The following is a 113717-nucleotide window of genomic DNA, read 5'->3' on the forward strand; positions in this document are numbered from 1 at the left end:
AGGCGGGCTACCAGCCAGGACGCGGCGACAACGCGAACTATCCGCGAGACATCCAGGCTGCCGAAGCCAAGGTGCAAGCGGAGGACGCCGCATCAGCCAAGAGAGCCACGGCAAACACGCAAGCGCAAACACAGAGCGCGCTGCAGGCAACCGCCAACATGTCAACGGATCGCGGCCAGCCCCGCATCGATGCCGTGCGCACCCCCTTCTACTACGGCGCGTGACGCAGCAGCGCCGCGAATCGCGCGCCTGGAACGCGGCGCTGGCAATGCGAATCACGAGCGGCGGCGGCGCGCTTGCCGCGCCTACCGATGCCGGAACACCGCCTCCCGCCGCTCCAGGAACGCATTCATCCCCTCTTTCAAATCCTCCGTGGCGAACAACGCATGCAACTGCCTGCGCTCGAACAGCATCCCCTCCGACAGCGATGACTCATAGGCACGGTTGACCGCCTCCTTCACCGCCATCATCGACGGCAACGAGAACCCCGCAACGGTGTGCGCCACCGTCATCGCCTCATCCATCAGCCGGCCCGCTGCCACCACCCGCGACACCAGCCCGCTGCGCTCAGCTTCCGCCGCATCCATATTGCGCGCCGTCATGCACATGTCCATGGCCTTCGCCTTGGAGATTGCACGCGGCAGGCGTTGGGTGCCGCCGGCACCGGGAATGACCGCGAGTTTCAGCTCCGGCAGGCCGAACACCGCGTTATCCGCCGCGATGAGGATGTCGCAGGCCATGGCCAGTTCGCAGCCACCGCCCAGCGCATAGCCGGCCACCGCGGCGATCACCGGTTTGCGCACGCCGCGTAGCGTCTCCCAGTTGCGTGTGATGTAGTTGGACTTGAACACGTCCATATAGTCCCAGCCGCGCATCGCAGCGATGTCGGCGCCGGCGGCGAACGCCTTGTCATTGCCGGTGATCACGATCGCGCCGATGCCTTCGTTCTCATCCAATGCCAGCAGCGCCAGGCCGAGCGCATCCATCAGCGCATCGTTGAGGGCGTTCATCTGCCTGGGGCGATTGAGCCGGAGCACGCCGACGCGGCCGGTTATCTCGGCGAGGATCAGGTTCTCTTCCGTCTTGCCGTCGCCTTTATCCGCGCGCATTGGACTCGCCCTCCAGGTTCCCCGCCTGGCGGAGTTGCTCCCGCAGCCTGAACTTCTGGATCTTGCCCGCCGGCGTGGCGGGCAGCGCCGGCTGCACGACCAGGCGCTCGGGGATATATTGCGCGGCCATCTTCTGCGCCTTCAGGAAGTCCACCATCGCCGCCATGCCGAACTCCTGGCCGGGCCTGGTCACGACGAAGGCGCAGGCGCGCTCGCCGAGGCGCTCGTCGGGATAGGACACGATGGCCACTTGCGCGACGGCAGGGTGCCGATACAGCAGGGTCTCGATTTCCACCACGGGAATGTTCTCCCCGCCACGGATGATGACGTCCTTGCTGCGCCCGTCGATGCGGATATAACCGCGGGCATCGATGCGTGCAAGGTCGCCGGTGTCGAACCAGCCGTCGGCGTCGGTGTCGTTCAGGTGCGGCCGCCGCAGGTAGCCGCCGAAGTTGGAGCAGGAGCGCACCAGCAGCCTGCCGGTGGCGCCGGGCGGCAACGCCGCGCCCGCCGCGTCGGCCACGCGGGCTTCGACGCCCGGCAACGGACAGCCATCGGTATGGATGGCCCGCTCATCGCCGTCTTCCAGCCGGGTCGTGGTCACGGCGCCCACTTCCGTCATGCCCCATGCCGAGACCACCTTGGCGCCCAGCGCGGCGCGCGCGTGCTCCACCAGCGCGCCGGGGATGGGCGCGCCGGCGCACAGGAAGGCGCGCAGGGTGGGCACCGCATCGCCCGTCTCCGTCACCGTCCTGGCCAGGTCGGTGAGGAACGGCGTCGAGGCCATGGTGAAGCTGACACCCTCCTGCCGGATCAGGTCCAGCGCCTTGCGCGGCTCCCAGATGTCCTGAAGCACCACGCGCGCGCCCAGCATGACGGGCATCATCAGGCCATACATAAAGCCGGTCTGGTGCGCCATCGGCGACGCCATCAGGATCACGTCATCCGCGCCCAGGCGCAGGCGTCCGGCGTAGGCGACGATGTTGGACATCAGGGTATTGGCCGAATGCAGCACGCCCTTGGGCTCGCCGGTGGTACCGGAGGTGTAGATCAGCTGGGTGATGTCGTCCGGGCCGGGACGATGGCGCGCCGGCAACTCGCCGGCATCGTCCCCGGCAGGCCCGCTCGACAGCGCCTCGAAGGCATTGGGCCCGCTGCCGCCGATCACCACCACGTGCTGCAGGTCCGGCAGCACCTGGCGCAGGCCATCGAACATCGCTTCATAGTCAAGCCCGCGGAACCGCTTTGGCACCACCGCTACCTTGCTGCACGCGTGCCTGAGCATGAACGACAGTTCGCGCTCGCGCAGGATTGGCATCAGCGGATTGAGCACGGCGCCGAGGCGCGAGCAGGCCAGGTAGAGCGCGGTGAACTCCCACCAGTTCGGCAACTGGCAGGACACCACGTCGGCGCGGCCAACGCCCAGCCTGGCCAGGCCGAGGGCAATGCGTTCGGCGCGGGCGGCCAGCTCCCGATACGTCAGGCGGGTGATCGCGCCGCTTTCCACCTGCACGGCAGTCAGCGCGATCTTGTCCGGGCAGCGAGCCACGCAATCGTCCAGCGCATCGTTGATGGTGCGCTCGGGCCACAAGCCCTGTGCGATGCTGGCGGCGCGGCGCGGTGGCAGCAGTACGGCGTCGAATTCCATGGCGTGTCTCCTCGTTGTTGTCGTGGTCCGGTCTCGGCGGGGGCCATCGTCAGGCGGGCACCGCATCCCGGCCCGCGTGCGTGCGTGCGATGATGGTCTTCATGATCTGGGCCGTGCCGTCGCCGATCTGGAAGCCCAGCACGTCGCGCAGGCGCTGCTCCATCGGGCCGCGGTCATAGCCGCCGTGGCCGAACGAGAGCAGGCACTGGTGCACCACGTCGTAGGCCAGCTTGGGCGCCCACCACTTGCACATCGCAGCTTCGGCGGTGTGCGGCAGGTTGTGGTCTTTCATCCAGAGTGTCTGCAGGCACAGCAGGCGCGCTGCCGTTACCTGTGTCTCGTAGTCCGCCAGCGGATGCGAGACACCCTGGAAAGCCGACAGCGGCTTGCCGAAGGCCTGGCGCTCCGCCACGTATTCCCAGGTTTCCTCCAGGCTCGCCTTCGCCACCGCCAGCACTTGCAAGCCGACCAGCGCTCGGGAAAAATCGAAGCCCTGCATCACCTGCACAAAGCCCTCGCCTTCCTTGCCGAGCAGATGGCTGACCGGCACGCGCACGTTCTCGAAGAAGATCGAGCCGCGCCCGATGGCGCGCTGGCCGTGGCAGTCGAAGCGGTTGGTGGTGATGCCCGGCAGGTCCATCGGCACCAGCAGCGCCGAGACGCCGCGCGCGCCCGCTTCGATGGAACCGCTGCGCGCGAACACCACCGCCGCATCCGCCTGGTCGGCGGCGGAGATGGAGGTCTTCTCGCCGTTGAGCACGTAATGGCCACCATCGCGCTCCATGCGCAGGCGCAAGCTGGCCGCATCGGAGCCGCCGCGCGGCTCGGTCAGCGCGATCGCGAACAGGGCTTCGCCTTGCGTCAGGCGCTGCAGCCACGGACGGGCAATTTCCGGCGCGGCGTGATGGGCCAGGATCTGCCCGTTCAGCGAGGCCAGCAGGTTGATATAGGAAAGGCTCAGGTCGGCGCGCGCCACCTCTTCGTGGATCACGCCGGCGGCCAGGCAGCCCAAACCCTGGCCGCCATATTGCTCGGGCAGTTCGGGCGCGATAAAGCCCATCTGGCCCATTTCACGCATCAGCGCGCGGTCCAGCTCGCGGGTGCGGTCGCGCGCGAGGAAGCCGGGCGCGATGCGTTCGGTGGCGAAGCGGCGGGCATGGTCGCCCAGTGCGACCAGGTCTTCATCGAGATAGGGGTTCATGGCGTCTCCAGGATGTCTTGCCACATGGCGCGCCTGTGCGATGCGCCATGTGGCCGCGTTGCTTGTGCCAGCAACGGCGGATTACTTCGCGTACTTGCGGAAATCGGGCTTGCGCTTTTCCTGGAAGGCGGTCACGCCCTCGCGCGATTCCTCGGTGTCGTAGTAGAGCTTCAGCGCGTACATGCCCATGCCGGCAATGCCGCTCTGGTGGGCGGTGTCCATATTGAAGGAGCGCTTGGCGATGGCCAGCGCGGTCGGGCTCTTGTCCATGATCTCGTCGCACCACTTCTGCACTTCGGCATCGAGTTGCTCATGCGGGACGACCGCGTTGACCAGCCCCATGGCAAGGGCTTCGGCGGCCGGATAGCGCCGGCACAGGTACCAGATCTCGCGCGCCTTTTTCTCGCCCACCACACGCGCCAGGAACGCCGTGCCGTAGCCGGGATCGACCGAGCCGACCTTGGGGCCGACCTGCCCGAACACGGCCTTGTCGGACGCGATGGTGAAGTCGCAGATCGTGCACAGCACGTTGCCCCCGCCGATGGCGTAGCCCTGCACGCGCGCGATCACGGGCTTGGGCACGTCGCGGATGGCGTTGTGCAGTTCTTCCATCGGCAGGCCGATGGTGCCGCGGCCGTCGTACTGGCCTTCATGGGCGGACTGGTCGCCGCCGGTGCAGAAGGCCTTCTCGCCGGCGCCGGCCAGCACGATGGCGCCGATGGCGCGGTCATAGCCGGCGCGATTGATCGCGTGGATCAGTTCGTCGCAGGTGCGCCCGCGAAAAGCGTTCATCTTCTCCGGGCGGTTGATGGTGATCCAGGCTGCGCCGTTGCGCACTTCATAGAGGATGTCTTCATATTGCATGGTGTGTCTCCGTTGTCGTGGTGAGTGCCGGATGCTGGCTACGCTCAGCCGTTCATGGTCAGGCCGCCCGACACGCTCAGTACCTGGCCGGTAATGAAGGCCGCGTCATCGCTGGCAAAGAACACGATCGCACCGGGCAGGTCGTCCGGCTGGCCGATGCGGCCCAGCGGGATGGAGCGGGTGAAGGCTTCCATCAGCTTCTCCGGGTTGCCGGCGCCTTGCTTGTAGTCGGCGAACAGCGCCGTGTCGGTCGGGCCGGGACACACCACGTTGACGGTGATGCCGTGGCGCGCGTGCTCGCGCGCGATGGTCTTGGAGAACGACACCAGCCCGCCCTTGCAGGCGGCATACACAGCCTCGCCGGAGGAGCCCACCCGCGCCGCGTCGGAAGCAATGTTGACGATGCGCCCGCGCTTGCGCTCCACCATGCCGGGCAGCACGGCGTGATGCATATGCAGCGCGCCGGTCAGGTTGATGGCGATCAGGCGTTCCCATTGCGCCGGTTCGGTCTTGGTGAACGGCTTGAACACGTCCCAGCCGGCGTTGTTGACCAGGACATCGACCGGGCCGAGCTGGCTCACGGTGGCGGCAACCGCGGCATCCACGCTGGCGCGGTCCGTGATGTCGCACTGGAACGCCTCGGCCCGGCCGCCTTCTTCGCGGATCCGGGCAGCGACCTGCCCTGCCGCGTCGAGGTTCAGGTCCAGCACGGCCACGGCAGCGCCTTCGCGCGCAAAGCGCCGGCAGGTCGCCCCACCGATGCCACCACCACCACCGGTCACGATGACCGTCTTGCCTTCGAGTCTTTGCACAGTGTTCTCCTTCCAGGTCCAGGGTGCTATCGTGCGGCTTAAGCGTCGCGCGCCAGCGGTTAAATACGTCAATATGTTGACGTATAATAGGTGGGCAGCTGGACCAACGCAAGTAAGACTACCCAGGAATTTATGATGGTTAACCCCGATTTTTATGATGATCTTGCTCCGGCGGCGCGCATGGAGATGGCAAACAGGTTGTTCTTTCGCCTATACCAATGCGCAAATATGTTGCATAAAACGGGATCAAGAGCCGTAGAAGCCGAAGGCCTGACCACGCAGCAGTGGGCAGTACTGGGCGCCCTCTCGCGGCCGCAGGCGGCCGAGGGCATGAGCGTGGGGGACCTGGCGCGCTACCTGATGGTCAGCCGACAGAATCTGTCCGGCTTGGTGAGCCGCATGGAGCGCGACGGCCACCTGAGCCTGGCGCCGGACGGGCGCGACCGGCGTTCGCGGCTGGTCACCATGACGGAGACCGGGCGCCATGTCTGGCTGAAGCTGGCGCAACCCAAGATCCGGGACTACTACGAGCGGGCGCTGACCGATTTTTCAACGGGCGACATCACGCACACGCTGCATTACCTGCTCAAGCTGCTGGAGAACATGAAGGCACTGGATGCCGAAGGGCCTGTGGCGGATGAAGCGCCGGAGTAATGGCGGAGGCCGTGGCGGACTACAGGAAAGACATGCCGGCGCGGACGATGCGCGTGCGCGCCGGCGTGCGTTATTCGGCCTTGATGCCGTGGGCGCGGATCAATTCGGCCCAGCCAACGCTTTCCTGGCGAATGCGCGTGGCGAGCGCATCCGGCGTACCGGCGACCGGCTCCATGCCTTGCCGCGCGAGTTCTTCGCGGACCGCCTTGCCGCCGAAGACCGCGCGCACGTCGGCATAGAGCGCATCGGCCACCGGCGCCGGGGTGGCGCGCGGCAGCAGCAGCGCATACCAGGAGCTGACCCCGATGCCACGCACGCCCTGCTCCGCCAGGGACGGGATGGCAGGCGCTGCGGGAGAGCGCGCGGCCTGGGTGACGGCCAGCGCGCGCAAGGCGCCGGAGCGGATAAACGGCGCCAGCGTCGGCAGCGTGCCGAACAGGATCGGCACCTGCCCGCCCACCACATCGTTAAGCGCCTGCGTGGTGCCCTTATAGGGGACATGCAGCAATGCGATGCCCGTCTGCTGGCGGAACAACTCGCCCGCCAGGTGCAGACCGCTGCCCACGCCGGGGCTGGCATAGCCTAGCGGTGGATTGGTGCGCTGCGCCAGCGCCACCAGCTCCTGCACCGAACCGGCCCGCACCGAGGGATGCACCGCCAGCACATTGGGCGAACTCGCCAGCAGCGAGACCGGGCGGAAGTCCCGCTCCACGTTGTAGGCAAGCGCCGGAAACAGCGTGGGATTGATGGTCAGGTTGCCGGCAGGCGCCACCAGCAGCGTGCAGCCGTCGCCCGCCGCGCGGCGCACGGCGTCAATGCCGATATTGCCATTGGCGCCCGGCTTGTTGTCGACCACCACGGTGACGCCGCGGCGCTGGTGGAGGCTTTGCGCGAGCGTGCGCGCCAGAAGGTCTGCCGGGCCGGTCGCGGGGAACGGCACGACAATGCGCAGTGTGCTGCAACTGCTGGCCGCATCCGTCCCTGCGGCGCGCGCAGCCGGAACAGCGCCTTGCCACAGGCCGGCAAACGCCAGGCACGCTAGCGCCATCCCGCGCATCGCGCGCGCGATCTTTTCTTCACTCTTCGGATATTGCACTTCAGAAGGCCTGCTCACGAGTCTGGGGGATTGGTAGTGCCGCAATGAAGATATTTTGTTTCACATATGAAACATTATTCCTCGGTTGAAACAAAAAAAATATAGCCCGTCCCCACAAAGGAAGAGACTAGGGTTATCCCCAGGTTCGCGTAATGCATCAGGGAACCGGCCGTGCTGGTGAAGTCTGGTGCGCCCGCAAAGCTGCGCGCGGCGGCTGGCCTAGACTGGAAACAGCACCCTGACACGACGGCCGTCCATGCCACGGTCGCGGCACGCGGACGCCGTTGCGGGGCGCGCACGGGAGGTTATCGTGCAAGGCTTCCAACTCACGCTGTTTACCATCGAGAACCGGCGTCACCACGGCAAGCAGTTGTCTCACTGGTTGCTGCAGGTTCTGAGGGACCTGCATATCCGCGGCGCCACGCACACGGTGGCGGCCGAGGGCATCGGCCATGACCGCCGCTTTCACACCTGGCATTTCCTGGAACTGGCGGACCGGCCGGAAGAAATCACCGTGATCGCCACGGAAGAGGAAGTGCAGCGTTTGTTCGACCGGCTGGCCGAGGAAGACATCCAGGTGTTCTACGCCAAGACGCCGGTTGAGTTCGGCTTCCTGGGGAAAAGCGCGCCAGGGGCGCAGGCCCGCCCCTGACCTCGCCGGCGGCGGCCCGGCATTAATCGATGCTCGCGGCCACGCTGGTGCTCTTGCTGCCGCGCAAGGTGGCTTCCGGCAGGCGCGCCACCAGGAAGGGCGCCACCAGCGACACGGCGGCGCTCAGCAGGAACAGGGTGCGGAACGCCGCTTCGGCGGCGGCGCGCACCGCGCCCGCATCGGCCGTATCGCCACCTGTCATGGCACGGTGGAACATGCTCATGAGGATGTCTTCGCCGCCGCCCAGGTCCGATACGCCCATGCCGCCACGGCGCAACAGCGCGATCAGCACCGTGGTCAGCACCGCCACGCCGACCGCGCCGCCCAGCATGCGCGAGAAGGCGGTCAGCGCCGTGGCCACTCCCACCTGGTGCGCGGGCACGGCGTTCTGTGTGGCCACCAGCCCGCTGGGCAATTGCAGCCCGATGGCCAGCCCGAGCGTCACCATCACCAGCCCGGTCAGCACGACCGCATGCGGGTCGACGAACGCCAGCGACACGATCGCCAGCGGCGCGATCAGCGAGCCCACCAGTTGCAGCGGCTTGTAGCGGCCACTCCATGACATCAGCCGGCCCGAGAAATACGCCCCGAACGGGATGGCGAGCGTCAACGGCACCAGCCGCAGCGCGGCCGTGTCGGCCTGCACGCCGCCCACCACCTGGAAACGCAGCGGCAGCAGCACGGACATGGAGATCAACTGGAAAAAGCACAGAAACAGGGTGATGCAGCAGATCGCGACGGTTGGCACGCGCAGCATGGCCAGCGGGATCATCGGGTCGCTGACCCGCCGCTCCTGCCACACGAACAGCACCATGGCGGCCAGGCCTGCCGCCAGCAGGCCAAGGGTCTGCGGCGTCGCAGCCGAATGGCCCTGCCCGAGCCGGGTCAGGAAGACCAGCACGCCGGTCAGGCCACCCCCGAACAGCAGCGCGCCAAGGTAATCGATGCGATGGCGGCGCCCGCCCGCCGGCAGGTGCTTGAGCGCGCGGCGGACCACCACCAGCGCGACCAGCGCCAGCGGCAGGTTGATCCAGAAAATCCAGCGCCACGACAGGTAGTGCGCCAGGTAGCCGCCGATTACCGGGCCGGCCATGCTGGCCACGGCCCACACGCCACTCACGTAACCCTGGTAGCGGCCACGGTCGCGCAGCGGCACCACATCGGCGATGGTGGCTTGCGACACCGAGATCAGGCCGCCGCCGCCCAGCCCTTGCAGGATGCGCGCGACGATCAGTTGCGGCATGGTCTGCGCCAGCGCGCAGAACACCGAGGCCAGCAGAAACAACACGATGGCAAACGACAGCACCGAGCGCCGCCCCAGCAGGTCCGACAGCTTGCCGTAGATCGGCGTCACCACCGTCGAAGCCACCAGGTACGCCGAGACCACCCACGCCATCTCCTCGAAGCCGTTGAGCTGCAACGCGATCTCAGGCAGCACCACGGCGACGATCGATTGCTCGAGCGCCCCCAGCAGGATGGCCAGCATCAGGCCGAAGATGACCTGCATCACCGGCACCGGCGGCACGGCAGGGGACCCGGACGCTGCGTGGCCGTGGCCGCCGGCCTCGCCCGCGCCGGGGGCCGGGGATGCTGCGGACAGAAAGGGGGAGGACGGCGGAACCGATGCCGTCGGAGAGGACGGCGGGGAGACGGCGGACATGGGCTGGCGGGAGAGAGAATGCACGGCGAGGGACACGGAGTGCGATGCCGCCGCGAACGGGCGGCATCGCTCCTGTCTGTTTTTTGTATACAAGGGCGACATTGTAGGCCTAAGCCTTTCGCCTTGCACCCGCCCCCGGCAGGCTTGCCGGGCTCCGCGCCAGGACGGCGCGGCAGAACTCAGAAGGATTCCCAGTCGCCATTGACCACGGCGAGGCCGCCAGCGGCCGGCGTGCGCGCGGCGCGGCGGGGCGCGGGTGCCGCTGCTACGGCAGGCCGGGCCGCGCGCGCGGCCGGCAACGGCTTGGACACCAGCACGGGTTCGCGCTTCTGGCGCACCACCGGTGCGCGGGCCTTGCTGGGCAGCACGGGCGCGCGGGTAGCGCCGGCCGCGCCGGTGTGCGGTGCCGCCGCCGCGGGCCGGGTGGCTGCCTTGGCGCCAGCGGCCGGGGCCGCGGGTGCTGCAGGTGCTGCCAGCACGGCTGGCTTCACCGGTGCGGCACCGCTGGTCCGGACCGGGCGCGCCGTGCCCTGGCGTGCCGCCGGATAGCTCTTGGCGCCAGCGGAAGGATGTGGCGCCGGACGCCGGGCGGCCGGCGCCACGCGTGCTACCGGTGCCGCTTGCGGCACCGGCATGCGCGCCGGTTCCCGTACCACCTGGCGCGGCTGCGCAACGTGCGCTTCCTCCGGAGCCACCTGGAAGCGGGACACTTCATCCACCAGCCCGGCGGCCTGCTGCTGCAGGCTCTCGGCGGCGGCGGCGGCCTGCTCCACCAGCGCGGCATTCTGCTGCGTCACGCTTTCCATCTGGCTGATCGCGCGGTTGACCTGCTCGATGCCGGATGACTGCTCTTCGCTTGCGGCGGCGATCTCGCCCATGATGTCGGTCACGCGCTTCACCGCCCCGACGATATCGTCCATGGTGCGGCCCGCGTCCTCTACCTGCTTGGCGCCATGGGCCACCTGACTCACCGAGCCACTGATCAGTTGCCCGATTTCCTTGGCTGCCGACGAAGAGCGCTGGGCCAGGCTGCGCACCTCGGCCGCCACCACGCTGAAGCCTCGTCCCTGCTCGCCGGCACGGGCGGCTTCCACCGCTGCATTCAGTGCCAGGATATTGGTCTGGAAGGCAATCCCCTCGATCACGCCCACGATCTCGGCCACCTTGGCCGACGATTGCGAAATATGCTGCATGGTCTCGACCACGCCGCGCACGGCGCGCCCGCCCTCGATCGCCACGCCCGAGGCGCTCACGGCCAGTTCGTTGGCATGGCGCGCGTTCGCGGCATTCTGCTTGACGGTGGAGGTGAGCTGCTCCATCGAGGCCGCGGTCTGCTCAAGCGAGGCAGCCTGCTCTTCGGTGCGCTGGGAAAGATCGGTATTGCCGCTGGCGATTTCCCGGGTGGCGCCACCGATGGAGCGGGTTGCGCCCTGGATGCCATGCACCAGTGCCGCCAACTGGCCAAAAGCGCGCTCCAGCGCGCCCAGCATGCGGCCCATTTCGTCATCGCTCTGCGCCTTGATAGCATACGTCAGGTTGCCCTGCGCCAGCGCCTGTGCCGCTTCCAGCGCATGACGCGCCGGCCGCGTGATCGAGCGCGTGATGCCGATGCCCAACGTCGCCGCCAGGGCCACCGCGACGGCAGCCAGGCCCAGCAGCAGGTTGCGGGCCGTCTCATAACTGGCGTTCGCCTCTTGCACGGCAGCCAGCGCAACCTTGCTTCCGGTCTCGGCCAGTTCGCTCAGTTTGTCGAAGTAAGGCGCCTGGGCCGCCGGCAGGGTCGCCACCAGCGCGCTGCGGGCACCGTCGAACTCGCCGCCCTGCAACTGGCGCAGCACCATGTCGAGCTGGCCGTTATAGGCAGCGCGCGTCTCGGTCAGCCCGCGATACAACTCCAGGGTTTCCGCCCTGCCGGATGTCGACAGCCACTTCCCAAGCTCATCCAGCGTGGTGCCCATTTTTTCGCGCAGCCCGGCGATCTGCTCGGCATTGCGCTTCACCGCGACCGGATCCTCGTTCATGGTGGCATCGCGCACCAGAATTCCGATCCGCAACGCATCCTGCTTGACGCGCTCGATATCCAGCACCTTGATCAAGCGCCCTTCCACGGTAAGACGCATCGATTCGTTCATGGTGCGCAGGGACATCATGCCCAGCACCGCCACGGCAACCAGCAGCAACACGACTAACGAAAACGCCACCGTCAGGCGCGCCCCAATGCCAAAGTTTCGCAACCAACGCATCTTCCCGGCTCCTTTACTCTCATCGCGCGCGCTTTTCCGCGCCCCGGACAGATTTCCGGGACGACGCCGCACCGCGGACTTAACGGCAGGGAGCGGGCCAAGCTTGAGGGCGACGTTAAGATATTTCCGAAGAAAACGGAAAATACGGGAACAAAAGGAAATATGAGGGGAAAAAGCCCGGCAATTCGAACGATTGGCGGGATGCGACCTGTCGTCTAATGTTACCCAGGCGCTCCGAAGTGCTGCTAGCGGCGCATACAGCCAAAGGCGCGCAACAAAACAAGTGGGCACACAAAAAAAGAAGCCCACGCGCGGGGTGCTCGTAGGCTTTCCAGGACTGCTATGAGCCGAAAGGCTCGTTAGCGAATATAAACCTGCTTACATGAGGTGTAAATCCAATTTCTATCAGGGATAACCCTGATATAAAAAGTGCCGACTACGCCACGCAAGTGGCGAGTGCCCAGCATGGAAAGCATCACAACTGCAGGCCAGGGTCACCTTGCCGCCCGCAAACCTATGCTGAACGGGGGTTGCGGGCGCTGGTGACGTTGCGACTTGCCGCACAAGCGTAAACAAAGCAAGCCGCAGCATTGTGACGCAAGAGTTTTATTAGAGGAAACTCTCCATCTCAGGTGCCCCCCCAACCGTTCCGATTTGTAAAATTTTGTTACTCTCGCGCCTGAAGTACCCCCTCCTCTTCCGGCGGCCCCTACCGCCAACGTTTGCGGGGCAGCATCGGAGCCTCCGCCCGGACACACGTCGGGGTCGGACGTGATCCATGCAGCCAGATCCGGCGCCAGCACAGCGAGCGGATGTTTCATCCCCCGCCCCACCCAGGCCACGCCGCAGCCCGCCCCAGGCCGTGCTGTAACACCCCTATTGCCCGGGCCCATATATTGGACCCTTGCCAGCCGCCAGAACCCGAGCGGGCTCTTCCGGAGACGTTGTGAACAAGAAGGAAACCAGGATCACCCGTCCGAGCAGGAAGCTGCAGCAGCTGCAGTTCTCCACGCTCAGCGCCAGCCACAGCCCTGTCGTCGTACACCTGTCGAGCGGCATTCGCCTGCACGGCGTGATCGTGGCCACGGACAACTATATGGTGCTGCTGGCGGAATCGCCGCGGGACCCGCAGCCGCAAGTCGTCTACAAGCACGCCATTGCCGTGATCACGCCCGCCCATGCGCCGGAGGCCATGACGGCGGTGCCCGGGGCGGAGACTTCGCCGGAGTTTGTGAGTTTGTATACGCCACGGACCCGCAAGCGCAGATAGACAGGGCGCGCCAGCCGGTTACGCACATAAGCGGCGCCGCTTTCAGTCGATGGGCCTGCCCACAACAGGCCACCCCCAGAGCCGGCCCGAAGCTATCCGCGAAAAAACTTCTGAACATTGACCCAAAGATCACACTAAATCTTTTCCCGCCCCGGTCGATAACCCTAACAACGGAGGCACTACACGCACTGCAACGCAGTCAGCCAACGTTACGGCAGCCGCCGGACTGTGTAAATCACTGCAACTAGGAGTCGTACCATGGCGTCAATCATCAATACCAATTCGTTGTCTCTGATGACTCAGAACAACCTCAACGCCTCGCAATCGTCGTTGAACACCGCCATTCAACGCCTGTCGTCGGGCCTGCGCATCAACAGCGCCAAGGACGACGCTGCTGGCCTGGCGATCGCCAACCGCTTCACCTCGAACATCAACGGCCTGACCCAGGCTCAGCGTAACGCCAACGACGGCATCTCGCTGGCGCAAACGACTGAAGGCGCGCTGACCGAAGTCACCAACAACCTGCAGCGTATCCGTACTCTGTCCGTTCAAGCATCCACCGGCTCGAACTCGGCTTCCGACCTGAAGTCGATCCAGGACGAAATCACGCAACGCATGTCTGAAATCGACCGCCTGTCGCAACAGACCGATTTCAACGGCGTGAAGGTGCTGTCTTCGACCGCCAAGCCGATCAACATCCAGGTCGGCGCAAGCGACGGCCAGACCATCGCCGTCAACCTGCAGGAAATCAGCACCAAGACCCTTGGCCTGCAAAGCTTCAACGTGAACGGCCCGCAGGCTAACGGCGCCGCAACGTTCAACGGCACGACCAACATGGTCGGCGTGGCCGATGCTGCTGCAGCTGATTTTACGAAGGCCTTCGGCTCGACGACCAACGTCAGCGCCAGCGCCGTCACGGAAAAGACCGCCGGCACGCTGGCCACGACCCTGGGTATCGGCTCCGGTAGCGTCGCCATCGGCGCGAACGCCGTTGTCGACAAGAATGGCAACTGGTTTGCCCAGGTCGCCATCACGCCGTCGACCGCAGCCGAAGCCCAAGCCCTGAAGAATCAAGGCATGAGCACTGCCGTCTCCGGCACCACGATGTACACCTACGTGGCACTGGACCCGGCCTCGGCCGACACCACGACCACGGTCGGCACCGCCGCATTCTCCTTCGACACCAGCAAGCTGACCGCCAGCAGCCTGAGCGCCGGCGCTTCGGCCAACCCGCTGGCAACGATGGACGCCGCGCTGAAAACGGTCGACAGCCTGCGCAGCTCGCTGGGTGCGATCCAGAACCGCCTGGATTCCACCATCTCCAACCTGGGCACGACCATCACCAACCTGTCGTCGTCGCGCTCGCGCATCCAGGACGCAGACTACGCAACGGAAGTGTCGAACATGACCCGCGCCAACATCCTGCAACAAGCTGGTACCTCGGTGCTGGCACAAGCTAACCAGACCACGCAAGGCGTGCTGTCGCTGCTGCGTTAATTGATCGACGCGTAGCACCAGGACCGGGCCCCGCGCCCGGTTCTGGCATGGAGTGTTTCCCCAGGGCTACGGCTCTGCGAAAGCATTTCGAAACCACCGAGCTGAGACGATCATGGCTACTGTCGCTCCGACGTCGTCCGTACCGCCTGCCCCACAGCCTGACCTCGCAGGCCGGCGGGCAGTCGCGCCCGCCACAGGGCAAACCTTGCCCGACACGCCAGATCAGGAGAGCAAGGAGTTGCCGGCGAACCTGGATGCGGCCATGCAACGCCTGACCAAGGCGCTGCGCTCGGCTTCCGTCAGCGTCGAGTTCGAAATCGATAGCATCACCCACCGCGTGGTCACCAAAGTGATAGACAAGAATAGCGGCGAGGTAATCCGCCAGATCCCGACCGAAGAGGTGGTACGAATTGCCGATGCAATGTCGCAACTGCAAGGCCTGTTCGTGCGCCAGACTGCCTGACCGGGTAAAAAATAGATTGAAATAAGACTCTCCTGGAGAATAAAGCATGGCAACAATCTCTAACCTGGGCGTCGGCTCCGGCCTCGATCTCTCCACCCTGCTGGACAACCTCACCACGTCCGAACAGGCTCCGCTGGCAGCGATCAAGCAGCAGCAAGCCAGCTACCAGACCAAGCTGTCGGCTTATGGCCAGATGCAGAGCATGCTCGCAGCGTTTCAGGCGGCTGCCAATCAGTTGTCGAAACCGAGCTTTTTCAATCGCACCACCGCTGTTTCCAGCAATACCGCCACCCTCAGCGCGACCGGGAGCAATACAGCAGCAGCCGGCGTCTATGCCGTCAATGTCACTGCCCTGGCCCAGGCCCAGTCGCTGGTGAGCAATGGCCAGGCCAGCCAAACCAGCGCGATCGGCACCGGCACGATCCATATCGACTTCGGCGCGATCACAGGCGGCACGCTCGGCACTGATCCCACCAAAGCCAACTTTGGCAAATACTCAGGCGCCACCTACACCGCCAACACAGGCTCGACCGGCTTCGACATCACCATCGACAACAGCAACAACACGCTGCAGGGTGTGCGCGACGCCATCAACAAAGCCAATGCCGGCGTCACCGCTAGCATCATCAACGACGGCACGGGCACACCGTATCGCCTGGTACTCAACTCGAACAACACCGGCGCAACCAACAGCATGCGCCTGTCGGTCACGCCGACTGACGGTGGCACCGGACTGTCCGACTTGCTCGCTTACGATCCGGCCGGTGCCGGCGTGCAGAACCTGCAGCAGACCGTCACGGCGCAGAATGCGCAACTGACGGTCAACAATATTGCCATTCAAAGCCCCAGCAACCAGGTCACGGAAGCCATGCAGGGCGTGACGCTGTCGCTCGCGCAGACCGGCACCTCGAACGTCACGGTGCAGCGCGACAACGCCTCCATCCAGAACGGCGTGCAGGGCTTCGTCACCGCTTACAACAACCTGCAGAAGTCCGCCGCCAGCCTGTCGGCCTACGATCCCGGCACCAAGACATCCTCGCCGCTGACAGGCGATAACGTACTGCGGATCATCCAGAACCAACTGCGCAGTGTCCTGAACACCCCGCAGCCCGGGAGCGGCACCAACGCCATCACCACGCTGTCGCAAGTCGGCATATCGTTCCAGACCGACGGAACCCTGGCGCTCGACTCCACCAAACTGAACAGCGCCGTGACCGCGAATCCGGGCGGCGTGGCCGCCCTGTTCGGCAATACCGACGATACCAGCGGCTACGGCAACCAGATCAGCACCGTGGTCACGTCACTCACCAACAGCAAAGGTGCCCTGACCTCCGCCACCGATGGCATCAGCCGGACGCTGAAAAACCTGAGCGATCAGTACTCGTCGACTTCCGACCGTGTCGACGCTACCATCGCAAACTACCGCCAGCAGTTCACGCAGCTCGACGTCATCATGGCGAAGATGAAGAACACCAGTACTTACCTGACGCAGCAGTTCACTGCGATGAACAACACGTCGAACAAGTCCTAACCCTGGAGCCGAGCTTCATGTACGCGCGCAACGCCATCAATGCCTACGCTCAGGTCGGTGTCCAGACCGGGGCCATGAGCGCCAGTCCTCACGGACTAATCGTCATGTTGTTCGATGGAGCGCGGGCAGCAATTGCCCGCTCCCGATTCCATATGGATGCTGGCGATATCCCGGGCAAGGGGAATGCAATCTCCAAGGCCATTGACATCATCGACAACGGCCTTCGCGCGGCCCTCGATCACAATGCGGGTGGCGAGATCGCAGCTGACCTGGAAGCCTTGTATGACTACATGTCGCGCCGGCTGATGCTGGCCAACCTGCGCAGCGACGCGGGGCTGCTGGCGGAGGTGGATGGTCTGCTCGAAAGCCTTGCGTCGGCCTGGGCACAGATCGCTGAAGCCCCCCCATCAGCCGCGGTGGCCGAGATGCCCGTCCTGGCAGTGGAGAACTAAGATGGAAGCCGTGAACATTGTCGCGCGCCACTATGAAGAACTGCTCCTGCTTTCCGAACAAATGCTGGAAGCTGCACAAGCGGGGAACTGGGATGCCATGAGCGACTTGCAGCAGGTCTACGTAGCCGAGGTCGAACAATTGCGCCGCCTCGGCCCCCAAACCGCGATGTCGGCGCACGATCGCGCGCGCCGCTACGGCATGCTCGAACGCATTCTTGCGCATGATGCATCGATCCGCCAGCTTGTGGTTCCTCAGATGGCGAGACTGGAAGCGCTGCTGGGCAGCTCCCGGCGCCGGCAGGAGCTCAGTCACGCTTACGGCGTGACTGTCTGAAAGCCTTCGCGCGCCAGTCCGCGCTTGCTCCCTTCTCCCTCCTCCGGCCTCCTTCGCTCTTTGCAGCGGCAGGTCGCCGCGAGTTGCGCTGCCCTCACGGCTCCCCGCTACTCCCGCTAGCACCATGACCGGCCTGATCCTGCCTCCCGATGCCTCCCTATCGCAGCGGTCCGAGACACAGTCAGTGCGCTCGAACCTCCCGATCAATAAACTGGCAGCCCTGTTGCCGGTCCCTGATGTCACGCAGACGTTAGCGCGCAGTACGAGCGATACCACCGGCACTGCTATCCAAGGCAGACCGACCGAGGGACTATCAAACGCCAATATCGGCGGCGCTTTGCTTCCCGCTGCCTCGACCCGGGAAACGCTGAGTTTCGCCGCCCGCACGATCCTCGACTTGCTCGACAGGGCGGGAGAGAACGTACCGCGCGCCGCCGGATTGCTATTGCCGACGCCGCCCACAGGCAAGACTGTTGCCATGCTGCCATCAGCACTCTCCAAGCTGGTCGGCCAGAGCGGGTTGTTCTATGAATCGCATTTAGCCGCCTGGCTAGGCGGTGCGCGTTCGCTTGCCTCAGTGCAGAGCGAACCTCAGGCATTGTTGGGCCGCCCCACGCAAACAGCAGACAACGCGTCCGGCGCCGCCCCTCCCCCGGCAGGCCCGCTCCTGTTGCCAGCACCTGTGGGCAAGCCCGCAGCAGCGGCATCCCCCGATACCACAACCCCGGCGAGCGCAGCGCCAAGCACGCTGGCTGACGTGGAGCTCGCGGTGGCGAAGCCGCCGACGGCCTTGTCGGCGCTATCCGCCGACAAGGCCGATGCCCAACCGCCGTCATCCGGTCTATCTGCCTTTGACGAACCCGCGCAGGCCAGACAGGACGCCATGGCCTCTTCGCCCGTTCAGACGCATAGGCCTCAGACTGTTCCGCTAGCACCCACCGCCCCGCTGCACGCCGCCCAGGCCTACGAGACCATAGCGCGAGCTGGCGAGCTAACGCACCTGACGGCGCGCTCGCCGTCGGATCTCGATCGCGAGCCGGGAAGCCAGCCAGCCAACACCGGACAGAACACTCCCGCGGTGCACCCCGCTACCGAAGATCTGGTCCGCCGGCAACTTGAGTTGCTGGCTACTCAGCAGTTCCGCTGGATCGGCGAGGCGTGGCCGGGCACACGCATGGCATGGGAGATCGCCCCCCGCCAGGTGGACGAGGGAGAGACACGAGCCGGCGTATCCGCGCAAGCCTGGTCGACACGCCTGCTGCTGCAGTTGCCGGAACTGGGTACGGTCGAGGCACGCCTGTCGATCACACCCGCCGGCCTCGAAGCGCGACTGGTGACCCCTAAACCGGCCGTGGCCGAACGATTGGATGAAGCACGCACACAACTGCATGGCAAGCTTGCGGCCAGCGGTATCCCCTTGGTACAGCTCACGGTAAGCACCGGAGCGCCGACTACATCGCGAGGTGCCACATGAGCGAAGCCGACGCGCCGCGCGGCGCAGCGATTGCACTGTCCTACCACGACAAAGATGCGGCCCCGCGGGTGGTGGCCAAGGGTTATGGCGTTGTGGCCGAGTCTATCATCGCGCGTGCTCGCGAAAGCGGAGTCTACGTACATGACTCTCCCGCCCTCGTCAGCCTGTTGATGCAGGTCGACATGGACTCGCATATCCCGCCGCAGCTTTACGTTGCGGTGGCCGAGCTGCTGGCCTGGCTATACCAGCTGGAAAACGAGCAGGCGGAAGCGGCTTCGCTCCGCCCGGCCGCACCCTAATGCATCGCGGCCACCACGCGAAGCGTCAGGCGGCGACCTGCATCGATCCCGCGGCCAGGCTCGCGCGCACAGCTGCCCCCACCCTCGCGACATCCGCCCGCTCGAGGTTGAGTCCCGATGGCAAGTTGACGCCGTGTGGCGCCAAGCCATAAGCAATCTTGTTGCGCTCGCGCGCGAATTCCGCCGCCGCGGTAGCGGCATAGGCATCGAGACTGCTGAGCGGGCTGAAAAACGGACGGCAGTCGATCCCCTGCTCACCAAGCCGGCGGATCACGGCGGCCTTGCCACCAAGACGGGCCGGGAGGATCGCCGTCACCATCCAGTAGGTGTTGCGCACGTCCTCCGCCTCGCTGTTCAGCACAATTTCCTCGCAACCGGCCAATTCATCGCGGTACCAACCGAAGATCTCGCGCTTGCGCGCCACCAGATCCTCGGCGCGCTCGATCTGGGCCAGGCCTAGTGCAGCCTGCATGCTGCTCATCTTGTACTTGTAGCCAACCTCGTGGTTCTCGAACATCGTGTCGCCAGGCCGGCGACCATGGTCACGCAGTACCATCACACGGCGATAGACCGCCTCATCCTCGGTGATCAGCATCCCGCCCTCGCCGGTGGTAAGCGTCTTCGAACCATGAAAACTAAAGGTGCCGGTCACGCCAAGTGTTCCGGCGGGCTGCCCGCGATAGCGCGATCCCGCGGCTTCCGCCGCATCCTCGATGATGGCGACGTTATGCCGCTGCGCCACTGCCTGCAAGGCCTCATAGTCAGGCATGTTGCCATACAGATCGACCGGGATTACCGCCTTGGTACGCGGGCCGATGCATGCTGCAAAGGATGCTGCCGACAGGCACCAGCTATCGGGATCGATATCGGCGAACACCGGGGTCGCGCCGACATAGCTGACAGGAGCCGCGCTGGCGATCCAGGTGCAGTCTGGCACGATCACCTCGTCTCCTGGCCCCACGCCCAGTGCCAGCAAAGAAAGATGCAGCGCCGACGTGCAAGAAGGCAGAGAAACAGCATAGCGCACGCCATGATACTCAGCGAAGGCACGCTCGAAGCGCTCGTTGTAGAGATTGGCGTCAGCGTACCAGGCGTTGGTCACCGCATCGGTAACGTAGGCGATTTCTCTTTCGGTGATCGACGGACCAGAGACAAAAAGACGCTTCATGATGATCGGGATCCTAAGAGTGGCGCGCCATGGCTGCGGCGTTGGCGCGCTTAAAGTAAGAAGAACTCCATATTCCTGCCCTGCCACTCAGGAATCGAAGAGATTGCGGCATGCGCCACGGGGGACCATTCCAACGCAGACGCGCTCCGTGTAGGCAGGCAGTGCCGCCGGCACACGCTCACGCCCCCCCTGCCAACTTCGTCCTCCAAGCGCGCATTCCTGTCGGAGAAGAATTTGATATGCGCCATCGCCGTCGGAACCCCGGGCAAGATAGTTACCAGAAAGAGCCCGCTCCGTAGAGTGCACTGGCATAGCCGACGTCCGTTACATCGAACAGAAAGGCCACGACCTGCGGATACTTGCAAACCCGGCCTGGCAGCCGCATCAAACTCGTTTCAAATAACCGTCCGGCGCGACCGTGATCAGGAGCTTGTCCTCGACTTGCCGGTCGATCTCGAAGCGCAGGGGATCACCGTCCGCAGCCAACGTCCGCTCACGTTCTATGCCTTCAAGATATGCCCATACCGCAGTCTTCGGGTTATTCCCCTTACCCCACGGTCGCGCGCTGGAGAGATGTTCCGGCTGGTCTTCCACCACGGTATCGAACACCACGCAATAGCTTCCGGGCGTGGTCAGGGGTGCATATGCCTGCAACTCTGCGAGGACGTGCGCATGCGTGTGATTGGAATCCAGGCATACGAGCACCCGCGCCTTGCCGCTGGCCTTCTCCTGGACCTGTTTAACGATCGCCGGATCGATGCTTGATCCTTGCAACATTGTGATCCGCCGCGCCATCGGGTGCGCTTCGATCGCTTCGCGGTTGTGTGCACGGATATCGACGTCGATGCCAAGCACCTCGGCATGCTGCGGGCCTCCACAAATCGCGTTGAGCTCCAGCATGGACGCCGAGAAGATCAGCGAGCCGCCGTGCGCTATCCCGGTCTCGATAATCAGGTCCGGCTGGATACGGAAGATCAACTCCTGCATCGCGATGATGTCCTGTGGCACCTGGATAATCGGCCTGCCCAGCCAGCTGAAGTTGTAGGAATACTTGCCCTCGGCGACCGAAAACATCCACTCGCGCGAACCGGCGCGCAAAGCGGGGTCGCTTCCGAGCACGCGGATGTTCTCTTTGACTTCGTTCTGGAATGCTTCAATCGGGCCCATCATGATCTCCGGTATTTCGTTCAATGATTACTTTGTCGATACGCCCACCAATCTGGGCGCCTATATACAAGCACTGTGAATAATGCGCGGGAAAGCCAGCTGCTTTCATGGCCGCCGCCGTCTCGTCGATGTCATATGGCACGCGGTGCAGAGTCACCTCATCATCCCCCAACACCGCGAAGGCGGCGCGCGGATCGCCATCACGCGGCTGACCCACCGAGCCCGGGTTGCAGTACTGCTTGGCGCCGAAATCCGCCAGTACCTGCACGTGTGTATGCCCGGAGAACAACCTGCGCGCATGCGCGGGTATAGAGTCCTCGTTGACCCGGTAGAGATACTGGTCCAGCGGGTCCTCCGGCCCCCCATGCACAAAGTGGGTGTCACCCTCGATTAGCATCGGCACCGAACGAGCCAGCCACGCCACCTGCGTCGGCGTCACCACGCAGCGCTGGAACGTCATGATCTCGGACACCATGCGCGATCGCGAACACGCCAGGCCCTCGACCATATAGTGGTCATGGTTACCCATGATGTTGAGCACTTCGTGCTCGCGCAGCAGGTCGATGCATTCACCAGGCTGCGCGTAATAGCCCACCACGTCGCCAAGAGAGATGAAACGCCGGCAGCCCAGCCCCCGGCCCGCCGCGAGGACGGCCTTCAGGGCCGGCAGGTTGCCGTGTATGTCAGATAGGATGCCGATCATGGGTAACAAGATCCTCGGAATAGCGCCATGCCCTCCCGCCAGTTGGCGTCGGCTCCGTGGGACGCTGGCCATGGAGGTAGAACTCCAGGCTCATGGCGGCTTCGTTGTAGCCGAAAGCGGTACGCAGAGAAGTGCTGCTGGAAAAGCGCGGATTGATCTCCAGCAAGAAGGGCTTTCCTCCTTCCTTGCGGAACTGGTAGTTGGTCGGGCCGAGCGGCCTGAAGTGCCCGCTCAGTGCCGCGCTCGCTCGCTCGATCGCGGCATCGCGCACCACTTCGGCATAACCCGTATTGCCGGCGGCTGACAGGCGACGGCGGAACACAATCGGCGCCAGCATATCGCCCTCGCCGAGACCGAACACCCCAACCGTATATTCTTCGTCGTCACTGCCAACGATGCGCTGGACCATGAACTCCCGGCTTGACTTGCGTCGCCAGTACAGGAAGTCCTCCTCGTCCTCCAGCCGGACGATGCCTCGGCCAGCGCTCCCATGACGCGGCTTCATCAAAAGGGGCGGCGGCCCCAGCCGCGCCGTGCAGGATGCCCAGTCCCCTTCAAGCAGCGCGGGGATAGCGAGGGCGCCCAGCCCTGCCGGAGCTTGACCCAGTGCCTGCGCCAGCGCCCATTTATCCTGGCCCATCGCGATCAGTTCATCCGTATTGAGGCAAAGCCTCACCCCCATCTCTTCGAACTGTGCGCGATGACGGGCCAGATACGCCACGTCGATCTCGAGGCCAGGGATGATGAGCCGAACGCCCTCGCCGGCGACGAGATCGCGCCAGTACGCCAGGTAGCGCTCGTCCTCTTCGTCGCAACGCGGCTTCGGATAGAAGGCGTCACAGAGAAAGGCCCCCATCGAGTCCGCGTTCCGATCGACACCGACTACCCGGGGTGCTCCGTCGCAACTCCGCAGGCTCTTTACGATGCCTTGCCCAATGATCGCACCAACCCCGGTAACGACCGTCGTCAGCGATTTGCGAGTGCCAAAAGCAGGATCCCGGCTCATGTCACGTCCAATGGACCGAAGGCGGCCCAGCTACCGGCGTCCCGGATCAACGCAATGCCTTGTGCCATCGATATGGACGGCGCGAGATCGAGCCGCTCGAAAGCGGCTCGTCCATCAGGCGCGGCGATGCCGCGGAACGGCGCCTTCTCTGGAGCGCACAACACATTGCCGCCCTTGCCGAATATCTCGTACGCCAGTGCGGCAATATGCTCGTGCGCCATCGATTCCGGGTGCGCGACATCCATCGTGCAGTCCTCGCCGCGCCTCGCCGCGGCGAGTATCATGGCGGCGGCATCTTGCACGTGGAGGAAGTTCCGCGTTCCTGCTGACGCCGGCATGCGAAGGTCTAGGCCACGCGCAGCATAGGCAATGATGCGCCCAAACCAGGGCTGATGACGCACGCATTCCCCGGCAACATCGTAGAGCTGAGGCAGCCGCAGCGTACAGCAGCGGCCTCCCTGGCGGCGCATACCCCAGGCAAGAATCTGCTCCCCCTGGGCCTTGGAAAGACCATAAGAGTTCACGCCCGCCGAATCCACGCCATCGATCGAGAAGATGCTACCTGCGTTCACCACCTGCGCGCATTGAAGCCGCTCGGCCAGATCCAGCACCCAATGGCAGCCAAGTGCGTTCACCAGAAAATTCTTGCGAACACCTTCGCGACTGTCACCGAGGAAGCTCGCGGCGCAATGAAAGAGGACGTCGGCACGCATCGAGGCATCCGGTCCGGCTCCCAGCCAGCCGGATTCGAGGTCGAGTCCGATAGCGGCCTGCTCGACGCGCCCCGCTGTCAGGACAGCTACTCCCTCCGCTTCAAGCCGGGTGATAAGCTGGCGCCCCAACATCGATGTCGCACCGACAACGACGGCTGTCTTCATACTGGCTGCACCTCCATCAACAGGCCGACACACAAGTCCGGGAAATCGATACCGACCTTCAGCATGGCTTTCAGGTTTGCCTCCAGGTCCGGCAGTGTCTTCAGCACGCCGAGCGGAAGCGGCTTGAGGTAAATGCCTTCCTCGTGCAATACCTGGTAGCCATGCTCGTGCAGCAGGCCACGCAGCGTGTCACGGCAAAACTGGCGCTGATGCCCCAGGGCGATGTCGTTGGCGTTGAGGCTGTAGATATCGTCAATCATGCCAAGCTCCAGGCCAAGCCTGCGATTCATCGATTTGGCATTCGGCACCGCCACATACATCCGGCCGCCCGGCTTGAGGAAGCGGCGATAGCGCGCCAGCAGCAAGCCGGGATCGTCGACATGCTCGAGAATGAAGCCCATTACGATGACATCAAATCGCTCGTCGGTATCGAATTCCTCGAAATAGCCCTCGACAAGCTGGGCCGGACTATCTGGATGATTGCTGCGGAACAGTTCGATCACGCGCGGAGAGCCCTCGATGATCACATGCCTCTCGGCGTGTGCACTGAAACTCTTGGCGGTAAACCCGTGGCCCAGGCCAAGCTCCAGCAGGCTATCGCAGCGGCCGAAGCGGTGCGTGATACGGCGCGGATACCAATGAAGGATCAGGTCGTTTTCCAGCGACGTCGCTGCGTTGGGAAAATACTCCGATGAAACGGCATCAAGTCGGTTCATTGCTTACTCCATTTCAGCGCATGCTCGCGCCTCATCGACGCACACACTGCGCCATGACTCGGTGCCCGAGCAGATGTAAAGGCCTCCGTCACTCCCGCAGTTGGCAACCAGGTCGAGTGCGGTGACATAGGGCGTGAAGGCTCCGTGGCGTTGCGGATAGGGACTTAGCCGATAGGCCATGTACTCGACCGCAACACCGCATTGTTCAAATAGCGCGTGATCCAGATAATGCCTGGCGCCGTGGCCCGTCAGATAGCGGCTCGCGCCCAGCCGCTGGCATAGCGCAAGCAGGCGCTGACTGCTTTCTCCCGGTACGCCCACCGCCGAGGAATCAAGGAAGGTCCTGCCGGCCTCGAGCCCGAAGTATTTCACCAGCGCCATGGTCGAGGCGCGTCCGAGGTCCGACAGGCGCTGAGCCGGCGCCGAGAACACTTGATCCACCAGTGCCAGCATGTCCTGCAAGTGAGGAGTGCCGCGGTACGCCTGGCGCAGGATGTCGCGATTCTTGCCTCGCCAGTCGGTGCTGTCGTCGAGCTCAAGCTCGCAAATCAGGCTGCCACGGTGCCGATCGCGCAGCGGTACGGTCATCCAGCGCACGCCATCCCGGGTCTTGACCTGCACCCGGTTGAAGAAGCCGCGTGCGAACTGAACGTCGTCATAGAAGACGTAGGTATCGCACAGCTTGATTTGCTCAAGCATGCCAACCCAGGGAAAGAACATGGGCTGCGACACCACCAGGCTGCGGGCCGGCGCGCCGGAGCTTATCGTCGACAACTCAAGCGCCGGCATGATCAAGCATCCTGATTTCGGGCACCGCCACGGCGAAGCGCCCGCCCCACTCGCGGACATAGGCATGCTGGTCGGACACTTCGCCGGCGATGTTCCATGGCAGGATCAGCACCACGTCGGGCCGGTGCTCGCGCAACCGCGCGGGTTCGACCACCGGAATATGACTGCCGGGCAAATATGTTCCCTGCTTGGACGCCGCAGCGTCGCAGACGAACAGAAGCAAGTCCTGTTTCACGCCTGCGTAGTTGAGCAGGGTGTTGCCTTTGGCAGCGGCGCCATATGCCGCCACTTTGCGTCCTGCTCGCTTCTGCTCGAGCAGGAACACGAGGAGTCTATCCTTGACGTTGTCTGCGCGCGATTGAAAGCTGAGGTAGGTCGGCAGCCGCCGCAGGCCAAAGCGCTCCTCGGCTTCGAGCAACTCCGCCACTGCCGGCGTCAGTGTGCGTGAGTCCTCAGCATGGCAGCCGTAAACGCGCAGGCTACCACCATGGGTTGGCAGTTCATCCACGTCGAACACACGCAATCCGGCATTGGCAAAGATCCGTTGCACAGTGTAAAGAGACAGATAGGAAAAGTGTTCGTGATACACAGTGTCGAACTGATTTTGCCCGATCAGGCGCATCAGGTGCGGAAACTCCAGCGTAATCGTCCCGCCTGGTTTCAGCGCGGCCTTTAGCCCACGTGTGAAGTCGTTGATGTCCGGCACATGTGCGAAGACATTATTGCCGGCAATCAAGTCCGCCTGCCCACCCTGCGCGGCCAAGCGCTCGCCCAGAGCTTGCCCAAAGAACTCCCGCATGGTCGGGACACCCTGGCGTTCTGCAGCCTGGGCAGTGCTGGCGGTCGGCTCGATGCCAAGGCATGGAACACCTGCGGCCACGAAGTTCTTCAGCAGGTAGCCGTCGTTGGAGGCAATTTCGATCACGAAGCTATCTGCCCCCAGATGAAGACGCTGGGAAACTTCGTGGACGTAGCGGGCCGCATGGTCGAGCCACGTCTGCGAAGTGGACGAGAAATAGGCGTAATCGTGACGAAAGAGTTCGTCGGCGCGCGCATAATCGTCGGTCTGGACGAGCCAGCAGTGCGTGCATACATGCAGTTTGAGCGGGAAATACATCTCGGGCGCACGCAACTCGGCAGCACTCAGGTAGGCATTGGACGGTGGGGCGAACCCCAGGTCGAGAAAGACGTGTTCAAGCGCTGTATTGCAGTGACGGCAATTCATAGGCAAATACCGGAGAATCCGGTGCTCAAGATGGGATGGGACACGTCGCGCGCAGACACCTCCGCGACCGGCAAGGGCCAACGAATGCCAAACGCAGGGTCGTCATAGCGCACGCCACCTTCCGCCTCCGGCGCATAGCTAGCGGTGTGCAGGTATAACAGTTCACTTTCCGGCTCCAGCGCCTGGAAGCCATGCGCGCATCCCTCGGGAATCACGAGCATGCGGGCGTTCGCGGCGCTCAGTTCCTCGCCATGCCATTGCAGGAAGGTAGGCGATCCGGCGCGCAGGTCGAGTACGACATCCCAGACCCGGCCGCGTATGCAGCGCACCAGCTTCATTTCGGCATGAGGCGGGGACTGAAAGTGCAAACCTCGCAGCGCCCCTACCTTGCTGGTGCGCGAATGATTGGCCTGGACCACCTGCCGCTCCCCGAGCACCTGCGCCAGTTCGTCGACGCAGAACAACCTGGCAAATGCGCCGCGGTGATCTGCCACGGGCATGGACTGGACCACCGCCGCACCGCCGATGGCGATCGGAATCACCTTCATGCGCTCACCCAGTTTGCGTCAACTGATGCGGCCGCTGCGATATATCCCGAGATCTGCTGGCGTGTGGCCAGCGCGGCAGAAGCCGGGCACTCCCGATACCAGGCCGCGGTTGCCTCCAGCGCTTGCTCAAGGCTCCAGACCGGCTGCCACCCAAGTCTCGCCCTGGCCTGTGAGCTGTCCAGGTAGAGCAGTGTCGCCTCATGAGCCTGCTGCAGATCGGACACCTTCCAGGCCAACTCGGGCCAATGCCGCTTCATCAACTCGAGCACGGACTCGACCGTACGATTGTCCTGTGCTGCGGGACCGAAATTCCAGGCTGTAGCGCAGGACTTGTCACCTTCCAGCAATCGCTGCCCAAGCACGAGATAGCCGGCGAGACAGTCGAGCACATGCTGCCACGGCCGCGTGGCATGTGGCGAGCGAATCTCCAGCGCCTGCCCGCTGGAGATCGCGCGCACAAGATCTGGGATGAGTCGATCCTGGGACCAATCGCCACCGCCGATCACATTGCCAGCGCGCGCAGTTGCCACCAGCGGCGCACCACCTTGCGCGAAGAATGCCTGGCGATAGCTCGCCGCGACCAGCTCGGCGGCAGCCTTGGAGGCGCTGTATGGATCGAAACCGCCAAGGCGGTCGTTCTCCCGGTAGCCCCACGGCCACTCCTGGTTGGCGTACACCTTATCGGTGGTGACCACCACCACTGCCCGAACGCAGGTATGGCGGCGGCAAGCCTCAAGCACATTGGCCGTGCCCATGACATTGGTCGACCAACTCTCGAGGGGGTCACGGTACGACTGGCGCACCAGCGGTTGGGCTGCCAGGTGGAAGACTATCTCCGCCTGGCTCTGCCGCAAGGCGGCGTCGAGCGCCGGCTGGTCGCGCACATCGCAGCGCAGATCCGTCACCGACAGGTTCAGCAATTGCCAGTGGCTGGTCGTGGACGCGGGCGACAGGGCATAGCCCGTGATTTCGGCGCCCAACGCGCTCAGCCATTGCGCCAGCCAACTGCCCTTGAAGCCGGTATGGCCGGTCAGCAGTACACGGCGGCCGGAGTACACATTGCCGAACTGTTTCACGCCCAGACCTTCCACGGCGGATTGCCACTCGCCCAAAGATTCTCGAGGTAGTTTTTGTCCCGCAAGGTGTCCATGGCTTGCCAGAACCCGTCGTGCGCATAGGCATGCAGGCCACCCAGCGCAGCCAGTCTGGTCATCGGCTCACCCTCCCAGATGGTGGCATCGCCCTCGACCATGTCGATTACCGAGGGATCAAGCACGAAGAATCCCCCGTTGATCCACGAACCGTCCCCGGCCGGCTTCTCCTGGAAGCCCTGCACCGAAGTACCGTTCACGCTCAATGCGCCATAGCGTCCGGGAAGTTGGATCGCAGTCACCGTGGCCGCCTTGCCATGCTGGAGGTGGAATTCGAGTAGCGCCCGAATATCGATATCCGACACGCCGTCGCCATAGGTGAAGCAGAACGGCTCGTTATCCAGGTATTCGCGCACCCGCTTCATGCGCCCGCCGGTCATGGTGTGCTCGCCGGTCTCCACCAGCGTGACCCGCCACGGCTCCACATGGCGTTGGTGAACCTCCATCCGGTTATGCTCCATGTCGAAGGTAACGTCCGACATGTGAAGAAAGTAGTTGGCGAAATACTCTTTAATGAGGTAACCCTTGTATCCCAGGCAGATCACGAAGTCATTGATCCCGTAATGGGAGTAGGTCTTCATGATGTGCCAGAGGATCGGCTTGCCACCAATCTCGATCATGGGCTTCGGGCGCAGGTGCGATTCTTCCGAGATGCGCGTGCCGAGCCCGCCCGCCAGGATCACCGCTTTCATGCCGTCGCCTCCTCTAGTTGATCCGGAATGCCGGCAATCTCGAACATCGAGGGCACCGGCTGCCCTTCGAGATAGGCGAGATTCAGGCCAAAGGCCTGTTGCAGGAACTCATCAAGCACGGTCTTGTCCTGACCGCACTCGTCGAGCCGCACCAGCAATAAGCGGTACAGGGGCAGCGAGTACTTGCGCAAGCTCGCGCTCTCTATCAGTAAATCCAGAGCGGCCTGCTTGTCTCCCTGTCTATATGCGAACTCGGATAGCGCATAGGCTACCAGCCAGTGCTTACTCCACTTTGCAGAGATATTTTCCAGGAGGTTTTCCAATCCCTGGTCGTTGCCAGAACGCAATGCGGCTACCACGGCGATGATGATCTCCTCCATGGGGTTCCAACGCCCGTTGAAGAAGACGCCATCGGCTGAATCTTGCTGAATCTGCCCCGGTTGACGATACGAGCCGACCCAACCCGCCACTTCCGTCTCGAACCATCGACAGAAGCCGGCGGCATCGAACAAAGGGCTGGCTTCGAACATCGGCCGGATCGACATGCGCAGCGCATTGAGATGCGCGACGTCGGCTGCAAGTCCTGCCGCCACATCAACGTATTCGGCCTCGTTCTGGCAAATCAGCCCATCTAGTCCCACTGCATGCAGATAGGACGTGGCAAGGCGTTCGTGACATGCCCGACCCGAAAGCGTCACGATCGGCACCCCCATCCACAGCGCGTCGCACGCATTTGCACCGCCAGTCATGGGAGTGGTATCAAGCACGACATCGATATTGTGATACATCAGGTACTGGTTCTCGCTACGCCGAGGTACGCAAATCACCCGCTCGCTGTCTATGCCGGCCTGCGTCATGCGTCCAAGCAGGGGAACGCGCACCGCGTCGTTGTCCAGCCCGGCGCACTCCACCAGCAGCTTGCTGCCAGGAGAGCGCGCCAGCACCATGCCCCACAACCGCATAGTCCGGGTACTGATCTTGGCGATGTTGATGCAGCAGCCATAGGTCACATAGCCATTCGCCAGCGCCGGGGTGGCGCGGGTCCGGTATGCCGCGCCATATGCAGCCAGGGGCCGCACCACCAAGGGGTAATAGACTGCGCCCACTACCGGCGCGCGCAGCAGTTGCTCGGTGTGATGGGTCTCATTGCCTGCAGGATCGGTGGACCAGTCAGTGAGCCGATAGTCAATCTGGCGCATGCCGGTGGAACCCGGGTATCCCATCCAGGTGAGTTGGATCGCAGCCAGCCGGTGTGCCATGTAGCGCAGGGGCGTATTGCGGGTGTAACCGCCCAGGTCGATCAGCACATCCAGCGCGGCATCGCGAATGGTTTCGACAATCGTGCCCTCAGGCTGGCCAGAGACGTCGACGAAACGATCCGAATAGTATTGAATCTTTTGCGTGACATTGTCCTGCCGTCCGTTCAACGAGAACACATGCACCTCGAACCGGGAATGATCAATATTCGCCAGGAAGGGAATGATGAAATAGGCGCAAACGTGTGCGTAGAGGTCGTTAGAGAGCAGCCCCAGGCGAATACGTCCGCTATCCTTCGGCCTGGGCGGGTGATAGTTTGCAGCTCTGGGCGGAGTCAGCAGCGCGGCGCAGCTCTGCGCCTCACGCAGTATGTCCGACCCTTTGGTGTTCTCGTCGAACAGCATGGTAAACAGCAGGCTGAACCGGACCAGCTCACTGCGCGGGGAAAGCGCGATGGCTTTGCGCAGCACGGCTACCGCTTCCGCGACGTCGCCGGTTTCTTTCAGCGTATTGGCGTAGTTCGACAGGACACCCGCATTGGCTGGAGCCAGCGCCAGCGCCCTTAGCGCAGCGTCCTTGGCGGCATAGTAGTCTTGCAGACTATACAAAACCGCCGAGTAGTTCGACCAGGCGGCCCAGAGTGACTGATCTATCCCTATCGCTGACTCGAGGAGGGCCTTGGCCTGCTCGTAGAGGCCGAGGTCCATCAGGATTTCGCCCGCCAGGATCCGCAGGACCGCGTTGCCAGCAAACTTCTCAAGCGCCTCGTCAGCAATCCGGCGAGCCTCCATGGTGGCTCCGAGGGCCATGTTGGAAAGCGCGCGCCAGTAGTAGGTATCCGGATGACTCTGGTCAATCTTCTCAGCCTGCTCGGCATGCCGGATGCAGTCGTGGAAGCGCTGAGCCGCATAGCTCGCCTTCGCCTGAGTCAGGTGGCGTGTTACTCGGGACGCGAGATGGATCTTCTGCATGATTTAGGAGTGTTGGACCTCAGTGACCGGCAATGACACTGCGCGGCGGCCCACGACAGATAGAAAACTGGAGGGCTGGGGGCCCCTGGAGGCTGGGCCGGCTTCAAACCGTCATATTCATCATTTCCTGATAAGCCGCCGTGAGCCGGTTCCGCACCTGCACCCCAGTCTGGAACGACACATTGGCCTTCTGCATATCGATCATCACGTCGTTGAGCGCAACGCCGGGCTTGCCCAGTTCAAACGCCTCGGCCTGGCCGTAGGCATGCTCCTGCACGCTGCTGATACGTGCCAGCGAGCGCTGCAGTTCACCGGCGAAGCTGCCCGGCGAAGCGGCGGACGCAGCGTGGCTTTCCTGCCCGGTGGCGCTCTGGGCCAGTCCGCGCAGTTGCTGCAACATGCCGTCGATGGAAGAGATGGTAGTCATGGCGATCCGCTTGGAACCCGCCCCGCCCAAGGGCAGCCCTGGCTGTCCGGGGGAAACCGGTTCGAGAAAAAGTCATTAAGGGTTACGCCGGGCATCCTGCCCGGGCCGCTGCCGGCAAACCTGCCGCGATGCGCCACCAACACCACAAATACCGCATCCGCGCGCGCCGCCTGTGCCAGCCCCCGAAGCCTACCCGCGGCCCCAGCCGGGCCATTGCGCGAATTCGGGTGGAAAACGACGCCTATTCACCGAATTGTCGATACCCACCTTCGCCGATCATCGATACCGTGCCGAATCTGGGATGCCGCTACCTTTGCGCGCCGGGTCCGGGACCCGAATCTCATCAACTATCGCGGGGAGTACGCGTGTTTTGTCAGCAGCGTGATCTTAGCCATGCCGAAGCCAGGGTTAGCCAGGCATGCCGGGGTGGACTGGGCAGCCAGAGCGGCGCCCGCCATCCGGCCCAGCCGGTCCTGGCCCATGCCGGCCCGGCCATGACGGGGGCGCGCGCATGAACGCCGTGACAGCCCTGTCGAACAAATCCGAGCTGTTCGCGCGTCTAAAGACCAATCCGCGCCTGCCCCTGATGCTGGGTGGCGCGGCCCTTGCCGCGGCCGTCGCGGTGGGAGTGCTTTGGTCGCGTGCGCCGGACTACAAGGTGCTCTACAGCAACCTGTCCGAGCGGGACGGCGGTGCCGTCATCGCCTCCCTGCAGCAGATGAACGTGCCGTACAAGTTCGCCGAAGGCGGCGGTGCGGTGATGGTGCCCTCCGAGAAGGTCCACGAGACCCGGTTGCGCCTGGCTTCGCAAGGCCTGCCCAAGAGCGGCACCACCGGCATGGAGCTGATGGATACGCAGAAGTTCGGCATCAGCCAGTTTGCCGAGCAGGTCAACTACCAGCGCGGCCTGGAGGGCGAGCTGGCCCGCTCGATCGAGTCGATCGCCGCGGTGCAGTCGGCGCGCGTGCACCTGGCCATTCCCAAGCCCACGCTGTTCGTGCGCGATCGCCAGAAGCCGACCGCTTCGGTGGTGCTGCAGCTCTATCCGGGCCGCGCCATCGACGACGGCCAGGTGGCCGCGATTGGCCACCTGGTCTCGTCCAGCGTGCCGGAACTCACGCCGAAGTCGATCTCCATCGTCGACCAGCACGGCAACCTGCTGTCGGGCAGCGGCACCAACGAGCGCATGCTCGATGCCGGCCAGATCAAGTACGTGCAGGCGCTGGAGCGCAACTACGCGCAGCGCGTGGAAGCCATCCTGGCGCCGATCCTCGGCCAGGACAATGTGAAGGCGCAAGTCACCGCTGACGTGGATTTCTCCATCGTCGAGCACACCGACGAGTCCTTCAAGCCTAACCAGGACCCCACCCGCGCCGCCATCCGCAGCCAGCAGTCCAGCGAATCGAGCCAGCAAGGCGCGGCGCCGGTCGGCGGCGTGCCGGGCGCGCTGTCCAACCAGCCGCCCGCGCCGGCCACGGCACCGATCGCCACGGCCCAGCCGCCACGGCCGGGGCAGCCTAACCAGCCGGGACAGCAAGGCCAGCAGGCCCAGGCCGGCGCCACCGCCACGGCCCAGACCGGCCCGAGCAGCAGCCGCCACGACGCCACCACCAACTACGAACTCGACCGCACCGTGCGCCATGTGCAGCAAGCACCGGGCGGCGTGAAGCGCCTGTCGGTGGCGGTGGTGGTGAACTACCGCCAGAAGGCCGGCGCCAACGGCAAGATCGTGTCCGAGGCCCTGCCCGCCGCGCAGCTTGCCCAGATCGAGAACCTGACCAAGGAAGCGATGGGCTTCTCGGCCGACCGGGGCGACTCGCTCAACGTGGTCAACAGCCCGTTCACCGCGGATACCGACCTCAAGCCGGAACTGCCGTTGTGGAAGCAGCCCGAGATGATCGCGCTGGCCAAGACCGGTGCGGGTTACCTGCTGCTGGCCCTGCTGGCGCTGTTCGTGTGGTTCAAGGTGGCACGCCCGGTGCTGCGCAAGTACACCGCGCCGCCGCTGCCGCCGCCGCAGGAAAGAACCGACAGCAACGAAGCCATCTTGCTGCCGCCTGAAGAGCCGGCCAATCCGGAAGTCCTGCGGCTCGCCGCTAAATATGAAAGCGATCTCGCCCTGGTGCGTGACGCCGCGCAACGCGACCCGCGCCTGGTTGCCAGTGTGATCAAGAACTGGATGTCAAGCGATGACCGATGAAGGATTGCAGAAGAGCGCCATCCTGATGATGTCGCTCGGTGAAGATGCCGCAGCAGAAGTATTCAAGCACCTCGGCCCGCGCGAGGTGCAGAGCCTGGGCGCGGCGATGGCCACGCTCAACTCGGTGACGCGCGAGCAGATGTCCTCGGTGCTGGCCGAGTTCCGCGCGGAAACCGAACAGTACCTCGCGCTCAACGTCGATTCGAGCGCCTTTATCCGCAGCGTGCTGAACAAGGCGCTGGGCGAGGAACGCGCGCTGTCGGTGATCGAGGACATCCTCGAATCGCGCGACCCGGGCGCCGGCATCGATTCGCTGAACTGGATGGATTCCACCTCGGTGGCCGAACTGATCCGCGACGAACACCCGCAGATCATCGCCACCATCCTGATCCACCTGGACCGGCAGAAGTCGTCCGAGATCGTCGGCATGTTCACCGAGCGCCTGCGCCAGGACGTGATCCTGCGGATCGCCACCTTCGGCGGCGTGCAGCCGGGGGCGCTGCAGGAACTGACCGACGTGCTGACCAAGCTGCTGGCGGGCCAGAGCCTCAAGCGCAGCCGCATGGGCGGCGTACGCACGGCGGCCGAGATCATCAACCTGATGAGCACGGCCCACGAAGAAGCGGTGATCGAAGGCGTGCGCCTGCACGACGCCGACCTCGCGCAGAAGATCATCGACGAGATGTTCCTGTTCGAGAACCTGCTCGAAGTGGACGATCGCGGCATCCAGCGGGTGCTCAAGGAAGTGGCCACGGAATCGCTCATCGTCGCGCTCAAGGGCGCGCCGGTGGAGCTGCGCGACAAGTTCATCCGCAATATGTCGACCCGCGCCGGCGAAATGCTGCGCGAAGACCTCGACGCGCTGGGCCCGGTACGGGTCTCGCAGGTCGAGGCCGAACAGAAGAACATCCTCCAGGTGGTAAGACGCCTGGCCGAAGCCGGCGAAGTTGTAATCGGTGGTGGCGACGATGCCTACGTCTGAACGTGCCCTGCGCCAGTTCCGCGACCTTGCCGCGGACAGCGACTACGTCGAAACACGCGGCGACCAGCGCGGCAACGCCGGCGGGCGCCGCGGCGCGGGCAACCGCGTCACGCCACGGGAGACCGGCTTCGAGAGCTTTGCCGCGCCGGCGGACCGCGGCGAGCAAAAGAACGGCTGGCAGCGCTGGCAGATGGTGTCGCTGGATCCGCGCAAGGCCGAGCCGGAGCCGACCGAGTTCCTGCCCTTCGAGCCGGCGCCGCCGCCGATCGACTTTGCCGCGCTCGACGCCATGCGCGAAGGCGCCCGCAAGGAAGGCTACGCCCAGGGCTATACCCAAGGCCAGACCCAGGGCTACGGCGACGGCCACCGCGAAGGTTATGCGCGCGGCCTGGAAGGGGCCCGCAGCGAAGCCTCCCACCTGCAACAACTCGCCGCGACCTTCAGCCACGCGCTTGGACGCGTGGATGAAGAAGTGGCCCAGACCCTGATCGCCCTGGCGCTGGATGTGGCGCGCCAGCTCGTGCAGCAGGCCGTGCTGGCGGATCCCGCCATCCTGTTGCCAGCAGTGCGCGAACTGCTGGCGGCCGAGCCGGCGCTGTCGGGCTCACCCTGCCTGCTGCTCAACCCGGACGACGTCGCGCTGGTGGAAGCCCACCTGGCCGGCGAGCTGCAAGCCGCCGGCTGGAGCGTGCGCGCCGACCCGGCGGTGGCGCGCGGCGGCTGCGTGGCGAGCGCCGCCAGCGGCGAGCTCGATGCCACGCTGTCCACGCGCTGGAGCCGCGTGGTCAAGGCGCTTGGGCGCGACGACCCGTGGGAGCCGCCCCATGCCTGATAGCGCGGCCCGTAAGGACTTCACTGCGGACTTCACCGCGAACTCCACCGCGAACTCCACCGCGGACTTCACCGCTGCCGGCGTGCCGGGCCTGCACGGCCAGCGCTGGCGCGACGCGCTCACCGCGGCCTCGGCCGGCATTGCCGAGATCGACAGCAAGCGCAGCTGCGGCCGCCTCACCCGCGCCGCCGGCCTGGTGCTGGAAGCCGTGGGCCTGCGCCTGCCGGTGGGCAGCGACTGCCTGATCGAACTGCCCGGCGGCCAGATGTCCGGCAAGCCCTCCGGCCCACGCCTGGCCGAGGCCGAAGTGGTCGGCTTCGGCGCCGACCGGCTTTACCTGATGCCGCAGTCCGACGTGGTGGGCCTGGTGCCCGGCGCGCGCGTCTATCCGCTCGAACCCACGCCATTGCCCAGCGGCGACACCACCCCGCGCGAACCGGGCTCGAAACGCCTGCCCGTGGGTGAAGGCCTGCTCGGGCGCGTGCTCGATGCGGCCGGGCGTCCGCTGGACGGGCTGGGCCCCATCACCGCGGCCACCGAGGTCACGCTTGGCGGCACGCAGATCAACCCGCTGTCGCGCGCGCCTATCGAAACCGTGCTGGACGTGGGCGTACGCGCCATCAACGGCATGCTCACCGTCGGCCGCGGGCAGCGCATGGGCTTGTTCGCCGGCTCCGGCGTGGGCAAGAGCGTGTTGCTGGGCATGATGGCGCGCTACACCAGCGCCGAAGTGATCGTGGTCGGCCTGATCGGCGAGCGCGGGCGCGAAGTGAAGGACTTCATCGAGAACATCCTGGGACCGGAGGGGCGCGCGCGCTCCGTGGTGGTGGCCGCGCCCGCCGACACCTCGCCGCTGCTGCGCATGCAGGGCGCCTCCTATGCGACGCGCCTGGCCGAGTATTTCCGCGACCAGGGCCGCCATGTGCTGCTGATCATGGACTCGCTCACGCGCTATGCCATGGCCCAGCGCGAGATCGCGCTGGCCATCGGCGAGCCGCCCGCCACCAAGGGCTATCCGCCCTCCGTGTTCGCCAAGCTGCCCACGCTGGTGGAGCGCACCGGCAACGGCCCCGAAGGCGGCGGCTCGATCACCGCCTTCTACACGGTGCTGACCGAGGGCGATGACCAGCAGGACCCGATCGCGGATTCCGCGCGCGCCATTCTCGACGGCCATGTCGTGCTGTCGCGCAGCCTGGCGGAATCCGGCCACTACCCCGCCATCGACGTGGAGGCCTCGATCAGCCGGGCCATGACGGCGCTGATCGAGCCGCCGCAGTTTGCCTCGGTGCGGCGCTTCAAGCAGCTGATGTCGCGCTACCAGCGCAACCGCGACCTGATCAGCGTGGGCGCCTATGTGCCGGGCAACGATCCGGAACTGGATCTCGCCATCCACCTGCATCCGCAGATGGAAGCTTTCCTACAGCAGGACATCCACGAGCGCGCCGGCTACGGCGACTCGATCGGCCAGTTGCATAGTCTCTTCCAACGGAGTGAACATGGCTAAGCCATCTGCATTGAATACCTTGGCCGACCTGGCCCAGAACGATACGGATGCCGCCGCGCGCGAACTGGGCCGGCTGCAAGGCCTGCGCAACCAGGCGGAGCAACAACTGGCCGCGCTCACCCAGTACCGGCAGGAATACCGCGAGCGCATGCAGGCCATCGCGCAAGACGGCATGACCTCCACGCGCTGGCAGGACTTTGCGCAGTTCCTGGCCTCGCTCGATACCGCCATCCGCCAGCAGACGGAATCGCTGGCCAGGGCCGAGGCACAGTTGCTGGCCGGCCGCGCCAACTGGCAGCAGCAGAAACGCCGCCAGAACTCTTTCGACACCCTGATTACCCGCGCGGCGACGCGCGAACACCTAGCCAGCACGCGTCGCGAACAACGCGACACCGACGAATACGCCGCCCGCGCCGCCCGCCTGCAAGTCGCGGGCCGCCACCGCTAAGCCGCCCAGCGAGACCGAATCCCGACATGATCGATATCAGCCAGATTGTCAGCAATGCCGCCAGCACGGCGACCTCCCCGCGCAACGCCAACAACGCCGGCAGCACCGATGCGAAGACGCAGGGGTTCGGCGATGCGCTGGCGCGCGCCCGCAGCGAGGACCGTACCAGCAGCAACCAGAGCGCCGGAAGCAATAAAAACGCCGACTGCGCCCCTGCCCGCGCCGACGCAAACGGCAAGGATGGCGGCGCCGCCGGCAACGATCCTGCCCAGGTCGCGCAAGGCAACGCGGTAGCTGCCAAGCCGTCGCGCCGCCAGGACAAGGAAGACGAACAGGGCCAGGAAGTGGCGGCGGACCCCGCCGCCCAGTCCGCCGCCGCTGCGCTTGCCGCCCTGCTGGCGCCACAAGCGGCCCAGCCTGCCACGCCGGCAGCCAACGGCGCGCAAACTGCCGCGGCCGGACTGCCCGGCACGGCTGCCCTGGGTACCCAGGCCGGCCTGAAGGACCCCGCCCTGGCCACCACGGCAGCCACCACGCCCGACGCCGCCGCACCGGCAAGCTCGGCGGCAGCCGATACGCTGGCCACCATCGCCTCCCAGCGCGCCGCGCTGCAGCCCGCGCCGCAAACCCCGGCCAGCACCCAGGCCGCGGCCACGGACAAGCCGGCTGCCGCCCCGGCCGGCGACGCTGCCAAGGCTAGCCCGGACCTGGCCGCCAGCCTCGCGGCTGCCGTGGCGGGCCAGCAAGCCGGCAAGGGACAGTCCGGCGCCGGGCAGCAGGACACCTCCGGCCAGCCGTACAAGGCCCAGCTCCAACTTGGCGAAGCCAGCAAGGACAGCAAGCCCCAGGTTGCCGCCACCGCCGCGCCAGCCAACCCGATGCAACTGGCGGCAGCCATGCGCGCCGCCGAGCCGGCCAACACGGAAGCCGCGCCCGCTGGCGTGGCCGCCACGCCGATGATGGCCGCCAGCACCATGGCCGCGAGCCTGGCGCCCACCGCCGGCGGCCTGTCGCCAGCCACCTCGCTGCCGATCGCCCCGCCGGTAGGCGACGGCCAGTGGCCGCAAGCGCTCGGCCAGCAGATGGTGCGCCTGTCGACCCAGGGCAACCACACCGCCGAGCTGCAGCTCAACCCGCCCGATCTCGGCCCGCTCAAGGTCGTGCTCAACGTCGTCAACGACCAGGCACAGGCCCAGTTCGTCTCGCCCCACGCGGCCGTGCGTGCCGCGGTCGAAGCAGCGCTGCCGCAGTTGCGCACCGCGCTGGCGGACAACGGCATCCAGCTTGGGCAGACCTCGGTCGGCGCCGACAGCTTTGCCGGCCAGGCCGGCAACGGTCAGCAGCAACAGCAACGCCAGCCGGGCAGCCCGCAAAACGGCTTCGGCACGCTGGCAGGCGCCACCACGGCTCCTCTCAATGCCGGCCCCGCTGCGCCGGTGACACGTACCCTCGCACGCGGCGAGGTCGACACCTTCGCCTGACCGGACGCGAGCGACGGGGGCTGCGGCGCATATGCCGCAGCCCCCGCAGCAGCCACGCGCGTTCGCGCTTACCATGTCGTTTTAGCGCAGGGCTGCAGCGCCCGCCCGCCAGAACGCCATGACCTTTGACCTGTTCGACTCCCTGCCGCAAGACGCACCCCATGCCGAGCCGATCGTGCCCGGCGCGGTGGTATTGCGCGGCTTCGCGCGGGAGCATGACCAGACCCTGCTGGATGCCGTGCGCGGCATTGCGGCGCAAGCGCCATGGCGCCACCTCATCACGCCGGGCGGCCTGCGCATGTCGGTGGCCATGACCAACTGCGGCCCGTTTGGCTGGGTTTCGGATCTCACAGGCTACCGCTACGAAGCGGCCGATCCACTTAGCGGCCAGCCATGGCCGGCCATGCCGGCGGGGTTCCTGTCGCTGGCGCGCGAAGCCGCCGCCACTGCCGGCTTTGCGGATTTCGTGCCGGACGCCTGCCTGCTCAACCGTTACGCGCCCGGCACCCGCCTGTCCCTGCACCAGGACCGCGACGAGCTCGACCTGCGCGCGCCCATCGTCTCGGTTTCGCTCGGCCTGCCCGCCATATTCCTGTTCGGCGGCCTGCGGCGCGCCGAGCGCCCGCTGCGCGTGCGGCTGGCGCATGGCGACGTGGTGGTTTGGGGCGGCCCCGCGCGCCTGGCGTTCCATGGCATCGCGCCGCTGGCGGACGGCGACCACGCGCTGCTGGGGCACGAGCGGATCAACCTGACCTTCCGCAAGACGCGTTAGCGGGTGGCGCGGCGCCAGTGCCCGTCAGCCCACTTCATCGAGCAGCGCCAGGCGGCTTTCGTCGGGGAAGGTCCGTACGCGGTACCTGACGGGATAGAGCGCTTCTTCCTCGACCAGATCGCCAAGCAGCGCCAGCGCCTGCTGCCATGCCACCACCCGCGTCTTCCCGGGGGCATCGTCGGCATCGGGCCGCACCAGCGCGATGCGGTCCGTGAGCGGCAGCGAGGTGTCCACGCCGCAGGTCCAGGTGGCGACCGAAAACGAGGCCACGGGATCGTCCTGCTGGCCGTAGAGCAGGTAACTCGCCAGGAACACACCCGCGCCGGCGCGCTCGTTCAGGCGATCGATGGCATCCTTCTGCGTGTCGTATTCTTCCTTTTGGTACAGCCGCTTGAGGTGGGCAAGATGCCGTGCCGCCTGCGCGCCGGCCGGCACGAAATGCGACACGTCCGGGCCAGACGGCACGGCGTGCGCTGCGTGCCAGGCGTCTCCGGGCCCGTAGCGGAACATGGCAGGCGAGATCGTGCGGCCCTGCCGCGAAGCCTGCAGGCTCAGCTCCACCATGTGCAGCTGCCCTGCTTCGTCCTGGTCGCCGGTCACCAGCAGTACCTCGCGGGTGGGCAACATGAACACCGGGCGGCCGCGCACCGGCACCCGCTGCAGCACATCCGGCAGCAGCGCGCGGCTGGCCTCGTATCCATCGCTCCAGGCGCCCTGGTACACGCCCTGGGCCACCTGCACGAAGGCCTCGGCGGTGTGGTCGCGCAGATTGTCGGCCGCGATCCGCAGCGCCTCATCCAGGGTCAGTTGCCAGGAGGCGGAAGGGCCGTTCAACAGGGTCGAGGTGGTTTCCGGGTAGTCCACCGCCAGCAGGATCACGCAATCGTCGCCGAAGGGCAGGCAGGCGGCCTGGAAGCTCGAGGCATCGCCCTCGGTGCGCATGTGATGCAGCCGGATTTCATCGATCAGCGAGCGGCTGCGGATCAGCGGGCGGAGCATGGGGCCTGCCTCTGACAGCAAGGCAGGCGTAGCCTGACCGCTGGAGCACAAGGTCGCCACGAAGCTGTGCAGCGCCTTGTCGCGCTGTGCGCCACGCGTCTCGCAATACGCCCGGTAGGCATTGTGGAGGTTGAAAAAAGCATTGCGCCCGTGCTCCAGCCGGAACTCGTCCGCATTGAATTCCAGGCGGCCCTCGAAACCCTGGCGTCTGGCCACTGCAATGAAATGCGCCGCGAAACGGTCCGGCGGCGGCTTGCGCAGGAAGAGCGAGTCGAAGAAACCCATGACGATGGCGTGGCGCGGATAGCATTGCTCACACCTTACCCCATGTCGCGCCTGTGCCGCGCAGCCGGCGCGCCCGGCTATGCTGCCTGCCGCGCTAACCGGGCCTCAGTCGACCCAGTTGACCTTGACAAATTTCCGCGAGAAGGCTTCCGGCATCGGCACCACCTTCTTGATCTGGTAGTTGAAAAAGACAAAACCGGACTTGGCCATTGCCACCAGCGTCTGGTCCTGCGGGCGCGTGATGCGGAAAGTGATGTCGCCGCCGTATCGGTTGAAATCCATCACCCCAACCTCGAACAGCAACTGGTCGCGGGCGTGCGCCTCGTTGCGGTAGGTGGTGGCGAGGTCGCTGACGATGATGCCGACGCCGTCGCCCTGGGTTTCCTGGATGCCGAACTCGAAGAGGAAACGGGCGCGTGCCTCGGAGATCATCGAGATCATCGAGTCGTTGCCGAGGTGGTTGGCCGAGTTGATGTCGGTGACGCGCACCGTGAGGTGGGTGGAGTAGCAGTATTGGTCTTCGGGGAATTCGAGTTTTAGGCGGGCCATGATGCTAAGGGGGGATTTACTCATAAGTCAGAAATATAGCGGACAGATGGATGCCTGAAGAACGAGCGTACGAGCTTCGGATTGCGTCCAATTTGTGCAAGCTGTTCGTGAATTCGCGGGCCCAGTTTTTCGCCTTTTTGCAAAGGGCGCCGCGCGACGCCGTTGCGCTTGACGTGACTCCATACCAACTCATCTGGATTGAGGTCAGGGGCGTAACCGGGCAGGAAATGCAAGGTCAATTTGCCCTGCGTGCTGACAACGTAGTCCTTGACGATGGTCTTCTTGTGCGCTGGCAATCCGTCGACGATCAGATGTACCGCCTTCTTTCGGTTGAACATCAGCTTCTTGAGCAGCGTGACGAACAACTCGCCGCTGAGCCCGCCTTCATACGTTGCAAACCAGAAGGCACCCTTCGAACTGACGGCGGACGCCGCGCTCATGCTTTGCCGCTGGCCCGGCCGCTCGACAACGGGCGTTTCTCCGCGCGGCGCCCACGTCTTGCCATGCACCGAGTCAGCTCGAAAGCCCGATTCGTCCCAGAAGAAGATATCCGCCTTCTGCTCACGAGCCTGCCTGGCAATGGCCGGAAACGTGTCGCGCCGCCAGCGATCGATCGCCTCCGGATCGCGCTGGTAAGCGCGCTGCAGCGGCTTTTGCGGCGTCAGGTTCAGGCGTGCCAGCATCGCGCCGATCGAGGCCAGACTCAGCGTCACGCCGAATTTTATCTGCACCAGTTCGCGAACCAGATTGCGCGTCCACAGCCCGAAATCGAACCCATACTGCATCGGATTCTTGCCATTGATCCATCGCAGCACCCGCTGCTCCTGCGCAAGCGTGAGCGTGCGCGGGCGACCCGTGCCCTTGGTCGAGCGCAGCGCTCGTACACCACGGCCATGCGCCTGGGCGCGAATCTTGTATGCCCACGACCGATTCATTCCGAACGACGCCGCGACATCATCCGGATGGTCCCCCTCGGCCATGCGTTGCACCGCCAGGATGCGCATTTCTTCAAGCGTGTTGTGAGCCAGACTGCGGCCGTCCCGTTTCATGAGCGTGCCTCTCAATGACTATCGCTCAAGCATAGACTATATGTCCGCTAAATTTCTGACTTATGAGTAGGTGAGGTTTTATCCGCACTATGTGCGATTGTTCGGGCTGATGCAGCGTTAATGGTTTGGCGCTGGCTGTTGGGAATTATGTGTTCGAGATTCTTGGAATAGGTGGTGAGTCGGTGGAGTTTTAATGCTATTTGGTTTTTTTTGGGGCGGTGTTGGTCGTTGAAACCAACACCGCCCCAAAAAAAACCAAATACCCTCAAACTGCGATCAACACCCCCAAGCCCCCTTCAGCCAAACACCCCGACAACCATAAAAGAAAGGCCCCGCAAGGGGGCCTTCCAAAACATACATACCTGTCGAAAACCAGTACCGCTTACAGCGTCACCGTATCCGCCACATCCTTAAAGTCTTCGATCTGATCAAAGTTCATGTACTTGTAGATCTTGTCGCCATTGGCGTTCAGCACACCCATATCCGACATGTACTCTTCCTTCGTCGGAATACGCCCCAGACGCGAGCAAATCGCCGCCAGCTCAGCCGAACCCAGATACACATTGGTGTTCTTGCCAAGACGATTCGGGAAGTTACGCGTGCTGGTCGACATCACCGTAGCGCCTTCGCGCACTTGTGCCTGGTTACCCATGCACAGCGAGCAACCCGGCATTTCCGTACGGGCGCCTGCGGTGCCGAACACGCCGTAGTGGCCTTCTTCGGTCAGCTGCTTGGCATCCATCTTGGTCGGCGGGGCAACCCACAGCTTGACCGGGATATCGCGCTTGCCTTCGAGCAGCTTGGAGGCCGCGCGGAAGTGGCCAATATTGGTCATGCACGAACCGATGAAAACTTCGTCGATCTTGGCGCCAGCCACTTCCGACAGGGTCTTGACGTCGTCCGGGTCGTTCGGGCAGGCCACGATGGGCTCATGCACGTCGGCCAGGTCGATCTCGATCACCGCGGCGTATTCGGCGTCGGCATCCGGCTCCAGCAGCTTCGGATCGGCCAGCCAGGCTTCCATGGCCTGGATGCGGCGCGACAGGCTGCGCGGGTCCTGATAGCCCTCGGCGATCATCCACTTCAGCAGCGTGATGTTGCTGTTGATGTATTCGATGATCGGTTCCTTGTTCAGGCGCACCGAGCAACCGGCGGCCGAACGTTCAGCCGACGCGTCGGAGAGTTCGAATGCCTGCTCGACCTTCAGGTCGGGCAGGCCTTCGATTTCCAGGATACGACCCGAGAAGATGTTCTTCTTGCCTTGCTTGGCCACGGTCAGCATGCCCGACTTTATCGCGTACAGCGGAATCGCGTTGACCAGGTCACGCAGCGTGACGCCGGGCTGCATCTTGCCCTTGAAGCGCACCAGCACGGATTCCGGCATGTCCAGCGGCATCACGCCGGTGGCAGCCGCGAAAGCCACCAGGCCCGAACCTGCGGGGAAGCTGATGCCGATCGGGAAACGGGTGTGCGAGTCGCCGCCGGTGCCGACGGTGTCGGGCAGCAGCATGCGGTTCAGCCACGAGTGGATCACGCCGTCGCCCGGGCGCAGCGAGATGCCGCCACGGGTGCTGATGAACTGCGGCAGCGTGTGGTGGGTCTTGACGTCGACCGGCTTCGGATAGGCGGCGGTGTGGCAGAACGACTGCATCACCAGGTCGGCCGAGAAGCCCAGGCAAGCCAGATCCTTCAGCTCATCACGCGTCATCGGGCCGGTGGTGTCCTGCGAGCCCACCGAAGTCATCTTCGGTTCGCAGTACGTGCCCGGGCGGATGCCCTTGCCTTCTTCCAGACCGCAGGCGCGGCCAACCATCTTCTGGGCCAGGGTGAAGCCCTTGCCGGTGTCGGCCGGGTTGTGCGGCAGGCGGAACAGCGTGGACGGAGCCAGGCCGAGCGCTTCGCGGGCCTTGGCGGTCAGGCCACGGCCGACGATCAGGGGAATACGGCCGCCGGCGCGCACTTCGTCGAACAGCACGTCGGACTTCACGGTGAATTCGGCGACGACTGCGCCGTTCTTCAGGGCCTTGCCGTCATAGGGACGCAGCTCGATCACGTCGCCCATTTCCATGCCGGACACGTCCAGCTCGATCGGCAGCGCGCCGGCGTCTTCCATGGTGTTGTAGAAGATCGGGGCAATCTTGCTGCCCAGGCACACGCCGCCGAAACGCTTGTTCGGCACGAAGGGGATGTCTTCGCCGGTGAACCACAGCACCGAGTTGGTGGCGGACTTGCGCGAGGAACCGGTGCCGACCACGTCGCCCACGTAGGCGACCAGGTTGCCCTTGTCCTTCAGCGATTCGATGAACTTGACCGGGCCGCGCTTGCCGTCTTCTTCCGGGGTGATGCCGGGGCGCGCGTTCTTCAGCATGGCCAGCGCGTGCAGCGGGATGTCCGGGCGCGTGGTGGCGTCCGGGGCCGGCGACAGATCGTCGGTGTTGGTTTCGCCGGTGACCTTGAACACGGTCACGGTCAGGCTTTGCGGCACTTCCGGACGGCTGGTGAACCACTCGGCGTCGGCCCAGCTGTGCAGCACGGCCTTGGCGTTGGCGTTGCCCTTGTCGGCCTTTTCCTTGACGTCGTGGAAGGCGTCGAACATCAGCAGCGTCTTCTTGAGCGCTTCGGCGGCAACGGTGCCGATCTCGGCATCGTCCAGCAGTTCGATCAGCGGGGAGATGTTGTAGCCGCCCAGCATGGTGCCCAGCAGCTCGGCTGCCTTGGCACGCGAAAGCAGCGGGCAGACTTCCTTGCCCAGTGCGACGGCAGCAAGGTACGAGGCCTTGACCTTGGCGGCGTCGTCCACGCCGGCCGGCACGCGGTGCGTGATCAGGTCGACCAGGACCTGCTCTTCACCCGCAGGGGGCGCTTTCAGCAATTCGATCAGTTCCGCAGTCTGCTTGGCGGTCAGCGGCAGAGGGGGAATGCCGAGCGCGGCGCGTTCGGCAACATGGGCGCGATAGTTTTCAAGCATGGGAACCTGCGGAGTAATAGGGTTGCAAAAACCGGTTGTGCCGCGATTTTAAAGGGAAGTGCGTTTTAGGTCAAACGTCTTATATCTTATATAAGAGTTGACAATAAAAAACCAAATAAAATCAAGCCCCTTCCCGTCCAGGCGGCAACCTCTGCGCATTAGATCGCTTCCTAGCCCGGCGGCAGGAAATCCAGCTTCTCCTCTTCGTACAGCCGGTAGATCATGTCGAGCATGGCGCTGATCTCCTCGGTCTCATCGAGGCTACGCGTGCTCATGATGATAGGCGACACCAGGTTGGGATCGTCCAGTTCCTTGTAGCTGATGTCGTCCCGCTTGAGGCCATGCACGCTGCTAGGGACGATTGAAATGCCCTCCCCCGCCGCCACCAGCCCCAATGCGATCTGCAGTTCGCGCGCCTCATGGATGCGCCCCGGCTGCAAGGCGCGGTCATGGAACGCCGCCAGCACCTGGTCGGCATAGCTGGGACGGGGCGCCTTGGGAAAGATGATCAGGGTCTCGCCCAGCAGGTCGTGCAGCGAGAGTACCGGCTTGACCAGCGAGAGCGGATGCCCGACCGGCAGCGCCACGATCATGCGCTCCTCGCGCAGCACAACCCGGCGCACATTCGGGTCCTCGTGCCGTATGCGGCCAAACCCCACGTCGATGGTGCCCTGCTTGAGCGCCGCGATCTGGTCCATGGTGGTCATCTCGTGCAGGCTGAGTTCGATCTCCGGGTGCTCAGTCCTGAAGCGCCGGATGATCTTGGGCAGCATGCCGTACAGCGTCGAGCCGACAAAGCCGACCGACATTTTCCGCTCGATCTGCCCCACCCGCCGGGTCATCGACTCCAGTTCCGCGGCCTGCGCCAGCAGCTGCAGGGCATGCGCGTAGAAAAAGCGCCCGGCCTCGGTCAGCTTTAGCGGCCGCGCGTTGCGCTCGAACAGCTGCACCCCCAACCCCTCTTCCAACTGCTGGATCTGCCGGCTCAGCGGCGGCTGCGCGATATGCAGCCGCTCGGCCGCGCGAGTGAAGTTGAGTTCCTCCGCGACGGCGACAAAGTAACGTAAGTGACGCAAGTCCAAAGTCATACCTTTTGAGTATTCAGCCAATACTAAAACAGTGTTGGACCGCCAAATTCAGTGCTCCTATTCTTCGCACCAGGCTGTGACAACGATTTTTTATACCTTTTTGGCATTTTAGTTCGAATCACGCCGCCATGCCGGAAGCCAATGCAAGGCCACATGAACGGCGTCTTGCAAGACGGACCCACCCAGAAAACCAGAGACAAGGAGCAGACAAATGACTCACCCGGAAATCGAAGCGCTGGTGAAAGCGTTCATCGTCGACACCGCCAAGGGCAATGTCGACGCCCGCGTGCAAAGCGTGGTGGCCCGCCTGACCGCCGACCTGTTCAAGGCCATCGAGGACCTTGACCTGAGCGCAAGCGAAGTCTGGAAGGGCATCGAGTATTTCGCAGAGGCCGGCCCGGAGCTTGGCCTGCTGGCCGCCGGCCTGGGCCTGGAGCGTTTCCTGGACATCCGCGCCGACGAAGCCGAGGCGAAGGCCGGCCTGAACGGCGGCACACCGCGCACCATCGAGGGTCCCCTGTACGTGGCCGGCGCACCGGCCAGCGAAGGCTTCGCCCGGCTGGACGACGGCAGCGAGGACGGCAAGGGCGAGGTCCTGTTCATGCAGGGCACGGTGTACGACGCCAACGGCAAGCCGCTGCCCGGCGCCTCGGTGGAGGTCTGGCATGCCAACCTGCTTGGCAACTACTCGTTCTTCGACAAGGCCCAGTCGGACTTCAACCTGCGCCGCACCATCGTGACCGACGGCGAGGGCCGCTATCAGTTCCGCAGCAACGTGCCAATGGGCTACGGCTGCCCGCCGCAAGGCACCACCCAGCACCTGCTGGACCTGCTGGGCCGCCACGGCCGCCGGCCTGCCCACATCCACTTCTTCGTCTCGGCCCCCGGCCATCGCAAGCTGACCACCCAGATCAATATCGACGGCGACGAATACCTGTGGGACGACTTCGCCTTCGCCAGCCGCGAGGGGCTGGTGCCGGCCGTCAGGCATATCGACGCCCCCGAGGAACTTGCCAAACGCGGCCTGGGCAAGCCGTTTGCCTCCATCGATTTCGACTTCCGCCTGTACGGCGAATGCGCCGCGGCGCCGGCGCCGGAAGTGGAACGCAAGCGCGCCGCCGCGTAAGCGCCCCCAAGACAGGAAAGACGTAGCCGGCGCACCTGCCGGCCGCTGCAGCCACATCAGGGCCGCCCTGAGGACACCTCACGGCCCGGCGCATCCGCACGGATGCAGGAGACACCTCATGATCCCCATTTACCCGGACAACAGCCCGACCCTGAAGCGGCTGGACGACTACCTGGTGGAAAACCGCGAAACCGGCGACTACCGCCTGCATCGCAGCGCCTTTACCGATGAAGCGCTGTTCGAACTCGAGATGAAGCACATCTTCGAGGGCAACTGGATCTACCTGGCGCACGAGAGCCAGATCCCCAACAGCAACGACTACTACACGACCTACATCGGCCGCCAGCCGGTCGTGATCGCGCGCAACCGCCAGGGCGAACTCAACGCCCTGATCAACGCCTGCACCCATCGCGGCGCCATGCTGTGCCGCCACAAGCGCGGCAACAAGGCGACCTACACCTGCCCCTTCCACGGCTGGACCTTCAACAACAGCGGCAAGCTGCTCAAGGTCAAGGATCCGGAGGGCGCCGGCTACCCCGACTGCTTCAACAAGGAAGCCTCGCACGACCTGAAAAAGGTGGCACGCTTTGAAAACTACCGCGGTTTCCTGTTCGGCAGCCTGAACCCGGATGTGGCGCCCCTCAAGGATTTCCTGGGCGAAGCCGCCAAGATCATCGACATGATCGTGGACCAGTCCGCCGACGGGCTCGAAGTGCTGCGCGGCGCCTCCACCTATACCTTTGAAGGCAACTGGAAGCTGCAGACCGAGAACGGCGCCGACGGCTACCACGTCTCCGCGGTGCACTGGAACTACGCCGCCACCACCAACCACCGCAAGCAGGAGAACGCCCGCGAGGACAAGATCCGCGCGATGGACGCGGGCAACTGGGGCCGGCAAGGCGGCGGCTTCTACGCCTTCGATCACGGCCATATGCTGCTGTGGTCGCGCTGGGCCAATCCCGAAGACCGGCCGAATTTCAGCCGGCGCGAGGAATTCGCCGAGCGCTGCGGCGCCGAGACGGCGGACTGGATGATCCAGAACTCGCGCAACCTGTGCCTGTACCCGAACGTCTACCTGATGGACCAGTTCGGCTCGCAGATCCGCGTGCTGCGCCCGCTATCCGTCAACAAGACCGAAGTCACCATCTACTGCATCGCGCCCAGGGGCGAGGCCGACGAGGCGCGCGCGCGCCGCATCCGCCAGTACGAGGATTTCTTCAACGTCAGCGGCATGGCCACGCCCGACGACCTGGAAGAATTCCGCGCCTGCCAGCAAGGCTATGCCGGCAGCGCAGTGGAATGGAACGACATGTGCCGCGGCGCCACGCACTGGGTGGAAGGCGCCGACGAGGCCGCGCAGAAGATTGGCCTCAAGCCGTTGATGAGCGGCGTCAAGACAGAGGACGAAGGCCTGTACACGGTGCAGCACCGCTACTGGCTGGACGTCATGAAGAAAGCCACCGGGGCCGAAGCAAGCAACGCAGGGAGCGAAGCATGACCACGACCGCCACGATCAGCCTCGCGGATATCCAGGCCTTCCTCTACCGGGAAAGCCGCTTGCTGGATGACGAACAATGGGATGAATGGCTGGCCTGCTATCACCCGGATGCCGCGTTCTGGATGCCATCCTGGGACGATGACGACACGCTGGTGACCGACCCCCAGCGCGAGATCTCGCTGATCTACTACCCGAACCGCCAGGGCCTGGAAGACCGCGTGTTCCGCATCAAGACCGAGCGCTCCAGCGCCACCATGCCGGACACACGCACCAGCCACAACCTCAGCAACGTCGAGCTGGAGCGCCAGGAAGGCGGCGTCTGCACGGTGCGTTTCAACTGGCACACGCTGAGCCACCGCTACAAGACCAACTACAGCTACTTCGGCATGTCGCGCTACGTCATCGACTTTGCCGGCGAGCGGCCGCAGATCCTGGACAAGTACGTCGTGCTGAAAAACGACTACATCAACCAGGTCATCGACATCTATCACATCTGAGCGGACGCGCCGGAGGAATCACGCCATGGAATACAACATCGCTTTGCAGTTCGAAGACGGCGTCACCCGCTTCATTACCTGCGCCGCCAATGAAACGCTGTCCGACGCCGCCTACCGCCAGCAGATCAATATCCCGCTGGACTGCCGCGACGGCGCCTGCGGCACCTGCCGCGGCTTATGCGAATCCGGCGAGTACGACCTGCCGGAGTCGAGCTATATCGAAGACGCGCTGACGCCCGAGGAAGCGGCCAAGGGCTACGTGCTGGCGTGCCAGACGCGCCCGCGCTCGGATTGCGTGATCAAGGTGCCGGCGTCGTCGGCCGCCTGCAAGACGGGGGTGACCAGCTACCAGGGCAAGCTGGCGGCGGTGGACAAGTTGTCCGATTCCACCATCGGGTTCTCGATCGACCTCGGTGAGACCGCCGCGCCGACATTCCTGGCGGGGCAGTATGTGAACGTGGAAATTCCGGGTACCGGCCTGACCCGTTCGTACTCGTTCAGTTCCGCCCCTAGCGCCAGGCACGCTTCATTTGTGGTGCGCAACGTGCCCAACGGCCGCATGAGCGAGTTCCTGAGCAAACAGGCGCAGCCCGGCCAGCCCATTGCCTTCGCCGGCCCCTATGGCAGCTTCTACCTGCGCGAAGTGACCCGCCCTGTGCTGTTCCTGGCAGGCGGCACCGGCATCGCGCCCTTCCTGTCCATGCTGGACGTGCTGGCCGCGAACGGCAGCCCACATCCGGTCCGCCTGGTGTACGGCGTGACGCATGAGATCGACCTGGTGGCCCTGGAACAGCTCGACGAAGCAAAGCGCAAGCTCGCCGGCTTCGAGTACCGCACCTGTGTGCTCGACCCGGTCAGCAGCGAAACCCGCAAGGGCTATGTGACCCAGCACGTGGAGCAGGCCTGGCTCAATGGCGGGAACGTCGACATCTACCTGTGCGGCCCGGTCGCCATGGTGGACGCGGTGCGCGGCTGGCTGCAGGACGCCGGCGTGACGCCGGCCAGCTTCCACTACGAGAAATTCTCGGCCAGCAACGCTGCCTGACCCACCTTTTCACGGAATACGGATCACGGATACGCCATGAACACAAACGCGCGCTTCAGCGAAAAAACCGCCATCGTCACCGGCGCGGCACAAGGGATCGGACGCGGCGTGGCGCTCGCCGCTGCGGCCGAGGGCGGCAGCCTGTTACTGGTCGACCGCTCGCCACTGGTGCATGAGGTCGCCGCGGAAATCGCCGCGAATGGCGGCCGGGCGCTGGCGGTGGAGGCCGACCTGGAAACCTACGCCGGCGCCTGCCAGATGGCCAGCGCCGCGCTGCAGGCCTACGGCCGCATCGATATCCTCGTCAACAACGTGGGCGGCACCATCTGGGCCAGGCCCTTCCAGGAATACGAGGAAGCGCAGATCGAAGCCGAGATCCGCCGCTCCCTGTTCCCCACCCTGTGGTGCTGCCGCGCCGTGCTGCCCGCCATGATCGGGCGCCGGCAGGGGACGATCGTCAATATCTCGTCCATCGCCACGCGCAGCATCCACCGCGTGCCCTATGCGGCCGCGAAGGGGGGCGTCAACGCACTGACCGCCAGCCTGGCCTTCGAGCATGCGCAGGACGGCATCCGCGTCAACGCGGTCGCCACCGGCGGCACCGCGGCGCCGCCGCGCAAAGTGCCGCGCAACACGGCGGAGCAGACCCCACAGGAAGCCATCTGGTATCAGGGGATCGTTGACCAGACCATCGGCTCCAGCCTGATGCGCCGCTACGGCACCATCGACGAACAAGTGCGCGCCATCCTGTTCCTTGCGTCCGACGAGGCCTCCTACATCACGGGCACGGTCCTGCCGGTAGGCGGCGGCGACCTGGGCTGAACTCGGCCAATACTGCACAGGAAACGGGCCCGGCACGGCGGATCGGCTACCGCTTTGTCAGCATCCGCTGACACGGGCCAGCCCGCCACGGACACCGTCGTTGCCGTCCATCGGACACCGTTTTCAGTCTTGGCCGATTTCGCCGCCAGGGCGCAAGAACAATACTGCAGGCATGAAGACCGTACCGGCCAACCCCGCCCATAAGGTCGCAGGAGGGTTGCAAGAACCGAAGGAGTGTGAAATGCAATCGGCCGTCACGTCGCTACGCGCCTTGGTCCACAAGTGGCTGGGATCCACGGACGACGCCAGGATCACCCGCGTGCACCCGCCCGGCATGTCGGGCGGCTGTGTGTGCGCGGAAGTCAACCGCCCCGCCGGCTCACTGGCCATCTTCTTCTTCCGGCACCGGGACGGCGGCTGGTGCGTATTCCCGCCAACTTGCCGCGGCTCCTGAGCGCCCGTCAGTCATACGCACCGCTGCGGATCAGGGCGCCATGGGCTGCCCCGGCACGGTCTGCCACCCGCTGCGGCCGCTCAGCACCGCAGCCAACGCCCTGATCGCCATCGCGGCCGAGGCAATCCACCGCGCGCCTGGTCCCACCGATACCTGGCCACAGGAAAATCCCTTTCCAATCAATAGCCTGGCAGCACCCCCCACCCCGGCGCACGGCGGCGCGGGCGGCGGCTGACCGGCCGCACCAGCTCGCCCAAAGGGAGGTGAACCGGCCGCCCCACCCCGGCGCCACCCGCTGTCCGGCCCCCAGTGCGGGATTTCCTTACACATCCCACTCAAGTTCCGTGCCCGCCATTCGTTAACCCCTGTAAGACCATCCGCATCGCTCGGATGACAAGACCTGCTCGGCTCAAAGGGCCAAGCTGAGCGGGTTTCACCCTTTTTTTCGGCCCTTTGCTTGCCCCTGATTCCCTCAAGAATGGCAGGGCATTCCGATACAGGCATCTCATGGCGAATACGCTCACTTCTTCCCAGGCTGACGGCAACACGAGCAAGCGCGGGCGACTGCTGCTGGTTCTCGGCGTCGTGCTCGTCGCTGCGCTGGGTGCCGGGGGCTTTTTTCTGGGCAACATCCTGAGCAACCGCCAACCGGCCGCGCCCGCCGCACCGGTTGTACCGCCGCCGATTTTTGTGCCGTTGGAAGCATTTACCGTCAATCTGAAGAGCGATGACGGTGACCGCTTCCTGCATACCGGTTTGTCGCTCAAGGTGGCGGACGCGCAGAACCAGGCGCGCATCACCGAATACCTGCCGGAAGTCCGCAGCCGCATCTTGCTGCTGCTGTCGGCCAAGCAGCCGCCAGACCTGGCGACGGTGGAAGGCAAGCGCAAGCTGGCCCAGGAAATCCAGAATGCCATCAGCCAGCCGTTCGCGCCCAACCTGCCCAAACAGCAGATCCTGGACGTCCTATTCACTTCCTTCGTGGTGCAGTAAGCGCTTTGCCCTGCCCCACCAGTACATCCGATATGAATCCGTCCTTGTCCGCCTTGCGCGTTTCACGGCGTGCGCGCCAACGCCAGCGCACGGGCTCATAGGCAATCCGGGCAAATGGTCGCTTTCATTCATCACGGCACTCACGGGGCAGGACACTAGATGGCCTACGACAAGTTCCTCTCGCAGGACGAGGTAGACGAATTACTGAAAGGCGTGTCGGGCGAGACCGACACGCCCGAGGTCGCCGCGCCGGTCTCCGAGGATGGCGTGCGCCCGTACAACCTGGCCACGCAAGAGCGTATCGTGCGCGGCCGGCTGCACACGCTCGAGATCATCAACGAGCGCTTTGCCCGCCAGCTTCGCACCCAGCTGTTCAACTTCATCCGCCGAGGCGCCGACATCTCCGTAGGCTCGATCCGCATCGAGAAGTACGGCGACTTTGTGCGCAACCTGCCGGTACCGACCAACCTGAACCTGGTGCACATGAAGCCGTTCCGCGGCACGTCACTGTTCGTGTTCGACCCCAACCTGGTGTTCCTGGTGGTCGACAACCTGTTCGGCGGCGACGGGCGCTTCCACACCCGCGTGGAAGGGCGCGACTTTACCCAGACCGAGCAGCGCATCATCCGGCGCCTGCTGGACCTGGCGCTCTCCAGCTACGGCAACGCCTGGCAGGCGGTGCACCCGATCGAGCTGGAATACATCCGCTCGGAAATGCACACCAAGTTTGCCAACATCGCCATGCTCAGCGAGGTGGTGGTAACAACGGCCTTCCATATCGAACTCGGCGCCGTCGGCGGCCAGCTTCACGTCTGCTTCCCGTACTCGATGATCGAGCCGGTGCGCGACCTGCTGATGAACCCGCTGCAGGACGAGGTCGAAGTCGACAAGCGCTGGATCTCCCAATTGTCGCAGCAGATCCGCGCGGCCGAGGTAGACCTGGTAGCCGAATTTGCCCACGTGGAAAGCACCGTAGCCGATGTGCTGGCGCTGCGCGTCGGCGATGTACTCCCCATCGAGTTGCCCGAGCAGGTCTTCGGCAAGGTCGATGGCGTGCCCGTGATGCAGGCCGGCTTTGGCACCATGAACGGCCAGTATGCGTTGCGGGTAGAACGGATGATCAATCACCAAGAAATCGATTCCAACAAGGAAACCGACCATGACTGACGGCAAAGAGGACATCCCGGCCGACCCGATGGACGACTGGGCCAGTGCCCTGGCGGAGCAGACCAGCGCCGAGGATCTCGCCGCTGCCGCCGCGCCTGCCCAGGCCGTCGCCACGCCAGCCACAGCAACACCGGCCGCCTCCAAGGTCTTCCAGCCGCTGGCGAAGGAACCGCCCAGCGCCTTCCATAACGACATCGAGATGATTCTCGATATCCCGGTCCAGCTCACGGTAGAGCTCGGTCGCACCAAGGTGCCGATCAAGACGCTGCTGCAGCTGGCCCAGGGCTCGGTGGTGGAGCTCGACGGCCTGGCCGGCGAGCCGATGGACGTGCTGGTCAACGGCTACCTGATCGCCCAGGGCGAAGTGGTGGTGGTGAACGATAAGTTCGGCATCCGCCTGACAGACATCATCACGCCGTCCGAACGCATCCGGAAGCTCAACAGATGAACGCCAGCCCGCGCCGGACCGCCACCGCCGCGCTAGCCGCCGGCGTGGCCCTTGCGCATGCCGCGCCCGCGGCCGCGCAGGCCAGCGTGGTTGCCGCCAGCCCTGCCGGTACCGGCACGGTCGGCAGCGGCGTCGGCGCCGGCAGCCATGTCGGCGTTGGCGCCGCGTCGGGACTGGCGCAGGCCGGCCTCGGCCTGTTCGCCGTCATCGCGCTGATCCTGCTGCTGGCCTGGCTGGCGCGCCGCGCCGGCCTGGTGCGCCATGGCCAGGGCGGCCAGATGAAAGTGATAGGCAGCACCATGCTCGGGGCGCGCCAGCGCCTGATCATGGTGGAAGTGGGCGACACCTGCCTGGTGCTTGGTGTCAGCGCCGGCGAGATTCGCACGCTCCACACTTTGCCCGCGCAAGCCGCGCACAAGCCGGACCAGAATCCCGGCGGCGCGGCAAGCCAGGGTCCGGCCGGCAGCTTTGGACAAAAGCTGCTGCGCGCCATGCAAGGCAACCTGAAGTCATGAATTTCCTGCCTGACGCCCCCCGGCGCTCCCTGCAATACCACCTCCAGTCCTTCCGCGAATACCTCAGCCAGCCCGCCCGGCTTGCGCTCGCGGTCCTGCTGGCCTGCGCGTGCCTCGCGCTGGTGCTGTTGCCGGCCATGGCGCATGCGCAAGCGCTGCCGGGGCTGACCAGCAAGGCCGGTCCGGGCGGCAGCCAGACCTGGTCGCTGTCGGTGCAGACGCTGGTGCTGCTGACCTCGCTGTCCTTCCTGCCGGCGGCCATGCTGATGATGACGGGCTTCACGCGCATCATCATCGTGCTGGGGCTGCTGCGCAATGCGCTGGGCACGGCCAGCTCGCCGCCCAACCAGGTGCTGGTGGGACTGTCGCTGTTCCTGACCTTCTTCGTCATGTCGCCGGTGTTCGACCGCATCTATACCGACGCCTACAAGCCGCTGTCCGAAAACAAGCTCAGCCTGGAAGACGCCGCCGCCAAGGCCGCCGCGCCGCTCAAGGCGTTCATGCTCAAGCAGACCCGCGAGAAGGACCTGGCGCTGTTCGCCCAGATGGCCAAGGCGCCCGAAATGCAAGGCCCGGAAGACGTGCAGATGCGTATCCTGGTGCCCGCCTTTGTCACCAGCGAACTCAAGACCGCATTCCAGATCGGCTTTACTGTCTTTATCCCCTTCCTGATCATCGACCTGGTGGTAGCCAGCGTGCTGATGGCGATGGGCATGATGATGGTGCCGCCGGCCACCATCGCGCTGCCATTCAAGCTGATGCTGTTCGTGCTGGTGGACGGGTGGCAACTGCTGCTTGGCTCGCTGGCGCAGAGCTTCCTGAACTGATCACGGGGCGCCTGCCCCACCCTAGGCCTTCGCCATGACTCCGGAAACCGTAATGACCATCGCCACCCAGGCGATGAAGATGACCCTGATGCTGTCGGCGCCGCTGCTGCTGGTGGCGCTCGTGGCCGGCCTGGTGGTGAGCCTGTTCCAGGCCGCCACGCAGATCAATGAAATGACGCTGTCCTTTATCCCGAAGCTGCTGGCGCTGTTCGCCACCATGGTGCTGGCCGGCCCGTGGATGATCAACACCTTCGTCGACTACATGCGCGAAGTGTTCCAGGGCATTCCCGCCCTGGTGCACTAAGCCCGGCGCCGCGACTGACCGCGCTTTAGCCAGGCCCGCCGCCGTGCTCTCCGTCACCTCCGCCCAGCTCTACGCCTGGATCGCCGCCTTCCTCTGGCCCATGTTCCGGATGCTGGCGCTGATCGGCACCGCGCCGCTGTTCGGGGAATCGACCATCCCGAGGCGGGCCAAGGTCGCGCTGGCGGCGCTGATGGCGGTGATCATCTCGCCCACCATCGACAAGCTGCCGCTGGTGCCGGTGTACTCGCTCGAGGGCCTGCTGATCATCCTCAACGAGGTCGGCATCGGGCTGGCGGTGGGGTTCAGCATGCGGCTGGTGTTCGCCGCCGTGCAGTTCGCCGGCGAAACCATCGGCCTGCAGATGGGCCTGTCGTTTGCCTCCTTCTATGACCGCTCCTCCGGCGGCCAGACCATGGTGCTGTCGCGTTTTCTCAACGTGGTGGCCACCCTGATGTTCCTGGCGATGGACGGCCACCTGATGCTGCTGGCCACCGTCGCCGACAGCTTCGCCGCGCTGCCGATCGCCGCCCAGCCGCTCACCGGCGCAGGCTGGGCCGCCGTGGCGGGCGCCGGCGCCACGGTGTTCTCGTCCGGGCTGCTGCTGGCGCTGCCGCTGATCGCCGCGCTGCTCACCCTCAACCTCGCCATGGGCATCCTGAACCGCGCCTCGCCGCAGTTGTCGATCTTCGCGGTCGGGTTCCCGGTCACGCTGGGCGGCGGCATCTGGATGATGATGCTGATCATGCCGCAGATGAGCACCTACATGGGAAGGCTAATCGAGGGTGGGTTGAGTACGGTGGGGATGGTGCTGGGGCAGTTTGGACGCTGAGGGCCGGGGCCTCACGCGTTCTCTGGCGCAGGCAACGAGCCTAGAAAACTGGCGGCCAGCCCGACGCACTCATCGTAGCTCCGTTGAAAACGATGTCTCACGATGCGTTCAAATTGTTCTCGCAAGACCGGCGTGCCTGCCTCCACTTATCAGCACCGTGCCCCCGCCAAACGTCCAGAACGGTTCAATCCCACCGTGCTTTCTGACTTCCTCCATCAGCGTGAACGCATGAGGAAACAGAAGCTCCCAGATGTCGCCCTTCAATGGGACTAACCGGAATAGCTCACGTTGGCGCCCTTTGCCGCCATCCATAGCGCCCGTACTGGCTTGCCCGTTGCCTGCCGAGTGGCGTCAGGGTCGCTCACCTCCAGCGCGAGGCCGAGCACGTCCAGCAATTTGCCCAAGCTGTCGAGCGTTACATTGACGGTGCCATGTTCAATACCATTGAGTGACTGCCGGGAGAGCCCAGCCATGTCTGCCAATTGCTGTTGGGTGAGCCCAAGGGAGTTACGCTTGCGTCGAATGGCCGCGCCAAGTACATGGGCGTTCATGATCCGACCTCCCTTTTGAATCTCGATAATGTCAATTATAGATGACATTATCGAAGGCGGTCCGCGTATCGGGGCCACGGTCTCAGGGCAGTGCGGACACTGAGGACCACACCCTCAGGACACCACGACCCGCGTACACCCAGCCAGGGTTTCAAACCCGATCTCCACCGGCAGGAACTTGCCAATCACTTCTGCATTGCTGCGCAGGTGATCGGTCACTTCGTCCACCGTAAAGCTCCCGCTACCCGCCAGCGCCATCGGCAACAGCAGCTGATCGGCCAAGTGCGGGCCCACCGCGCCCTTGCCGGCCAGGTAGGCGCGTGCCTGGCGGCAGGCGGCGCCAGCCACGCTCTCCGCCGTACGGCCCTTTTCGCCGAACTCGCAGAACAACTCGGTGACGTGCTCGTGCGGCAGCGTCAGCAACACCGCATTGCCTGGCCCTTCCTCGTGCCGCAGGCCGCCCACGTGCAACTGGCTCGCCTCCCATCCCATCAACTCGCCCACCAAGTCAAGCTCGCGCCGCGCTACGTGAAGCGGTACGCCGGCGATCAGCGCACGTGCTTCGGCAACGCCGGGCGTGCCGCGCTCTTCCAGCGCCAGCGCGCGCCATGCCGCGCCGGAGCGTCCGCTCACTGTCAGTTGGCCCCCGCCCGCGGGAAAGAAGCCGTGGCGGCGCAGCGTCAGGTCGGCCGCCGCGCCCATGCGCGCCATCAGCGGCAGCCACGCATCGCGCAGGAAGGTCGCCGAGGGTGCCATGGGGTTGTGGGTGCCGCCCGACAGAGTCAGGGTGAAACTCTCGTCGCCGGCCGCGCTCCACAGCGCGGGCAGCAGCGTCTGCAGCACCAGCGTGCAACTGCCGGCGGAGCCGATGGCGAAGTCGTAGTTGCCGGCGCGCACCGGCCCCGGCGCGAAAGTCAGCGAGGTCGAGCCGATCGCCGCGCCTTCGGTGCGCGCGCCGCTGATCGCCTGCGCCGCGACCACGGCGGTCAGGTGCTGGCGCATCAGCCCCGGCTTGCTGCGCCGGGCGCGCACATTGGCGATATGCACCGGCGTGCCGGTCACCATGGCCAGCGACAGCGCGGTGCGCAGGATCTGCCCGCCGCCCTCGCCGTAGGAGCCGTCGATTTCCATCATTGCGTTTACTCGTCTGTTCTTGTTGTCATGCCGGCGCGGCCGGGGACGTTTCCCGTCCCGGTCCGCGCCGGTGGCCTCGGCATCGCTCAGCCTTTCACGCACACCACCTGCTTGAGTGTGTGGACGATTTCGACCAGATCGGACTGCGCCGCCATCACGGCATCGATATCCTTGTACGCCATCGGGATCTCGTCGATCACCTCGGCGTCCTTGCGGCACTCCACGCCTTCCGTGGCGCGCCGCTGGTCGTCCACCGTAAAGTGTCGCTTGGCCTCGGTCCGGCTCATGGTGCGGCCCGCGCCGTGGCTGCAGGAGCAGAACGACTCTTCATTGCCCTTGCCGCGCACGATGTAGGAGCGCGCGCCCATCGAGCCCGGGATGATGCCGAGTTCGCCGGCCTTGGCGCTCACCGCGCCCTTGCGTGTCACCAGCACGTCCTCGCCGAAGTGGTGCTCCTTCTGCACGTAGTTGTGGTGGCAGTTCACCGCTTCCATCTCCGCCGCAAAGGGCTTGCCGATCACGGCGCGGGCGGCGTCCAGCACATTGGCCATCATCAGTTCACGGTTGTGCCGCGCATACTGCTGCGCCCACTCCACCGCAAACACGTAGTCCTCATAGTGCTGGCTGCCTTCCACCAGGTAGGCCAGGTCGCGGTCCGGCAGGTTGATGAAGTGGCGGCGCATATCCGCCTGCGCCAGCTCGATGAAGGTATTGCCGATGGCATTACCCACCCCGCGCGACCCCGAGTGCAGCATGAACCAGACCGACTGGCTCTCGTCCAGGCAGACTTCGATAAAGTGGTTGCCGGTACCCAGCGTACCCAGGTGGTTGCGGTTGTTAGTGCGCGTCAGCTTGGGGTACTTCTGCGTGATCCGCTCGAAGCCGCCGGCCAGCGCGGCCCAACTGGCATCCACCGTATCCGGCACGTCACCCCAGGCGCCCTTGTCGCGTCCGCTGCGGTTGTTCGAGCGCCCGTGCGGCACGGCTTTCTCGATGGCGCTGCGCAGCGGGCCCAGGTTATCGGGGAGGTCGCCGGCGCACAGCGTGGTCTTGACAGCAATCATGCCGCAGCCGATATCCACGCCCACCGCCGCCGGGATGATGGCGCCGCGCGTCGGGATCACCGAACCGATGGTCGAGCCCTTGCCCAGGTGCACGTCTGGCATCACGGCCAGGTGCTTGAAGATGAACGGCATCTGGGCGGTGTTGGCGAGTTGCGCGCGGGCGCCCTCGTCGACCGGCACGCCGTGGGTCCACATCTTGACCGGACGGCCCTTGCCGGTCCGGAATACGTCGTAATTCTCCTTGGAGGTCATCTCTGCTTCTCTCTTTGCCTTGCGGCGGGACTACGCTGGCAGTGGCCAGCAAGATACCAAAATAAGTGGGCGACTAGTGGTTGTGGAACCGGCGCTCTATCGTTGAGCTACGCTGCCCCGGCCAATCCGGTTTAGCGGCGGGACTCGCACCCGCAACCTCCTCATTACCAGTGATGTAGTTCCACAGGCATTCGCCCGTCAACCTGAAAGAATGCGGCTCCGCCACGACAAGGATCGGCCGGATTGACGCTGCCGTCCTGCGCAGCGCGCCGGAATCGAACCGGCAATCAGCAGATGTAATCCCGGCCAGCATTCGTGGCAAGTCCGCATACCGCAGGCGCCGCGCGGGGCGCTTGGGGTATGCAGGCTCGGGGGCGGCAACCGGCGACAAGGGTCAGGACAGACAAGCCTTGGATGTAGTCTGCCCGGCATTCGCCGGCCACCGCCGAGCTTCACAACCTCACAAGCTCTCAACTTCACAGGTTGAGCGCCGAGATCTCGCCCACCCAGTGCCCGGCATGCAACTGCCCGGCGGCAAAGGCGGCGACGATCTGGAACACCGAGTCGGAGAAGCCCCCGATGTTCAGGATGTCGTCGCGCTCCGGCGCCTGGCTGCCGGCGTAGGGCTGCACAGGCACACCAGCCGTGCCTTGGGATTGCGCTGCCTGAAACACTCCCACTCGCGCAGCGTGGCTGTCGGGCCATTGCGGACATCCATCCACGACTGGCTGTCCGACACCAGCATCACCAGATCGGCGCTGACGCGGCGGTGATTCAGCCAGGCCAGGGGCGCGCTGCAGTTGGTGCCACCGGCGCCGATCTCCGCCATCTTCTGCGCGTTGGTCATTACCGTGTCGCGCGGGTTCAGCGTCAGCTTCACCACCTCCTCCTTGAACGGCAGCACCACCGTATCCGGCTGCTTGCGCAGGAAGGTGGCGGCAACCAGCGCCGCGGCATCCACGCAGCGCACCGCGCTGCTGGCGCTGCCGCGATAACCGCTCACCGGCGAGTGCATGGACCCCGATACGTCCGGGCAAACCACCATGCGGCCCTCCACCTGCGGCACATTGGCCAGCGCAAGCTCCAGCGCATCCTGCAAGGCCTCGCGCACCACAGGCGGCAGTTCCTCGCCCGCCGCCTGGTATGCGGCCAGCAACTGGTACGGGAACACCCGGGCCCGCGCAATGGCGACGGGATCGCGCAGCTTTGCCGCAATCTCCTGCGCCATGCCCGGCAGGGCGAACACGCCGTGGCGGGCAAAGGTGTTCAGGTTCATCCGCACCATCTGCCAGCCGCCCTGCCGCGCCACCTCGGCCCAGGCCTGGGCATCCAGGTCCAGCGAGGCCAGCATCTGCAACGGCACCTCCGACACCGGCGCCTGGCTGCCTTCGGCTCGTGCCTGCCGGTAGGCCTCGAAAGCCTGCGTGGCCGGCGGCAGCGCAGCCGGGTCATACGGCTTGCCGATCAACCGGGCGAAGAAGGCAGCGTGCCAGGCTTCTGCGGGCTTCGGGTGCACCATCTTCACCACATCGGCCAGCGAGGGCCGCGTACCAATCGCCGCGGACAACAGCGCGCGCTCGCTGGCGGTATTGAGCCACTGCTGCACCAGCTTCTTCGGCCGCGTGCCCAGTGATTTGCGGCCCACCGCACCGCTGCGCAGGATCTGCACGACATTGCGCAGCATCTTGCCGTTGTCGATCACGCGGCCGAACACCGCCGGCAGGTACTGCGGGCCGCGCAGCGTCAATGCCGCGACCAGCAGGGCCGACATGTCCTTCATATAGCCACGCTCGCGGCAGTACACGGCGGTCTTGGCGATAAAGGCCGGGTCGACGTCTTCGCACAGCGCCAGCACGGCGTCGAGCTGGACTTCGGCGCTGGCGTAGAAGGTGCCGTTCAGGCAGCCGGTCGCCGCGTACTGCGCCAGGCGATGCTCGCGTCCCAACGCATAGCCGGTACCGCCCGCCTCGTTGGTCGCGTCCGCCGGCGGCAGAAAGCGGCCACGCAGGCCTTGGAACAGACTGGTATTTGCCATTCGCATTCTCCCTGGAGACTAGTGCGTTGCCGGTGCGGGCGGTGGCGTCTTGCGCCTGGTTTGGCTGCCGTTGGCTTTCGGCCTGCACCGTATTCGATAGTCTCTATTCAGCAATCGGTGTGCCAGGGCACGACCGGCTTGAGCACAAAGCCGGCAAGCCATTGATATAAAAAGATTTTTCTTCGACTGATGGAGAATGAATGCCGGATTTTGGCTTATTGAATTGCCTCTATTTATATATATTTATCTAGCTATATATAAATCAAGAGAACATGAAAAAAGTCGTCATCGGCTTCATCGGCACGCAACTCGACCGCGGCAAGGGCTCCGCGCGCTGGGAGAAATGGCGGCCCACGGTCGCGCTGTGCCAGCACGAAGACCTGCTGGTAGACCGCTTCGAGCTTCTCTATACAGCCCGCCACCGGATGCTGGCCGAACTGGTCGCGGCCGATATCGCCAAGGTTTCGCCGGAGACCGAGGTCCGGCTGAACCTGCTGGCGCTGGAGGATCCCTGGGATTTCAGCGAGGTCTATGCCTCGCTGCATGAGTTCGCGCGCGGCTACCGCTTCGATACGGAACGCGAGGATTACTGGGTGCATATCACCACCGGCACGCACGTGGCGCAGATCTGTCTGTTCCTGCTGACCGAGGCGCGCTACCTGCCGGCCTGCCTGCTGCAAACCTCGCCACCCTTGCGGCAGGCCAGCGGCCATCCGGGCAGCTATGCCGCCATCGACCTCGACCTGTCCCGCTACGATCAGCTCGCCGCGCGCTTCTCGCGCGAGCAGCAGGACGCGGTATCGCTGCTCAAGTCCGGCATCGCCACCCGTAATCCCGCCTTCAACCGCATGATCGGCGAGATCGAGCGCGTGGTGCTGCGCTCGCGTGCGCCGGTGCTGCTGACCGGGCCCACCGGCGCCGGCAAGTCCTTCCTGGCGCGGCGGGTGTTTGAACTGAAGAAGGGCCGGCATCAACTGAGCGGCGGCTTTGTGGAAGTGAACTGCGCCACCATCCGTGGCGACGGCGCCATGTCCGCCTTGTTCGGCCACGTCAAGGGCGCCTTTACCGGCGCGCAGGGCGAGCGCGCGGGCTGGCTGCGCTCGGCCCACCAGGGCCTGCTTTTCCTGGACGAGATCGGCGAGCTGGGGCTGGACGAGCAGGCCATGCTGCTCAAGGCAATCGAGGAGAGACGGTTCTTTCCCGTGGGCGGCGACAAGGAGGTGCAGAGCGATTTCCAGCTGATCGCCGGCACCAACCGGGACTTGCGCGTGGAAGTGCGCGCGGGGCGTTTCCGCGAGGACTTGTTCGCCCGCATCAACTTGTGGACTTACCGCTTGCCGGGGCTGGCCGAACGCCCCGAGGACGTGGAGCCCAACCTGGATTATGAGCTCGCGCGCCAGGCGCGCGAACTCGGCAGCCAGGTGCGCTTCAACAAGGAGGCGCGCCTGGCGTGGCTGGATTTCGCGGTGTCCCCGCAGGCCTGCTGGCGCGGCAACTTCCGCGACCTCGCGGCTTCAGTGACGCGCATGATGACGCTGGCCGACAGCGGCCGCATCGATGCGCGCGCCGTGGACGCGGAGATAACGCGCCTGAGCGAATCCTGGCAGGACGGCGACGACGAACAAAAGAACGGCAAGGTGTCGGGCCAGCGCCTGGCACAAGCGCTGCTAGACCCCGCCGTGCTGGCCGCCACGGACCCTTTCGACCTAGTCCAGCTCGACTACGTGCTGGGCGTGTGCCAGCGCAGCCGGAGCCAGGCCGAGGCCGGGCGCCAACTGTTCGCGGTTTCGCGGCTGGGCAAGAGCAGCAGCAACGACAGCGACCGGCTGGCCAAGTACCTCGGCAAGTTCGGCCTGACGTTCGCCGCCGCGAGCGGGGCCTGAGGGGCGGCCCCCGTGCTCTCAGTGAGGAAACGAAGCATGAAGCCCGCTCAGGCCATGCCGGCCTGACCAATCGCTTCGGCCACGATCCGCGCGGCCGTTGCCAGCACGTCGTTCCGATATGCCGCGTCCTTGTCGCCTTGCGTGAAATAGATTGCCATCACGACAGGCGGCTTTCCGGGCGGCCACGCCACGGCAACATCATTGGCCGCGCCGTAGTCGCCGGAACCGGTCTTGTCCGCCACCTGCCAATCCGCTGGCACGCCGGCGCGGATGCGCATCGCGCCGGTCGTGTTGCCGCGCATCCATTCCACCAGCCTGCCGCGCTCCGCCGCGCCCAGCGCATCGCCCAGCGCGAGCCGTTGCAGGCTCCGCGACATCGCCGCGGGTGTCGACGTGTCGCGCGGATCGCCCGGTATCGCCGTGTTGAGTTCGGTCTCCCAGCGGTCGAGCCGGAACGCGTCGTCGCCGATCGAGCGGGCGAACGCCGTCACGGCGGCGGGACCGCCAAGTATCTTCATCAGCAGGTTGGCAGCCGTGTTGTCGCTGTACTGGAGCGCGGCCGCGCAGAGTTCCGAAACCGTCATGCCTTCGCCTGCGTGCTTTCCGGTGACCGGTGAATACGCAACGAGTTCGTCTTTCGTGTAGGCGATGCGCCGTTGCAGCAGTCCGCTTTCAGCCGCGCTGCGCTGCAAGATGGCGGATGCCGCGAGCACCTTGAACGTGCTGCAGAGCGGAAAACGTTCGCTGGCGCGGTGGCTGATGCGCACGCCGTTGGCCGTATTCAGCGCCGCGACCCCGAGCCGCCCGCCCGCTGCGGACTCGAGAGCGGCAAGGCGGTCTTGCGCCGCGGCGCTCCCCCCGGCTCTGCCTGCCCACGGGGTACAGGCGCTGGTGAAAGGAACCGAAACAGCGGCAAGCAGCAGCGTGCGGCGAACGGGTGAGTGTCTCATCTGTCTTTTCCTGTGATGTTGGAACGGATGCCATTTGCCATTCCGGCTGACATGGCATCCGTCGGATGCCGCGGCTTTAGCGGGAGGCCAATAGTCCCGGCAGCTCCTGCATGAACGCTTCCCGCGTGCGCAAGCCGGCGCTGACCGGCTCCTTCTTTTCGTCCTGGATCAGGCGGGCAAACACCACGCTGCGGCCCGCTTTCGTCGCCCAGCCGACAAACCATCCATAGCCGTGGTTCCAGTCCTCGGACCCATTGGCCAGGATCGGAGCGCCGGTGCCTGTCTTGCCGTGCACGGCCCATCCATCCGGCAGCACGCCGATCGCCATGATCCGGCTCGTCATGTCGTAAGCATGCGCGGAGACGGGCAATTTGCGATTGACTACCTTCGCCAGGAAAGCGACCTGCTCCAGCGGCGAGATCTTCAGCGACGAACTGAGCCATGAGTGCGTCAGCCCATTGTGCTTCCCGGGGTCCCCCGAGACATCGCCATTTCCATATTGAAACTCGCCCACATAGCGCCGGAAGCGCGCTTCGCCAAGTTGTTGCGTCAACTGCTGCGAGTACCACACGACCGAAGTCTTCATCCAGCGTTCGGGATCCGTGGTAACGCGCTTGGCGGGATTGCTCTCGCGATACGCCGCACGAAACGGCATGGCCGGCGCATGCTCGTCCACCAGCAGCCCCGAGTCGAAGCCCATCAGGCTCAGAGGCACCTTGAACGTCGATGCGACGGTCACGCGCTGGCCGCAGGTACCCTCCTGTTTCAGGACCTTGCCGCTGGCGGCGTCCGCCATCACCGTGCAGAGCACTGCCGCACGGGCCGTTGAGACCGAGAGCGCCGCGCATAGCGCGGCCAGGATTGCGGTTTGCTTCAAGATCTTCTCCATTGTTCTTAGTAGCGATCGGAGCCACCCCGCGCAGCCGTCGCTGCGAAGAAGTGGCGGTCCCTGCTGCCCTGCCGGTGACGTGCCGGGGCACGAACAGCGGCAAGGGCGCACGGGATTGCTGGCCAGGCCTGGCGGACGAAGCGGAGCATAGGAGTCCGGCGGCACGCCGCCAAGAGCATTTGCTGTAACCTCTGTAACCTGCGCGTTCTGGCGGTGCCCGCCGAAGGCGCCCACGGCCCTCCAATCGATCCGCGAACGCATGCCCCAGTCCGCCCTCACCATCGAGTTGTCCGCGCCCTTTCGCGTCAATGGCGAGCCCGCGCGCTACCAGAGCCTGTGGCTGCTCGCCGCGGTCTGCCTGGCCGCGCGCAGCGGCGCCACCGGCGTGCCAGCGGTGCAGTTGCGAACGCGCTTTCCCGACGCCGCCAATATCCGCATGCTGGTCTCCCGCGCCTTTGCCGATTTCGCGCGCTGGGACATCCCGGTGGGCTGGGGGCCGGATCGCAGCCAGGGCGCCGCCGGACTCAACCCGGCGCACCGCAGCCGCGGGCCGTTCTGGATCGCTGCGGCAGCCTGCAAGCGCCTGCGCTTTACCGTGGACGGCCGCCGTGCCGGCGACGCGGCGCTGGCGTGCTTCGTGGGACCGGCCACGGGTACCGCGCAGCGCGCCGGCCAGGGGGGCGATGGAAATCCCGGCAGCCCCGGCAATCCTGCCGTCGACTACGTGATGCGCGACATCAGCTACTGGAGCCACCTCACGCAAGCCATGCGTGGCATGCAGGACGGCGTGGGCGTTGCGGGGGGTAGCGCCAGCAACGGCGTGGCCAACGCCCTGCGCGCGGCGCAGCGCTGCGCCACCGACGATTTCCAGCACGCCTTCGCCCTGCTCAAGGAGAGCCTGGCGTGGCGGCGTGGCGACGACCTCGCGCGCAGCCGTGCGGCGCTGCAGCGCTTTGACCGCATCGTCGGCACCGGCACCGTGGATACCGCCCTGCCCACCTTCGCCGCCATGGCGCGCGTGGTGCGCGCCTGGGAGCGCTATGCCGGCAACCAGATGGAAGCGGCGCAGGCCGAGCTGGAAAGCCTTGCCGCGGATCCCGAGTTGCAGCCGGTGGTGCGCTACAACCCGCGCGTGCGCTTTGAAACCCTGAACCTGGGCGCGCTGATCCACAAGACCGTGGCGATCCGCGACATGGCCACGCAGCCGGAGGCAGCCCGGCAGGCCGCCGAAGCCGCCGTGGCGGGCTTCTCCGGCGCGCTGCAGGCCGCGTACGAAGCGGACTCAGTAGATGCCGCGCAGCACGTGGCCGCCAATCTCGGCCTGTGCCTGTGGCTGTTCTGGAACCATGCCCTGATCGACCCGGCGCGCCAGTGGCCCGCCGGCCAGGTGCAGCGCCAGTCGGTGCGCTGGCTGGGCTTGTCGGAGTGGATCTGCGACCGCTTCGGCGTGGGCGGCGGCTCGGCGTGGAACATCATTTTCCTGCTGCGTATCGCGCGCGGCAACTGCGCGCAGGACGGCGGCGGCACGCTCAGGGCGTTCCGCGCGCAGCGGCCGCTGCTGCTCGACGAAGCGGTGGACGCGCTGCGCCCCTTCCATGCGCCGTTTGCCCGCGCCAAGGGCTTTATCAGTTGGTCGTCGCTGGCCGGCTTCGCGCTGGACGAGCACGATGCCGGGCACGTGCATTACGGCGCCCTGCAACTCGCCAACCTGCTGCTCGAAGCCAGCTGGTTCCACACCTTCGAGCACGGCGAGCCCCCCGCCGCGTTTGCGACCGTGGAGCGCCTGGCCGGCCTGCTCGGCAAGCTGCGCCCGGCGGAGCGCCGCTTCTTCCATGCCGCCATCACCGCGCTGCCGCGCGAACTGCAGCTGGCCGCGGCTGAAGCCATGCGCGCCGCCCGCCGCGGGGGCCAGGACCGCTGCGCTGACACATAACGTTCATCGCGCCGAAACATCCCTTCCGTATATTTCCGCCTCGCCAACAAGGCGAACAGGGAGATAGAACAATGGGCAACCCCAAAGCGAACCGGCGCGCCGGACCCGCCACGCGCGTCGGCATCGGCGCCATCCTGGCGGTGCTGGCCACGGCAGCGGTACTGCACGGCTGCGGCAGCGACAGCACGGACGCGGCAGCGGCCCCGGCCGCTCCCGCCGCGCCGGTCGTGCCGGCCGGCGATACAGCCAGCGCCAGCGCCAACATCCAGGCCGCGTGGGTAGAGATCGGCGACAGCAACCAGGCCATCGCCCGCGTCATCACCAGCTATACGGCGCCGGCCGCCGCCGCGGGCAGCGCACTGCCGTCGAATGCCCTGTGCCCGTTGCTGACGGTAGACGGCGTGCAGCAGCGCATGGCGCTGCGCGTGGGCGCCGGCACCATGCCGCTGCGCACCACCGCCAGCGCCCCTGCCGACTCCAAGCCATCGGACTTCCCGGTCTCGGTATGCGAAGCGACCCTGCCGGCCAATGCCGCCGCCGCCAGCGTGGCGGGCCAGACGCTGCCGCTGCCCAAGGCCCAGCCGCAGCGCGTGCTGGTGCTGGCCGACACCGGCTGCCGCCTGAAGAAGGCGGATAACGCCTACCAGCCTTGCAGCGACGGCACCGCGTGGCCGTTTGCCGCGCTCGCCGCCACCGCCGCCGGCATGAACCCCGACCTGGTCATGCATATCGGCGACTACCACTATCGCGAAAACCTCTGCCCGCCCGATATCGCCGGCTGCCAAGGCACGCCGTGGGGCTATGGCTGGGATACCTGGCAGGCCGACCTCTTCAAGCCCGCCGCCGCGCTGATGGCCAAGGCACCGTGGGTGGTGGTGCGCGGCAATCATGAGGAATGTGCCCGTGCCGGCCAGGGCTGGTTCCGCTTCCTCGATCCGCGCCCGTACTCGGACGCGCGCTCCTGCAATGACCCGGCCAACGACGGCAACGCCAACTACTCCGAGCCCTACGCCGTTGCGCTCGGCACCGGTTCGCAGGTCATCGTCTTCGACTCGGCCAAGGCCGGCAAGACCGCGCTGCCCACCAACGACCCGCAGTTCATCGCTTACCAGAAGCAGTTCCAGACGGTGGGCTGGCTCGCCGCCAGGCCGGGCATGAGCACCACCCTGTTCACCAACCACCATCCTATCCTGGCCTTTGCGCCGGTGGCGGGCAACAACCCCGCGCCGGGCAACCTGGCGCTGCAGTCGGTGATGAGCAACGCCAACGCCCAGGCTTATTACCCGGTCGGCGTGCATGTGGCGTTGCACGGTCACGTGCATGACTTCCAGGCCATCAATTTCGCCTCCGGCCACCCGGCCACCATCGTGTCCGGCAACGGCGGCGACAACCTGGACGTAGCGCTGCCCGATCCGCTGCCGACCGGCACGATTCCCGCGCCCGGCACCGTCATCGACAAGATCACCCATCACAGCAGCTTCGGCTTCGTGATGATGGAGCGCAACGCATCGCCCGCCACCGGCTGGACCTTCAAGGCCTATAGCGTGGCCGGCAAACTGATGGCTACCTGCGTGCAGACCTCCAATACGCTGGCTTGCGACAAGACCGGCTTCCTGGCGCCGTGAGCGCAGCCACGCGCGCCGCCATTGCCGTTCTGGCCTGCGTTGGCGGTGCCTGCCTGGCGGCGTCGCCGCCCGGCGTGGTGCTGACGCCGGGCGCCCCGCCCGCGGGCGTGGTGGCAACCATCGGCAATGGCACGCCAAAGGTCACCGCCAAGGTGGACCCCACCGCCGCCGTCTTCCGCCCCGATCTTGGCCTGGCCGCGCTGGGCAAGCGCATCTTCTTCGACGCCCGCCTGTCGGAGCCGCGCGGCACGTCCTGCGCCGCCTGCCACGACCCGGCGCGTGCCTTCGCGCCATCACTATCGCCCGCCGCTCTGGCCGGGCCGCACGTGCCCCAGGGCAGCCGGCCCGGCCGCTTCAGCCTGCGCAACGCGCCGTCGCTGCTTTACGTGCGCTACATTCCGCGCCGGCACTTCTACCAGGACGACGACGCGCCCTACGCGTCGCCCTTCGGCGGCCTGTTCGCCGACGGCCGCGCCGACACACTCGCGGAGCAGGCGCGCGGCCCCTTGTTCGATCCCAACGAGATGAACAACGGCACCCCCGCCAGCCTGCTGCGCAAGGTCAGGGGGACCGAGCTGGCACCCGCGCTGGCCCAGCACTTCGGCGCCGCGGTACAGACCGATCCCGAGCAAATGGTGAGGGCGCTGGGCAAGGCGCTGGAGGCCTACCTGCAGAGCGATGAGATGGCGCCCTTCAGTTCCCGCTTCGATGACTACCTGCGCCACCGCACGCCGCTGGCACCGCAGGAAGCGCGCGGCCTGGCCTTGTTCAAGAACCCGGACAAGGGCAACTGCATGAGCTGCCACACGCTGGCGGACACCGCCAGCCGTCCCGAGCGCTCGCTGTTTACGGATTTTGGCTACGACGCTATTGCCGTTCCGCGCAACCGCGCACTGGCCGCCAACCGCGACCCCGGCCATTTCGACAACGGCTTGTGCGACAGCGCCCGCCGCCTGCGCTGGCCCGAGCCGGAGCAATGGTGCGGCTATATCCGCACGCCCGGCCTGCGCAATGTGGCGGTGCGCCAGAGCTTCATGCACAACGGTGTGTTCACCACGCTGCGCGATGCGGTGGCGTTCTACAACACGCGCTCGACCGATCCGGGCAAGTGGTATCGCGGCGCCAGGACCTTCGACGACGTGCCGGCGGCCTACCGGGGAAACATCAACATCAACTCCACGCCGATGAACCGGCGCGCGGGAACAGCCCCGGCCATGACCGAAGCGGAGATCGACGATCTCGTGGCGTTCCTGCGAACGCTGACCGATGCGCCTTATGCCGGCCTCATGCCGGCCGCGGCGGCGGCACAGCGCTGACCGGCCCGGCTAAGCGCTGCGCCACGGCAGCGCCGGGCTGCCTCACGGCGCCGCGCAGACCGCGTCCGCTTCAAAGCCGCGAAAGACCCGTTGCGTAGGATCGGGCGTTGTTGCGATGGCGCCGCCCTCTGCCCGGACCAGCCGCAGCACCTGTCCGCCGCAACTCTTCGCGGCGGCATTGCGCTGAAAGCGGAACTCATACTCCCAGCCTGGCAGCGGCACAAAGGAAATGCCCACCGCGCACCGGTAAGGCTGGTCGTCGGCGGCCGATGCCGCCATCGCGGTCAGGTAGATCCGATGGCCTGCCAGCAACCACCGTTCGCGCGTGCGGCCGGGGGGCTCCGGCGAGATCCCCGTCATCGCCAGGCCGGGTTCCCTGCCCATCGCCGTGATCTGGTTTCCGGTCGCGCCCAGCAAGAGCGGCTTGGGCGGCTTGGGACATTTACCCGCATCCACCACGCTGAAGGTCGTGTTGTCTTCCGTATTGGTCAGCAACCGCACACGGGCGGCGGGTGCGCCGGTCTCGACCCGGTAGTGGGACACGCAGCCGGTCAGCGCGAGCGCCAGGAGCGATGCCGGGCCCAGAGGGATGCCCACTTTGCAGACTTTCGACATGGGAATGCGGGAAAGTTGGCTGTTGGCAAAGCATACGCGCATTGATTCGCCATGCGCGTCCACCGGATGCCCGATGGCGCCGGCCGCGATCCGCCAGGCACCGGCATGTTTGACATAGCTTTCCGCAGCGCGACGGCGTCCCGACGATCACGAACTGCGCGTCGCTGGGAACGCAGTCAATGGCGCCGCGATCGCGCGAACGCCGGCGCTGCGCGAAGGGGCGCTTAAGGAGATCCAAATTGACCGGAATGCGCGTCAAGCCCCATACTTCAGGGCGGGGAAGGATAGCGCGGACGCCGTAGGCGCCCTTTGCCGCAGCTAATGCGGCGTTTTCTGTTGCTCAATGTACTGGCGCACGATTTCGATGGGTGCGCCACCACAGCTCCCGGCGAAGTAGGACGGCGACCACAGCGCGCCGCCCCATAGCTTCTTGCCGATGCTGGGGTATTGCTTTTGTCGGATCATTCGGCTGGAAATGCCCTTGAGGCTGTTCACGAGCGACAACACCGCGACCTTTGGCGGGTAGTTCACCAGCACTGGTCGTCCTCGCCATCGAATTCCACCAGTTCGGATTCCAAGTCGCGGCAGACGCTGGCAAAGATGCCGCGCATATCGTCCAGAATTTCCTTGGTGAACACATCGTGCCGATATTTGGTCACAAGGGCCAAATGGACATGCATCAGGAAGACGCAGTGCCGACCGTGCCGAATGTCTTGGTTTGTACTCATAGGCCAACTGTACAATAGCCAGATGCGACGTCTCCAAGCCTTCAAATTCGAACTGATGCCGACCGGCGAGCAGCAGCGCGATTTGCGCCGCTTCGCTGGCTCGTGCCGGTTCGTCTACAACAAGGCGCTGGCGTTGCAGAAGACCCGTTACGAGCAGGGCGAGAAGAAGCTCGGCTATGCCGGGCTGTGCAAGGCACTCACCGAGTGGCGCAACGGCGCGGATACGCCCTGGTTGTCCGATGCGCCGGTTCATCCGCTGCAACAGACCTTGAAGGATCTGGAGCGGGCTTACCGGAACTTCTTCGCCAAGCGGTCAGCGTTCCCGAAGTTCAAGAAGAAAGGTCAATCAGACAGCTTCCGATATCCCGATTCGAAGCAGATCAAACTCGACCAGTGCAACAGCCGTATCTTCTTGCCCAAGCTCGGCTGGCTGCGTTATCGAAATAGCCGGGACGTGTTGGGCACGCTCAGGAACGCCACGATCAGTCTGTCGGGCTGCAAGTGGTATGTGAGCATCCAGACCGAGCGGGAGGTCGAACAGCCGGTGCCAAGCGCTGCCAGCGCGGTCGGCATCGACATGGGCATTGCCCGGTTCGCCACGTTTAGCGATGGGACGTTCCTCGCGCCGCTCAATAGCTTCAAAAGGCATGAGGCCCGGCTGCGCCGCTACCAGCGCGCAATGAGCCACAAGACAAAGTTCAGTAACAACTGGAAGAAGGCGAAAGCCCGTGTCCAGCGTATTCATACCCGCATCGGGAACGCCCGCCGCGACTACCTGCACAAAGCCACGACCACGATCAGCCAAAACCACGCGATGGTGTGTATCGAGGACTTGCAGGTTCGGAACATGTCCAGGTCGGCGGCAGGCGACACCGAAGCGCCGGGCAACAACGTTCGGGCCAAATCCGGTCTGAACAAATCCATCCTCGACCAAGGCTGGTTCGAGTTCCGCCGCCAGTTGGAATACAAGCTGGCATGGAACGGCGGCTGGCTGATTGCCGTGCCGCCTGCGAACACGAGCCGCACTTGCCCATGCTGCGGCCATGCGTCGGCGGATAACCGAACCACGCAAGCGAAGTTCGCGTGTGTGGCGTGCGGATTCGAGGAAAACGCCGATGTGGTCGGCGCGATCAATGTTTTGGCGCGGGGACACCGCGTTGCAGCCTGTGGAGAGTAGGTGCAGTCAGGCCGCTCTGCGAAGCAGGAACCCACCGAAGCGATTGCGCAGCTCATCGCGTAGCGCCGTAGGAATCCCCTGCCTTCAGGCAGGGGAGGATGTCAATTCGATTTCGTTCGGAATTACCCTCGCTTGAGCCATTGGCCCAGCCCTGCGTGGCTGTTCACGTGTGTTCGTATCTGTTCGCGGCTGCCCAGGGCGAGCCGGCATAAGAGAACAACAAGACAAAGACAACAACAGAGACAGCCCCACCGTGCCTCCCCGCCTGACCGACCTCCGACCCGTCCTGCCGATCCTGCTCGGCGCCTCCGTGATGCTCAGCCTGGCCATGGGCCTGCGGCAGAGCCTGGGCATCTTCATGCCGCCCCTGACCAGGGACATCGGCATCTCGGTGTCAGACTTCACGATTGCGATTGCGGTGCAGAACCTGGCCTGGGGCCTGCTCCAGCCGCTGGCCGGCGCGTGGGCCACGCGGGTAGGATTCCGGCCCCTGATGATGAGCGGCTCGCTGCTCTATGTGCTGGGACTGGTGCTGCTGGCCACCGCCCACGGCATCGTGGGCGTGACGTTCGGCGCCGGCGTGGCGATCGGGGCGTCGATGGCCTGCACTGGCAGCGCCATTTCCATGGCGGTCGCGGCACGCCCGGTGCCGGCCGCCTTGCGCAGCACGGTGCTGGGCATCGTGTCGGGTGCTGGCTCGCTCGGGGCCCTGGTAGCCGCGCCGATCGGGCAAATGGTGGCGCAATCCTACGGCTGGCGCGTGGGCCTGGCGGCCTTTGTCGTGCTAGCGCTGGTGATGCTGCCGGCCGCATGGTTTGCCGGCAACGTGGATCGCCTGCCGCTGCCCACGCCGCCGGGCGGCGTGCAGCAAAACGCGCGCGAGGCGCTTGGCACGGCCTTGCGGCACAAGGCCTTCCTGGTCATGGGCGCCGCTTATTTCGTCTGCGGCATGCAGCTGGTTTTCCTCACCACGCACCTGCCCTCGTATCTCGACGTCTGCGGCATGGACCCCATGCTCAGCGCCAAGGCCCTGGGCGTGATCGGCGGCTTCAACGTGCTGGGCAGCCTGTTCTTCGGCTGGGCCGGCGGCCGGGTCAACAAGCTCATGCTGCTCGGCACCATCTACACCGTGCGCTCGCTTGCGCTGACCTGGTACTTCTCGTCCGCGCCCACGCCCGGCAGCACCCTGGTGTTCGCCGCGGTGATGGGTTTCCTGTGGCTGGGCGTGGCGCCGCTGGTGGCAGGCTGGATCGCCGAGACCTTCGGCCTGCGCTGGCAGGCGATGCTTGGCGGCGTGGCGTTCTTCAGCCACCAGATCGGCAGCTTCGTCGGTGCGTTTGGCGGCGGGCTGGTCTACGATGCGCTGGGCTCTTATACTCTGGCGTGGCAAATCGGCGTGGCGCTGGGACTGTCCGCGGGACTGACGCAGATCGCCTTCGCGTTTGCCACCCGGCCGCGCCCGCCGCAGGTGGTCGCCACGTAAACGGCCCCGCCCGGCAGCCCGCAACGGGCGCCGGCATCCCGGCTGCGGCCGGAACGACAAGGAGGCAACCATCATGGCCCTGACGCTCCATGCTCATCCGCTGTCCTCGTTTTGCCACAAGGTGCTGATCGCGCTTTACGAGAACGGCACGCCGTTTTCCACCCATCTGGTCAACCTTGGCGAGCCGGACTCCCGCGCCGCCTTCCTGGCGCTCTGGCCCATCGGCAAGATGCCAGTCCTGCGCGACGACAGCCGCGGCCTGACGATCCCGGAAAGCACGATCATCATCGAGTATCTCGACCAGCACTACCCCGGCGCGCGCCCGCTGCTGCCTGCCACGGACGACGAGCGCCGCGAGGCTCGGCTATGGGACCGCACCTTCGACCACTACGTGCACCTCCCGATGCAGAAGATCGTGGGCGACCGGCTGCGGGCCGATGGCGAGCGCGATCCGCGCGGCATCGCAGACGCGCAGGCCACGCTGCGCACTTCCTATGACATGATCGAGCAGCACATGGCGGACAGGACCTGGATGGCGGGCGAGCATTTCACCCTGGCGGACTGCTCGGCGGAGCCGGCGCTGTTCTATGCGGGCATGGTGATGCCGTTCGCGCAAACGCATCCGCGCCTGGCCGCCTATGCGGAGCGCTTGTGGGGCCGCCCGTCCGTGCAACGTGTCATCGCCGAAGCCCGCCCCTACTTCCACCTGTTCCCGGTCAAGGACGCCATCCCGGCGCGCTTTCTGCGGGACGAGCCGCCGGTTGCCTGATCTTCCTTAGGGACGCCATTCGATGTCGTTGCCGCAATAGGGCGCGAGTCCGGGAACCGCGGGCTGGGGGGCAATGCGTCTGCGCGGCCAGCCGGCCGGAGCCACCTCCCGAGACGGCGAGTGACGTGTGCGACAGCCAGGCCTGCCCCATCGCCCGGCCATGGGCACCGCCCTGGTGCCTAAAGCCGGGATAGGGCCGCAATGGCCCTGCTACTCCGCGCTTTGATCCCCTGCCGCGCTGCTTAATATGCGGGCACGTGTTCTGCAGCGTGTGATCCGTCCCGCTCGCTGACTCTCCGATTTTTCGATTTGCTGGCGGGCGGCACCCCGTGGTACCGCTAATTCGTCCTCATCGCCCCGAGTGCGCTCCCGCCGCCCGGGGCGTCTTTTTTTTTTCGGCGCGGCCTGGTCAGCGCGGCGACCCGATATTACGGACCGGGTGGTCTACAATCATGGTTTCCATTCCTGCTGCACGATTCCATGGCACGACCGCGCGAATTCGACGAAGACGAGGTTCTCGACCTGGCACTCCGGGCATTTTGGGAAAACGGCTACGAGGGGACTTCGCTGGCAGACCTGCTCGAAGCCACCGGCCTGACAAAGTCGAGCCTCTATGGCGCGTTCGTCAACAAGGAGACGCTCTTCAGGAAAGTTCTCGAGCGCTACCATCAGCGCTATCTGGCCTTCCGGCAGGCTGCGCTGGCCGAGCCAACGCCTCGACGGATCGCCGAGCGATTGCTGCATGGCATGGTCGAACTGCACACTGGCGCGGGCACGCCGCACGGCTGCCTCGAGACGAATGCCGCCCTGGCTTGCTCGCCCGGCAACGAAGCCATACGGGAGGAGCTTGCGTCGAACCGCAACGCCATTTGCGACCTGCTGCGCGATCGGTTCGAAGACGTCCTGGCCAGCGGGAATGGCCAGTTGCCGAAGGGGATGACGGCAGACGGCGCCGCGCACTACATCGCCACCATCATCCAGGGCATGGCGGTGCGGGCCAAGAGCGGCGCGACGCGAGAGGATCTGCAATCCGTCGTCGAGGCCACATTGCTGTCCTGGCCCAAGCGCTGAACGCACGCCAGCCTCGCCTGCCGTGGGCCGCGACAGGCTTCTCGCCGGCCGCGCTCGTGATTGCCCGGATGGTGATGCAGCGCGGCCCGGCATACGTGCTTGCCGAGGAGAGCGCCTGATTACACCGGGTCCCGCCAGTGCGCGGTCTCGGCAACGAGCGCATCGATCAGTGCCGCCATGGATGGCCGCTTGAGCGCCGACTGCCGGACCAGCACGCCAATCTCGCGAAAGACCGGTTCGCCCGGCAGCGGTATTTCCACGACGTTGCGCGCTGACTTGAGCGGGACCAGTTCCGCGGGAATGATCGCGCAGCCCAGCCCCTCGTCCACCATCTGCAGGATCACCGCTGGCTCGTCCAGCTCCATGCTCTCGTCCACCCACAGCCGGTGGCGCCGGAGATAGCGGTCCACCAGCTGGCCGCCCATGGAATGCCGGTTGTAGCGGATGAATGGCAACGCCGCCAGCGCCGCCTTCAGCTCGCGCGGGGAGCCGGAGGGCGCGATGCCGACAAAGCGCTCCCGCATCAGCGGCACCCATTTGAGTTCCTGGGGAATGCCAAGCCTGGGCCTGATCAGGACGGCTACGTCAAGCTCGCGGGCATCCACCTGGGTAAGCAACTGGGTGGACATGCCGGGAACGATATTGACGTGCGCCTTGGGAAAGCCGGCGCGCAGGCGCTTCATGGCCTTGGGCAGCAGCGTGGCCTGCACGGTCGAGACGGCGCCAAGATCCAGCGGCGTGGTATCCGAGGCCGAATGCGCGCGGCCCTTCATCGACTCATAGAGCTCGACAAAGCGCATGGCATCCGGAAGCAGCTTGCGGCCCTCCTCGCTCAGTGCGACCGACTTGCCGGCCCGGTCGAACAGGGAGCATCCCAGGTCTTCCTCCAGCCGGCGGATCTGCGTGCTCACAGCGGACTGCGTGAGGGCCAGGCGCGCGCCGGTGGCGGAAAAGGACGAGGTTTCGGCGGCGCACAGGAAGGTACGGAAATAGCGGATCATCCGGTGCGGCTCATGGTCCGATCATGGTTTATATCTAAAATTTCTATGCTGAGCACAGAAATCATTCGTTTCATATTACGACTTCTGCTGATTACAATCAATGCAGACGCACTTCCGATAGCCCCAACCCACAAGAGCCCCTCCCATGAGCGCAACGCCGTTATTCCACCTGGCTTTTCCCGTCAACGACCTGGCAGAAGCCCGCCGCTTCTATGGCGGACTCCTCGGCTGCCCGGAAGGCCGCAGTTCCGATGCCTGGATCGATTTCAATTTCTACGGCCACCAGGTCGTCGCGCACCTCGCGCCGGAAGAATGCGGCCATCGCGCAACCAGTGCCGTCGATGGCGACGAGGTGCCGGTGCGGCACTTCGGCGCGATCCTGTCCATGGAAGACTGGGAAGCACTGGCCGACAAGCTGCGCGCCGCCGACACCCGGTTCGTGATCGAGCCGCATGTGCGCTTCAAGGGACAGGTCGGCGAGCAGGCCACGATGTTCTTCCTTGACCCGTCGGGCAACGCTCTTGAGTTCAAGGCCTTCGGCGACATCAGCCAGGTCTTTGCAAAGTAATCGCCTCCTCACATACGCCCCCAGGAACCCAGACATGACTGAATTCGTCATCCAGCCCGCCGGCCAGGCGAGCGTCGCCGTGGCCGGCAGCAGCGCCCGCTTCCCCATCCGCCGCGTGTTCTGCGTTGGCCGCAACTATGCGGCGCATGCGCGCGAGATGGGCAATGACCCGGACCGCGAACCGCCGTTCTTCTTCACCAAGCCGGCCGATGCGGTGGTGGCCGCGGAAGGAACCGTGCCCTATCCGCCACTGACGGATAACCTCCATCATGAAATCGAACTGGTGGTGGCCATCGGCAAAGGCGGCGCCAACGTCAAGCCGGAGCAGGCGCTCGAACTAGTGTGGGGCTACGGCGTGGGCGTGGACCTGACTCGCCGCGACCTGCAGGACACCGCCAAGAAGATGAGCCGCCCGTGGGACTTGTCGAAGGGCTTCGACGCCTCCGCCCCGTGCGGTGCGCTGCAGCCCGCTGCCAGCGTCGGGCACCCCGCCCAGGGCCACGTATGGCTCAAGGTCAATGGCGAGCCCCGCCAGGAAGGCGACCTGAACGAGCTGATCTGGCCAGTGGCGGACGTCATTGCCTACGTATCGCAGAGCCTGACCCTGGCGCCGGGCGACCTGATCTTCACCGGCACGCCGGCTGGCGTCGGTGCGCTGCAGCCGGGCGATGCGGTGACCGCGGGCGTCGAAGGCGTCGGCGAGATCGCTTTCCGGATCGGCAAGCGCTGAGGCGAACGCGGCAAGGCCACTCATTGTATTTCCAGGTGCATCCGGGCCCGGTTCCTGTTCGTGCCCGGCCCATTCCCCGCCGGGCCGTTTCAGCAGCAACAAAACGCTGCGACGGCTCGCGGGGATAACCATCCAGGTGCGCCAATAGCGATTTCGTTTAGTAAGACATCCTACGACGAAAACGTCTAAAGCGGCAGGCGGACGCTATCCGCCCCCAGGCCGGAGCGCCAGTCCCGGGCCGTCGCTAAATTTATAGAAACAGACGATCATTGCCGACACTTCCCGCCGTCGCTTGACGAAGCGCGTGTAAAGCTTATACTTGGCCCAAGTTGTACGATAACCTATAAGTCGGTGGCACAGGACAACCAGCGCCGGACAAACCCATGCGAGGAGAGACAATGCGCGAGAACCGGATTCGGAAAATGTGGGCGGAGGGGCATGCTGTCGTCAACGGCTGGCTGTCCATCCCCAGCGGCTTCGCCGCGGAGACCATGGCCCACCAGGGCTGGGATTCACTGACGGTGGACCTGCAGCATGGCGCCGTCGACTACCGCGACGCCATCACCCTGTTCACCGCGATCTCCACCACGGACACCGTGCCCGTGGTACGGGTGCCGTGGAACGAGCCGGGCATCCTGATGAAGGTGCTCGACGCCGGCGCGTACGGTGTCATCTGCCCGATGATCAATACCCGCGAAGACGCGGAACGGTTCGTCGCCGCCACCCACTACCCGCCGCTGGGCACGCGCAGCTTCGGACCGATCCGCGGCTTGCTTTATGGCGGCGCCGACTATCCGGAACACGCCAACGAGACCATCGTCACCTTCGCGATGATCGAGACCATGCAGGGGCTCAACAACCTGGACGACATCCTCTCGGTCCAGGGGCTCGATGCCGTCTATATCGGCCCGTCCGATTTGTCGCTGGCGCTCGGTTGCAGGCCCACCTTCGACGATGTCGACCCGCCCGTCGCCGACGCCATTGCGCATGTGCTGTCGCGCGCCAAGGCCCACGGGGTAGTCGCCGGCATCCACAACGGCGCGCCCGAGGCGGCATTGCGCCGGATCGAACAGGGCTTCCAGTTTGTCACGGTGGGCTCCGATGCCCGGCTGATGGCGGCCGGTGCCAGGCAGGTGGTCACGCAGATGCGTGCCGGGCAAGCCACCCCGGGGCAGGCATCGGGCTATTGATGTCTTTGATTTGCGGTTTGCGATTTGAAAACACCGGCATCGCGGCGTCCGCGATGCCGGTGCCAGCACTAATGGAGAACAAAAGTGAAGCTTGGATTTATCGGCCTTGGCATCATGGGCACCCCGATGGCGGCGAACCTCATCGCCGGCGGCCACGAAGTCAGCTTGTCCAGCCGCAGCGGCGTGCCGCGCAGCTTGCTGGACAGCGGCGGCGTGGCCTGCGGCAGCGGCAAGGAAGTGGCCGAACGGGCCGACGTGATCTTCCTGATGGTGCCGGACACGCCCCACGTGGAAGCGGCGCTGTTCAACGAGGGCGGCATTGCCGACAGACTGAGCGCCGGCAAGATCGTGGTAGACATGAGTTCGATCTCGCCTATCGCCACCAAGGCATTTGCCAAGCGTATTGATGCGCTCGGCTGCCAGTACCTGGATGCGCCGGTATCGGGCGGCGAGGTCGGCGCGCGCAATGCCACGCTGTCCATCATGGTGGGCGGACCGGAGGCTACCTTCGAAACGGTGAGGCCGCTGTTCGAACTGATGGGCAAGAACATCACGCTGGTGGGCGACAACGGCGCGGGGCAAACCGCCAAGGTCGCCAACCAGATCATCGTGGCGCTGAACATCGAGGCGGTCGCCGAAGCGCTGCTGTTCGCGTCCAAGGCCGGCGCGGACCCGGCGCGCGTGCGCCAGGCGCTGATGGGCGGCTTTGCCTCCTCCAAGGTGCTGGAAGTACATGGCGAACGCATGATCAAGCGCACGTTCGAACCGGGTTTCCGCATCGGGCTGCACCAGAAGGACCTGAACCTTGCGCTGTCGAACGCCCGGGAGATGGGGCTGTCGCTGCCGAATACCGCTACCTGCCAGGAATTGTTCAATGCGTGCACAAGCCATGGTGGCGCGGGCTGGGATCATTCGGGGCTGGTCCGGGCGCTTGAGCTGATGGCCAACCATGAAGTCGCTCCCAAGCAAGACTGAAGCGCTCCGCCCCGCAGCAACCATGCGATCCGGACCGGATTCCACGCCGACCGGATCGCAGGCAGCATCGGTGGTGAACGGTTGGTGCAAAGCAAAGTGCGGTGCCGTGCAAATACGGAAATTTCCGAAGGGCGAGCGACCGCATACGCAGTATGCTTTTGCGAGCCCGCCACTCTCGCGTTGGAGCAGGCGGACCTCCACACTATGAGGAGCTTGCATTGCGTCCCACCGACCGAGCCGGTCCCAAGCCGATCGCCAGCGCCGGCAGTCCGACTGATCCGCCCTTCGTCTTCAGCACGCTAAGCGATCTCATCGCCGAAGTGCTCAGCCTGAGCCGTCCCGCCGAACCCGGGGATCAGCCCCGCGTAGCCGAACTGACCGACCGGATCGATGCGCTGAACCGCAGCCTCGGCGAGCGCATGGCGAACGGCTGCGCCGAATTGCAGAGTGTCAGCGCCGGCCTGGACAGCGTGCTGCAGCTAGCGGAGCTGCAGAGCGAGAAAGCAGAAGAAGCCTATGGCTTGTACTGCCTGCTGAAGCTGCTGAAGCTGCAGCTGGATAACGCGGTGGAAGACATGCACCGGCTGCTTTGAGCGACACATCGTACGCGTTCGCTCCCCCCGCGGACCGGAGAACTTTAGGGAAATCCTGTCGATACCCGAGCCGCGCCCCTCCCGTCAGCGATCGACAATCGTGCCGAGATTGACCCGCACACGCTGGAGCAGGCGGATCAACTGCTCCCGTTCCTGCGCGTTGAGCCCTGCCAGCGCTTCCGCGGCAACCTCATCCCCGACCCGGCGCGCCTTGTCCAGCGCCTTCTCCGCCTTGGGCGTCATGCGCACCACCCGTTCCCGGCGGTCCGCGGGGTTCGGCAGCCGTTCGATCCAGCCGCCCTCTTCCATCCGGTCCAGCAGGCGGCCAGCCGAAATCGGCGCGACTTCAAGCAAGTCGGCCAGCCGCACCTGGTTGACTTCACCGTAGTGCGACAGGTAGGCAAGCGCGCGGCATTGCGCCCTGGTGAGATCAAGGGACGACTTCGCCAGGTCGTCGAAGCGCTTGCCGCTGAGCCGGCCGACGTCCGAGACCAGGAAGCCAAAGCGTTTTTCCAGTTTCGTTTCCATGGCGCGATTGTACAAACCGTGCTTATCCGGTTAGCTCCCAAACCTACTAGATGTAGTGGGTAGCGATTTTTTTGCATAGAGCTCGGCATAGGTCGGCGCGGTGACGTCACCAGCGATGCCGAGCAGGGAGCGAAACGCGTTGAAGGGATAGAAACGGCGGTTGAAGCGGAAGGTGAATTCGTTGAGATAGGCTTGTAGGTGCTGCGGGCTGACACCGTGATGAATACCGCGCAGCCAGGTCTTGAGATTGGAGAACACAAGGTGAATGATCGGCAGGAAGGTTTCGGCCACTTGCATGTCACCGCGCTGCGCGATGGCGATATGGCCATAGCCGCGCTCGCCCAGCTTGGCATAACCGCCCCAGTCGTCGGTGATGATGGTTGCCCCGGGTGCAACGGTACGCTCGATGAATCCGCCCAGCGACCGGGCACTTCGGTCAGGAACCAGAGCGAGCCGAACTCGTCCGGCATACCGTCCGCTCTTGCGTTTGTTGCGGCTGCCGGAAAGCTTGCGTTGCCGAACCTCGACAGCGCCGGCCACAAGAACCATGTCGTGCACGCCCCTGCCTTTGCCGCGAGTACGCCCACCGACGTAGGCCTCATCGGCCTCGACGTGTTCCTCAGGCTTGCCACCAATCCGATCCTGGTCGGGGCGCACCATGCCGGCGCGCAACTTGTGGAGTATCTGGAAGGCGGTCTCGTAACGCGACAGGCCGAGTTGGCGCTGGAACTGAACTGCCGACATGCCAGGCGTCTGACTGGCGACCAGATACGCCGCCCAGAACCAAACCGACAGCGGTGTGTGCGTGCGCTCCATGACGGTGCCAGCAGTGAGGCTCGTGTCGCGTGTGCAATGGCGACAACGGAAAACGCCGGGGCGATTGGCAAAGCGGTACGGCTCACCAAGCAAGCCACAGTGGTCACAAATGAACCCATCGCTCCATCGAGCGCGCTCAAGGTAGGCCATGCATGCCGCTTCGTCTGGAAACATCCGCTGAAACTCCGGCAGCGAGCCCGGAAACGGCAGATCGCCTCGGTCAAGCACATCAATAACCATGGCTGCCCCGGGTTGGCACAGATGCCCAACATACTATCGGTAGAGGGCTTGCGAGACAACCGGATAAGCACGGTACAAACATCTGCCTCCGTGGACGCGGTACCGCCAGCGAAAACCGGCTTGCCACGCCTTGTCGCGTCCGTATAATAAGCATGCTTATCATATCCCTGTCCACCAGGCTGCCTTATCCATGTCCTCCGAAGCGGTAGCAGGGCGCGTAGCGATGCCGCTCAACCGGCCCATGATCACCATCTCGATCATGGCCGCCACCCTGATCCAGACACTCGACAGCACCATCGCCAATGTGGCGCTGCCGCATATGCAAGGCAGCCTGTCGGCATCGCAGGATGAAATCACATGGGTGCTGACCTCGTACATCGTCGCTGCCGCGATCGCCACGCCGCTGACCGGCTGGCTGTCGGACCGGCTCAGCGTGAAGCGTCTGCTGGCCATCTCGATCACGGGCTTCACCATCGCTTCCGCGTTCTGCGGGCTCTCGGACACACTTGCGCAGATCGTGGCCTCCCGGCTGCTGCAAGGCATCTTCGGGGCGTCGCTGGTACCGCTGTCGCAATCGATCCTGCTAGACATCAATCCCCGCGAAAAGCAGGGTCAGGCGATGGCGGTCTGGGGAATGGGGGTGATGGTGGGGCCGATTCTCGGCCCGACGCTGGGTGGCTGGCTGACCGACAGCTATAACTGGCGATGGGTGTTCTTCATCAACGTGCCGATTGGCGCCTTCGCGCTGTTTGGTGTGCTGTCGTTCCTGCCCGCCAGGGCGGCGGAGCGGGCAGTGAAGTTCGATGCCTTCGGCTTTATCACGCTGGGCCTGGCGATCGGCGCGCTGCAGGCCATGCTGGACCGCGGCGAGCAGCTCGACTGGTTTGGCTCGCTGGAGATCCGCATCGAAGCCATCCTGGCCGGAGTGAGTTTCCTCTACTTCCTCGCGCACACGGCCACCGCCGGGCCGAAGTCGTTTTTCCGCTACCAGTTGCTGAAGGACCGCAACTTCGCCACCGGCGCCTGCTTTATCTTCGTGATCGGCGCGGTCATGTACGCCACCCGTGCACTGCTGCCGCCGATGTTGCAGAACCTGATGGGCTATCCCGTCGCCACCACCGGACTGGTCACCGCGCCAAGCGGCGCGGGCACCATGCTCTCAATGCTGCTGGCCGGGCGCCTGCTCAAGCGCATCGACGCGCGCGTGCTGCTGCTGTCAGGCTTCCTGATCTCCGCCTTCGCGCTGTGGCAGATGATGCAGTACACCGTTGTGCTGTCGGTCTCCGACATCGTCTGGCCCGGCATCATCCAGGGCTTCGGGCTGGGGCTGGTGTTCGTGCCGCTCAGCGCGCTGACGTTCTCCACGCTCGCCCCGGAACTGCGCGCGGACGGCACCGCCACCTACAGCCTGATGCGCAATATCGGCAGCAGTATCGGCATCTCCGTCATCCAGACCTTGATGACGCGCAACACACAGGTTGCCCACGCCGACCTGGCTGCCAATGTGAGCGTGTACAACCCGGCCATGCAGGCGCTGCTGGCAAGCGGCTCGCGCTACGACCTGGCCATGCTCAACCAGTCGATCAACCAGCAGGCCTCGATGATCGCCTACCTCAACGATTTCAAGGTCATGTTCCTCGCGACCCTGCTGGTGGTGCCGCTGATCCTGCTGATCAAGCCCACGCACCATGCCGGCGGCGACGCGGTCGCGCATGCGGCCATGGACTGATGCACAGCTAGCCTGCCGCCCTGCCGAGCCTCTGCCGGTGGTCCAGGTATTCCGCCACGGCGCGCTGGAACACGGGCAGCTTGCCGGTGAAGAAGTGGTTGGCGCCGGGCACCACCACAACGGGCAACTCCTGCGGGCGCGCCCAGTCGAACACCGCTTGCAACGGTACGCTGGTGTCCAGTTCACCGTGGATGACGAAGGTATCGGCAGGCACCGCGGGCGTGTCGTAGTGGCGGCCACCGGCGGCCGGGCCTGCCGGCATGCCGGCCAGGAACAGGTGTGCGATCTGTTCTCCGTCCTCCAGCAACTGCTTTGCCACGCGCGTCTGCACATAGGCGCCGAATGAGAAGCCGGCCAGCGCCAGCGGCAGGTCCGGGTGCGCCTGCCTGAGATGCCGGACGGCCAGAAGCATGTCATCCGTTTCGCCCTGCCCTGCGTCGTGACTGCCCTGCGTACCGCCCACGCCCCGGAAGTTGGGCCGCACGGCCAGATAGCCGCGCGCCTGGAAGATCCTGGCCAGCGCCACCGGAATCTTGTGCTCGGCGCTGCCGCCAAGCAGAGGATGCGGGTGCGCGATCACCGCGATGCCGGCAGGAGGCCCTGGCGGCGAATCCGCCAGGGCCTCGATGCGGCCGGCGGCGCCATCGAACCAGATGCGATTGTCTGAGGGAGGAAGCGAAGACATAGGGTGTGGGAGGTAAGACACAGGCAGTGGAAAAGCGGGCCGGTCAGCGCTGATGCCAGGGCCGCGGCCGCGAAGCCGCATTGTAATGCCGGAGCGCGCGCGTGGCAGTCGGCAGCATGGCGGAGGATTCGGTCGCCCTTCTGATCGGATTGTTCGGCGCCATGCTTGACGCAGCCATCACGGGATGACGGCGCGCCGGCGCCATGCAGCCGGGCCCGACGCCAAGTAGAATGCTCCTCGCCATTCAAAAGACAGGAGATAACGCCCATGACAATCCCCGCTACGTTGGAGTGCCTTTGCGGCCAGGTCCAGCTTCGTATTGACGGAGCGCCCGTGGCCAAAGCCAATTGCCATTGCCAGGCTTGCCGGGATTTCTATGCGACGCCGGTATTTGCCGCCACGGCCTGGGAGCCGGCGCACGTACGGGTGGAACGCGGCGCCGAACACCTGGCCACGTACCACCACAGAACGCGGCAACTCGAACGCCAGTTCTGCCGGCAGTGCGGCGAGACGCTGTTCGGCACCAACCGGCTTGGCATGTCGGTCATTCCCAACAGCCTCTTCGCGCGGGCAAGTGGCGGCGCGCTACCGGAGGCCCTGCAACCGGCCATGCACCTGTTCTACCGGCATCGCGTGGTGGACGTGGACGATCAGTTGCCGAAGTTTCTGGATGGATGGGATGGCCCGCTGCACAAGGCAGGGTTCTGAGCCGCCCGGCAAGCTCGCGCTCATTGAGGTTGCAGATGTACGGCGGGTTGGTCACGCGCGGCCCGTCGGCATCGCAGGCTTCGCGCCAGCGGGGCGCTCCCGCAGATGGCGCCGAACCAGAATCTATCTCTCCAACCCCGGCTATTGGCGCACCGGCGTGCCCCGCGCGGGCATTGTCATGGCAGCGACGCCGGCAACCACGCACGCCAGGCCGGCCCATGCCCCGGCCGTAAGCGACTCGCCGAGAAACACGATGCCGATGGCGACGCCGATCGGCACGCGCAGATAGGCTTGCGCCGTGGTCCCCACCGGACCCAGTGTGCGCACCAGGCGAAAGTAGATGACAAAAGCCAGCGTGGTGGAAAAAACCGATAGCGCCAGCAAGGCAGCCAGCGACGACATTGACGGATGCAGCGTCCAGGGCCGGTCGATGACCAGGCTTGCCGGCACCAGCAATGCCGCCCCCACGATCATCGAGCCGGCCGCCGGCGCCGCCGGGGCCAGGTCCCTGAACGAGCGGCCGTAGATGGCCGCGCCGGCATAGCAGGCCGTGGCGGCAACAATGGCGAGTTGCGGCAACAATTGTTGCCCGATGCCGCCCAGCACGCTGGTGCCGACGATCATGCAAATGCCTGCGAGCCCGGCGATCACGCCGAACAGCTTGCGCGCCGTGATGCGTTCGTGGCGGGTGACCAGCCAGGTTCCCAGCACGGCCATCACCGGCGAGGCGGCGTTCAGGATCGTTGCCAGGCCGGCCGGAACCGACTGCTCGGCCCAGGCGATGAGCGTGAAGGGCACCACGCTGTTCAGCATGGCCTGCACGGCAAAGCGGCGCCAGGTTGCCGCGCCGCGCGGCATCGGCATGCCCCTGGCGGCCATCCAGGCCACCAGCAGCGCGGCGGCGATCAGCGTTCTTGCCGCGATCAGCGTCACCGGGGGAATCGTGGCAACGCCGAGCCGGATAAAGGTGTAGGACGCGCCCCATAGCGTGGACAAGGCCAGCAGCAGCGCCAGGTCCGGCGCGGGGCCGCTGGCGTGGGCGCGGGCCGCGCCCGCATCCGCGCTGGGGTTGGCTGGCATGCGGTTCTCCCGGGGAAGGCATCGCAACCATTGTGGACGCGCGATGCGGAAGAACGTTTCAGCGTGCGCTGAACGATGGATTGCACGCCATGCACCGGCGCGCTCATCTGGCAGCCCTTGACGAAGTTACGCTTTCACCACAAATCCATCCAGAGCCAGAATCAGCGCGCGGATCGCACGATGTAGAGATTTCTACGTCATTGAAATTGACGTTACCGGATCCTATGCAATACGGCCTCGCCAGTCCTGCCTTGCAGCAGCTTGCCGGCATCGTGCGCGGGGCGGATACCTCGCGGCTGGACTTCACTGCGCAATCGGCGGGGCTATATGCCATCTCGCTGGGCCTGTCGCACGTGTTCGCCGACGATCACGAGATGCTCGCGCACGGCATGGTGATGTACGATGCCCTTTTCGCCTGGTGCCTGTACTGCCGCCGGTCATGCCTGCCCAGGACACGCCCTGACGCGGCCTGGCCGGGCGACAATACGTTACCAACCAGCCAGTTCCATACGCCCATGTCCCTGCGCACCGCCGCCCCCGCCCTGGCCTCCGCGCTGTTGTTCGGGGCAAGCACGCCACTTGCCAAAGCCCTGGCCGGATCAGTCTCGCCCTTGCTGCTGGCGGGCTTGCTTTACCTGGGCAGCGGCCTGGGCCTTGGCATGCTGCTGGTGCTGCGGCGCATCGGGATGGGCCCCGGCAATGCCGGTACGCCGATGCCCGGTATTCCGCGCCGGGAAATGCCGTGGCTGCTCGGCGCCATCCTAGCCGGCGGCATGGCCGGGCCGGCCTTGCTGATGACCGGCCTGGCCGGGACGAGCGCGGCGTCGGCTTCCCTGCTGCTGAACGTGGAAGGCGTGTTCACCGCGCTGATCGCCTGGGTGGTCTTCAGGGAGAATGCCAGCCGCCCGATCGTGATCGGCATGGCCGCCATCGTTGCCGGCGGCTTGCTGCTGTCCTGGCAGCCGGGCCGCCTGCAATTGTCAGCCAGCGCCTTGCTCATCATCGGTGCGTGCCTGTGCTGGGCCATCGACAATAACCTCACGCGCAAGGTGTCGAGCAACGACGCCGTGTTGATCGCCTGTATCAAGGGCCTGGCGGCCGGTCTCTGCAACACGGGGCTGGCCCTGGCCACCGGCGCCCAGTTGCCGGCGCTCCCCGCGCTGGTTGCGGCCATGGCCATCGGGTTCCTCGGGTACGGCGTCAGCCTGGCGCTCTTTGTCATCGCGTTGCGGCTGCTGGGTACCGCGCGCACAGGTGCCTATTTTTCCGTGGCGCCGCTGTTCGGCGTGGTGATTTCACTGGCCATGTGGCCCGAGCCGCCGCATGCGGTGTTCTACGCGGCGGCCTTGCTGATGGCGCTGGGTGTCTGGCTGCACCTGCGCGAGCATCACGAGCACGAGCACACCCACGAGCCGCTCGAACACAGCCACACGCATCGCCACGATGCGCATCACCAGCATGAACACGACTTCCCCTGGGACGGGCGGGAGCCGCACCGGCACCTGCACCGGCATGCCCCCCTGGTCCACAGGCATCCGCACTATCCGGATATCCATCACAGGCATTCGCACTGACCCCGCCTGCGCGAACGCGCAGCACCGCGAGATCTGGCTGCGCCCCCCCGATGGCCATGTCGTGGCGATCGCGAGCCAGTATGGCAATCCCGGCCCGGCGGCCTAGCCGCCGAGGGTTTCCAGTGCCCCCTGATAGTCGTAGCAATCCAGTTGCGCCTGCAGGCGCTTGCAGACGTCGGCGGACAAGCTGCGGGCAATGACGTCGCGGTAGCGGGCGAACGTGTTGTTGGCCTCGCTATCGCCCCCCTCCAGTTGTCCGCGTAGCGCTTCCAGGACGGCAGCCAGCGCGGCATCCTGGCGATCGGCGCCGGCCGCCGGCACGGCGCCGGGCTGGGGCGAAGCGTCCTGATCCGGCAAGTGCGCGCGCAGGGCATCGAGCAACGGCAGCAGGGCCGCGCGCAGGACCGCCAGCAGTTTGACGGAATCCGGGCGCCCGGGCGCGGTCGGCAGCAACAAGCTCGCCTCCAGCGTAGCCGCGGCGGAGGAAAGCGCCATGGAGCCAAGATTGGCGGCCAGTCCCTTGAGCGAATGGGCCAGCGACAAGGCGCCGTCACGGTCGCCCCGGGCCATGCGCCCGCCGATGCGGTCCGGCATGTCGGCATAGCCCGCGGCGAAGCGTTCGAGCAACTGGCCATAGACCTCCACGCGGCCACTCACACGCCCCAGCCCGCCGTTCACGTCCAGGTGCGGGGAGGCCGCCAGCGCGTCGACCCAGGCCGGCCGGGCAACGGCTTGCGCCGCCGGATCGCCACCACCGGGAACCGACAGCCATTGGCGCAGGGTGGCATAGAAGGCCGCGGGATTGATCGGCTTGGCGACATGGTCGTTCATGCCCGCCGCCAGGCAACGCGCCCGGTCTTCCGGCAGCGCATTGGCCGTCATGGCGATCACCGGCAAGCTCGCGAAACCCGGCAGCTCACGGATGCGCCTGGTGGCTTCAAACCCGTCCATCACGGGCATCTGCACATCCATCAGGACAAGATCGTAGGCACCGGCCTGGACCTGGTTCAGCGCGACAGCACCGTTCTGCGCCACGTCCGGGTAGATCCCCGCGGCCTGCAGCAAGTGAACCGCAACCTCCCGGTTGATGTCGTTGTCCTCCACCAGCAACACCCGTGCGCTCGGCAAGGAGAGCATCGCGTCCGGCGCGCTCTCCTGCGCCTCGGCGGCGTCCTCCGCGGCGTCCTCGTCGGCGGCCAGCGTGCGCACGGTCGCCTCCAGCAGGATCGAGGCGCTCACCGGCTTGATCAGGGTCTCATCGAAGCCGGAGCGCTCGCCTTCGCGCAAGACTTCCTCGCGGCCGTGCGCGGTGATCATGACCCGGCGGGGACGCGGGTGGCGCAGGCGCATGGCATCGATATGGCGGGCGGTCTCGATGCCGTCGAGACCGGGCATCTTCCAGTCGATGAACACGGCCTGGTATGGGTCGGCGGCCTCGTCGGCCAGCGCGATCTTGGCCAGCGCGGCCCGGCCGGAGGCGGCCTCGTCCACGCGGAAGCCAAAGTTGCGCAGCATGGAGATGACGACCTGGCGCGCGTAGTCGTGATCGTCCGCCACCAGCAGACGGCAGCCGGCAAGCTGCGGTGCGACCATGGCACGGGCAGGCCGCTTCTTTCCCGCCTGCAGGTCGAGTTCGAACCAGAAGGTGCTGCCCTGGCCAGGGGTGCTGTCCACCCCCAGCGTGCCGCCCATCAGTTCCACCAGGCGGCGGCAGATGGCCAGGCCGAGGCCGCTGCCGCCGTAGCGGCGCGTGGTCGAGGCATCGGCCTGCTCGAAGCTCTGGAACAGGCGGGAGCGCGTGCCCGCATCGATGCCGATGCCGGTGTCGCGCACTTCGAAGCGCAGGCGGATGCGGGGCTGGGATTCGCCGGCGCCGCGGCGTTCGACGCGGATGACAATTTCGCCCTGGTGGGTGAACTTGACCGAGTTGTTGGCGAAATTGATCAGGATCTGCCTGAGCCGAAGCGGATCGCCGCGCAACGAGTCCGGCACGTCCGGGGCGACTTCGACGATCAGCTCGAGCTGCTTGGCGACGGCGCGCTCGGCCACCAGGTCGCTCACCGTGCGCAACATCCGTTCCAGCGAAAAATCGATCCGCTCGATTTCCAGCTTGCCGGCTTCGATCTTCGACAGGTCGAGAATGTCATCGATGATCTCCAGCAGATGCTGCCCGGAATGCTGGATCTTTTCCAGGTAGCCGCGTTGCTTGTCATCGAGCCGCGTGCGCAGCGCCAGGTGCGCCATGCCGATCACCGCGTTCATCGGGGTACGGATCTCATGGCTCATATTGGCCAGGAAGCTGGCCTTGGCATGGGCGGCGCTCTCGGCGGCCTGCTTGGCGACGACCAGTTCGGCATTGGCCTGGGCCAGTTCCCAGGTCCGCTCTTCGACCCGGCCTTCCAGCGTCTGGGACAGCGATTTCAGGCGGTGGTTGGCCTCCACCTGCTCCGTGATATCGATGCCCACGGCACCAACCCCCCACCACTTCGCCGGTGTGCGGGTCACGCACGGGAAAGCGCATCATCTGCAGCTGGCGCTCGCCAAGCGGTGTCTGCATGGCATAGATGTGCTCCTGTGCCTTACCCGAGGACATCACGCGCTCTTCCATCTCCCAGCGCGCCCGGGCTTCGTCCGCTGCCGTGTTGAGCTCCCAGGTCGCCTTGCCCAGCACATCGGCCTCGCTCGCTCCCAACAGGGCTTGCGTGGTCGGATTGGCGGCAAGCATGACGTGCTGGCGGTCCTTGAGCGACATGATCGCGGGCGAATGCTCGAGCATGGCGCGCATCCTCTCCTCGCTTTGCGCCAGGAGCCGGCCCTCCCGCCGCAGGATCCAGGCGGCGATGGCGATCAGCAGCAGGATGATGGCGGTCAGCGCCACCACGACATTACGCGTGAACAGATAGGAGGAGAACGCCTCGTCCATTTCCTGCTCCACGATCAGCCCCACCTCCAGGCCGGGGATCCACCTGGCCGCGCCCGCGACCCGTTCGCCGCGGAAGTCCGGATAGTCGAAGGCAAGCACCGGCGCGCGGTCGCGCAGCACGCTCCCGGCGACCAGGGTCAGCGGGCCGTCCTGCTGGCCGCTTCCCCCGGCCTTGCCTGGCTGCAGAGGCACCCGGGCAGCGATATTGAGCATGGACGACGTATTCGTTGCCAGCCTGCCCGTTGCCGCCAGTTCGCGCGTGAAGCGGCTGGGAGAGGCCAGCCTGGCCTGGCTGTCGATGGCGTACAACTCGCCGGTACGGGCAAAGCGACCCGCTTCGATGATCGGCAGCATCACCGCGCGGGGATCCACCCGCAGGCACAGCACGCCGATGTTGTGTCCCGCGTCGGACAGGCGGGCGCACACCACCTGGAACGGCAAGTCGACCAGCGCGCCCGATGCGTCGCGGGTTGGCTCCGGGGCCGGATAAGGGGGCGAGACCGCGCTGCCCTCCTCCAGCGCCCGCCTGGCGGTCCTGGCTGACTCCGGCAACAACGGGAGGCCGATGCGGCTGGGCAGTTCCGATGCGACGATCTGGAGTGCCGGCGTGGCCAGGGCAAAGCCCAAAAATCTTATAAGGATCCAAGGTAACTATTCAGCAGATGTTGTAACCCGATGCGAAGTGCTTCATAGTGCTACGCATGACGAAGATCCCCAGCCTCAACGACCTGACGCCAGAGCAGAAGGACGCGCTCATCATTGAGCTGGTGACGCGGCTGAATGCGCTTGAGGCGAAGCTGGAGAAGGATAGCCACAACTCCAGCAAGCCGCCTTCGACCGACGGCCTGAAGCGCAAGCCGAAGTCGCTGCGCGAGCCGGGCACGAACCCGCCGGGTGGTCAGCCCGGCCATCCGGGCAAGACGCTCAAGCGGGTGCAGGACCCTGATCACACGGTGACGCACCCGGTGCCCGAGCGCTGCGACGTCTGCGGCAGTGCCATTGCGGCAGATCAGGTCACCGTGCTGCCGCAAGGCCGCCAAGTGTTTGATCTGCCCGCGATCCGCTTTGAAGTGATCGAGCATCGTGTGCAAGTTGCCCAGTGCCGTTGTGGCAAGACCCATACCAGCCAGTTCCCGAGCGGGGTCAGCCAGGCGGCGCAGTATGGCCCTCGGGTCAAAGCCGCGGGGGTCTATCTGACGCAGTACCAGCAAGTGCCGATCGACCGTACAGCACAAGCCCTGCGAGATCTGTTCGATCTGCCGGTGAGCACGGGCACCATTCAAAACTTCATCAACGAGGCTGCCGGCGCGCTAGCACCGGCAATTGATCAGATCCGTCAAGCGATCCTGGCCGAGCCGGTGGTGCACTTTGATGAGACAGGCATGCGGGTTGGGCGCAAGCAGCAGTGGCTGCATAGCGCTTCGACAATATGGCTGACCTGGTATGGCCCGCACGCCAAGCGTGGCAAAGAGGCATTGGATAGCTTCAACATCTTGCCTGCCTTCGACGGTGTGGCCGTGCATGACGGCTGGCGCCCTTATGCCGACTACGCGTGCCAGCACGCGCTGTGCAACGCGCATCATCTGCGCGAACTCATCTACATTTGGGAGACCACCCAACAGACCTGGGCTCAGGACATGATCACCCTGCTACGCCAGGCCAAGCGCGAAGCCGACGACAATCTGACGCGGGGCAACACCAGCCTGGCGCCAGCACGCCTGGCCGACTACCGGCGCCGCGCTGAGGCGCTGATCGCGCAGGGACAGCAGGACAATCCTGCGCAGGCACGGAATCCAGCCCTGGACCCGCGCGGCAAGACCAAACAGTCCTTCGCCTACAACCTGCTGGCTCGCCTCCAGCGATATGCGACCGAGGTGTGGCGCTTCATCGCCGATCATCGTGTGCCGTTCGATAACAACCAAGCCGAACGGGATATCCGCATGCCCAAGCTCAAACAGAAGATCTCCGGAGGCTTCCGCGTCATACATGGGCTGCAGGCGTTTTGCACCATCCGCTCTTACCTCGCCACGCTGCGCAAGCAGCAGCGTGAGCTCTTCACGGCTTTGACCTGCACCTTCTCTGGCTGCCCACCTTCGCCTATCCCCGGCTGCTGAATAGTTACGATCCAAGATTAAAACCATATTTCTTTTAAGTCGCAATCGATGCCCTGGATGATGATGGAGGCAACGACGCACGACCTGGGCCGGCATCCTCCGCGGGCACGAGCCTGGGATCAGGCCACGGCGATGGAACCATGGCTGCGCGCTCGCCTGCCGCTCACCGGTGCATGAAGCCGCCCGGCGCTGCCGGCGCCAGCCTGGCGGAAGAACGGACAGGCTACTGCCCGGGGCTTATGAAAATGCCGCATCCAGCACTGTGGTGCCACTGAGAGAGGATGGTGGGGTGCGGACCAGTGCTGCGACCGTATACAGACAGGCCATGGCCTGTCTGATAACGCCCATTTCCTGATCGGGACCGCGCGCGGCCTGAACCACCAGCCTGGCGCTCATGCACAGTCGCAAGGCACTGACGGGGATACCCGCCCTGTGACCACAGTCGACCGGTTGACCGATCTGATAGGCCAAAGCGTCGGCACCGCACCCCGGCTTTTGCAGCTGGTGATAGATGCCAGCCGTTTCGTCGCGGCTGAGCACAGCCCTGCCGACATCCAAAGCCGGCCGGTACAGCAGGAAGGGGTGAATGGTCTGAATATCGTCCCAGTTCGACTGGCTGTTCAGCGCGGTGCGGTCCAGCGCCGGTACATCCAGGATGGAGAAAGCCGGATCGCGGCTCAGCCTTTGCCGGACGGCACTGGCGAAGCGCCGCAGAATGCCCTCGACTTGCGTGGCTGGCACCGCACGGAACTCGCGCAACTCATGGACTGCTGCCTGCCAGCGCAGCAGCAGGCCAAAATTCGCGCGCGATCCAAGGGATTGCGCACATGACCAGTCGCGCGGCCACTCCTCGCGAGCAGAGTAGAGGCGGAGTTCCGCCGGAATGCCTCGCTGGCGCAGCGTCTCGCCTGCCGCCGCCGGCAGCAGCAGGGCACCGGAAAACGATGGCCCCGCTACGAACTTGGAACCGGTCAGCGCAATCATGAATCCGTTGCGCAGGTACGCCTGGATGGTGCCCGGCTCGATGCGAAACTGGCAGGCGTCGACGAGGACCTGCACCGCCGATGGCCAGCGGCGGTGCAGGCGCATCACGCACGAGATGCTCGGCGCAATGCATCCGGTCTTGGTGACATCGATCAGCACCAGCAGCACATGACGTCCGTCATGCACGGCCTGGCTGACGAGTGCTTCGATTTCCACGTCGACCACGTCGGCATCCCGGAGACTGCCATCAGCGTGACGGATCGGTACATTGAGGATGTCGCTGGCGCAGGCCTGGCCAAGGGATTCGCCCGGGATGGTGATACGGCCCAGCGCGTTATACGTGCTGAAGTGCCGCCCGGTCAGCGCCGCGGGCACGCCGCTGCCGCTCTCGGCCTCGCCGGCCAGGATCACCAGGGGCCGGACCGGGACGCCACTGGCGCCGCCATCCCCCGACAATCGCGCCGCCACCTGCGCCGCAAGCAAATGCACATCGGTGCCCGACGCCGAGAAGACGAGCCCGGGGTCAAGGGCATGATCGATGCCGCACAATGCCAGCAACTCGCCGCGCAACCGGTCCATCTCGCGGCGATACAACTCGGCCGCGGGATGGTGCGCCAGCCCGCCGGCCAGCCGGCCGCGAAGTCCGTCCGCCACGGCGAACGCCGCCGGCGAGATCCCCGAGGAAGTGGACGAGCCAAAGGCAACCAGCCCCGGTGAAGCGCATGGCTGGCAACCATACTTGTTCCGGCCAGTGACGGGGTCCAGCGCGATACGATGATCCCCGCCGCTCACCAGCAGGTCAGCCGTCGATGGCAGCGGCATCGGGAGCGTGCGGTCGGTCGGCATGGTCGGCATGGCTGGCGTTGATCAGCATGGTCCTGAACGCAGCGAAGATCTTGTGCATCTGCGGCTGCTTGTAGGGAAAAAGATCGACCGGATCGATATCGTGCACGACCATGGCCGTGTCCGCCTCGAACACCAGCAACTCGCCATCCGGCGTCTCGGCGCAATCCAGGCCAACATAGTCAAGGCCCAGCCGCTCCTGGATCAGCGCGAGCGCATCCTTGTGACGCAGCGCGAAGGTGTGGTCGAAGTCGCACATGATCGCCGCTTCTTCATCCCGCTTGGCCGCGCTCTCCGCCATGCCGGCATTGAGATAGTGAATCATCCAGTGCTCGGAGATGCCGACGTGGCAGACGTACGGGCGCCCTTCGATCAGCACAAGCCGGTATTTCCGGTACTGGCCGTCCGCGTTCCGGTAGTCGATGAAGTAAGAGACGTAGAACGCAGGCTCCTGGCTCTGCGCCAGGTAGCCGGCGAGTTCGGCCGCGTCGGCAATTTTCTCCAGTCCCTTGCCGGCATGCGAACCAAGGGGCCTGACGATGACCGGGAAACTGCCCTCGCCCAGCACCGACGAGATCGCTGCCTGCCCGCTGGCGACACTCGCCAGTACCTGGCGATCCACACGCCGGGTCGGCGGCATGCAGATGCCCGGAGCCGGCGCCAGTATCGACGCAGCCGTGTCCCGCGACAGCAGTTGCAGGCGATCCGGCATGTTCAGCACAGGGCGCGGCCAGATGGCGGCGAGTGCGCGCAACTGCTCCAGCACGGGCTGGGTACGGTCGGATTCGCCGACGGCGATAAAGAGCACATCGTGCTCCGGCACGGCCTGCGGCAGCGGGTTTTCCGGGGTGACATACAGTGCGTCGAGCGCCACGTCGGAGTTGCCCAGCAGGCATTCGATCGGGGTGTTGGCCATCAGGTCGCCAGACACCATGACGGCCAGCACGCGCAGGCGAACGCCATCACCGCGCAAAGTCGGCAGATGATAAAGCTGCCGCGTCTGCAGCGCCTCGGCCTGGACGGTCATGGCGAGCGCATGATCGCCAATCAGTTGCAGGACCAGCGAGAGATCCATCAGTGCGTTCGCATCATCCGGATGCGACTCCAGATGCTTGATCAGTTCCGCGCCAAGCGGGCGCAGATCCTCATTCTGGTGGGCCGCCCGCAGCAGGTAGCGCAGACCGATCAGGGTATCCCGGGCCGGCGCCTGGGTCACGGGGTCATGGATTGCGTTCATTGTGGTAAGTCGCTGGCTTCGGGAATGGATAACGGCGCACTCAGCGACCGGCCGAGAGCGAGGGTGGCGCCCAGCAGGACGTCAATGTCCTGCTCGGTGCTGCGATGATTGAAAAGGGCAACCCGGATCGCGAAGCGGCCATCGAGCACGGTCGATGACGGTGCGGCTACGCCGGATTCCTGCAGGGCGACGACGAGATCGCGGTTGACCTGTTCGATGGCGCCGTGCGCATCAACCCCGGTGCCGATGAAGCGGAAGCAAACGATATTGAGGGATGGCGGCGCCAGCATTTCCAGTTCCGGCTCGGCATCGATGCGCCGCGCGAGTTCCCGTGCGAGCGCGCAGGTATGGGCGATCATGCCGCCCAGCCGCTCGGTACCGTAGACCTTGATCGTGAACCAGGTCTTCAACGCGCGAAAGCCGCGCGAGAGGTCCGGCCCGAAATCGCAAGGCCAGGGCGAGCCGGCCGCCATGCCGCGCTCGCCGCGGCTGAGATAGGTGCCTTCATGCGTCGCAAAGGTGCACAAGTGCAATTGCCGGTCCCGGACCACAAGGAAGCCGGCGTCATAGGGGACTTGCAGCCATTTGTGGAAATCGAAGGCGATCGAGTCTGCCTGCTCGATTCCGCGCAGGCGCGGGGCCAGTTGCGGGCACAGCATGGCCAGGGCGCCGAAAGCACCGTCGACATGAAAATGCAGTTGCTCCCGGCAGGCAATGCGCGCGATCGCTGCAAGGTCGTCGATGGCACCCGTATCCACGGTGCCGGCAGTGCCGACGACGAGAAATGGCGTAAAGCCGGCAGCGCGATCGACGGCAATGGCCGCCTCGAGACATGCCATATCCATGCGCCCCAGGTCGTCAACGGGAATCGATCGCAGGTTGTCCTTTCCCAGGCCGGCGAGGTCCATGCCCTGCGCGATGCAGCCATGCGCCCTGGCGGAGGTGTAAGCACTCAGGCGGCGCGAAGCTTGCGCCACGCCGCCCGACCGGACGCCACTGCCGAGCGCCCGGGTCCTGGCGACCAGTACGCCGGACAGATTGGCCATGGAGGAGCCGGTCAGGAACAGGCCGCTCGCATCCTGCGGGAAGCCGAACAGCTCGATCACCCAGCGCAGCACCTGCCACTCCACCTCGACCGGGATATGGTCGCGGCCACCCAGGTTGGCATTGAGCCCCGCCGCGAGCATTTCCGCCAGCATCCCGACGGGCGTCCCCCCGCCATGCACCCAGCCCATGAAGCCGGGATGCGCATTGCCGACGGCAAACGGCAGGATACTGTCCATGAAGGTCTGGTGAACCTGGTCCAGCCCGCTTCCTTGCCGGGGCAAGGGCTCGCGAAAGCGCCCGCGCACCGCGTCGGGAATCGGCTGCCAGACCGGCCGCTCGCGGATGCCCTGGAGATAATCCAGCATATCGTCGAGCATGCTGTGACCCTGCGCCCTGAGCTCGCTCCAGTCGACGGGGTCGAGACTGGCGGGGACTGGCTGCCGGCGGCCCTCGTTGGTTGGTGTTGACATGGCTATTGGCTGTCCGGAAAACACATGTACCCCCTGCCGAGGGGCGTCGCGCGCCCTCGGTTCCGGGACATCGTGCAGGGGATCATAGCGTCGGGCCGCTGGCGTGTTTTGAAGAGGATGGCGGGTTTTTTGCCTTATTTCTCAGGGAAACGCTGAACATCGCCCATGCCCCGCTTCCGCTCAAAGCGGCGGGCCAGGCTCCCGGCCGTTGCGGGCACCAAAAAACAACACCACCGCGCCCGCCTTAACACAATCCGATAATTTGCGAGCGCCGCCGCACGCGACGATAATTGTGTCGTCAAGCATCTTAAGCAACGCTCCCGCCTCTCCTCTGCCTCCGCCCTCCTCCCATGCAGCCACATCAAGGCCTACCCCATCCCCAACGATCCTGGGCCATCCTCACCGTGTTCTGCGGCCTCATCATGGCTGTGCTCGACGGCTCGATCGCCAATATAGCGCTGCCGTCGATCTCGCGCGAGCTCGCGTCGGACCCATCCAGCACCATCTGGGTGGTCAACGCCTACCAGCTCACCGTCACGGTGTGCCTGCTGCCGCTGTCCTCGCTAGGCGACATCCTTGGCTACAAGCGCGTGTACCGCACCGGCCTGGCGGTCTTCCTGGTGGGTTCGCTGTTGTGTGCGCTCTCGCCGAACCTGCCGGTGCTGGTGGCCGCGCGGGTGGTACAGGGCATCGGCGGGGCCGGCATCATGAGCGTGAATACGGCGCTGGTGCGCTTTATCTACCCGCCCACCAAGCTCGGGCGCGGCATCGGCCTGAATGCGCTGGTGGTGGGCATCACCATTGCCGTGGGACCGTCGGTGGGCGCGCTGATACTGTCCATCGCCAGCTGGCCGTGGCTGTTCGCCGTCAATGTGCCAGTGGCGATCTTCGCACTGGCTCTGGCGCGCACGGCGCTGCCCGCGACGCCGCCCCAGCCGCATGGCTTCGACTATCGCAGCGCGCTGCTATCAGCCGTGGTGTTCGCCTTGTTCATCCTGGGTGTGGACGGCGCAGGCCATGCCGCCTGGCGGCCTGCCGCGGCGGCCGCGCTGGTGGTGGCTGCCACGCTGGGCTGGTGGCTGGTGCGCATGCAACGCGGCAAGCCGGCGCCGCTGGTGCCGGTGGACCTGTTCGCCAGCCGCTCGTTCACGCTGGCGGTGGGTACGTCCTTCTGCTCCTTCATGGCGCAGATGCTGTCCTTTGTCGCACTGCCCTTCTACCTGGAATATCAGCTTGGCCGCTCGCTGCATGAAACCGGGCTGCTGATCACGCCGTGGCCGTTGATGGTGGCCATCATGGCGCCGCTGTCGGGGCGCTTGTCCGACCGGTATCCCGCCAGCGTTCTGGCTGGCATCGGGCTGACGTTGCTGGGCTCGGGGCTGGTGGGGCTGGCACTGCTCGGGCCGGAAGCTTCAAGCTTTGCCGTGTGCTGGCGCATGGCGATGTGCGGGCTGGGTTTCGGTTTGTTCCAGTCGCCTAACAACCGGGCCATGATCGGGGCGACGCCGCCCGCACGCAGCGGTGGCGCCAGCGGTGCGCAGGCGACTACGCGGTTGCTTGGGCAGACTACGGGGACTGCCGTGCTGGCGCTGTTGTTCAGCATCGATCAGGGTGGCGCTGCGCGGGTGGCGCTTTTTGTGGCGGCGGTTGTTGCGGGGGTTGGGGCGGTGGTTAGTTTTAGTCGGTTGCGGGGGGGTGGGGGGGTTGTGGCGCCGGTGCGGGGGGCGGTTGATGCGGATCTTTGAGTTTTGAATTGGGCGATTGCTTGGGGGGGTGGTTTTTTTGTATTCGGTGTTGGTTGTTGGGTCCAACAACCAACACCGATTCTAAGCCCCACCCCACCAAAAAATCACTCCGCCTTAGCCCCCGACTCCTTCACCACCTTCGCCCACTTAGCAATCTCCACCTTTTGATAAGCCGCCAACTTCTCCGGCGCCCCAAGAATAGGATCCAACCCAAGCGTCTTCAACTTAGCCTGCACATCCGGCAACTGATAAATCCGATTCAACTCGGCATTCAGCTTGGCAATCACATCCTTAGGCGTATTCGCCGGCGCGAAAATCGCAAACCACGAATCCGCGTCAAACCCCTGCAACCCCTGCTCCGCCAGCGTAGGAATATCCGGCGCCGACGGCGAGCGCTTGGCACTGGTCACACCTAACGCCCGCACCTTGCCTTCCTTGATCACCGGCAGCGCCGAAGGCAGGTTGTCGAACATCATGGAGATATGGCCGCCGAGCAGATCAGGAATCGCCATGGCACGGCCTTTATAGGGAACATGGGTGAGCTTCACCCCGGCCAGCGAGTTGAACATTTCGCCCGCCACGTGCGGCGAGGTGCCGACACCCGGCGTGCCGAAGGTAAGGCTGCCCGGCTTGGCCTTCGCCAGCGCGATCAGCTCGGCCACATTCTTGGCCGGCACGGAGGGGTTGACCACCAGCACGTTCGGCGTGGACGCGACCAGGATCACCGGCGCGAAATCCTTGACCATGTCATATGGCATCTTGCTGTAGAGCGCACCGTTGATGGAGTGCGTGCCCACGGTGCCGAGCGCCAGCGTGTAGCCATCGGGCGCGGCATGCGCCACGGCTTCGGCGCCGATGTTGCCGCCGGCGCCGGGCTTGTTGTCCACCACCACCGGTTGCCCCCAGGATGGGGAAATCTTTTCCGAGAAGATACGCGCCAGGATGTCGGGCGCGCCGCCGCTAGGGAAGCCCACCACCATCCGGATCGGCCTGGAGGGATAGGTGTCGGCCTGGGCCGATGGCACGGCGAATGCGGCGCAGGTGGCCAGCACAGCCGCTGCGAAAGAGGTGATGCGCATGGTATGTCTCCCGATGACTGGATTTGTTTTTTTGGTACCAGAGCTTGTCCCGCAAGCCGCCGCCGGACGGACGTGACAATTTGTCCCTGTCCGGCGGCGGCGATGGCTCAGCATGATGCTACGGCGCGGACTTCACGCCACGCTCACACCACCGTGCCGCCGAACTCCGCCATCACTTTATCGTGCAGGCGGCGCATTCCCTTTAGCCACCGATCGTAATCCTGTCCCTTGCGCTGGTAATACTCGAGCACTTCCGGATGCGGCAAGATGAGGAAGCGTTCGTCCTTCACCCCTTCCAGCGTGACCTGTGCCACATGCTCGGGCGTGACCGAGCCCGCCTGCAGGAAGCCCTTGCGCTCGCCGTCCTCGCCGAACAGCATGCGCGTCTGCACGCCCTGCGGGCAGATGCAGCTGACCTTGATGCCGCGATCGCCATAAGTGATCGACAGCCATTCGGCAAAGCCAATGGCGGCGTGCTTGGTCACGGCATACGGCGCCGAGCCGATCTGCGACAGCAGCCCGGCGGCCGATACGGTGTTGACGAAATAGCCATCGCCACGCGCCAGCATCTGCGGCAGCACCGCGCGCGCGGCGTGGATGTGGGCCATGACGTTGATCTCCCAGATGCGCTGCCACTCCTCGGCGCTGGCATCGAGTCCCTTGCGCAGGATGATGCCGGCATTGGAGCAGAACACGTCGATCTGGCCGAAGCGCTGCGTGGCTTCGTCGGCCAGCGCCTGCACCGCGGCGGCATCGGCCACGTCGACCTGTTGCGCGAACACCTGGCAATCAGGGCTGGCCTTGGCCAGTTCGGCGGCCACCTCGTGCGCGCCCCTGGCGTCCAGGTCGGCCACGGCCACGCCACGCGCGCCGCCGGCGGCAAAGGCCAGTGCCAGCGCGCGTCCGATACCGGTCGCCGCGCCGGTCACCACCACGGTCTTGTTGCGAATCTCCATCTTTGTCTCCTTTGTTTGCTATGTCTGCATTGCCAGCTAGATGTGCGGCCCTTGGGCCGCGAGAATGCGATACGTGACGGTGGTGGCGATGCTATCCGCGCCCCTGCCACAAGCGAGCCTGCAGCGCATCCGCCAGTTCGCGGATGCGCGGGCCCAGGTTGCCGTCGAGGATTTCCGGCGTGAGCCGGGTGGCCGCGCCGCCGATATTGATGGCCAGCACTTCCGCGCCGCCTTCGAGCACCACCGGCGCCGCCGCGCCGCTCACGGTGCGGTCCCACTCGGCGTGCGCCAGGCAGAAACCACGCCTGGCGTAATCTCGCAGCGCACGCTCGAGCTTGATGCGGATGGCTGGCCAGCGCGCCCCGTAGTGGCGCTCCAGGTCAGCCATCACGGCGGCGCGCCGCGCCGGCTCAAGCCCGGCGAGCCAGGCCCGCCCGATGGCGGAAGTTGCGGTGGGCAGGCGCGAGCCCGGCGCCAGCCGCATGACCAGCGCGCCGCGCGGCTGGCATACCTCGAGGTAGACCATCTCGTGGCGGTCCGATGTCGCCAGCGCGACCGTGCAATCGGTGGCAAACGCAAGCGACTGCATCAGCGGCTGCGCGATCTCGCGGATGCCCGAGCCGGCCAGGTAGCGCTGTCCGAGCACCATCGCGCCCTGGCCGAGCCGGTACTTCTCCAGCGAGGCGGAATAGATCAGGTAGCCCAGGCTGGTGAGCGTGTAGGTCAGGCGCGAGACGGTGGGACGCGGAATGCCGGCGCGGCGTGCCAGTTCGGCATTGCCCAGGTAATCGTCGTGCGGGCCGAAGGCGCGCAGCAGGTCAAGCCCGCGCGCCAGCGCGGTGACAAAATTGCGGTCGTCTCGGTCGGTGTCCTGCGCCGCCGCAACGGGCTGCGCATCGACGGCGGCGACAGCAGCAAGCGGCGCGGCGGCGGGCGAATGCGGAATCGACGAGGTGCGTTTCATACGTGGCGAGGACGCTGGGCAACGGCTGGTGAAGAACGTGCCTGTGGCCGCCATGAAAGGCTGCGGACAGAGGCGCGCCGGCTATTTCGCTGTGCGGAAGACAATTCCGTATTTCTTGACTGTGCCTCAGGCCGTATGCAACAGTCAATGAAAACGAACGATCGTGCTGGAACGTGACTACGGCGACATGCGTAGCACGCTTCACGGTACACGACGACACCGGCACCCGGGGCCTGCCTGAGCAGGCCATTCCGCATCGCACAGGAGACAACGCATGCAGCACGCCTTTCAACAAGCCGCACCGCCTCACGGCTGATTCCCGCCCCAGCTTGATCAAGCGGCCCCGACTTTAGCGCGCGGCGCCGCCACTTCCACGCAGCCCGCGCCGCGGCTTGCGTGCCTTCGTTCGTGTTTGCAAAAGTCGCATGAGGTAAGCCCGTGACATTGTTTCTCCAACAAGTCCTGAACGGCCTGACGCTGGGCGGCGTGTACAGCCTGGTGGCGCTGGGCCTGACGCTGGTCTACGGCATCCTGCACGTGCCCAATTTCGCGCATGGCGCCTTCTACATGGCAGGCGCCTACGTCTCGTACTACATGATGACGTCGCTTGGCGTGAACTACTGGCTGGCGATGGGCGCTGCCGCCATTGCGGTGGCGGCGCTGTCGATGCTGGCCGACCGGCTGGTGTTCCATCCGCTGCGCAACGCGCCCGAACTGCACGACATGATCGCCGCCATCGGCATCATGCTGTTCCTGGAGGCCGGGGCGCAGGCACTGTGGGGCGCGGACTTCCATCGCATGCCCACGCCGTACGGCCAGATGGTCGAGGTGCTGGGCCTGACCGCGCCGGCGCAACGACTGCTGATCATCGCCGCGGCATTCGGGCTGATGGTGCTGCTGCACCTGTTCCTGACGCGTACCGTGACCGGCTCCACCATCGTGGCGATGGCGCAGAACCGCGAAGGCGCGGCGCTGGTCGGCATCGACGCCACCCGCGTCACGCTGCTGGTGTTCGCCATCTCCGGCGCGCTCGCCGCGATTGCCGCCACGCTGTACGCGCCAATCAACCTGGTCTATCCGAGCATGGGCAACCTGGTCATCACCAAGGCCTTCGTCATCATCATCCTCGGCGGCATGGGCAGCATTCCCGGCGCCATCGTCGGCGGGCTGATCATCGGCATGGCCGAGAGCTTCGGCGGCTTCTATGTCTCGACCGACTACAAGGACATCATCGCCTTCGTGCTGCTGGTGGCCATCCTGTCGATCCGGCCCCAAGGCCTGTTTGCAAGCAAGGCCGCATAAGGAGCGCACCATGAGCAAAGCATTGCAAGGCAAGACCGGCTGGGCGCTATTGCTGGCGCTGGCCATCGTGTTCCCGCTGGTTACGCCCAACAGTTACTACCTGACGGTGATGACGCTGGCCTTCATCTACGCCATCGCCACGCTGGGGCTGAACCTGATCACGGGCTATACCGGCCAGCTCAACCTGGCGCACGGCGGCTTCATGGCGATCGGCGCCTATACGCTGGGCATTCTCACCGTGGACCACCAGGTGCCGTTCTGGGGCGCGTTCGTGCTGTCCGGCGTGGTGTGCATGGCGGTGGGCTACCTTGTCGGCGTGGTGTCGCTGCGCCTGAAGGGGCATTACTTCTCGATCTTCACGCTGTGCATCGGCTACATCATCTACCTGCTGATCGAAAAATGGGAAAGCCTCACGCATGGCACCGTTGGCCTGATCGGCATCCCGGTGCCGGCATCGGTGGGGCCGCTGGTATTCGACAACGTGCAGGCGCAGTACTACCTGGTGCTGTTCTTCCTGGTGGTGGGCACTTTCCTGATGCACCGCATCGTGACCTCGCTGCTGGGCCGCAGCTTCATGGCGGTGCGCAACAGCGACGCGCTGGCCGAGGCGCTCGGCATCAACCTGATGCGCACCAAGGTGCTTTCCTTCGTGCTGTCGGTGGGCTATGCCGGCTTTGCCGGCGCGCTGTACGCGGGCCAGGTGCGCTTTCTCGGACCCGATATCGCGCGCACCGACCTCACCTTCGACATGGTAATGGCGATGCTGGTGGGCGGCACCGGCACGCTGCTGGGGCCGCTGCTGGGCGCGGTGCTGGTACCGTGGGTCACGCAGACGCTGCAGTTCCTGCAGGACTACCGCATGCTGGTGTTCGGGCCGGTGCTGATCCTGCTGATCATCTTCGTGCCGGACGGCATCGTGGGCTCGTGGGCGAAACGCCAGGCGCGCCGCGCCGCCGCCGCGCGGCGCGGCGGCAAGAGCCGCGCGCAACCAGCCGGCGCGCCCGTCGTCGCCAACCCGAATGCCAACGCCGCAAATGCCGCCAACGCAGGGGCCGACCATGCTTGAGATTCGCAACCTGACCAAGAAATTCGGCGGGCTGACCGCCGTGCACGATGTTTCGATCACCTTCGAGACCGGCCATGTCAACGCCATCATCGGCCCTAACGGCGCCGGCAAGACCACCTTCTTCAACCTGATCGCCGGCACCCACGCGCCCAGCTCCGGGCAAATTCTGCTCAAGGGGCAGGACGTGGCCGGCCTGCGCGCCGACCAGATCGCCCGGCTCGGTGTGGCACGCACCTTCCAGGCCACGCACCTGTTCGACCGGGCCACCGTGCTGGACAACCTGATCGTGGGCCACCGGCTGCGCACGCACTCGGGACTTGCCGACGTGATCTTCAACACGCGCCGGCTGCGCGAGGAAGAACGCCTGTGCCGCGCCAAGGCGGAGGAGGCGCTGGACTTCGTCGGCCTCACGCACCTGGCGCATGAAGTGGCCGCGGACATCACGCAGGAGGAACGCAAGCGCGTGGCCTTTGCGCTGGCGCTGGCCACCGATGCCGAACTGCTGCTGCTCGACGAGCCCGCCGGCGGCGTCAATCCGGAGGAGACCGTGGGCCTGGCCGAACTGATCCGCAAGATGGTCCGCCACGGCAAGACGGTCTGCCTGATCGAACACAAGATGGACATGATCATGCGGCTGGCCGACAAGATCATGGTGCTCAACTACGGCGAGAAAATCGCCGAAGGCACGCCGGCGCAGATCCAGCGCGATCCGCAGGTCATCGAAGCCTACCTGGGAGCCGACCATGTTGCAGCTTGAACGCGTTTCGCTTTCCTATGGCAGTTTCCGCGCCCTGGACAACATCACGCTGAACGCCAGCGCCGGCGAACTGGTGGTGCTGCTGGGCGCCAACGGCGCCGGCAAGAGCTCGATCTTCCTGGCGCTCAGCGGCATTCAGCGCACCAATGGCGGCAGCATGCGCTTCGACGGCCGCGAACTTGCCGGCATGAAGCCCTCGCAAATCGTGCAGGCCGGGCTGGTGCATTGCCCGGAAGGCCGCAAGCTGTTCCCCGCCATGAGCGTACAGAAGAACCTGACGCTGGGCGCCTACGTGCACCGGCGCGACCCGGCGGGCATCAAACGCTCGCTGGAAGAAGTATTCGAGATGTTCCCCATCCTGCGGCAGAAAAAGGACGACCCGGCCGGCTCGCTCTCGGGCGGCCAGCAGCAGATGGTGGCGCTCGGCCGCGCGCTGATGGGCCGGCCGCGCACGCTGCTGCTCGATGAACCCTCGCTTGGCCTTGCGCCGCTGGTGGTCAAGCAGATGTTCGAGGTGATCCAGCGCATCAACCGCGCCGGCACCACGGTGCTGCTGGCCGAACAGAACGCCTACGCCGCGCTGGGCATCGCCCACCGCGCCTACGTGATCGAAAGCGGCCGCATCGTGATGGAAGGCGACCGCGACACGTTGCTAAAGGATGAAGGAATCCGGAAGGCGTACATCGGCGGATAGCGCCCGGCACCTTCCGAACAGTTTCTCATGTGGCCCAAACGGGCCACCCCTCAAGCGATGCGAAGCGAGCCGTGAAGGTGTACCAGGCCGTATGGGGCGCCTCGGGATCCGGCGAAAAGAGCGGAAAAGAGGGGCCCATGTTTGAGTATCGCCTTAAGGCGATGCGAGTTTGGGTCCCGGCCGCTCTTTTCGTCGGATCCCGAGGGGGGTGTCGCCCCATCCGGCGCGCCTTCTTTGCCTACTTTCTTGGCAAGACAAGAAAGTAGGTCGCCCCCCGCAGGGGGGGTGAAACCGCCTTTGACTTTAAGCTTTTGAAGTTGACTTTGACTTCGAAGTTAAGCCGTTCCACGTTCCAGTCAGACCCAATACAAACACATCAGGAGACAGCCAAATGCAGACCAAAACGATCCGCCGCTTCTTCCCCCTCGCCGCCACCGCCGTGGCCGCCCTGATGGCATCCGGCACCGCCCTCGCCCAGGAAGTCGTAAAACTCGGCTACACCGGCCCCCTGTCCGGCGGCGCCGCCCTGTACGGCAAGAACGTCCTGTCCGGCATCCAGATGGCAGTGGACGAAATCAACGCCTCGGGCCTGGAGGTCAAGGGCAAGAAGGTCAAGCTGGAAGTCGTCTCGCTGGACGACAAATACGCCCCCGCCGAAGCCGCCATCAACGCGCGCCGCCTGGTGCAGCAATACAAGACGCCTGCCGTGTTCGTGCCGCACTCCGGCGGCATCTTCGCCCTGCAAGCCTTCAACGAGCAGGAGAAATTCCTGGTGATGGCGTACTCCAGCGTGCCGCGCATCACCGACGCCGGCAACAAGCTGACCATCCGCATCCCGCCGGCATACACCGGCTATATCGACCCCTTCATCAAGGCGCAGATGAAGCGCTACGGCAAGAACGTGGCGCTGGCGCCGGCCGACCACGACTACGCCAAAGCCTGGGTGCAAGCCTTCGTGCCGGCATGGGAAGGCGCCGGCGGCAAGGTGGTGGCCAACAACCCGATGTCCTATACCAAGGCCACCGACTTCTACAGCGGCGTGTCGCGCGTGCTGGCCGACAAACCCGATGTGATGTTTGTCGGCGGCCCGTCCGAGCCGACCGCGCTGGTGGTCAAGCAGGCGCGCGAACTGGGCTTCAAGGGTGGCTTTATCGTGATGGACCAGGCCAAGCTCGACGAGATGGCCAAAGTCACCAACGGCCTGGCCATGCTGGAAGGATCGATCGGCGTGATGCCGCTGGCGAACGACGCCCGCCCGGCGGCGCAGACCTACAACAGCAAATACAAGAAATTGCACGACGGCCGCGACGCCACCACCGAGATGTCGCTCAACTACACCATGGTGTACGCGCTGGCGGGCGCCATGAAGCTGGCGGGCACCACCTCCGACGCAGCCGCGATCCGGGCCAGGATGCCGGAGGCGGTGAAGACGCTGGCCAAGGATGCCAACCCCAACGAGATCGAAAGCCTCGACGCCAAGGGCGGCACCGTTGCCGACACCGTGGTCGGCTGGGTGCAGGGCGGCAAGATCGCCCCGGTGCGCCTGTCGGAACTGGCAAAGTAAGCGCGCGAAGCAAAGGAGAGAACCGGCGCGCGGGCCAGGCGCCGGCAGCGAGCCCGCCGCGGCGTACCGTGGCGGGCTTGTTTTTTTGCGCTACCGGATGCGTGCCTCAGGTCCGGTACTGCCGCGGGCTGCCGGCTCCCCCTTGCGCATCAGGCTGCTGCATCGCCACTTGCCGCACTGGCTACGACTGCGCCGCCGCATGCTGCTGCTGACGCTGTAGCTCCTGCTGGCGCCGCTGCTGTTCCTGCTGCTGGCGCTGATGCTCCTGCTGCTGGCGCTGCATCTCCTGCTGCTGGCGCTGCTGGTCTTGCTGCTGCCGCTGCATGACTTGCTGTTGTTGCTGTTGCTGTTGCTGTTGTTGCTGTTGTATTGCCTGCTGCTGGCGTTGCTGTTCCTGTTGCTGCCGCTGCATCTCTTGTTGCTGGCGCTGCACGGCTTGCTGCTGCCGCTGCTGCTCCTGCATTTGCCGCTCCTGCTGCTGGCGCTGCATGGCCTGCTGCTGTATTGCCTGCTGCTGGCGCTGCTGTTCCTGCATCTGCCGTTGCTGCTGCTGTTGCATCGCCTGCTGGGCACGCTGCTGGTCGCCCAACTGCCGTTCCTGCTGCTGGCGCTGCATTTCCTGCTGCTGCTGCATCGCTTGCTGGGCGCGCTGCTGCTCACCTATCTGCCGTTGCTGCTGCTGGCGCTGCATCTCCTGCTGCTGTTGCGTTGCCTGCTGGGCGCGCTGCTGCTCACCGATTTGCCGTTGCTGCTGCTGGCGCTGCATCTCCTGCTGCTGTTGCATCGCCTGCTGGGCACGCTGCTGCTCACCCATCTGCCGCTCTTGCTGCTGGCGCTGCATCTCCTGCTGCTGTTGCATCGCCTGCTGCGCCCGCTGCTGGTCTCCCATCTGCCGTTCCTGCTGCTGGCGCTGCATCTCCTGTTGCTGTTGCACCGCTTGCTGCCCGCGCTGCTGGTCCCCGATCTGCCGTTGCTGCTGCTGGCGCTGCATCTCCTGCTGCTGTTGCATCGCCTGCTGCGCCCGCTGCTGGTCTCCCATCTGCCGCTCTTGCTGCTGGCGGCCCGGCCCCTGCGGATCGGTCTGCAGGGTACGGCCATTCTGCTGCGCGGCGGCCCGTTGCTCGGCCTGGCGTTGCTGGAACTGCTGGGCCTGTTGCGCCTGCTGGGCCTGCTGGGCCTGTGCCTGCTGTGCCTGCTGTGCCTGCTGAAGTTGCGATCCTGGCTGGCCCCCTTGCGGCGGCAAGCCGCGCGCCTGTTCCGGACGCGTGGTCCAGCCGCGCGCGCGCGGATCGCCGCCCTGCACGGGTGGCTGGCCGCCATGCTCGGCGCCGGCCAGGCCCTGCTGCGCGGGCGGGCGGGCGCCACCTTCGGCGCGTTGTGGGCCGAAGGCCGGCGTGCCTGGATTCCCGCCGCCGTAGGCGCCCGGCGCTCCCTGCCCTCCGGGCATCTGGCCCGACCCGTTGCGGCCATGGTAGACAGGCGCGGCCTGGCTCAACCTGACGGGCGCGATGGCCGCCGGGTTCCCGCCTGGCGCATTGCCGGCGCCACGCCATGCCGGCCCGGCGCCGGGCACGGTGCCGCCGGAGCGGGCAAAGCGCTGGGCCAGCTCATCGCTGGCCGGGCGGCCCGGCACGCGGGCCGCGATGGCCGGGCGCCCGAAGCTTTGCACGGCTTCCGGTGGCGCCGGGCGCGCCGGGGCCGCGCCATGCAGGCTGCCCTTGACGGGCGCCAGCGGCGGCGTGCCATTGGCCTCGCCCTGGGGAAGGTTGCGCCATGCCACGCCGCGCGCGCCGGGCGGCACGCGCTGGCCCTGTACAAAAGCGCGCGACGGCATGTTTGTGATCGCCCCCGGCACATTCCGGTTGATGAAGGCATCCCCGCCATGGCGATTGAACGCCTCGTTGTTGCCAGCGAAGCGGTTGATGCGGCTGAGATACGCCGGGCTGGCGCCATAGACCGGGCGGTAGGCCTCGCGCGGTCCCAGCGGGTACCACGCTACGCCCGGGCCACGTCCGTGCCAGTGGCCCTCGCCGATAAAGCCCACCACCGCGGGGGCGTAGACCGGCCGTACCGACCGCGGGCCCGGCATCCAGCCCCAACGGTTGCCGATGCGGGCCCAGCGGCCGTAGTGGGACGGGGCGAAGCCCCAGGGCGCATCGTCGCACCAGCTCCACCCCCACGGTGCCACCCAGGCCCAGTAGCCCGTGCTGTAAGGCGCCCAGCCCGCCGCCACCACGCGGGGGAACCAAACCGCGCCATAGCCGGGGTCTTCCTGCCAGTCGCCATAGTCGTCAAGCGCGGCATAGCCAGTCATTTCAGGCGCGACGTAACGGGCCGACGGCAAACTGTCCTCGCGCGCATCGCGCGCCATGGTCCAGCGGTCGAAGCCGTCCAGGGGAGGATTGGTGGCGCTGCCAGCCTCGGCCAGGTCGGTGCCGGCAAAGCGGATCTGCTCGCCGCGCCGCATTTGCAGCGAGCGGTTGTCGCCGTACACCACGGCGGAGCCGTGGTGCATGGTGACCACCGTGTTGCTGCCGTCAGGAGCCACGTCGAGGCGGTAATCGCCGGGCTCGGCCGGCACGAAAGCCAGGTTGGGCGTGTCGATCTCGACTGGCTGGTCGGGCGGCAGCGCGCGTACGCGCAATTGCAGCGTGCCCTGGGTCAGCTTGACCTGCGTGGCGCTGTCGTCGAGGTTGAGCACGGTCACGGCGGTGCCGCTGCCCAGCCGGATCGCCGTGGACCCGGCGTGCAATTCGGCCTGGCCGCCGTTGTCGACCCAAAGGCGGTCGCCGGTGGTAATGGGCCGGTTCAGGCCTGCCTGCGCCCAGTCGTCGGAACCCGCCGGGGCAAAGCTCAGGTTGCCGGCAGCATCGGTGATGGTGGCGATGCGGTCGGAAGGATCGGCGGACTGCGCCAGCGCCGGCAGTTGCCAAGTGATGAAAACGAGACTGGCGGCCAGGAGCAGGGCGCGCGTGCGGGAGCCAGGCCTGCGGTCGGAAAACATGGGATACCTCTTGGTAAGAATGGGCGCGCGGGCCAACACCTGCCACCCTTGCTATCACCATACTTCGCTTAACGCCAGGCTGCCGGACTAGCCGACTTGACTTTGTAAGCACATATTTCCCTGTCCTGGACAGGCGGGAGAGGCACAGCTTGCCTGCGCGCCGCCCGCCACGGCCCCCGCCACGTCGGGCAGCCAGGGCTGGCGGGACGAAACGGGACGAAGCAGGACAAAGCCGGAAACAAATTACCAGGCGGGAAGCGCGGCCGTGCAGGGCAGCCGGCACATGGTATCAACGGGGAAAAGGCGGAGCAGTGATGGTGGTCCGGGCCCGGCCCGCCCGGCTCAGCGAGCCGACTGCCGCAGGAATTCGGTAAATTTGTCGGCGGACATGGGCCGGCCGTACAGGTAGCCCTGCACCTCATGGCAACCGTTCGCGGCAAGGAAATCCCGCTGCTCGACGGTTTCCACGCCTTCGGCCACCACGCCGATGCCCAGGCTGCCGCCCACGTTCACCATGGCGCGCACGATGGCGGCGTCGACCGGGCTCTCGGTGACATTGCGGATAAACGACTGGTCGATCTTGATGCGGTCGACCGGGAACGACTTGAGGAAACTGAGCGAGGCGTAGCCGGTACCGAAATCGTCGCAGGTCAGGGTCACGCCATCCCGGCGCAAGGTCTGCAACTGCCCGGAGAACTCGTCGCCCTGCTGCAGAGCGATGGTCTCGGTGATTTCCAGCTCTAGCCGCTCGGGCGCCAGGGCCAGCTCGCGCAGCACGTGGCGGACTTCGGTCAGCAGGCGGCTCTCGCTGAGCTGCGCCGCAAACAGGTTGATGGCGACGCGCGGCGCATCGGGAAACCCCAGCGACCACATGCGCGCCTGGGCGCAGGCGGTGTGCAGCAGCCAGACGCCAACGTCCGCCGCCACGCTGCTGGCCGCCAGCGCATCGATGAAGCTGGCCGGCGTCAGCAGGCCCTGGGTGGGATGGCGCCAGCGCATCAGCGCCTCGGCGCCCACCACGCGGCCATCGCGCAGGTCGATCTGCGGCTGGTACAGCAGTTCGAACTGGCGTTGCGCGTAGGCATCGCGCAAGGCTTGCACCAGCGACAGGCGGGTCGTCACGTCGGTGCGCATCTGCGGCTTGAAGAAGCGGATGGTGCGGCCGCCGTCGCGCTTGGCCCGGCCCAGCGCCAGGCTGGCCGATGCCAGCGCATCGGAGGCGTTGTCGCCGCCGGCCGGCATCACGCACGCGCCCAGGCTGGCCAGCACATGGTGTCGCCGGTTGCCGTATTCGTGGGGCTCCGACTGGAGCGAGAGGATGGCCGCGCTGACATGGCGCACCAGGGTGGGATCCGCGATGGAGGGGAGCAATACGGCGAATTCGTCGCCGCCGATCCGCCCCAGGATGGCGTCGCGCGGCGAGGCGTCGCGCAGGCG

General features: G+C 65.5%; 103 protein-coding genes and 2 pseudogenes (2 of these 105 only partly in view). 55 read left to right on the forward strand and 50 right to left on the reverse strand.

Features of this window, described 5'->3' with window-relative positions:
• Nucleotides 1–224: the 3' portion of a DUF4148 domain-containing protein gene (locus ACZY0R_RS03905; RefSeq protein ID WP_488857209.1), read on the forward strand. 127 nt of this gene lie to the left of the window's left edge; the window shows 224 of its 351 coding nt (coding positions 128–351); the start codon falls outside the window, past its left edge; its stop codon occupies nucleotides 222–224.
• An 81-nt stretch (nucleotides 225–305) separates the two neighbouring features.
• Here ACZY0R_RS03905 and ACZY0R_RS03910 read toward each other — a convergent pair whose 3' ends face one another.
• From ACZY0R_RS03910 to badH, 5 genes are all read right to left on the reverse strand, one after another.
• A complete protein-coding gene (locus ACZY0R_RS03910; RefSeq protein ID WP_488857210.1) occupies nucleotides 306–1109 on the reverse strand; it encodes an enoyl-CoA hydratase in 804 nt (267 codons plus the stop codon).
• Nucleotides 1096–2757 (reverse strand): cyclohexanecarboxylate-CoA ligase, encoded by a 1662-nt coding sequence (gene aliA, locus ACZY0R_RS03915; protein ID WP_488857211.1) that lies wholly within the window; start codon nucleotides 2755–2757, stop codon nucleotides 1096–1098. The genes ACZY0R_RS03910 and aliA overlap by 14 nt, the downstream gene beginning before the upstream one ends.
• A gap of 49 nt (nucleotides 2758–2806) precedes the next feature.
• The gene (aliB, locus tag ACZY0R_RS03920) at nucleotides 2807–3958 is read right to left on the reverse strand and encodes a cyclohexanecarboxyl-CoA dehydrogenase (RefSeq protein WP_488857212.1); all 1152 of its coding nucleotides are present in this window, start codon (nucleotides 3956–3958) and stop codon (nucleotides 2807–2809) included.
• Between the two features lie 81 nt (nucleotides 3959–4039).
• Nucleotides 4040–4822, reverse strand: coding sequence for a 2-ketocyclohexanecarboxyl-CoA hydrolase (gene badI / locus ACZY0R_RS03925; RefSeq protein ID WP_035870133.1), 783 nt, complete (start codon nucleotides 4820–4822; stop codon nucleotides 4040–4042).
• A 44-nt stretch (nucleotides 4823–4866) separates the two neighbouring features.
• Complete coding sequence (gene badH / locus ACZY0R_RS03930; RefSeq protein WP_045242175.1) at nucleotides 4867–5634, reverse strand: 2-hydroxycyclohexanecarboxyl-CoA dehydrogenase; 768 nt, start codon at nucleotides 5632–5634, stop codon at nucleotides 4867–4869.
• A gap of 135 nt (nucleotides 5635–5769) precedes the next feature.
• Here badH and ACZY0R_RS03935 point away from each other — a divergent pair, with 135 nt between their 5' ends.
• A complete protein-coding gene (locus ACZY0R_RS03935) occupies nucleotides 5770–6288 on the forward strand; it encodes a MarR family winged helix-turn-helix transcriptional regulator (protein WP_488859491.1) in 519 nt (172 codons plus the stop codon).
• A gap of 70 nt (nucleotides 6289–6358) precedes the next feature.
• Here the strand turns inward: ACZY0R_RS03935 and ACZY0R_RS03940 are convergent, their stop codons facing one another.
• Nucleotides 6359–7345 (reverse strand): tripartite tricarboxylate transporter substrate binding protein, encoded by a 987-nt coding sequence (locus ACZY0R_RS03940; RefSeq protein ID WP_488859492.1) that lies wholly within the window; start codon nucleotides 7343–7345, stop codon nucleotides 6359–6361.
• A gap of 349 nt (nucleotides 7346–7694) precedes the next feature.
• Here ACZY0R_RS03940 and ACZY0R_RS03945 point away from each other — a divergent pair, with 349 nt between their 5' ends.
• A complete protein-coding gene (locus tag ACZY0R_RS03945; RefSeq protein ID WP_045242197.1) occupies nucleotides 7695–8036 on the forward strand; it encodes a DUF190 domain-containing protein in 342 nt (113 codons plus the stop codon).
• 22 nt (nucleotides 8037–8058) lie between these two features.
• Here the strand turns inward: ACZY0R_RS03945 and ACZY0R_RS03950 are convergent, their stop codons facing one another.
• The gene (locus ACZY0R_RS03950; RefSeq protein WP_488859493.1) at nucleotides 8059–9543 is read right to left on the reverse strand and encodes an MDR family MFS transporter; all 1485 of its coding nucleotides are present in this window, start codon (nucleotides 9541–9543) and stop codon (nucleotides 8059–8061) included.
• 332 nt (nucleotides 9544–9875) lie between these two features.
• Nucleotides 9876–11939 (reverse strand): methyl-accepting chemotaxis protein, encoded by a 2064-nt coding sequence (locus tag ACZY0R_RS03955; protein ID WP_488857213.1) that lies wholly within the window; start codon nucleotides 11937–11939, stop codon nucleotides 9876–9878.
• Nucleotides 11940–12885: 946 nt separating this feature from the next.
• Between ACZY0R_RS03955 and ACZY0R_RS03960 the strand changes: the two genes are divergently transcribed.
• The 8 genes from ACZY0R_RS03960 (at nucleotide 12886) to ACZY0R_RS03995 (ending at nucleotide 19259) form a co-directional block, all read left to right on the forward strand.
• On the forward strand, nucleotides 12886–13209 hold the full coding sequence (locus tag ACZY0R_RS03960) for an RNA chaperone Hfq (protein WP_488857214.1): 324 nt from the start codon (nucleotides 12886–12888) through the stop codon (nucleotides 13207–13209).
• A gap of 258 nt (nucleotides 13210–13467) precedes the next feature.
• Nucleotides 13468–14706 (forward strand): FliC/FljB family flagellin, encoded by a 1239-nt coding sequence (locus ACZY0R_RS03965; protein WP_488857215.1) that lies wholly within the window; start codon nucleotides 13468–13470, stop codon nucleotides 14704–14706.
• A 112-nt stretch (nucleotides 14707–14818) separates the two neighbouring features.
• On the forward strand, nucleotides 14819–15169 hold the full coding sequence (locus tag ACZY0R_RS03970) for a flagellar protein FlaG (protein WP_488857216.1): 351 nt from the start codon (nucleotides 14819–14821) through the stop codon (nucleotides 15167–15169).
• Nucleotides 15170–15215: 46 nt separating this feature from the next.
• Entirely contained in the window at nucleotides 15216–16700 is a 1485-nt protein-coding gene (gene fliD / locus ACZY0R_RS03975; protein WP_488857217.1) for a flagellar filament capping protein FliD, read from the forward strand.
• Nucleotides 16701–16717: 17 nt separating this feature from the next.
• Nucleotides 16718–17152 carry a flagellar export chaperone FliS gene (fliS, locus tag ACZY0R_RS03980; protein WP_488857218.1) on the forward strand — a complete coding sequence of 145 codons (435 nt, stop codon included), beginning with the start codon at nucleotides 16718–16720 and terminating at the stop codon, nucleotides 17150–17152.
• Nucleotide 17153: 1 nt separating this feature from the next.
• Nucleotides 17154–17486, forward strand: coding sequence for a flagellar protein FliT (locus ACZY0R_RS03985; RefSeq protein WP_488857219.1), 333 nt, complete (start codon nucleotides 17154–17156; stop codon nucleotides 17484–17486).
• Nucleotides 17487–17610: 124 nt separating this feature from the next.
• Entirely contained in the window at nucleotides 17611–18960 is a 1350-nt protein-coding gene (gene fliK, locus ACZY0R_RS03990) for a flagellar hook-length control protein FliK (protein WP_488857220.1), read from the forward strand.
• Nucleotides 18957–19259: an EscU/YscU/HrcU family type III secretion system export apparatus switch protein gene (locus ACZY0R_RS03995; protein ID WP_488857222.1), complete on the forward strand. Its 303-nt coding sequence runs from the start codon at nucleotides 18957–18959 to the stop codon at nucleotides 19257–19259. The genes fliK and ACZY0R_RS03995 overlap by 4 nt, the downstream gene beginning before the upstream one ends.
• A gap of 25 nt (nucleotides 19260–19284) precedes the next feature.
• On the opposite strand, the gene ACZY0R_RS04000 is transcribed toward ACZY0R_RS03995, so the two are convergent.
• From ACZY0R_RS04000 to fliE, 13 genes are all read right to left on the reverse strand, one after another.
• Nucleotides 19285–20514 carry a DegT/DnrJ/EryC1/StrS family aminotransferase gene (locus tag ACZY0R_RS04000; protein WP_488857223.1) on the reverse strand — a complete coding sequence of 410 codons (1230 nt, stop codon included), beginning with the start codon at nucleotides 20512–20514 and terminating at the stop codon, nucleotides 19285–19287.
• A 297-nt stretch (nucleotides 20515–20811) separates the two neighbouring features.
• Nucleotides 20812–21594, reverse strand: a complete 783-nt coding sequence (locus tag ACZY0R_RS04005; protein WP_488859494.1) for a cephalosporin hydroxylase family protein — start codon at nucleotides 21592–21594, stop codon at nucleotides 20812–20814.
• A complete protein-coding gene (locus ACZY0R_RS04010; RefSeq protein WP_488857224.1) occupies nucleotides 21581–22297 on the reverse strand; it encodes a metallophosphoesterase family protein in 717 nt (238 codons plus the stop codon). Before ACZY0R_RS04010 ends, ACZY0R_RS04005 begins: the two co-directional genes overlap by 14 nt.
• Nucleotides 22278–23303 carry an ATP-grasp domain-containing protein gene (locus ACZY0R_RS04015; RefSeq protein WP_488857225.1) on the reverse strand — a complete coding sequence of 342 codons (1026 nt, stop codon included), beginning with the start codon at nucleotides 23301–23303 and terminating at the stop codon, nucleotides 22278–22280. Before ACZY0R_RS04015 ends, ACZY0R_RS04010 begins: the two co-directional genes overlap by 20 nt.
• Entirely contained in the window at nucleotides 23300–24181 is an 882-nt protein-coding gene (locus tag ACZY0R_RS04020) for an NAD-dependent epimerase/dehydratase family protein (RefSeq protein WP_488857226.1), read from the reverse strand. Before ACZY0R_RS04020 ends, ACZY0R_RS04015 begins: the two co-directional genes overlap by 4 nt.
• Nucleotides 24178–24897: a class I SAM-dependent methyltransferase gene (locus ACZY0R_RS04025; RefSeq protein ID WP_488857227.1), complete on the reverse strand. Its 720-nt coding sequence runs from the start codon at nucleotides 24895–24897 to the stop codon at nucleotides 24178–24180. The genes ACZY0R_RS04020 and ACZY0R_RS04025 overlap by 4 nt, the downstream gene beginning before the upstream one ends.
• A 3-nt stretch (nucleotides 24898–24900) precedes the next feature.
• Complete coding sequence (locus ACZY0R_RS04030) at nucleotides 24901–25686, reverse strand: WbqC family protein (protein ID WP_488857228.1); 786 nt, start codon at nucleotides 25684–25686, stop codon at nucleotides 24901–24903.
• Nucleotides 25673–26911, reverse strand: coding sequence for a methyltransferase domain-containing protein (locus ACZY0R_RS04035; RefSeq protein ID WP_488857229.1), 1239 nt, complete (start codon nucleotides 26909–26911; stop codon nucleotides 25673–25675). Before ACZY0R_RS04035 ends, ACZY0R_RS04030 begins: the two co-directional genes overlap by 14 nt.
• Nucleotides 26908–27459, reverse strand: a complete 552-nt coding sequence (locus ACZY0R_RS04040; RefSeq protein WP_488857231.1) for a dTDP-4-dehydrorhamnose 3,5-epimerase family protein — start codon at nucleotides 27457–27459, stop codon at nucleotides 26908–26910. Before ACZY0R_RS04040 ends, ACZY0R_RS04035 begins: the two co-directional genes overlap by 4 nt.
• Nucleotides 27456–28550: a CDP-glucose 4,6-dehydratase gene (gene rfbG / locus ACZY0R_RS04045; RefSeq protein ID WP_488857232.1), complete on the reverse strand. Its 1095-nt coding sequence runs from the start codon at nucleotides 28548–28550 to the stop codon at nucleotides 27456–27458. The genes ACZY0R_RS04040 and rfbG overlap by 4 nt, the downstream gene beginning before the upstream one ends.
• A complete protein-coding gene (gene rfbF, locus ACZY0R_RS04050; protein WP_488857233.1) occupies nucleotides 28532–29302 on the reverse strand; it encodes a glucose-1-phosphate cytidylyltransferase in 771 nt (256 codons plus the stop codon). The genes rfbG and rfbF overlap by 19 nt, the downstream gene beginning before the upstream one ends.
• Nucleotides 29299–31530: an O-linked N-acetylglucosamine transferase, SPINDLY family protein gene (locus tag ACZY0R_RS04055; RefSeq protein ID WP_488857234.1), complete on the reverse strand. Its 2232-nt coding sequence runs from the start codon at nucleotides 31528–31530 to the stop codon at nucleotides 29299–29301. Before ACZY0R_RS04055 ends, rfbF begins: the two co-directional genes overlap by 4 nt.
• Before the next feature lie 103 nt (nucleotides 31531–31633).
• On the reverse strand, nucleotides 31634–31957 hold the full coding sequence (gene fliE / locus ACZY0R_RS04060; protein ID WP_477102810.1) for a flagellar hook-basal body complex protein FliE: 324 nt from the start codon (nucleotides 31955–31957) through the stop codon (nucleotides 31634–31636).
• A gap of 511 nt (nucleotides 31958–32468) precedes the next feature.
• Here fliE and fliF point away from each other — a divergent pair.
• From fliF to alkB, 7 genes are all read left to right on the forward strand, one after another.
• Nucleotides 32469–34157: a flagellar basal-body MS-ring/collar protein FliF gene (fliF, locus tag ACZY0R_RS04065; protein ID WP_488857235.1), complete on the forward strand. Its 1689-nt coding sequence runs from the start codon at nucleotides 32469–32471 to the stop codon at nucleotides 34155–34157.
• Nucleotides 34147–35139, forward strand: a complete 993-nt coding sequence (gene fliG / locus ACZY0R_RS04070; RefSeq protein WP_488857236.1) for a flagellar motor switch protein FliG — start codon at nucleotides 34147–34149, stop codon at nucleotides 35137–35139. The genes fliF and fliG overlap by 11 nt, the downstream gene beginning before the upstream one ends.
• Nucleotides 35126–35971 carry a flagellar assembly protein FliH gene (gene fliH, locus ACZY0R_RS04075; RefSeq protein WP_488857237.1) on the forward strand — a complete coding sequence of 282 codons (846 nt, stop codon included), beginning with the start codon at nucleotides 35126–35128 and terminating at the stop codon, nucleotides 35969–35971. Before fliG ends, fliH begins: the two co-directional genes overlap by 14 nt.
• Nucleotides 35964–37475 carry a flagellar protein export ATPase FliI gene (gene fliI / locus ACZY0R_RS04080; RefSeq protein WP_488857238.1) on the forward strand — a complete coding sequence of 504 codons (1512 nt, stop codon included), beginning with the start codon at nucleotides 35964–35966 and terminating at the stop codon, nucleotides 37473–37475. Before fliH ends, fliI begins: the two co-directional genes overlap by 8 nt.
• Nucleotides 37468–37923 (forward strand): flagellar export protein FliJ, encoded by a 456-nt coding sequence (fliJ, locus tag ACZY0R_RS04085; protein ID WP_488857239.1) that lies wholly within the window; start codon nucleotides 37468–37470, stop codon nucleotides 37921–37923. Before fliI ends, fliJ begins: the two co-directional genes overlap by 8 nt.
• A 26-nt stretch (nucleotides 37924–37949) precedes the next feature.
• On the forward strand, nucleotides 37950–39404 hold the full coding sequence (locus tag ACZY0R_RS04090; RefSeq protein ID WP_488857241.1) for a flagellar hook-length control protein FliK: 1455 nt from the start codon (nucleotides 37950–37952) through the stop codon (nucleotides 39402–39404).
• A gap of 118 nt (nucleotides 39405–39522) precedes the next feature.
• The gene (gene alkB, locus ACZY0R_RS04095; RefSeq protein WP_488857242.1) at nucleotides 39523–40176 is read left to right on the forward strand and encodes a DNA oxidative demethylase AlkB; all 654 of its coding nucleotides are present in this window, start codon (nucleotides 39523–39525) and stop codon (nucleotides 40174–40176) included.
• A 24-nt stretch (nucleotides 40177–40200) separates the two neighbouring features.
• Here alkB and ACZY0R_RS04100 read toward each other — a convergent pair whose 3' ends face one another.
• The 5 genes from ACZY0R_RS04100 to ACZY0R_RS04120 all read right to left on the reverse strand — a co-directional run bounded on the left by ACZY0R_RS04100 (nucleotide 40201) and on the right by ACZY0R_RS04120 (nucleotide 47108).
• Nucleotides 40201–41460 carry a DUF1444 domain-containing protein gene (locus tag ACZY0R_RS04100; RefSeq protein WP_488857243.1) on the reverse strand — a complete coding sequence of 420 codons (1260 nt, stop codon included), beginning with the start codon at nucleotides 41458–41460 and terminating at the stop codon, nucleotides 40201–40203.
• A 105-nt stretch (nucleotides 41461–41565) separates the two neighbouring features.
• Complete coding sequence (locus tag ACZY0R_RS04105) at nucleotides 41566–42009, reverse strand: thioesterase family protein (RefSeq protein WP_488857244.1); 444 nt, start codon at nucleotides 42007–42009, stop codon at nucleotides 41566–41568.
• A 20-nt stretch (nucleotides 42010–42029) separates the two neighbouring features.
• Nucleotides 42030–43058 (reverse strand): IS630 family transposase, encoded by a 1029-nt coding sequence (locus tag ACZY0R_RS04110; RefSeq protein WP_488857245.1) that lies wholly within the window; start codon nucleotides 43056–43058, stop codon nucleotides 42030–42032.
• A 382-nt stretch (nucleotides 43059–43440) separates the two neighbouring features.
• Nucleotides 43441–46026, reverse strand: a complete 2586-nt coding sequence (gene acnB, locus ACZY0R_RS04115; RefSeq protein WP_488857246.1) for a bifunctional aconitate hydratase 2/2-methylisocitrate dehydratase — start codon at nucleotides 46024–46026, stop codon at nucleotides 43441–43443.
• Nucleotides 46027–46196: 170 nt separating this feature from the next.
• Nucleotides 46197–47108 (reverse strand): LysR family transcriptional regulator, encoded by a 912-nt coding sequence (locus ACZY0R_RS04120; RefSeq protein WP_488859495.1) that lies wholly within the window; start codon nucleotides 47106–47108, stop codon nucleotides 46197–46199.
• Nucleotides 47109–47325: 217 nt separating this feature from the next.
• Here ACZY0R_RS04120 and catA point away from each other — a divergent pair, with 217 nt between their 5' ends.
• The 13 genes from catA (at nucleotide 47326) to fliR (ending at nucleotide 57639) form a co-directional block, all read left to right on the forward strand.
• Complete coding sequence (gene catA / locus ACZY0R_RS04125; RefSeq protein WP_488857247.1) at nucleotides 47326–48240, forward strand: catechol 1,2-dioxygenase; 915 nt, start codon at nucleotides 47326–47328, stop codon at nucleotides 48238–48240.
• Nucleotides 48241–48358: 118 nt separating this feature from the next.
• Entirely contained in the window at nucleotides 48359–49738 is a 1380-nt protein-coding gene (gene benA, locus ACZY0R_RS04130) for a benzoate 1,2-dioxygenase large subunit (RefSeq protein ID WP_488857248.1), read from the forward strand.
• Nucleotides 49735–50235 carry a benzoate 1,2-dioxygenase small subunit gene (gene benB / locus ACZY0R_RS04135; RefSeq protein WP_488857249.1) on the forward strand — a complete coding sequence of 167 codons (501 nt, stop codon included), beginning with the start codon at nucleotides 49735–49737 and terminating at the stop codon, nucleotides 50233–50235. Before benA ends, benB begins: the two co-directional genes overlap by 4 nt.
• Nucleotides 50236–50260: 25 nt before the next feature.
• A complete protein-coding gene (gene benC, locus ACZY0R_RS04140; RefSeq protein ID WP_488857250.1) occupies nucleotides 50261–51280 on the forward strand; it encodes a benzoate 1,2-dioxygenase electron transfer component BenC in 1020 nt (339 codons plus the stop codon).
• A 36-nt stretch (nucleotides 51281–51316) separates the two neighbouring features.
• The gene (locus tag ACZY0R_RS04145) at nucleotides 51317–52102 is read left to right on the forward strand and encodes a 1,6-dihydroxycyclohexa-2,4-diene-1-carboxylate dehydrogenase (protein ID WP_488857251.1); all 786 of its coding nucleotides are present in this window, start codon (nucleotides 51317–51319) and stop codon (nucleotides 52100–52102) included.
• A 241-nt stretch (nucleotides 52103–52343) separates the two neighbouring features.
• Nucleotides 52344–52556 (forward strand): hypothetical protein, encoded by a 213-nt coding sequence (locus ACZY0R_RS04150; protein ID WP_488857252.1) that lies wholly within the window; start codon nucleotides 52344–52346, stop codon nucleotides 52554–52556.
• A gap of 507 nt (nucleotides 52557–53063) precedes the next feature.
• The gene (gene fliL, locus ACZY0R_RS04155) at nucleotides 53064–53549 is read left to right on the forward strand and encodes a flagellar basal body-associated protein FliL (RefSeq protein WP_045241243.1); all 486 of its coding nucleotides are present in this window, start codon (nucleotides 53064–53066) and stop codon (nucleotides 53547–53549) included.
• A 159-nt stretch (nucleotides 53550–53708) separates the two neighbouring features.
• Complete coding sequence (gene fliM / locus ACZY0R_RS04160; protein ID WP_488857255.1) at nucleotides 53709–54716, forward strand: flagellar motor switch protein FliM; 1008 nt, start codon at nucleotides 53709–53711, stop codon at nucleotides 54714–54716.
• The gene (gene fliN / locus ACZY0R_RS04165; RefSeq protein WP_488857256.1) at nucleotides 54709–55164 is read left to right on the forward strand and encodes a flagellar motor switch protein FliN; all 456 of its coding nucleotides are present in this window, start codon (nucleotides 54709–54711) and stop codon (nucleotides 55162–55164) included. Before fliM ends, fliN begins: the two co-directional genes overlap by 8 nt.
• Nucleotides 55161–55679 (forward strand): flagellar biosynthetic protein FliO, encoded by a 519-nt coding sequence (gene fliO / locus ACZY0R_RS04170; protein WP_488857257.1) that lies wholly within the window; start codon nucleotides 55161–55163, stop codon nucleotides 55677–55679. The genes fliN and fliO overlap by 4 nt, the downstream gene beginning before the upstream one ends.
• Nucleotides 55676–56506, forward strand: coding sequence for a flagellar type III secretion system pore protein FliP (fliP, locus tag ACZY0R_RS04175; RefSeq protein ID WP_488857258.1), 831 nt, complete (start codon nucleotides 55676–55678; stop codon nucleotides 56504–56506). Before fliO ends, fliP begins: the two co-directional genes overlap by 4 nt.
• A 34-nt stretch (nucleotides 56507–56540) precedes the next feature.
• Complete coding sequence (gene fliQ, locus ACZY0R_RS04180; protein WP_035870540.1) at nucleotides 56541–56810, forward strand: flagellar biosynthesis protein FliQ; 270 nt, start codon at nucleotides 56541–56543, stop codon at nucleotides 56808–56810.
• Between the two features lie 43 nt (nucleotides 56811–56853).
• Complete coding sequence (gene fliR, locus ACZY0R_RS04185; RefSeq protein ID WP_488857259.1) at nucleotides 56854–57639, forward strand: flagellar biosynthetic protein FliR; 786 nt, start codon at nucleotides 56854–56856, stop codon at nucleotides 57637–57639.
• A 269-nt stretch (nucleotides 57640–57908) separates the two neighbouring features.
• Here the strand turns inward: fliR and ACZY0R_RS04190 are convergent, their stop codons facing one another.
• The 5 genes from ACZY0R_RS04190 to ACZY0R_RS04210 form a co-directional block, all read right to left on the reverse strand.
• Nucleotides 57909–58190, reverse strand: a complete 282-nt coding sequence (locus ACZY0R_RS04190) for a helix-turn-helix transcriptional regulator (RefSeq protein ID WP_488857260.1) — start codon at nucleotides 58188–58190, stop codon at nucleotides 57909–57911.
• Between the two features lie 114 nt (nucleotides 58191–58304).
• Nucleotides 58305–59324, reverse strand: a complete 1020-nt coding sequence (rtcA, locus tag ACZY0R_RS04195) for an RNA 3'-terminal phosphate cyclase (protein ID WP_488857262.1) — start codon at nucleotides 59322–59324, stop codon at nucleotides 58305–58307.
• Between the two features lie 86 nt (nucleotides 59325–59410).
• On the reverse strand, nucleotides 59411–60640 hold the full coding sequence (locus ACZY0R_RS04200; RefSeq protein ID WP_488857263.1) for an RtcB family protein: 1230 nt from the start codon (nucleotides 60638–60640) through the stop codon (nucleotides 59411–59413).
• 476 nt (nucleotides 60641–61116) lie between these two features.
• Entirely contained in the window at nucleotides 61117–61272 is a 156-nt protein-coding gene (locus ACZY0R_RS04205) for a hypothetical protein (RefSeq protein WP_488857264.1), read from the reverse strand.
• Nucleotides 61224–62675, reverse strand: a complete 1452-nt coding sequence (locus ACZY0R_RS04210; protein ID WP_488857265.1) for an RNA-binding protein — start codon at nucleotides 62673–62675, stop codon at nucleotides 61224–61226. The genes ACZY0R_RS04205 and ACZY0R_RS04210 overlap by 49 nt, the downstream gene beginning before the upstream one ends.
• A gap of 272 nt (nucleotides 62676–62947) precedes the next feature.
• On the opposite strand from ACZY0R_RS04210, the gene rtcR reads away from it, so the two are divergent.
• On the forward strand, nucleotides 62948–64558 hold the full coding sequence (gene rtcR, locus ACZY0R_RS04215; RefSeq protein ID WP_488857266.1) for an RNA repair transcriptional activator RtcR: 1611 nt from the start codon (nucleotides 62948–62950) through the stop codon (nucleotides 64556–64558).
• 47 nt (nucleotides 64559–64605) lie between these two features.
• Here rtcR and bla read toward each other — a convergent pair whose 3' ends face one another.
• Together bla and blaOXA are read right to left on the reverse strand one after the other, a co-directional pair.
• Nucleotides 64606–65508 carry a class A beta-lactamase gene (gene bla / locus ACZY0R_RS04220; RefSeq protein ID WP_488857267.1) on the reverse strand — a complete coding sequence of 301 codons (903 nt, stop codon included), beginning with the start codon at nucleotides 65506–65508 and terminating at the stop codon, nucleotides 64606–64608.
• A 76-nt stretch (nucleotides 65509–65584) separates the two neighbouring features.
• On the reverse strand, nucleotides 65585–66397 hold the full coding sequence (gene blaOXA / locus ACZY0R_RS04225; RefSeq protein WP_488857268.1) for a class D beta-lactamase: 813 nt from the start codon (nucleotides 66395–66397) through the stop codon (nucleotides 65585–65587).
• Nucleotides 66398–66656: 259 nt separating this feature from the next.
• On the opposite strand from blaOXA, the gene ACZY0R_RS04230 reads away from it, so the two are divergent.
• The 3 genes from ACZY0R_RS04230 to ACZY0R_RS04240 all read left to right on the forward strand — a co-directional run bounded on the left by ACZY0R_RS04230 (nucleotide 66657) and on the right by ACZY0R_RS04240 (nucleotide 71271).
• A complete protein-coding gene (locus ACZY0R_RS04230; protein WP_488857269.1) occupies nucleotides 66657–68330 on the forward strand; it encodes a hypothetical protein in 1674 nt (557 codons plus the stop codon).
• 71 nt (nucleotides 68331–68401) lie between these two features.
• Nucleotides 68402–69955, forward strand: a complete 1554-nt coding sequence (locus tag ACZY0R_RS04235; protein ID WP_488857270.1) for a metallophosphoesterase — start codon at nucleotides 68402–68404, stop codon at nucleotides 69953–69955.
• 20 nt (nucleotides 69956–69975) lie between these two features.
• Complete coding sequence (locus ACZY0R_RS04240; RefSeq protein ID WP_488859496.1) at nucleotides 69976–71271, forward strand: cytochrome-c peroxidase; 1296 nt, start codon at nucleotides 69976–69978, stop codon at nucleotides 71269–71271.
• Nucleotides 71272–71313: 42 nt separating this feature from the next.
• Here the strand turns inward: ACZY0R_RS04240 and ACZY0R_RS04245 are convergent, their stop codons facing one another.
• Both ACZY0R_RS04245 and tnpA read right to left on the reverse strand, forming a co-directional pair.
• Entirely contained in the window at nucleotides 71314–71949 is a 636-nt protein-coding gene (locus tag ACZY0R_RS04245; protein ID WP_488857272.1) for a hypothetical protein, read from the reverse strand.
• A 255-nt stretch (nucleotides 71950–72204) separates the two neighbouring features.
• Nucleotides 72205–72614, reverse strand: a pseudogene (gene tnpA, locus ACZY0R_RS04250) (IS200/IS605 family transposase).
• A 22-nt stretch (nucleotides 72615–72636) separates the two neighbouring features.
• Here tnpA and ACZY0R_RS04255 point away from each other — a divergent pair.
• The 4 genes from ACZY0R_RS04255 (at nucleotide 72637) to ACZY0R_RS04270 (ending at nucleotide 77114) form a co-directional block, all read left to right on the forward strand.
• The gene (locus ACZY0R_RS04255; RefSeq protein WP_488857273.1) at nucleotides 72637–73791 is read left to right on the forward strand and encodes an RNA-guided endonuclease InsQ/TnpB family protein; all 1155 of its coding nucleotides are present in this window, start codon (nucleotides 72637–72639) and stop codon (nucleotides 73789–73791) included.
• A 313-nt stretch (nucleotides 73792–74104) separates the two neighbouring features.
• Nucleotides 74105–75274, forward strand: coding sequence for an MFS transporter (locus ACZY0R_RS04260; protein ID WP_488859497.1), 1170 nt, complete (start codon nucleotides 74105–74107; stop codon nucleotides 75272–75274).
• A 73-nt stretch (nucleotides 75275–75347) separates the two neighbouring features.
• Nucleotides 75348–76043, forward strand: coding sequence for a glutathione S-transferase family protein (locus tag ACZY0R_RS04265; protein WP_488857274.1), 696 nt, complete (start codon nucleotides 75348–75350; stop codon nucleotides 76041–76043).
• A gap of 480 nt (nucleotides 76044–76523) precedes the next feature.
• The gene (locus tag ACZY0R_RS04270; RefSeq protein WP_488857275.1) at nucleotides 76524–77114 is read left to right on the forward strand and encodes a TetR/AcrR family transcriptional regulator; all 591 of its coding nucleotides are present in this window, start codon (nucleotides 76524–76526) and stop codon (nucleotides 77112–77114) included.
• Nucleotides 77115–77233: 119 nt separating this feature from the next.
• Here the strand turns inward: ACZY0R_RS04270 and ACZY0R_RS04275 are convergent, their stop codons facing one another.
• Nucleotides 77234–78115, reverse strand: coding sequence for a LysR family transcriptional regulator (locus ACZY0R_RS04275; protein ID WP_488857277.1), 882 nt, complete (start codon nucleotides 78113–78115; stop codon nucleotides 77234–77236).
• 145 nt (nucleotides 78116–78260) lie between these two features.
• Between ACZY0R_RS04275 and ACZY0R_RS04280 the strand changes: the two genes are divergently transcribed.
• The 5 genes from ACZY0R_RS04280 (at nucleotide 78261) to ACZY0R_RS04300 (ending at nucleotide 82171) form a co-directional block, all read left to right on the forward strand.
• Nucleotides 78261–78683: a VOC family protein gene (locus ACZY0R_RS04280; RefSeq protein WP_045241223.1), complete on the forward strand. Its 423-nt coding sequence runs from the start codon at nucleotides 78261–78263 to the stop codon at nucleotides 78681–78683.
• Between the two features lie 34 nt (nucleotides 78684–78717).
• Entirely contained in the window at nucleotides 78718–79413 is a 696-nt protein-coding gene (locus ACZY0R_RS04285) for a fumarylacetoacetate hydrolase family protein (RefSeq protein WP_488857279.1), read from the forward strand.
• A gap of 398 nt (nucleotides 79414–79811) precedes the next feature.
• On the forward strand, nucleotides 79812–80603 hold the full coding sequence (locus ACZY0R_RS04290) for an HpcH/HpaI aldolase family protein (protein ID WP_045241221.1): 792 nt from the start codon (nucleotides 79812–79814) through the stop codon (nucleotides 80601–80603).
• Between the two features lie 84 nt (nucleotides 80604–80687).
• Nucleotides 80688–81578 carry a 2-hydroxy-3-oxopropionate reductase gene (gene glxR, locus ACZY0R_RS04295; protein ID WP_488857281.1) on the forward strand — a complete coding sequence of 297 codons (891 nt, stop codon included), beginning with the start codon at nucleotides 80688–80690 and terminating at the stop codon, nucleotides 81576–81578.
• A 218-nt stretch (nucleotides 81579–81796) separates the two neighbouring features.
• Nucleotides 81797–82171 carry a DUF1484 family protein gene (locus tag ACZY0R_RS04300; protein WP_488857282.1) on the forward strand — a complete coding sequence of 125 codons (375 nt, stop codon included), beginning with the start codon at nucleotides 81797–81799 and terminating at the stop codon, nucleotides 82169–82171.
• Nucleotides 82172–82255: 84 nt separating this feature from the next.
• Here the strand turns inward: ACZY0R_RS04300 and ACZY0R_RS04305 are convergent, their stop codons facing one another.
• Nucleotides 82256–82699 carry a MarR family winged helix-turn-helix transcriptional regulator gene (locus tag ACZY0R_RS04305; RefSeq protein WP_488857283.1) on the reverse strand — a complete coding sequence of 148 codons (444 nt, stop codon included), beginning with the start codon at nucleotides 82697–82699 and terminating at the stop codon, nucleotides 82256–82258.
• 30 nt (nucleotides 82700–82729) lie between these two features.
• A complete protein-coding gene (locus ACZY0R_RS04310; protein ID WP_488857284.1) occupies nucleotides 82730–83755 on the reverse strand; it encodes an IS1595 family transposase in 1026 nt (341 codons plus the stop codon).
• A gap of 190 nt (nucleotides 83756–83945) precedes the next feature.
• On the opposite strand from ACZY0R_RS04310, the gene ACZY0R_RS04315 reads away from it, so the two are divergent.
• Entirely contained in the window at nucleotides 83946–85484 is a 1539-nt protein-coding gene (locus ACZY0R_RS04315) for a DHA2 family efflux MFS transporter permease subunit (RefSeq protein ID WP_488857285.1), read from the forward strand.
• A 7-nt stretch (nucleotides 85485–85491) separates the two neighbouring features.
• On the opposite strand, the gene ACZY0R_RS04320 is transcribed toward ACZY0R_RS04315, so the two are convergent.
• Nucleotides 85492–86169, reverse strand: a complete 678-nt coding sequence (locus ACZY0R_RS04320; protein ID WP_488857286.1) for an alpha/beta hydrolase — start codon at nucleotides 86167–86169, stop codon at nucleotides 85492–85494.
• Between the two features lie 267 nt (nucleotides 86170–86436).
• On the opposite strand from ACZY0R_RS04320, the gene ACZY0R_RS04325 reads away from it, so the two are divergent.
• Nucleotides 86437–86877: a GFA family protein gene (locus tag ACZY0R_RS04325; RefSeq protein WP_488857287.1), complete on the forward strand. Its 441-nt coding sequence runs from the start codon at nucleotides 86437–86439 to the stop codon at nucleotides 86875–86877.
• A gap of 141 nt (nucleotides 86878–87018) precedes the next feature.
• Here the strand turns inward: ACZY0R_RS04325 and ACZY0R_RS04330 are convergent, their stop codons facing one another.
• Nucleotides 87019–87957 (reverse strand): DMT family transporter, encoded by a 939-nt coding sequence (locus ACZY0R_RS04330; RefSeq protein WP_488857288.1) that lies wholly within the window; start codon nucleotides 87955–87957, stop codon nucleotides 87019–87021.
• A 224-nt stretch (nucleotides 87958–88181) separates the two neighbouring features.
• On the opposite strand from ACZY0R_RS04330, the pseudogene ACZY0R_RS04335 reads away from it, so the two are divergent.
• A pseudogene (locus ACZY0R_RS04335) lies at nucleotides 88182–88367 on the forward strand (chromate resistance protein ChrB domain-containing protein); the annotation flags it as partial.
• 105 nt (nucleotides 88368–88472) lie between these two features.
• Nucleotides 88473–89531 carry a DMT family transporter gene (locus ACZY0R_RS04340; protein WP_488859498.1) on the forward strand — a complete coding sequence of 353 codons (1059 nt, stop codon included), beginning with the start codon at nucleotides 88473–88475 and terminating at the stop codon, nucleotides 89529–89531.
• A 102-nt stretch (nucleotides 89532–89633) separates the two neighbouring features.
• On the opposite strand, the gene ACZY0R_RS04345 is transcribed toward ACZY0R_RS04340, so the two are convergent.
• Together ACZY0R_RS04345 and ACZY0R_RS04350 are read right to left on the reverse strand one after the other, a co-directional pair.
• Nucleotides 89634–91817 carry a hybrid sensor histidine kinase/response regulator gene (locus ACZY0R_RS04345; protein ID WP_488859499.1) on the reverse strand — a complete coding sequence of 728 codons (2184 nt, stop codon included), beginning with the start codon at nucleotides 91815–91817 and terminating at the stop codon, nucleotides 89634–89636.
• Nucleotides 91807–93081, reverse strand: coding sequence for a PAS domain S-box protein (locus ACZY0R_RS04350; protein ID WP_488857289.1), 1275 nt, complete (start codon nucleotides 93079–93081; stop codon nucleotides 91807–91809). Before ACZY0R_RS04350 ends, ACZY0R_RS04345 begins: the two co-directional genes overlap by 11 nt.
• A gap of 74 nt (nucleotides 93082–93155) precedes the next feature.
• On the opposite strand from ACZY0R_RS04350, the gene tnpC reads away from it, so the two are divergent.
• Nucleotides 93156–94568 (forward strand): IS66 family transposase, encoded by a 1413-nt coding sequence (gene tnpC, locus ACZY0R_RS04355; RefSeq protein ID WP_488857033.1) that lies wholly within the window; start codon nucleotides 93156–93158, stop codon nucleotides 94566–94568.
• A gap of 237 nt (nucleotides 94569–94805) precedes the next feature.
• On the opposite strand, the gene ACZY0R_RS04360 is transcribed toward tnpC, so the two are convergent.
• The 3 genes from ACZY0R_RS04360 to ACZY0R_RS04370 form a co-directional block, all read right to left on the reverse strand.
• A complete protein-coding gene (locus tag ACZY0R_RS04360; protein ID WP_488857290.1) occupies nucleotides 94806–96146 on the reverse strand; it encodes a hypothetical protein in 1341 nt (446 codons plus the stop codon).
• Between the two features lie 205 nt (nucleotides 96147–96351).
• The gene (locus ACZY0R_RS04365; RefSeq protein ID WP_488857292.1) at nucleotides 96352–97632 is read right to left on the reverse strand and encodes an ATP-grasp domain-containing protein; all 1281 of its coding nucleotides are present in this window, start codon (nucleotides 97630–97632) and stop codon (nucleotides 96352–96354) included.
• Entirely contained in the window at nucleotides 97629–99149 is a 1521-nt protein-coding gene (locus ACZY0R_RS04370) for a pyridoxal phosphate-dependent decarboxylase family protein (RefSeq protein WP_488857293.1), read from the reverse strand. Before ACZY0R_RS04370 ends, ACZY0R_RS04365 begins: the two co-directional genes overlap by 4 nt.
• A gap of 350 nt (nucleotides 99150–99499) precedes the next feature.
• Here ACZY0R_RS04370 and ACZY0R_RS04375 point away from each other — a divergent pair, with 350 nt between their 5' ends.
• Nucleotides 99500–100894 (forward strand): MFS transporter, encoded by a 1395-nt coding sequence (locus ACZY0R_RS04375; RefSeq protein ID WP_488857294.1) that lies wholly within the window; start codon nucleotides 99500–99502, stop codon nucleotides 100892–100894.
• A 104-nt stretch (nucleotides 100895–100998) separates the two neighbouring features.
• On the opposite strand, the gene ACZY0R_RS04380 is transcribed toward ACZY0R_RS04375, so the two are convergent.
• From ACZY0R_RS04380 to ACZY0R_RS04390, 3 genes are all read right to left on the reverse strand, one after another.
• Nucleotides 100999–101973, reverse strand: coding sequence for a Bug family tripartite tricarboxylate transporter substrate binding protein (locus ACZY0R_RS04380; RefSeq protein WP_045241206.1), 975 nt, complete (start codon nucleotides 101971–101973; stop codon nucleotides 100999–101001).
• 143 nt (nucleotides 101974–102116) lie between these two features.
• Nucleotides 102117–102929, reverse strand: a complete 813-nt coding sequence (locus ACZY0R_RS04385) for an SDR family oxidoreductase (protein WP_488857295.1) — start codon at nucleotides 102927–102929, stop codon at nucleotides 102117–102119.
• Nucleotides 102930–103020: 91 nt separating this feature from the next.
• The gene (locus ACZY0R_RS04390) at nucleotides 103021–103893 is read right to left on the reverse strand and encodes an IclR family transcriptional regulator (RefSeq protein ID WP_488859500.1); all 873 of its coding nucleotides are present in this window, start codon (nucleotides 103891–103893) and stop codon (nucleotides 103021–103023) included.
• A gap of 438 nt (nucleotides 103894–104331) precedes the next feature.
• Here ACZY0R_RS04390 and ACZY0R_RS04395 point away from each other — a divergent pair, with 438 nt between their 5' ends.
• From ACZY0R_RS04395 to ACZY0R_RS04415, 5 genes are all read left to right on the forward strand, one after another.
• On the forward strand, nucleotides 104332–105195 hold the full coding sequence (locus tag ACZY0R_RS04395; RefSeq protein ID WP_035864592.1) for a branched-chain amino acid ABC transporter permease: 864 nt from the start codon (nucleotides 104332–104334) through the stop codon (nucleotides 105193–105195).
• A gap of 10 nt (nucleotides 105196–105205) precedes the next feature.
• Complete coding sequence (locus tag ACZY0R_RS04400) at nucleotides 105206–106261, forward strand: branched-chain amino acid ABC transporter permease (RefSeq protein ID WP_488857296.1); 1056 nt, start codon at nucleotides 105206–105208, stop codon at nucleotides 106259–106261.
• Nucleotides 106254–107018 carry an ABC transporter ATP-binding protein gene (locus ACZY0R_RS04405; RefSeq protein ID WP_488857297.1) on the forward strand — a complete coding sequence of 255 codons (765 nt, stop codon included), beginning with the start codon at nucleotides 106254–106256 and terminating at the stop codon, nucleotides 107016–107018. Before ACZY0R_RS04400 ends, ACZY0R_RS04405 begins: the two co-directional genes overlap by 8 nt.
• Nucleotides 107005–107712 (forward strand): ABC transporter ATP-binding protein, encoded by a 708-nt coding sequence (locus ACZY0R_RS04410; RefSeq protein WP_276289379.1) that lies wholly within the window; start codon nucleotides 107005–107007, stop codon nucleotides 107710–107712. Before ACZY0R_RS04405 ends, ACZY0R_RS04410 begins: the two co-directional genes overlap by 14 nt.
• Nucleotides 107713–108103: 391 nt before the next feature.
• Complete coding sequence (locus ACZY0R_RS04415; protein WP_488857299.1) at nucleotides 108104–109276, forward strand: ABC transporter substrate-binding protein; 1173 nt, start codon at nucleotides 108104–108106, stop codon at nucleotides 109274–109276.
• 181 nt (nucleotides 109277–109457) lie between these two features.
• On the opposite strand, the gene ACZY0R_RS04420 is transcribed toward ACZY0R_RS04415, so the two are convergent.
• Nucleotides 109458–112280: a DUF6600 domain-containing protein gene (locus ACZY0R_RS04420; RefSeq protein ID WP_488857300.1), complete on the reverse strand. Its 2823-nt coding sequence runs from the start codon at nucleotides 112278–112280 to the stop codon at nucleotides 109458–109460.
• A gap of 342 nt (nucleotides 112281–112622) precedes the next feature.
• On the reverse strand, nucleotides 112623–113717 hold the 3' portion of the coding sequence (locus tag ACZY0R_RS04425) for a putative bifunctional diguanylate cyclase/phosphodiesterase (RefSeq protein WP_488857301.1). The gene runs 141 nt beyond the window's last position; the window shows 1095 of its 1236 coding nt (coding positions 142–1236); its start codon lies off the right edge, out of view — the gene reads right to left on this strand; it ends in the stop codon at nucleotides 112623–112625.

The organism is Cupriavidus sp. F041 (genome assembly GCF_057814235.1).

Bases quoted from the DNA above. Each gene is read 5' to 3' on its own strand.
- ACZY0R_RS03910 (WP_488857210.1), bottom strand. From the start codon at position 1,109: ATGCGCGCGGATAAAGGCGACGGCAAGACGGAAGAGAACCTGATCCTC.
- aliA (WP_488857211.1), bottom strand. From the start codon at position 2,757: ATGGAATTCGACGCCGTACTGCTGCCACCGCGCCGCGCCGCCAGCATC.
- aliB (WP_488857212.1), bottom strand. From the start codon at position 3,958: ATGAACCCCTATCTCGATGAAGACCTGGTCGCACTGGGCGACCATGCC.
- badI (WP_035870133.1), bottom strand. From the start codon at position 4,822: ATGCAATATGAAGACATCCTCTATGAAGTGCGCAACGGCGCAGCCTGG.
- ACZY0R_RS03935 (WP_488859491.1), top strand. From the start codon at position 5,770: ATGGTTAACCCCGATTTTTATGATGATCTTGCTCCGGCGGCGCGCATG.
- ACZY0R_RS03940 (WP_488859492.1), bottom strand. From the start codon at position 7,345: ATGCGCGGGATGGCGCTAGCGTGCCTGGCGTTTGCCGGCCTGTGGCAA.
- ACZY0R_RS03950 (WP_488859493.1), bottom strand. From the start codon at position 9,543: ATGCAGGTCATCTTCGGCCTGATGCTGGCCATCCTGCTGGGGGCGCTC.
- ACZY0R_RS03955 (WP_488857213.1), bottom strand. From the start codon at position 11,939: ATGCGTTGGTTGCGAAACTTTGGCATTGGGGCGCGCCTGACGGTGGCG.
- ACZY0R_RS03965 (WP_488857215.1), top strand. From the start codon at position 13,468: ATGGCGTCAATCATCAATACCAATTCGTTGTCTCTGATGACTCAGAAC.
- ACZY0R_RS03970 (WP_488857216.1), top strand. From the start codon at position 14,819: ATGGCTACTGTCGCTCCGACGTCGTCCGTACCGCCTGCCCCACAGCCT.
- fliD (WP_488857217.1), top strand. From the start codon at position 15,216: ATGGCAACAATCTCTAACCTGGGCGTCGGCTCCGGCCTCGATCTCTCC.
- fliS (WP_488857218.1), top strand. From the start codon at position 16,718: ATGTACGCGCGCAACGCCATCAATGCCTACGCTCAGGTCGGTGTCCAG.
- ACZY0R_RS03985 (WP_488857219.1), top strand. From the start codon at position 17,154: ATGGAAGCCGTGAACATTGTCGCGCGCCACTATGAAGAACTGCTCCTG.
- fliK (WP_488857220.1), top strand. From the start codon at position 17,611: ATGACCGGCCTGATCCTGCCTCCCGATGCCTCCCTATCGCAGCGGTCC.
- ACZY0R_RS03995 (WP_488857222.1), top strand. From the start codon at position 18,957: ATGAGCGAAGCCGACGCGCCGCGCGGCGCAGCGATTGCACTGTCCTAC.
- ACZY0R_RS04005 (WP_488859494.1), bottom strand. From the start codon at position 21,594: ATGGGCCCGATTGAAGCATTCCAGAACGAAGTCAAAGAGAACATCCGC.
- ACZY0R_RS04010 (WP_488857224.1), bottom strand. From the start codon at position 22,297: ATGATCGGCATCCTATCTGACATACACGGCAACCTGCCGGCCCTGAAG.
- ACZY0R_RS04015 (WP_488857225.1), bottom strand. From the start codon at position 23,303: ATGAGCCGGGATCCTGCTTTTGGCACTCGCAAATCGCTGACGACGGTC.
- ACZY0R_RS04020 (WP_488857226.1), bottom strand. From the start codon at position 24,181: ATGAAGACAGCCGTCGTTGTCGGTGCGACATCGATGTTGGGGCGCCAG.
- ACZY0R_RS04025 (WP_488857227.1), bottom strand. From the start codon at position 24,897: ATGAACCGACTTGATGCCGTTTCATCGGAGTATTTTCCCAACGCAGCG.
- ACZY0R_RS04030 (WP_488857228.1), bottom strand. From the start codon at position 25,686: ATGCCGGCGCTTGAGTTGTCGACGATAAGCTCCGGCGCGCCGGCCCGC.
- ACZY0R_RS04035 (WP_488857229.1), bottom strand. From the start codon at position 26,911: ATGAATTGCCGTCACTGCAATACAGCGCTTGAACACGTCTTTCTCGAC.
- ACZY0R_RS04040 (WP_488857231.1), bottom strand. From the start codon at position 27,459: ATGAAGGTGATTCCGATCGCCATCGGCGGTGCGGCGGTGGTCCAGTCC.
- rfbF (WP_488857233.1), bottom strand. From the start codon at position 29,302: ATGAAAGCGGTGATCCTGGCGGGCGGGCTCGGCACGCGCATCTCGGAA.
- ACZY0R_RS04055 (WP_488857234.1), bottom strand. From the start codon at position 31,530: ATGCAGAAGATCCATCTCGCGTCCCGAGTAACACGCCACCTGACTCAG.
- fliE (WP_477102810.1), bottom strand. From the start codon at position 31,957: ATGACTACCATCTCTTCCATCGACGGCATGTTGCAGCAACTGCGCGGA.
- fliF (WP_488857235.1), top strand. From the start codon at position 32,469: ATGAACGCCGTGACAGCCCTGTCGAACAAATCCGAGCTGTTCGCGCGT.
- fliG (WP_488857236.1), top strand. From the start codon at position 34,147: ATGACCGATGAAGGATTGCAGAAGAGCGCCATCCTGATGATGTCGCTC.
- fliH (WP_488857237.1), top strand. From the start codon at position 35,126: ATGCCTACGTCTGAACGTGCCCTGCGCCAGTTCCGCGACCTTGCCGCG.
- fliI (WP_488857238.1), top strand. From the start codon at position 35,964: ATGCCTGATAGCGCGGCCCGTAAGGACTTCACTGCGGACTTCACCGCG.
- fliJ (WP_488857239.1), top strand. From the start codon at position 37,468: ATGGCTAAGCCATCTGCATTGAATACCTTGGCCGACCTGGCCCAGAAC.
- ACZY0R_RS04090 (WP_488857241.1), top strand. From the start codon at position 37,950: ATGATCGATATCAGCCAGATTGTCAGCAATGCCGCCAGCACGGCGACC.
- alkB (WP_488857242.1), top strand. From the start codon at position 39,523: ATGACCTTTGACCTGTTCGACTCCCTGCCGCAAGACGCACCCCATGCC.
- ACZY0R_RS04100 (WP_488857243.1), bottom strand. From the start codon at position 41,460: ATGGGTTTCTTCGACTCGCTCTTCCTGCGCAAGCCGCCGCCGGACCGT.
- ACZY0R_RS04105 (WP_488857244.1), bottom strand. From the start codon at position 42,009: ATGGCCCGCCTAAAACTCGAATTCCCCGAAGACCAATACTGCTACTCC.
- ACZY0R_RS04110 (WP_488857245.1), bottom strand. From the start codon at position 43,058: ATGAAACGGGACGGCCGCAGTCTGGCTCACAACACGCTTGAAGAAATG.
- acnB (WP_488857246.1), bottom strand. From the start codon at position 46,026: ATGCTTGAAAACTATCGCGCCCATGTTGCCGAACGCGCCGCGCTCGGC.
- catA (WP_488857247.1), top strand. From the start codon at position 47,326: ATGACTCACCCGGAAATCGAAGCGCTGGTGAAAGCGTTCATCGTCGAC.
- benA (WP_488857248.1), top strand. From the start codon at position 48,359: ATGATCCCCATTTACCCGGACAACAGCCCGACCCTGAAGCGGCTGGAC.
- benB (WP_488857249.1), top strand. From the start codon at position 49,735: ATGACCACGACCGCCACGATCAGCCTCGCGGATATCCAGGCCTTCCTC.
- benC (WP_488857250.1), top strand. From the start codon at position 50,261: ATGGAATACAACATCGCTTTGCAGTTCGAAGACGGCGTCACCCGCTTC.
- ACZY0R_RS04145 (WP_488857251.1), top strand. From the start codon at position 51,317: ATGAACACAAACGCGCGCTTCAGCGAAAAAACCGCCATCGTCACCGGC.
- ACZY0R_RS04150 (WP_488857252.1), top strand. From the start codon at position 52,344: ATGCAATCGGCCGTCACGTCGCTACGCGCCTTGGTCCACAAGTGGCTG.
- fliL (WP_045241243.1), top strand. From the start codon at position 53,064: ATGGCGAATACGCTCACTTCTTCCCAGGCTGACGGCAACACGAGCAAG.
- fliM (WP_488857255.1), top strand. From the start codon at position 53,709: ATGGCCTACGACAAGTTCCTCTCGCAGGACGAGGTAGACGAATTACTG.
- fliN (WP_488857256.1), top strand. From the start codon at position 54,709: ATGACTGACGGCAAAGAGGACATCCCGGCCGACCCGATGGACGACTGG.
- fliO (WP_488857257.1), top strand. From the start codon at position 55,161: ATGAACGCCAGCCCGCGCCGGACCGCCACCGCCGCGCTAGCCGCCGGC.
- fliP (WP_488857258.1), top strand. From the start codon at position 55,676: ATGAATTTCCTGCCTGACGCCCCCCGGCGCTCCCTGCAATACCACCTC.
- fliQ (WP_035870540.1), top strand. From the start codon at position 56,541: ATGACTCCGGAAACCGTAATGACCATCGCCACCCAGGCGATGAAGATG.
- ACZY0R_RS04190 (WP_488857260.1), bottom strand. From the start codon at position 58,190: ATGAACGCCCATGTACTTGGCGCGGCCATTCGACGCAAGCGTAACTCC.
- rtcA (WP_488857262.1), bottom strand. From the start codon at position 59,324: ATGATGGAAATCGACGGCTCCTACGGCGAGGGCGGCGGGCAGATCCTG.
- ACZY0R_RS04200 (WP_488857263.1), bottom strand. From the start codon at position 60,640: ATGACCTCCAAGGAGAATTACGACGTATTCCGGACCGGCAAGGGCCGT.
- ACZY0R_RS04210 (WP_488857265.1), bottom strand. From the start codon at position 62,675: ATGGCAAATACCAGTCTGTTCCAAGGCCTGCGTGGCCGCTTTCTGCCG.
- rtcR (WP_488857266.1), top strand. From the start codon at position 62,948: ATGAAAAAAGTCGTCATCGGCTTCATCGGCACGCAACTCGACCGCGGC.
- bla (WP_488857267.1), bottom strand. From the start codon at position 65,508: ATGAGACACTCACCCGTTCGCCGCACGCTGCTGCTTGCCGCTGTTTCG.
- blaOXA (WP_488857268.1), bottom strand. From the start codon at position 66,397: ATGGAGAAGATCTTGAAGCAAACCGCAATCCTGGCCGCGCTATGCGCG.
- ACZY0R_RS04230 (WP_488857269.1), top strand. From the start codon at position 66,657: ATGCCCCAGTCCGCCCTCACCATCGAGTTGTCCGCGCCCTTTCGCGTC.
- ACZY0R_RS04235 (WP_488857270.1), top strand. From the start codon at position 68,402: ATGGGCAACCCCAAAGCGAACCGGCGCGCCGGACCCGCCACGCGCGTC.
- ACZY0R_RS04255 (WP_488857273.1), top strand. From the start codon at position 72,637: ATGCGACGTCTCCAAGCCTTCAAATTCGAACTGATGCCGACCGGCGAG.
- ACZY0R_RS04260 (WP_488859497.1), top strand. From the start codon at position 74,105: ATGCTCAGCCTGGCCATGGGCCTGCGGCAGAGCCTGGGCATCTTCATG.
- ACZY0R_RS04265 (WP_488857274.1), top strand. From the start codon at position 75,348: ATGGCCCTGACGCTCCATGCTCATCCGCTGTCCTCGTTTTGCCACAAG.
- ACZY0R_RS04270 (WP_488857275.1), top strand. From the start codon at position 76,524: ATGGCACGACCGCGCGAATTCGACGAAGACGAGGTTCTCGACCTGGCA.
- ACZY0R_RS04275 (WP_488857277.1), bottom strand. From the start codon at position 78,115: ATGATCCGCTATTTCCGTACCTTCCTGTGCGCCGCCGAAACCTCGTCC.
- ACZY0R_RS04280 (WP_045241223.1), top strand. From the start codon at position 78,261: ATGAGCGCAACGCCGTTATTCCACCTGGCTTTTCCCGTCAACGACCTG.
- ACZY0R_RS04285 (WP_488857279.1), top strand. From the start codon at position 78,718: ATGACTGAATTCGTCATCCAGCCCGCCGGCCAGGCGAGCGTCGCCGTG.
- ACZY0R_RS04290 (WP_045241221.1), top strand. From the start codon at position 79,812: ATGCGCGAGAACCGGATTCGGAAAATGTGGGCGGAGGGGCATGCTGTC.
- ACZY0R_RS04305 (WP_488857283.1), bottom strand. From the start codon at position 82,699: ATGGAAACGAAACTGGAAAAACGCTTTGGCTTCCTGGTCTCGGACGTC.
- ACZY0R_RS04310 (WP_488857284.1), bottom strand. From the start codon at position 83,755: ATGGTTATTGATGTGCTTGACCGAGGCGATCTGCCGTTTCCGGGCTCG.
- ACZY0R_RS04315 (WP_488857285.1), top strand. From the start codon at position 83,946: ATGTCCTCCGAAGCGGTAGCAGGGCGCGTAGCGATGCCGCTCAACCGG.
- ACZY0R_RS04320 (WP_488857286.1), bottom strand. From the start codon at position 86,169: ATGTCTTCGCTTCCTCCCTCAGACAATCGCATCTGGTTCGATGGCGCC.
- ACZY0R_RS04325 (WP_488857287.1), top strand. From the start codon at position 86,437: ATGACAATCCCCGCTACGTTGGAGTGCCTTTGCGGCCAGGTCCAGCTT.
- ACZY0R_RS04330 (WP_488857288.1), bottom strand. From the start codon at position 87,957: ATGCCAGCCAACCCCAGCGCGGATGCGGGCGCGGCCCGCGCCCACGCC.
- ACZY0R_RS04340 (WP_488859498.1), top strand. From the start codon at position 88,473: ATGTCCCTGCGCACCGCCGCCCCCGCCCTGGCCTCCGCGCTGTTGTTC.
- ACZY0R_RS04345 (WP_488859499.1), bottom strand. From the start codon at position 91,817: ATGAGCCATGAGATCCGTACCCCGATGAACGCGGTGATCGGCATGGCG.
- tnpC (WP_488857033.1), top strand. From the start codon at position 93,156: ATGACGAAGATCCCCAGCCTCAACGACCTGACGCCAGAGCAGAAGGAC.
- ACZY0R_RS04365 (WP_488857292.1), bottom strand. From the start codon at position 97,632: ATGAACGCAATCCATGACCCCGTGACCCAGGCGCCGGCCCGGGATACC.
- ACZY0R_RS04370 (WP_488857293.1), bottom strand. From the start codon at position 99,149: ATGTCAACACCAACCAACGAGGGCCGCCGGCAGCCAGTCCCCGCCAGT.
- ACZY0R_RS04375 (WP_488857294.1), top strand. From the start codon at position 99,500: ATGCAGCCACATCAAGGCCTACCCCATCCCCAACGATCCTGGGCCATC.
- ACZY0R_RS04380 (WP_045241206.1), bottom strand. From the start codon at position 101,973: ATGCGCATCACCTCTTTCGCAGCGGCTGTGCTGGCCACCTGCGCCGCA.
- ACZY0R_RS04385 (WP_488857295.1), bottom strand. From the start codon at position 102,929: ATGGAGATTCGCAACAAGACCGTGGTGGTGACCGGCGCGGCGACCGGT.
- ACZY0R_RS04390 (WP_488859500.1), bottom strand. From the start codon at position 103,893: ATGAAACGCACCTCGTCGATTCCGCATTCGCCCGCCGCCGCGCCGCTT.
- ACZY0R_RS04400 (WP_488857296.1), top strand. From the start codon at position 105,206: ATGAGCAAAGCATTGCAAGGCAAGACCGGCTGGGCGCTATTGCTGGCG.
- ACZY0R_RS04405 (WP_488857297.1), top strand. From the start codon at position 106,254: ATGCTTGAGATTCGCAACCTGACCAAGAAATTCGGCGGGCTGACCGCC.
- ACZY0R_RS04410 (WP_276289379.1), top strand. From the start codon at position 107,005: ATGTTGCAGCTTGAACGCGTTTCGCTTTCCTATGGCAGTTTCCGCGCC.
- ACZY0R_RS04415 (WP_488857299.1), top strand. From the start codon at position 108,104: ATGCAGACCAAAACGATCCGCCGCTTCTTCCCCCTCGCCGCCACCGCC.
- ACZY0R_RS04420 (WP_488857300.1), bottom strand. From the start codon at position 112,280: ATGTTTTCCGACCGCAGGCCTGGCTCCCGCACGCGCGCCCTGCTCCTG.